Source organism: Mesorhizobium sp. BR1-1-4 (genome assembly GCF_020165375.1).
Classification (GTDB): domain Bacteria; phylum Pseudomonadota; class Alphaproteobacteria; order Rhizobiales; family Rhizobiaceae; genus Mesorhizobium; species Mesorhizobium australicum.
This window is the reverse complement of record NZ_JAIUIB010000011.1, coordinates 1-115,343: the sequence shown is the minus strand read 5'-3', so window position 1 is coordinate 115,343 and position 115,343 is coordinate 1. Positions and strand designations below refer to the sequence as shown.

General features: G+C 60.8%; 93 protein-coding genes and 2 tRNA genes (1 of these 95 running past the window's edge). 40 read left to right on the top strand and 55 right to left on the bottom strand.

What is annotated here, in order from left to right:
* From betC to betB, 4 genes are all read left to right on the top strand, one after another.
* Window positions 1-1,037 carry the 3' portion of a choline-sulfatase gene (betC, locus tag LB571_RS23135; RefSeq protein ID WP_224584461.1) on the top strand. Its footprint begins 493 nt before the window's first position, so only the last 1,037 of its 1,530 coding nucleotides appear in the window; the start codon falls outside the window, past its left edge; it ends in the stop codon at window positions 1,035-1,037.
* Window positions 1,034-2,038, top strand: a complete 1,005-nt coding sequence (locus LB571_RS23130) for a threonine/serine dehydratase (RefSeq protein WP_181763178.1) — start codon at window positions 1,034-1,036, stop codon at window positions 2,036-2,038. Before betC ends, LB571_RS23130 begins: the two co-directional genes overlap by 4 nt.
* Window positions 2,031-3,683, top strand: coding sequence for a choline dehydrogenase (gene betA, locus LB571_RS23125; protein ID WP_224598264.1), 1,653 nt, complete (start codon window positions 2,031-2,033; stop codon window positions 3,681-3,683). The genes LB571_RS23130 and betA overlap by 8 nt, the downstream gene beginning before the upstream one ends.
* 81 nt (window positions 3,684-3,764) lie before the next feature.
* Complete coding sequence (gene betB, locus LB571_RS23120) at window positions 3,765-5,228, top strand: betaine-aldehyde dehydrogenase (RefSeq protein WP_224598251.1); 1,464 nt, start codon at window positions 3,765-3,767, stop codon at window positions 5,226-5,228.
* 6 nt (window positions 5,229-5,234) lie between these two features.
* On the opposite strand, the gene LB571_RS23115 is transcribed toward betB, so the two are convergent.
* Together LB571_RS23115 and LB571_RS23110 are read right to left on the bottom strand one after the other, a co-directional pair.
* Window positions 5,235-7,469, bottom strand: coding sequence for a mannose-1-phosphate guanylyltransferase/mannose-6-phosphate isomerase (locus tag LB571_RS23115; RefSeq protein ID WP_224598248.1), 2,235 nt, complete (start codon window positions 7,467-7,469; stop codon window positions 5,235-5,237).
* Window positions 7,470-7,479: 10 nt separating this feature from the next.
* Window positions 7,480-9,000 carry a phosphomannomutase/phosphoglucomutase gene (locus LB571_RS23110; RefSeq protein ID WP_224598246.1) on the bottom strand — a complete coding sequence of 507 codons (1,521 nt, stop codon included), beginning with the start codon at window positions 8,998-9,000 and terminating at the stop codon, window positions 7,480-7,482.
* Between the two features lie 199 nt (window positions 9,001-9,199).
* Between LB571_RS23110 and LB571_RS23105 the strand changes: the two genes are divergently transcribed.
* The 5 genes from LB571_RS23105 (at window position 9,200) to LB571_RS23085 (ending at window position 11,950) form a co-directional block, all read left to right on the top strand.
* Window positions 9,200-9,276 (top strand) — tRNA-Pro (locus LB571_RS23105).
* 640 nt (window positions 9,277-9,916) lie between these two features.
* Window positions 9,917-10,201 (top strand): hypothetical protein, encoded by a 285-nt coding sequence (locus LB571_RS23100; protein ID WP_224598243.1) that lies wholly within the window; start codon window positions 9,917-9,919, stop codon window positions 10,199-10,201.
* Window positions 10,202-10,813: 612 nt separating this feature from the next.
* Window positions 10,814-11,029, top strand: coding sequence for a hypothetical protein (locus LB571_RS23095; protein ID WP_015318676.1), 216 nt, complete (start codon window positions 10,814-10,816; stop codon window positions 11,027-11,029).
* A 2-nt stretch (window positions 11,030-11,031) separates the two neighbouring features.
* A complete protein-coding gene (locus LB571_RS23090) occupies window positions 11,032-11,469 on the top strand; it encodes a hypothetical protein (protein WP_224598242.1) in 438 nt (145 codons plus the stop codon).
* Between the two features lie 145 nt (window positions 11,470-11,614).
* On the top strand, window positions 11,615-11,950 hold the full coding sequence (locus LB571_RS23085; RefSeq protein ID WP_224598240.1) for a hypothetical protein: 336 nt from the start codon (window positions 11,615-11,617) through the stop codon (window positions 11,948-11,950).
* Between the two features lie 39 nt (window positions 11,951-11,989).
* Here LB571_RS23085 and LB571_RS23080 read toward each other — a convergent pair whose 3' ends face one another.
* The 4 genes from LB571_RS23080 to LB571_RS23065 all read right to left on the bottom strand — a co-directional run bounded on the left by LB571_RS23080 (window position 11,990) and on the right by LB571_RS23065 (window position 17,423).
* Complete coding sequence (locus LB571_RS23080) at window positions 11,990-13,609, bottom strand: ABC transporter ATP-binding protein (protein ID WP_224598238.1); 1,620 nt, start codon at window positions 13,607-13,609, stop codon at window positions 11,990-11,992.
* Window positions 13,610-13,626: 17 nt separating this feature from the next.
* Window positions 13,627-14,748: an ABC transporter permease gene (locus LB571_RS23075; RefSeq protein WP_140717821.1), complete on the bottom strand. Its 1,122-nt coding sequence runs from the start codon at window positions 14,746-14,748 to the stop codon at window positions 13,627-13,629.
* On the bottom strand, window positions 14,741-15,664 hold the full coding sequence (locus tag LB571_RS23070) for an ABC transporter permease subunit (RefSeq protein ID WP_015318681.1): 924 nt from the start codon (window positions 15,662-15,664) through the stop codon (window positions 14,741-14,743). Before LB571_RS23070 ends, LB571_RS23075 begins: the two co-directional genes overlap by 8 nt.
* Window positions 15,665-15,830: 166 nt before the next feature.
* Entirely contained in the window at window positions 15,831-17,423 is a 1,593-nt protein-coding gene (locus tag LB571_RS23065) for a peptide ABC transporter substrate-binding protein (RefSeq protein ID WP_140618621.1), read from the bottom strand.
* A gap of 282 nt (window positions 17,424-17,705) precedes the next feature.
* On the opposite strand from LB571_RS23065, the gene LB571_RS23060 reads away from it, so the two are divergent.
* Window positions 17,706-18,152, top strand: coding sequence for a TadE/TadG family type IV pilus assembly protein (locus LB571_RS23060; RefSeq protein ID WP_224598236.1), 447 nt, complete (start codon window positions 17,706-17,708; stop codon window positions 18,150-18,152).
* Complete coding sequence (locus tag LB571_RS23055) at window positions 18,153-19,907, top strand: TadG family pilus assembly protein (RefSeq protein ID WP_140823819.1); 1,755 nt, start codon at window positions 18,153-18,155, stop codon at window positions 19,905-19,907.
* Window positions 19,908-19,935: 28 nt separating this feature from the next.
* On the opposite strand, the gene LB571_RS23050 is transcribed toward LB571_RS23055, so the two are convergent.
* The 10 genes from LB571_RS23050 to LB571_RS23005 all read right to left on the bottom strand — a co-directional run bounded on the left by LB571_RS23050 (window position 19,936) and on the right by LB571_RS23005 (window position 36,017).
* Window positions 19,936-21,570, bottom strand: a complete 1,635-nt coding sequence (locus tag LB571_RS23050) for an alpha-glucosidase family protein (RefSeq protein WP_015318685.1) — start codon at window positions 21,568-21,570, stop codon at window positions 19,936-19,938.
* Window positions 21,570-23,567: a glycogen debranching protein GlgX gene (gene glgX / locus LB571_RS23045; RefSeq protein ID WP_224598233.1), complete on the bottom strand. Its 1,998-nt coding sequence runs from the start codon at window positions 23,565-23,567 to the stop codon at window positions 21,570-21,572. Before glgX ends, LB571_RS23050 begins: the two co-directional genes overlap by 1 nt.
* Window positions 23,568-23,583: 16 nt before the next feature.
* Entirely contained in the window at window positions 23,584-25,212 is a 1,629-nt protein-coding gene (locus LB571_RS23040) for an alpha-D-glucose phosphate-specific phosphoglucomutase (RefSeq protein ID WP_224598231.1), read from the bottom strand.
* Window positions 25,213-25,215: 3 nt separating this feature from the next.
* A complete protein-coding gene (gene glgA / locus LB571_RS23035; protein ID WP_015318688.1) occupies window positions 25,216-26,661 on the bottom strand; it encodes a glycogen synthase GlgA in 1,446 nt (481 codons plus the stop codon).
* Between the two features lie 102 nt (window positions 26,662-26,763).
* Window positions 26,764-28,029, bottom strand: coding sequence for a glucose-1-phosphate adenylyltransferase (gene glgC, locus LB571_RS23030; RefSeq protein WP_015318689.1), 1,266 nt, complete (start codon window positions 28,027-28,029; stop codon window positions 26,764-26,766).
* A 51-nt stretch (window positions 28,030-28,080) separates the two neighbouring features.
* Window positions 28,081-30,294, bottom strand: a complete 2,214-nt coding sequence (gene glgB / locus LB571_RS23025; RefSeq protein WP_140663203.1) for a 1,4-alpha-glucan branching protein GlgB — start codon at window positions 30,292-30,294, stop codon at window positions 28,081-28,083.
* A 71-nt stretch (window positions 30,295-30,365) separates the two neighbouring features.
* On the bottom strand, window positions 30,366-32,828 hold the full coding sequence (locus LB571_RS23020) for a glycogen/starch/alpha-glucan phosphorylase (RefSeq protein ID WP_224598214.1): 2,463 nt from the start codon (window positions 32,826-32,828) through the stop codon (window positions 30,366-30,368).
* Between the two features lie 133 nt (window positions 32,829-32,961).
* Window positions 32,962-33,744, bottom strand: coding sequence for an ATP-binding cassette domain-containing protein (locus LB571_RS23015; RefSeq protein WP_023771512.1), 783 nt, complete (start codon window positions 33,742-33,744; stop codon window positions 32,962-32,964).
* A complete protein-coding gene (locus tag LB571_RS23010; RefSeq protein WP_015318693.1) occupies window positions 33,741-34,802 on the bottom strand; it encodes an ABC transporter permease in 1,062 nt (353 codons plus the stop codon). Before LB571_RS23010 ends, LB571_RS23015 begins: the two co-directional genes overlap by 4 nt.
* Window positions 34,803-34,961: 159 nt before the next feature.
* Window positions 34,962-36,017 (bottom strand): sugar ABC transporter substrate-binding protein, encoded by a 1,056-nt coding sequence (locus LB571_RS23005; RefSeq protein WP_411961391.1) that lies wholly within the window; start codon window positions 36,015-36,017, stop codon window positions 34,962-34,964.
* A gap of 189 nt (window positions 36,018-36,206) precedes the next feature.
* On the opposite strand from LB571_RS23005, the gene LB571_RS23000 reads away from it, so the two are divergent.
* From LB571_RS23000 to LB571_RS22985, 4 genes are all read left to right on the top strand, one after another.
* Entirely contained in the window at window positions 36,207-37,433 is a 1,227-nt protein-coding gene (locus LB571_RS23000; protein ID WP_015318695.1) for an ROK family transcriptional regulator, read from the top strand.
* A gap of 1 nt (window position 37,434) precedes the next feature.
* Entirely contained in the window at window positions 37,435-37,881 is a 447-nt protein-coding gene (locus LB571_RS22995; protein ID WP_015318696.1) for an RbsD/FucU family protein, read from the top strand.
* A complete protein-coding gene (locus tag LB571_RS22990; RefSeq protein ID WP_224598210.1) occupies window positions 37,878-38,801 on the top strand; it encodes a carbohydrate kinase family protein in 924 nt (307 codons plus the stop codon). Before LB571_RS22995 ends, LB571_RS22990 begins: the two co-directional genes overlap by 4 nt.
* A 231-nt stretch (window positions 38,802-39,032) precedes the next feature.
* Window positions 39,033-40,175, top strand: coding sequence for a DegT/DnrJ/EryC1/StrS family aminotransferase (locus LB571_RS22985; RefSeq protein ID WP_224598205.1), 1,143 nt, complete (start codon window positions 39,033-39,035; stop codon window positions 40,173-40,175).
* Window positions 40,176-40,253: 78 nt separating this feature from the next.
* Here LB571_RS22985 and LB571_RS22980 read toward each other — a convergent pair whose 3' ends face one another.
* From LB571_RS22980 to cysD, 4 genes are read right to left on the bottom strand one after another with little or no spacing between them, the layout of a single operon-like run.
* Complete coding sequence (locus LB571_RS22980; RefSeq protein WP_224598202.1) at window positions 40,254-41,516, bottom strand: O-antigen ligase family protein; 1,263 nt, start codon at window positions 41,514-41,516, stop codon at window positions 40,254-40,256.
* 54 nt (window positions 41,517-41,570) lie between these two features.
* Window positions 41,571-42,374, bottom strand: coding sequence for a 3'(2'),5'-bisphosphate nucleotidase CysQ (cysQ, locus tag LB571_RS22975; RefSeq protein WP_224598438.1), 804 nt, complete (start codon window positions 42,372-42,374; stop codon window positions 41,571-41,573).
* Window positions 42,375-42,384: 10 nt separating this feature from the next.
* Window positions 42,385-44,322, bottom strand: a complete 1,938-nt coding sequence (gene cysN, locus LB571_RS22970) for a sulfate adenylyltransferase subunit CysN (RefSeq protein ID WP_224598199.1) — start codon at window positions 44,320-44,322, stop codon at window positions 42,385-42,387.
* Between the two features lie 2 nt (window positions 44,323-44,324).
* On the bottom strand, window positions 44,325-45,230 hold the full coding sequence (gene cysD / locus LB571_RS22965; RefSeq protein ID WP_015318702.1) for a sulfate adenylyltransferase subunit CysD: 906 nt from the start codon (window positions 45,228-45,230) through the stop codon (window positions 44,325-44,327).
* A gap of 471 nt (window positions 45,231-45,701) precedes the next feature.
* Here cysD and LB571_RS22960 point away from each other — a divergent pair, with 471 nt between their 5' ends.
* Together LB571_RS22960 and LB571_RS22955 are read left to right on the top strand one after the other, a co-directional pair.
* Window positions 45,702-47,069 (top strand): O-antigen ligase family protein, encoded by a 1,368-nt coding sequence (locus LB571_RS22960; protein ID WP_224598196.1) that lies wholly within the window; start codon window positions 45,702-45,704, stop codon window positions 47,067-47,069.
* Window positions 47,070-47,086: 17 nt separating this feature from the next.
* Window positions 47,087-48,034, top strand: a complete 948-nt coding sequence (locus tag LB571_RS22955; RefSeq protein WP_224598193.1) for an NAD-dependent epimerase/dehydratase family protein — start codon at window positions 47,087-47,089, stop codon at window positions 48,032-48,034.
* A gap of 41 nt (window positions 48,035-48,075) precedes the next feature.
* Here the strand turns inward: LB571_RS22955 and LB571_RS22950 are convergent, their stop codons facing one another.
* The 3 genes from LB571_RS22950 to LB571_RS22940 all read right to left on the bottom strand — a co-directional run bounded on the left by LB571_RS22950 (window position 48,076) and on the right by LB571_RS22940 (window position 51,032).
* Entirely contained in the window at window positions 48,076-48,615 is a 540-nt protein-coding gene (locus LB571_RS22950) for a sugar transferase (RefSeq protein WP_015318705.1), read from the bottom strand.
* A 118-nt stretch (window positions 48,616-48,733) separates the two neighbouring features.
* Complete coding sequence (locus LB571_RS22945; RefSeq protein WP_224598190.1) at window positions 48,734-49,021, bottom strand: hypothetical protein; 288 nt, start codon at window positions 49,019-49,021, stop codon at window positions 48,734-48,736.
* A gap of 22 nt (window positions 49,022-49,043) precedes the next feature.
* Window positions 49,044-51,032: a UDP-N-acetylglucosamine 4,6-dehydratase gene (locus LB571_RS22940; RefSeq protein ID WP_224598188.1), complete on the bottom strand. Its 1,989-nt coding sequence runs from the start codon at window positions 51,030-51,032 to the stop codon at window positions 49,044-49,046.
* A 453-nt stretch (window positions 51,033-51,485) separates the two neighbouring features.
* Between LB571_RS22940 and LB571_RS22935 the strand changes: the two genes are divergently transcribed.
* The 9 genes from LB571_RS22935 (at window position 51,486) to LB571_RS22895 (ending at window position 64,781) form a co-directional block, all read left to right on the top strand.
* Complete coding sequence (locus LB571_RS22935) at window positions 51,486-52,916, top strand: phosphomannomutase (protein WP_224598185.1); 1,431 nt, start codon at window positions 51,486-51,488, stop codon at window positions 52,914-52,916.
* Window positions 52,916-54,331: a mannose-1-phosphate guanylyltransferase/mannose-6-phosphate isomerase gene (locus LB571_RS22930; protein ID WP_224598181.1), complete on the top strand. Its 1,416-nt coding sequence runs from the start codon at window positions 52,916-52,918 to the stop codon at window positions 54,329-54,331. Before LB571_RS22935 ends, LB571_RS22930 begins: the two co-directional genes overlap by 1 nt.
* A gap of 57 nt (window positions 54,332-54,388) precedes the next feature.
* Window positions 54,389-55,375, top strand: coding sequence for a GDP-mannose 4,6-dehydratase (gene gmd, locus LB571_RS22925; protein WP_140663224.1), 987 nt, complete (start codon window positions 54,389-54,391; stop codon window positions 55,373-55,375).
* Complete coding sequence (locus LB571_RS22920) at window positions 55,335-56,357, top strand: GDP-mannose 4,6-dehydratase (RefSeq protein WP_224598175.1); 1,023 nt, start codon at window positions 55,335-55,337, stop codon at window positions 56,355-56,357. The genes gmd and LB571_RS22920 overlap by 41 nt, the downstream gene beginning before the upstream one ends.
* Before the next feature lie 104 nt (window positions 56,358-56,461).
* On the top strand, window positions 56,462-57,175 hold the full coding sequence (locus LB571_RS22915; protein WP_245262895.1) for an ABC transporter permease: 714 nt from the start codon (window positions 56,462-56,464) through the stop codon (window positions 57,173-57,175).
* Window positions 57,176-57,177: 2 nt separating this feature from the next.
* Entirely contained in the window at window positions 57,178-58,404 is a 1,227-nt protein-coding gene (locus LB571_RS22910) for an ABC transporter ATP-binding protein (RefSeq protein WP_015318712.1), read from the top strand.
* Complete coding sequence (locus LB571_RS22905) at window positions 58,401-59,924, top strand: methyltransferase domain-containing protein (protein WP_141907204.1); 1,524 nt, start codon at window positions 58,401-58,403, stop codon at window positions 59,922-59,924. The genes LB571_RS22910 and LB571_RS22905 overlap by 4 nt, the downstream gene beginning before the upstream one ends.
* A gap of 2 nt (window positions 59,925-59,926) precedes the next feature.
* Window positions 59,927-62,797 (top strand): glycosyltransferase family 4 protein, encoded by a 2,871-nt coding sequence (locus tag LB571_RS22900; protein WP_141907203.1) that lies wholly within the window; start codon window positions 59,927-59,929, stop codon window positions 62,795-62,797.
* Window positions 62,798-63,047: 250 nt separating this feature from the next.
* On the top strand, window positions 63,048-64,781 hold the full coding sequence (locus LB571_RS22895; protein ID WP_140717781.1) for a hypothetical protein: 1,734 nt from the start codon (window positions 63,048-63,050) through the stop codon (window positions 64,779-64,781).
* 148 nt (window positions 64,782-64,929) lie between these two features.
* Here LB571_RS22895 and LB571_RS22890 read toward each other — a convergent pair whose 3' ends face one another.
* From LB571_RS22890 to LB571_RS22875, 4 genes are all read right to left on the bottom strand, one after another.
* Complete coding sequence (locus LB571_RS22890; RefSeq protein ID WP_140717778.1) at window positions 64,930-65,703, bottom strand: FkbM family methyltransferase; 774 nt, start codon at window positions 65,701-65,703, stop codon at window positions 64,930-64,932.
* Window positions 65,704-65,882: 179 nt separating this feature from the next.
* On the bottom strand, window positions 65,883-66,794 hold the full coding sequence (locus LB571_RS22885) for a hypothetical protein (RefSeq protein WP_224598172.1): 912 nt from the start codon (window positions 66,792-66,794) through the stop codon (window positions 65,883-65,885).
* Complete coding sequence (locus LB571_RS22880; protein ID WP_015318718.1) at window positions 66,755-67,396, bottom strand: class I SAM-dependent methyltransferase; 642 nt, start codon at window positions 67,394-67,396, stop codon at window positions 66,755-66,757. The genes LB571_RS22885 and LB571_RS22880 overlap by 40 nt, the downstream gene beginning before the upstream one ends.
* Window positions 67,397-67,400: 4 nt before the next feature.
* Complete coding sequence (locus LB571_RS22875) at window positions 67,401-68,447, bottom strand: glycosyltransferase family 2 protein (RefSeq protein WP_224598170.1); 1,047 nt, start codon at window positions 68,445-68,447, stop codon at window positions 67,401-67,403.
* A gap of 172 nt (window positions 68,448-68,619) precedes the next feature.
* On the opposite strand from LB571_RS22875, the gene LB571_RS22870 reads away from it, so the two are divergent.
* Together LB571_RS22870 and LB571_RS22865 are read left to right on the top strand one after the other, a co-directional pair.
* Window positions 68,620-69,744, top strand: coding sequence for a glycosyltransferase family 4 protein (locus LB571_RS22870; protein WP_224598167.1), 1,125 nt, complete (start codon window positions 68,620-68,622; stop codon window positions 69,742-69,744).
* Window positions 69,741-70,859: a glycosyltransferase gene (locus LB571_RS22865; protein ID WP_224598165.1), complete on the top strand. Its 1,119-nt coding sequence runs from the start codon at window positions 69,741-69,743 to the stop codon at window positions 70,857-70,859. The genes LB571_RS22870 and LB571_RS22865 overlap by 4 nt, the downstream gene beginning before the upstream one ends.
* Window positions 70,860-70,910: 51 nt before the next feature.
* Here LB571_RS22865 and rfbD read toward each other — a convergent pair whose 3' ends face one another.
* The 22 genes from rfbD to LB571_RS22755 all read right to left on the bottom strand — a co-directional run bounded on the left by rfbD (window position 70,911) and on the right by LB571_RS22755 (window position 95,362).
* Window positions 70,911-71,810, bottom strand: coding sequence for a dTDP-4-dehydrorhamnose reductase (rfbD, locus tag LB571_RS22860; protein ID WP_224598163.1), 900 nt, complete (start codon window positions 71,808-71,810; stop codon window positions 70,911-70,913).
* Window positions 71,807-72,877, bottom strand: a complete 1,071-nt coding sequence (rfbB, locus tag LB571_RS22855; protein ID WP_140726552.1) for a dTDP-glucose 4,6-dehydratase — start codon at window positions 72,875-72,877, stop codon at window positions 71,807-71,809. The genes rfbD and rfbB overlap by 4 nt, the downstream gene beginning before the upstream one ends.
* A gap of 25 nt (window positions 72,878-72,902) precedes the next feature.
* Complete coding sequence (rfbC, locus tag LB571_RS22850; RefSeq protein WP_015318724.1) at window positions 72,903-73,457, bottom strand: dTDP-4-dehydrorhamnose 3,5-epimerase; 555 nt, start codon at window positions 73,455-73,457, stop codon at window positions 72,903-72,905.
* On the bottom strand, window positions 73,458-74,339 hold the full coding sequence (gene rfbA / locus LB571_RS22845; protein WP_015318725.1) for a glucose-1-phosphate thymidylyltransferase RfbA: 882 nt from the start codon (window positions 74,337-74,339) through the stop codon (window positions 73,458-73,460).
* A 152-nt stretch (window positions 74,340-74,491) separates the two neighbouring features.
* Window positions 74,492-75,763, bottom strand: coding sequence for an O-antigen ligase family protein (locus tag LB571_RS22840; protein ID WP_224598160.1), 1,272 nt, complete (start codon window positions 75,761-75,763; stop codon window positions 74,492-74,494).
* Between the two features lie 65 nt (window positions 75,764-75,828).
* On the bottom strand, window positions 75,829-77,088 hold the full coding sequence (locus LB571_RS22835) for a tetratricopeptide repeat protein (protein WP_224598158.1): 1,260 nt from the start codon (window positions 77,086-77,088) through the stop codon (window positions 75,829-75,831).
* The gene (locus tag LB571_RS22830) at window positions 76,976-79,354 is read right to left on the bottom strand and encodes a GumC family protein (RefSeq protein ID WP_224598156.1); all 2,379 of its coding nucleotides are present in this window, start codon (window positions 79,352-79,354) and stop codon (window positions 76,976-76,978) included. Before LB571_RS22830 ends, LB571_RS22835 begins: the two co-directional genes overlap by 113 nt.
* 44 nt (window positions 79,355-79,398) lie before the next feature.
* The gene (locus tag LB571_RS22825) at window positions 79,399-80,136 is read right to left on the bottom strand and encodes a polysaccharide biosynthesis/export family protein (RefSeq protein ID WP_224526015.1); all 738 of its coding nucleotides are present in this window, start codon (window positions 80,134-80,136) and stop codon (window positions 79,399-79,401) included.
* A gap of 32 nt (window positions 80,137-80,168) precedes the next feature.
* Window positions 80,169-80,981 carry a tyrosine-protein phosphatase gene (locus LB571_RS22820; RefSeq protein ID WP_140618677.1) on the bottom strand — a complete coding sequence of 271 codons (813 nt, stop codon included), beginning with the start codon at window positions 80,979-80,981 and terminating at the stop codon, window positions 80,169-80,171.
* Window positions 80,982-81,106: 125 nt separating this feature from the next.
* Window positions 81,107-81,427, bottom strand: coding sequence for a hypothetical protein (locus tag LB571_RS22815; protein ID WP_140663240.1), 321 nt, complete (start codon window positions 81,425-81,427; stop codon window positions 81,107-81,109).
* A gap of 310 nt (window positions 81,428-81,737) precedes the next feature.
* Window positions 81,738-82,226, bottom strand: coding sequence for a hypothetical protein (locus tag LB571_RS22810; protein ID WP_015318732.1), 489 nt, complete (start codon window positions 82,224-82,226; stop codon window positions 81,738-81,740).
* Between the two features lie 437 nt (window positions 82,227-82,663).
* Window positions 82,664-83,791, bottom strand: coding sequence for a glycosyltransferase family 4 protein (locus LB571_RS28880; protein ID WP_224598154.1), 1,128 nt, complete (start codon window positions 83,789-83,791; stop codon window positions 82,664-82,666).
* Window positions 83,792-83,825: 34 nt separating this feature from the next.
* Window positions 83,826-84,776, bottom strand: coding sequence for a glycosyltransferase family 4 protein (locus LB571_RS22800; RefSeq protein WP_224598152.1), 951 nt, complete (start codon window positions 84,774-84,776; stop codon window positions 83,826-83,828).
* A 176-nt stretch (window positions 84,777-84,952) separates the two neighbouring features.
* Entirely contained in the window at window positions 84,953-86,287 is a 1,335-nt protein-coding gene (locus tag LB571_RS22795) for a lipopolysaccharide biosynthesis protein (RefSeq protein WP_263484554.1), read from the bottom strand.
* A 4-nt stretch (window positions 86,288-86,291) separates the two neighbouring features.
* Entirely contained in the window at window positions 86,292-87,536 is a 1,245-nt protein-coding gene (locus LB571_RS22790; RefSeq protein WP_224598146.1) for a hypothetical protein, read from the bottom strand.
* 129 nt (window positions 87,537-87,665) lie between these two features.
* Window positions 87,666-88,478 carry a class I SAM-dependent methyltransferase gene (locus LB571_RS22785; protein ID WP_140663246.1) on the bottom strand — a complete coding sequence of 271 codons (813 nt, stop codon included), beginning with the start codon at window positions 88,476-88,478 and terminating at the stop codon, window positions 87,666-87,668.
* 73 nt (window positions 88,479-88,551) lie between these two features.
* Window positions 88,552-89,793, bottom strand: a complete 1,242-nt coding sequence (locus tag LB571_RS22780) for a glycosyltransferase (protein ID WP_140663247.1) — start codon at window positions 89,791-89,793, stop codon at window positions 88,552-88,554.
* Complete coding sequence (locus LB571_RS22775) at window positions 89,684-90,853, bottom strand: glycosyltransferase (protein ID WP_140788303.1); 1,170 nt, start codon at window positions 90,851-90,853, stop codon at window positions 89,684-89,686. Before LB571_RS22775 ends, LB571_RS22780 begins: the two co-directional genes overlap by 110 nt.
* A 112-nt stretch (window positions 90,854-90,965) precedes the next feature.
* Entirely contained in the window at window positions 90,966-91,661 is a 696-nt protein-coding gene (locus tag LB571_RS22770) for a class I SAM-dependent methyltransferase (protein WP_181166401.1), read from the bottom strand.
* Window positions 91,662-91,744: 83 nt separating this feature from the next.
* Window positions 91,745-92,770, bottom strand: coding sequence for an NAD-dependent epimerase (locus LB571_RS22765; RefSeq protein WP_224598144.1), 1,026 nt, complete (start codon window positions 92,768-92,770; stop codon window positions 91,745-91,747).
* Window positions 92,770-94,044: a nucleotide sugar dehydrogenase gene (locus LB571_RS22760; RefSeq protein WP_015318742.1), complete on the bottom strand. Its 1,275-nt coding sequence runs from the start codon at window positions 94,042-94,044 to the stop codon at window positions 92,770-92,772. The genes LB571_RS22765 and LB571_RS22760 overlap by 1 nt, the downstream gene beginning before the upstream one ends.
* Before the next feature lie 40 nt (window positions 94,045-94,084).
* A complete protein-coding gene (locus tag LB571_RS22755) occupies window positions 94,085-95,362 on the bottom strand; it encodes a sugar transferase (protein WP_224526043.1) in 1,278 nt (425 codons plus the stop codon).
* 536 nt (window positions 95,363-95,898) lie between these two features.
* Between LB571_RS22755 and LB571_RS22750 the strand changes: the two genes are divergently transcribed.
* On the top strand, window positions 95,899-97,527 hold the full coding sequence (locus LB571_RS22750; RefSeq protein ID WP_224598142.1) for a fatty-acid--CoA ligase: 1,629 nt from the start codon (window positions 95,899-95,901) through the stop codon (window positions 97,525-97,527).
* A gap of 67 nt (window positions 97,528-97,594) precedes the next feature.
* Complete coding sequence (locus LB571_RS22745) at window positions 97,595-98,380, top strand: DUF1499 domain-containing protein (RefSeq protein ID WP_140618702.1); 786 nt, start codon at window positions 97,595-97,597, stop codon at window positions 98,378-98,380.
* Between the two features lie 62 nt (window positions 98,381-98,442).
* On the opposite strand, the gene LB571_RS22740 is transcribed toward LB571_RS22745, so the two are convergent.
* Window positions 98,443-99,351 carry an MBL fold metallo-hydrolase gene (locus LB571_RS22740; protein WP_224598140.1) on the bottom strand — a complete coding sequence of 303 codons (909 nt, stop codon included), beginning with the start codon at window positions 99,349-99,351 and terminating at the stop codon, window positions 98,443-98,445.
* Window positions 99,352-99,466: 115 nt separating this feature from the next.
* Between LB571_RS22740 and LB571_RS22735 the strand changes: the two genes are divergently transcribed.
* The 3 genes from LB571_RS22735 to LB571_RS22725 all read left to right on the top strand — a co-directional run bounded on the left by LB571_RS22735 (window position 99,467) and on the right by LB571_RS22725 (window position 101,099).
* Window positions 99,467-100,057, top strand: coding sequence for a biotin transporter BioY (locus LB571_RS22735; RefSeq protein ID WP_224598138.1), 591 nt, complete (start codon window positions 99,467-99,469; stop codon window positions 100,055-100,057).
* A 170-nt stretch (window positions 100,058-100,227) separates the two neighbouring features.
* The gene (locus LB571_RS22730; RefSeq protein ID WP_015318748.1) at window positions 100,228-100,581 is read left to right on the top strand and encodes a hypothetical protein; all 354 of its coding nucleotides are present in this window, start codon (window positions 100,228-100,230) and stop codon (window positions 100,579-100,581) included.
* Window positions 100,582-100,709: 128 nt separating this feature from the next.
* The gene (locus LB571_RS22725; RefSeq protein ID WP_015318749.1) at window positions 100,710-101,099 is read left to right on the top strand and encodes a DUF427 domain-containing protein; all 390 of its coding nucleotides are present in this window, start codon (window positions 100,710-100,712) and stop codon (window positions 101,097-101,099) included.
* Window positions 101,100-101,152: 53 nt separating this feature from the next.
* On the opposite strand, the gene LB571_RS22720 is transcribed toward LB571_RS22725, so the two are convergent.
* The 4 genes from LB571_RS22720 to ppdK form a co-directional block, all read right to left on the bottom strand.
* A complete protein-coding gene (locus LB571_RS22720; RefSeq protein ID WP_015318750.1) occupies window positions 101,153-101,893 on the bottom strand; it encodes a polysaccharide deacetylase family protein in 741 nt (246 codons plus the stop codon).
* A gap of 25 nt (window positions 101,894-101,918) precedes the next feature.
* Complete coding sequence (locus tag LB571_RS22715) at window positions 101,919-102,068, bottom strand: hypothetical protein (RefSeq protein ID WP_015318751.1); 150 nt, start codon at window positions 102,066-102,068, stop codon at window positions 101,919-101,921.
* Window positions 102,052-102,900 (bottom strand): glycosyltransferase family 9 protein, encoded by an 849-nt coding sequence (locus LB571_RS22710; RefSeq protein ID WP_246677740.1) that lies wholly within the window; start codon window positions 102,898-102,900, stop codon window positions 102,052-102,054. The genes LB571_RS22715 and LB571_RS22710 overlap by 17 nt, the downstream gene beginning before the upstream one ends.
* A gap of 373 nt (window positions 102,901-103,273) precedes the next feature.
* Window positions 103,274-105,952, bottom strand: a complete 2,679-nt coding sequence (ppdK, locus tag LB571_RS22705) for a pyruvate, phosphate dikinase (protein ID WP_224598129.1) — start codon at window positions 105,950-105,952, stop codon at window positions 103,274-103,276.
* A gap of 223 nt (window positions 105,953-106,175) precedes the next feature.
* Between ppdK and LB571_RS22700 the strand changes: the two genes are divergently transcribed.
* The 6 genes from LB571_RS22700 to LB571_RS22675 all read left to right on the top strand — a co-directional run bounded on the left by LB571_RS22700 (window position 106,176) and on the right by LB571_RS22675 (window position 112,820).
* Window positions 106,176-106,520, top strand: a complete 345-nt coding sequence (locus tag LB571_RS22700) for a VOC family protein (RefSeq protein WP_015318754.1) — start codon at window positions 106,176-106,178, stop codon at window positions 106,518-106,520.
* Window positions 106,521-106,647: 127 nt separating this feature from the next.
* Window positions 106,648-106,722, top strand: a tRNA-Gln gene (locus LB571_RS22695).
* 509 nt (window positions 106,723-107,231) lie between these two features.
* Complete coding sequence (locus LB571_RS22690; RefSeq protein WP_015318755.1) at window positions 107,232-108,680, top strand: TolC family protein; 1,449 nt, start codon at window positions 107,232-107,234, stop codon at window positions 108,678-108,680.
* Window positions 108,681-108,716: 36 nt separating this feature from the next.
* Window positions 108,717-110,849, top strand: coding sequence for a type I secretion system permease/ATPase (locus LB571_RS22685; protein WP_224598126.1), 2,133 nt, complete (start codon window positions 108,717-108,719; stop codon window positions 110,847-110,849).
* A gap of 50 nt (window positions 110,850-110,899) precedes the next feature.
* Window positions 110,900-112,189, top strand: a complete 1,290-nt coding sequence (locus LB571_RS22680; RefSeq protein WP_224598125.1) for an HlyD family type I secretion periplasmic adaptor subunit — start codon at window positions 110,900-110,902, stop codon at window positions 112,187-112,189.
* On the top strand, window positions 112,179-112,820 hold the full coding sequence (locus tag LB571_RS22675; protein WP_224598121.1) for a ribbon-helix-helix domain-containing protein: 642 nt from the start codon (window positions 112,179-112,181) through the stop codon (window positions 112,818-112,820). Before LB571_RS22680 ends, LB571_RS22675 begins: the two co-directional genes overlap by 11 nt.
* A 134-nt stretch (window positions 112,821-112,954) precedes the next feature.
* Here LB571_RS22675 and LB571_RS22670 read toward each other — a convergent pair whose 3' ends face one another.
* Window positions 112,955-113,908 carry a transglutaminase-like cysteine peptidase gene (locus LB571_RS22670; protein WP_224598118.1) on the bottom strand — a complete coding sequence of 318 codons (954 nt, stop codon included), beginning with the start codon at window positions 113,906-113,908 and terminating at the stop codon, window positions 112,955-112,957.
* A gap of 323 nt (window positions 113,909-114,231) precedes the next feature.
* On the opposite strand from LB571_RS22670, the gene LB571_RS22665 reads away from it, so the two are divergent.
* Window positions 114,232-115,343 (top strand): hypothetical protein (locus tag LB571_RS22665; protein ID WP_411961390.1); only part of this gene is annotated, 1,112 nt, incomplete at its 3' end.

Sequence of the window (115,343 nt, the reverse complement as noted above, 5' to 3'; positions counted from 1 at the left end):
ACGACGAGGTCGTGTTCCTCGCGTCTCAGAAGCTCTATCAGCTTTCGCGCGAACAGGACGATGCGAGCCATCGGCCCTGGTGCCTCACCGTCTCGCTGTCGCATCCGCACGATCCCTATGTCGCGCGCAAGCAGTATTGGGATCTCTATGAGCATTGCCAGGTGCTGGATCCGGAAACCGGGTACATCGCTGAAGACGAGCAGGACCCGCATTCTCGGCGGCTGTACCATGCCAGCGACTATTCCTCTTTCGAGATCACGCCTGAAGAGGTGCGTCGTTCGCGGCGCGGCTATTTCGCCAACATCTCCTATGTCGACGACAAGGTCGGCGAGCTCCTCGACGTTCTCACGCGAACGCGCATGTCCGACGACACGATCATCCTGTTCTGTTCGGATCACGGCGACATGCTCGGCGAGCGAGGCCTGTGGTTCAAGATGAGCTTCTTCGAAGGCTCGGCGCGGGTGCCGTTGATGATTGCCGGCAAGGGCATTCGTGCCGGGTTGATCGAGGCGCCGGTCTCCAATCTCGACGTGGCACCAACGCTTTGCGACCTTGCCGGCATCGACATCGGGGCGATCGCGCCGTGGACCGACGGCCAGTCGCTGCTGCCGCTCACCAAGGGCGGGCAGCGCACGACACCGGTGCTGATCGAGTACGCGGCGGAGGGCTCCTATGCGCCCTTGGTGGCAATCCGCGAAGGCAGGTACAAATTCGTCCATTGCGAACTCGATCCGCCGCAATTGTTCGATCTCGAAGCCGATCCGCTCGAGCGGGACAATCTGGCCGACGACCCCGCCAATGCGGGTCTTGTGGCGGCATTCCTGGAAAAGGTCCGGGCGCGTTGGGACATGGCCGGCTTCGATGCCGCCGTGCGCGAAAACCAGGCACGCCGCTGGGTCGTCTATCCGGCGCTGCGCAACGGCGCCTACTACCCCTGGGATTTCCAGCCGTTGCAGAAGGCGTCAGAGCGGTACATGCGCAATCACATGAACCTCGACAATCTCGAAGAGAGCAAAAGGTATCCGCGAGGCGAATGATGGCAGACCTTCTCGTTCCCACTCTCGACCATCTCAGGCAGGCCTATGCGGTAACGTCACGGGCGACACAGGTCACGCCGCTGCTGGAATCGGCGGCGCTCGCAAGGGAAACCGGCGCGGCCCGGGTCTTCATCAAGCCGGAATCGCTGCAATGGGCCGGATCCTTCAAGGTTCGCGGCGCTTATTGGCGGCTGAAGCGACTTTCGCCCGACGAGGCGAAGAAGGGCGTCGTCGCCTATTCCTCGGGCAATTTCGCGCAAGGGCTGGCCGCGGCCGGCCAGGCGCTCGGCATTCCCGTGACCATCGTCATGCCGATCGACGCGCCGGCCGCCAAGCGCGATGCTACCGCGGGTTATGGCGCGCGCGTCGTGCTGACCGACCATGGCGATCGCGCGCGTGAAGAGGTCGCGGCGGCCAAGGCGCGCGAAATCGCTGAAACAGAAGGGCTAGCGCTCCTGCATCCATTCGACGATCCCGAGATCGTCGCCGGTCAGGCGGGTGCCGGCCTCGAAGCGCTCGACCAGCTGTCGGGTAAGGATGCCAGCGCCGATCTCTTGTTCTGCTCGGTCGGCGGCGGTGGGCTGATCGGCGGCGTTTCGCTCGCCTTCCACTATCTGTCGCCGGCGACCGAGATCATCGGCGTAGAGCCCGAAGGGTTCGACGGCATGGGCTCTTCACTGGCGCATGGCAGCATCGAGACCATGCCGATCGGTCCGAAATCGATCTGCGACGGACTGATGTCGCGCCGGCCCGGCGACGCGCCGTTCGCCGCGGTCAAGACCGCTGGCGTGCGCGGCATCACGGTCGACGATCAGTCGGTGCGGCGCGCGATGCGGATCGCTTTCGAGCGGATGAAGCTGGTGCTCGAACCGTCAGGTGCGGCGTCGCTGGCGGCATTGCTCGGTGGCAAGGTGGATGTGGCGGGAAAAACCGTCCTGGTGGTGGCTACCGGCGGCAACGTTTCGCTCGCCGATTTTATGGCGCATATGAACCATGCTTGAAGCGGATTTCGTTATCATCGGCTCCGGCTCCGCCGGCTCGGCCATGGCCTATCGCTTGTCGGAAGACGGCAAGCATTCGGTCATCGTCATCGAATTCGGCGGCACTGATATCGGGCCGCTGATCCAGATGCCTTCGGCGCTGTCGATACCGCTCAACATGAGCCTCTACGACTGGGGATTCGCCAGTGAACCGGAACCGCATCTGGGTGGCCGCGTGCTGGCGACGCCGCGCGGCAAGGTGATCGGCGGCTCGTCCTCGATCAACGGCATGGTCTATGTGCGCGGCCACGCCCGCGACTTCGACCATTGGGCCGAACAGGGCGCGGCCGGCTGGGGCTTCGCCGACGTGCTGCCCTACTTCAAACGCATGGAGGATTCAGATGGCGGCGAGGATGGCTGGCGCGGGCACGGCGGCCCGCTGCATGTGCAGCGCGGCTCCCGGCGCAATCCGCTCTATGGCGCCTTCGTCGAAGCGGGCCGCCAGGCAGGGTTTGAACTGACCGACGACTACAATGGCGCCAAGCAGGAAGGCTTCGGCCCGATGGAGCAGACCATTCTGGGCGGCCGCCGCTGGTCGGCGGCATCAGCCTATCTGAAGCCGGCGCTCCGGCGCAAAAACGTCAGACTGGTCAAAGGCTTTGCGCGCCGGGTGATCATCGAGAATCAACGCGCCATCGGCGTCGAGATCGAAGCTCACAAACAGATTCAGGTCGTTAAGGCGCGACGTGAAGTAATCGTCGCGGCGTCGTCGATCAACTCGCCGAAGATCCTGATGCTGTCCGGTATCGGCCCGGCCGGGCATTTGCACGAAAACGGCATTGCCGTCGTGGCCGACCGGCCTGGCGTCGGCGGCAACCTGCAGGACCATCTGGAGCTCTACATCCAGCAGGAATCGACGAAACCGATCACGCTGAATTCAGTGCTGAACCCGTTCTCCAAGGCGATGATCGGGGCGCAGTGGCTGTTCTTCAAATCGGGCCTTGGCGCCACCAATCATTTCGAGGCGGCCGCCTTCGTGCGCTCGCAGGCAGGCGTCGACTATCCCGACATCCAGTACCACTTCATCCCGGCGGCGGTGCGTTATGACGGCAAGGCGGCGGCGAAGTCGCACGGTTTCCAGGCGCATGTCGGACCGATGCGCTCGAAGTCGCGCGGCTCGGTGACGCTGCGCTCGCCGGACCCGAAAGCGAAGCCGGTCATCCGCTTCAACTACATGTCGCATCCGGATGACTGGGCGGAGTTCCGCCACTGCATCCGCCTGACCCGCGAGATCTTCAGCCAGTCGGCCTTCGATGCCTATCGCGGACAGGAACTCTCGCCGGGCAGCCATGTCCAGTCGGACGACGATCTCGACGTGTTCATCCGCGACCATGCCGAAAGCGCCTACCACCCCTGCGGCACCTGCCGAATGGGCCGCGTCGATGATCAATCGAGCGTGGTCGATCCGGAATGCCGGGTCATCGGCGTCGACGGATTGCGGGTCGCCGACTCCTCGATCTTCCCGCGCGTGACCAACGGCAACCTCAACGCGCCATCGATCATGACCGGCGAAAAAGCGTCCGATCACATCCTTGGCCGCACGCCGCTCGCGCCGTCCAACCAGGAGCCATGGATCAATCCGCGCTGGCAGGCTTCCGACAGATAGGCCATGATCCGCCGATAGAGTGAGCTGCCCGACAGGCGCCCGCCCAATAGCCGTCTTGGGCACAACGATTGGAGACCTCCCATGCGCGCCCAGCCCACGGCTTCGCACTATGTCAACGGACGCTATATCGAGGACGAAGGCGGCGCGCCGCTGCCGGTGATCTATCCGGCCACGGGCGAGACCATCGCCATGCTGCGATCGGCGACGCCGAACGTGCTGGAACTGGCGGTCGAGGCCGCCCGCGCCGCACAGCCGGCCTGGACGCGTCTTAAGCCGGTCGAGCGCGGCCGCATCCTGCGCCGAGCCGCCGACATTTTGCGCGCCCGCAACGCCGATCTTGCCCGCATCGAGACGCTCGACACCGGGAAGGCGATCCAGGAGACACTGGTGGCGGATGCACCTTCCGCCGCGGACTGCCTTGAATATTTCGCCGGCGCGGTCGCTGTCTTCAACGGCGAAGCGGTCGACCTCGGCGGGCCGTTCGCCTATACGCGCCGCGAGGCGCTCGGCGTCTGTGTCGGCATCGGCGCATGGAACTATCCGATCCAGATCGCCGGCTGGAAATCCGCACCCGCACTCGCCATGGGCAATGCCATGGTGTTCAAGCCATCGGAAAACACGCCGCTTTCGGCGCTGGCGCTGGCCGAGATCTACTCGGAAGCCGGCCTGCCCGACGGGCTGTTCAACGTCGTGCAAGGCTATGGCGACGTCGGCGCCGGCCTTGTCGGCCATGATGTCGTGGCCAAGGTCTCGGTGACCGGCTCGGTGCCGACCGGGCGCAAGGTGCTGTCGCTAGCGGGCTCCAGGATGAAGCACGCGACGATGGAACTCGGCGGTAAGTCGCCGCTGATCGTCTTCGACGATGCCGATCTCGAAAATGCCATTGGCGGCGCCATGCTCGGCAACTTCTATTCGACCGGCCAGATCTGTTCCAACGGCACGCGCGTCTTCGTCCAGAGTGGCATTCACGACCGCTTTGTCGAGCGGCTGATCGAACGGACCAAGAAAATCCGCATCGGCGATCCGCTCGACCCGGAAACGCAGATGGGGCCGCTGGTCTCCAAGGCACAGCAAGACAAGGTCGTCGGCTATATCGAGGCCGGCAAGCACGATGGGGCGACGCTGGCCTGTGGCGGCAATGTGCCGTCGCTGCAGGGCTTCCAGGGCGGCTTCTTCGTCGAGCCGACCGTGTTCACCGCCGTTACCGACACGATGCGGATCGCCCGCGAGGAGATTTTCGGCCCGGTCATGAGCGTGCTGAAATTCGACAGCGAGGACGAGGTGATCGACCGCGCCAACGACACCGAGTTCGGTCTTGCCGCCGGCGTCTTCACGCGCGACCTGCCGCGCGCCCATCGCGTCATCGCCGAGTTGCAGGCCGGAACCTGCTGGATCAACGCGTACAATCTGACACCGGTGGAAATTCCCTTCGGCGGTGTCAAGCAGTCCGGCATCGGGCGGGAGAATTCGCTGGCGGCGCTGGCGCTCTATTCGCAGCTGAAGTCGATCTATGTCGAGACCGGGGACGTCGCCAGTCCGTACTAATCCCGCCTACTTCTCCGCCGTTCCATCCAGATACTGCGTCAGCGCACAGACCAGATGGTAGAAGATGCTCGCCGGCACGTCAGATGCCAGCGAGCGGCCGCGCTCGTCGATGCGATCGATCCAAAGACCCAGCGGCGCCGGGTCGATATGCCAGCGGAACAGCCGGCCGACCCTCGCCTCGATCTCCGGCTTCAGATCGGGGCCGCCCGAGCCATCCAGCGCGATCGCCGCCTTGAGCGCCTCGGCCTGCGGCCAGCTGCGCGATATCAGGTCGAGCGGCAGTCCTTGCCCCGAGACTGCGCCATAGGCAAGGCCAGTGGCCCGGTTGAGGCCATTAGCGATTGCCGATGCGTAGAGTTTTCGGGCGAAGACGCTCAGCTCGGCCTGGCCGCTGCGGCCGGCGAAATCGACCAGCAGCGATGCCCATTCGAAGTGATGGCCAGGTTCGGTCCATCTCCCCTTCTCTCCCGGTACCGGTTTCCATTCTGCATCGAAATACTCGCCGAGCGTCCAGCTCTCGGCGTCGAAGAAATGGCTGCGGAAGAGGTCGATGATGCGCGACGCGCGACGCAGATGCGCACGCTCACCGGTTGCCTGGTGCCAGGCCAGGAAAGCTTCGAGCAGATGCATGTGCGGGTTGGAGCGTCGCTCGCCCGCCCCGTCCGAGGTGTCGAGGAAGCCGGTCATGCGGCTGTCCTCCAGATGCGCATCGAGGAAGGTGAAGGTCTCTTGGCCGAGCCGCAAGGCATCGGCATTGCCCGACATATGCGCATGCGCCAGCGCCAGCAGGATGCAGGAATGATCGTAGGCGTCCTCGACGGGATCGGCGACGGAGCCATCGACATTCAGCGTGCGCACCCAACCGCCCCGTTCGGTGCGGCCCTGCCCCGCCATGAAGTCGATGCCATGCGCGATCAGCCGGTCGGCCGGCCCGGTCCAACCGCGCTCCTTGGCAACCGCGAAGGCATAGACCTGCCTGGCCTGGGTGCGCATGCGCTTGGGCTTGACGAGCGGCTTGGCGTCGAAACCCAGCGCCTCGTGGAAGCCACCGTGGCGCTCGTCGACGCCTGATGTCGACCACAACGGCAAGGTCTCCTGGAACAGCCAGTGATGAACGCGCCGCCGCCAGGCGCCACTTTCGATGACGCGGTCATGCGCCGGCGTGAACCTGGTTTCCAGCCGTCCCGATTTTTCGAGTTGTTCGACGATCTTCTTGACGTGCTGGCTGTGGCTCACCGGGGCAACGAAAGTGGCATCCGCCGTCGAGACAATGGCAACGTCCTTCATGCCGATCGCCGACAGCAGCCGGCCGTCGCTGCGGATATAGGAATTCTCGCAATCTATGGCGACGACATCGCCGACAACGACGTTGCCCCGGTCGTCGGCGGGACCGACATCGAGGAGCGATTGCCAGGAGCCGAGATCGTTCCAGCGGAAGCCGGCCGGCACCATGGCTATGTCTTTTGCCCGCTCCATGATGGCATAGTCGATCGAGTTCGACGGGATCGCCGCGTAAAGTTCCAGCGGCATATAGAGGCCGGACAGGTCCGTCGTGGCCGCCTCGTAGGCCGCTTCGGTGGCGTGCCAGATGTCGGGCTGGAATGTCTTGAAGGCGTCGCGCATGGCACCGGCCCGAAACAGGAAGATGCCGGTGTTCCAGTAGAAATTTCCCGCCTTGAGATAGTCGTTGGCCGTCGCAAGGTCGGGCTTCTCGACAAAGCGCGAAACGTCGAACACCCCGCCCTTCTCGGCCGATACCTCGATATAGCCGTAACCGGTTTCCGGCTGGGTCGGTTTGATGCCGAACACCACCAGACGGCCGGCGCGCGCCGCCTGCGATCCCGCCTCGATACTTTGCCAGAATTGCCCTGCCGTCGCTATTTCATGGTCCGAGGGCACCACCAGAACCAGGCTGTCGCCGAATTCCGACAGCGTGCGCAGGGTCGCCAGTGCGACGGCGGCGGCCGTGTTGCGTCCCGCCGGCTCGAACAGCGGGCCGCCGCCGGCAAGATCGAGACCGGCCAAGTCGGCATGGACACGATCGGCGTGACGCTCCGATGCGATCAGGAAGATCGGCGTCTCGCCAGCCGGTCTCGCCGTCAGGCGGCGCAAGGTCTTGGCGAGCATGGAACCGTCGCCCGACAGATCGTGGAACTGCTTGGGATTGTCCTCGCGTGACAGCGGCCACAGCCGAGAGCCGACGCCGCCGCTCATGACAAAACTGACGATGCGCCGGCCCATGGATGCCCTGTCAAAAAGTCTGGTTGTAAGCGCCGACTTCCGGACTGCGGCGCAGCACGGCGTCGACGGCATCGAACATCTGCCGGCGACGCTCGGACGAGACCGGACTTTCGACGACCACGACCAGTTCCGGCTTGTTCGACGAAGCGCGCACCAGACCCCAGGTACCGTCCTCGGCAACGACGCGCACGCCATTGACGGTGATGAGATCCACGATCTTCTGGCCGGCGAAACTGGAGCCGTCACGCTTCATCGCCTGAAAATCAGAGACCACTCGCTCGACCACGCCATATTTCACATCGTCCGCGCAGTGCGGGGACATTGTGGGCGTGCCGAAGGTCAGTGGCAGTGCCCCGTAGAGATCGGCCATCGAACTGGCGGGGTTACGGTCCAGCATCTGACAGATGGCGATTGCCGTGACCAGTCCGTCGTCATAGCCGCGCCCGATCGGGGGGTTGAAGAAGAAGTGGCCTGATTTTTCGAAGCCGGCGACCGCGCCGAGTTCGGCAACCCGGCGCTTGATGTAGGAATGGCCGGTCTTCCAATAGTCGGTAACGGCGCCATTGGCGCGCAGCACCGTGTCGGTGTTGAACAGTCCGGTCGACTTGACGTCGACGAGGAAGGTCGAACCCGGATGGAGCCGCGAAATATCCCGCGCAAGCATGACGCCGACCTTGTCGGCAAAGATCTCGTTGCCTTCATTGTCGACGACACCGCAGCGGTCGCCGTCGCCATCGAAGCCCAGACCGACATCGGCCCCTGTCTCCAGCACCTTGTCCCTGATTGCATGCAGCATCTGCATGTCCTCCGGATTGGGGTTGTAGTTTGGAAACGTATGATCAAGCTCGACATCGAGCGGGATCACTTCGCAGCCGATGCGCTGCAGGGCTTCCGGGGCAAAGGCGCCAGCAGTGCCGTTGCCGCAGGCGGCGACCACTTTCAGCTTTCGTGTGATGCGCTTGTCCCTTGTCACATCGTCGAGATAGGTGGCGCGAAAATTGTCGACGAAATCATAGGAGCCGCCGCCGGTAAGGTCGAAATCGGCGGCCAGCACGATCGCCTTCAGCGCGCTCATCTCCTCGGGGCCGAAGGTCAGCGCCCGCGCCGCTCCCATCTTGACGCCGGTCCAGCCATTCTCGTTGTGCGATGCGGTGACCATGGCCACCGACTGCGTCTCCAGCGCGAATTGCGCGAAATAGGCCATCGGCGACAGCGCCAGACCGATATCCTTCACCCGTGCGCCGGCCGCCATCAGCCCGGAAACCAACGCCAGCTTGATGCCGAGCGAATAGGATCTGAAATCATGCCCGGTGACGATGTCAGGCCCAGCGCCGAGCCGCCGGATCACCGTGCCGAGCCCCATGCCAAGCGCCTGGACGCCGATCAGATTGAGTTCAGGCGGCACTGCCGAACCGGGATGGCCGAACCACCAGCGCGCATCATATTCACGAAAACCGGATGCCTTGATCAGCGCCGCGGTTTCGAATTCGAAGCTGTTTGGCCACGCTTCGCCGACAATATTTAGGGGCAAGACGGCAGGGCTCCAAGCGGCAGAAATACGATCCATCAAGGCAGCGGCTTAGCACACAAGGCTTTAAGCCGCGTTTATCCCGGACGGAAATTCGGGCCTTCCGGCAATGCCCGCAGAAAGCGGACGAAATGCGACAGAAGGGCTGCCATTGCCGCTTGCAGGAACGATGTGTGGCGGCTATAAGCCCGCGATCTGGTCACGGAGTGTAGCGCAGCCTGGTAGCGCACCTCGTTCGGGACGAGGGGGTCGCAGGTTCAAATCCTGCCACTCCGACCAGAAAAAACAATGTGTTAGCGCATCCCGACTTTGGCGCCCCACCCGAGATTCACCAGAGATAGAGCCTTGTCCAAGATGATGCCTGTTCCTAGGGAACGGACACGAGATTCGTTCCTCTTTGGGGGCATGGGCCACGAAGTCCCTGCCCCCATATGCAGGCGTTTAACGGAGGCCGAAAAAGCTCAATACCGCTATGACGACGACCACCGCTCCCACAAGCCAAATGATGTTGTTCATAATCTCACTCCTGTTGCCTGGTGAAGCCCGCGCCTCTGGCGGAGGACGCGGGCCGATCAGCCTTTGCCTGCTGATCTTCAGCGAACACCAAACCGTGATGTCCGCTGCGGGAAGAACTGTTAGGCCGGCCTAATGTTCCGTCGCCTGACGGGGATCTGGCGACAGGTGGGCGAACTGTCTTAACAATTGCGGCAGAGCGTTCCTCCCTGGCAGTGACGGAACGCGGGTGATGTTTGCCGCCGCCTGCGCAGGTGGCCGGAAGCAAGCCCCCTCTTTGCCAATCGTGGCGACGCGATAGCCAGCCCTTCGCTTGCGTCCGGCTGCCCCCCGGGAACCGGAACCAAAGGGATCAGCAGCAGTTGTATCCAACGAAGGGCTAATCAAAGCAGTTGGAGAACTTGCAATGAAAACAATGATCATGTGCGCTTTGGCACTTTCGATGGGGTTGCCCGCTTTGGCTTCGGCAGCCGAGGCCGACGTCGTCATCAGGACCCATCATCGGCACCACCACAACGTCAGGATCATCAATGAGGAAGGCCAGCGCCTGCATCACCGACACCACGGGACGGTGGCGTTCTATGATCATGGCCGCCGGCACCACGACCGGAATACAGTCGTCGTCACCAGCTCCGTTTCCACCCATCACCGTCACCATCATCCGGTGGTGATGGAAAACGGCGGTTACTGATGCCCGACTGGGGGCCGGGCTCTCGCGAGCCCGGCCACCAGGTGACTTTGCCCAGCACGCTGCGCGCGCGTTTCATGCGAATAGCTTCGAGTTCTCGCCCGCGGCTGAAATGCAACCATGCGAAGCGATCGTTTCAACTTCGAATCTCCCATACCGCTCGGAAGCGTGGGAATTCTGCTGGTTGACCAGGTCATTGAGCTGGCCTGGCCAAGACTTCAGGGTTCGCCAGATCCATGCTCGCTCACACTTGCATGCGACGGACGAAGCCTATCGGCCTAGGAAAGAACTGGGCTGCGCCAATGTGCCAAGAGACTAGCTGAGGACTATTCCAGCCACCATGAAGGTGATGGCAACCGCGAAAATCGGTGCGAGCAACCAGCGCGCCTGACCAACACTCTTCTCCATCAAATTCCTCCGGTATTTGCAGCAGACAACGGTGGCGAAGAGCGACTGTTCCGGCCGGCCCGCTTGGCAAGACCAATGCGTTCCAGGCCCAGACTTAGGTCCGACCTCCGCCCGACCGAAGCCCTGCCCTGGGAACGTTTCCGCTCGGCCCAAGTTCGAGATCGGGCGCGGGAAAACCAAGCGAAGCGGGAACGGATGAGCACCACCATGTCGAACCATGAGACTGTAACATCCCATGTGTTGGGGATGCGCATAGATAGCCTCAAAACCAGAATGCAACACGCTCAGATCACCGAGGGTGAAATGAAGACCTTCCAAAAGGTAGCGGCCGTGATTGAAGGCGGGCGAGGCCGCATCGACGGCGACGATCTGATCGCCGCATCCTTCGTTACCGACACGCTGACGGACGCGATGTCCGAGTAACCATGCCAACAATCAGTAAGCTTTTCGAATCCCATGCCGAAGCGGCGCGGATTGCCGGCGACCTGTTGGCGGCCGGGGTTCCGCGCGTACAGGTCGCCATTATCGGGCCCTATCGTGACGAAATCGATGTCCTGAGGTCTCCGGGTGTCATGCTGGGCGCTGCCGCCGGGCTGTTGGCGTGCCTCGGCGCCGTTGCTGTTTACGACATCAACCTTTTCCCGACCGGTCTATCGGCAATAGCCTTGGCCAGCGTGTTCTGCGGCGGCCTTGGCGGATTGCTCAAAGCCATTGTCGCGGCCGCCAGAAGACCCGAGCGGCCAAGTATTGGCGGGGGGATTGTGCTGGTGACGGCGCATGTCGACGACAATGCGACCGACATTGCCCAGATGATGCTCGGCGGTTGTGACTCCATGACCGAATTGGCCGCCCAAGCAGCGTAAAAATTCCGACAGCGATAATTGGCCGATAGCCAGTGCAGAACGCGAGCACTGGCCGGCCGGTGAAACTTTGACGAATTGGCTATCAGCGCTAGGTTGATCGATGAAGATCAGGGAGGCGGCAAAAACGGCCGGGCCGGATGCGCGCATGAGTTTGATTTCAAGGACAAGGTCGGCACCCGCTCTTCTGGCTGCGGCCTTCATGGCTGCCGGATGCTCATCGATCGGCAGGACGGCCGATCCGGCCAAATACGAGAGAATGAGCTGTAGCGACCTCAACAGTGCGCTGGGAAGCAGCGCGCGCGACATCTCGCAGACGGCGATCACCCGCGGCAAGGTCGCCAACACCAGCGTGCCGCGCTGGCTGCTGGGCGGATCGCGCGTCAAGACCGCGGTCGCCAACCGTGAAACGGCCAGGATCGACCGGCTGAAGCGACAGCAGGATGCCATTGTCGCTATGCGCGCACGCAAGTGCGCGAGCTGAGCGACAGACGACGCCACGACAATTGCCCCTGCCGGCGCCTTACGCGCTCAGTCGAAACCGTGTGACGTCGATCGCGGCGTTCATCAGCGTCTGCGTATAAGGCGCCCGTGGATTGCTGAATATCTCTTCCGTCGGCCCCTCTTCGACGATCTTGCCTTGCTTCATGACGATGATGTAGTCGGCCATGGCGCGCACGACCGACAGATCGTGGCTGATGAAGAGGTAGGACAGTTCGTGGTCGGCTTGCAGCTTGCGCAGCAGTTCGACGATCTGTTTCTGCACCGAGCGGTCAAGCGCCGATGTCGGCTCGTCCAGCACGACCATCTTCGGCTTCAGAATCACGGCGCGGGCAATGGCGATGCGCTGCCGTTGTCCGCCGGAAAATTCGTGCGGGTAGCGGTTGCGGGCATTGGGGTCGAGGCCGACCTCCCGCAGGGCCTCGACCGCGCGCTGGTCGCGCTGCTTTCCTGAAAGGTTGGGCTCATGCACCAGCAGCCCCTCGGTGACGACCTGACCGACGGTCATGCGCGGCGACAGCGAGCCGAACGGGTCCTGGAAGACGAGTTGCATCTGGCGCCGCAGTGGCCGCATCTGCTGCCGGTCGGCAGTGGAGATATCGCGATCGCCGAACCGAATGAGCCCATCGCTCGGCAGCAACCGCAGCAAGGCGCGGCCGAGCGTCGACTTGCCCGAGCCGGATTCGCCGACAATGCCGATGGTCTGGTTGCGCTGCAGCCGGATCGAGATGTGATCGACGGCCCGCAGCATCAGCGGTTCGCCGGCCAGAAACCCACCGCCGATCCTGAATGTGACTTCGACATTCCTACCTTCGAGCACCACCGGCGCATCGGCTGGCGGCGGCGCCTTGGTTCCCGTCGGCTCGGCCGCCAGCAGCATTTTGGTGTAGGCGTGCCGCGGATTGGCAAAAATGGCTTCCGCCTCGCCTTCCTCGACCACCTCGCCCTGGCGCATGACATAGACACGGTCGGCAAAGCGCCGGACGATACCGAGGTCATGGGTGATGAAGACGATCGCCATGCCGAGCTTGCGCTGCAGTTCGGCCAAAAGCATCAGGATCTGCGCCTGGATGGTGACGTCAAGCGCCGTCGTCGGCTCGTCGGCGATCAGGATGTCGGGGTCATTGGCGAGCGCCATCGCGATCATCACGCGCTGGCGTTGGCCGCCGGACATTTCGTGCGGATAGGATTTCATCCGCCGTTCCGGATCGGGAATATGCACGAGCCGCAGCAGCTTGAGCGCCTCTTCATGCGCTGCGGCAGCGCTCAGGCCCCGATGGCGGCGGATCGGCTCGATCAGCTGGTTGCCGATCGAATAGAGCGGATCGAGCGAAGTCATCGGTTCCTGGAAGATCATGCTGATCTTGCGGCCGCGGACCTTGTTCAGCTCGGACTTGCTCAGGGTCAGCAGGTTGCGGCCGCGATAGTCGACATGGCCTGACGCTTCGCCATTGGAGGCCAGCAGGCTCATCGCCGCCATCATCGTCTGGCTTTTGCCGGAGCCGGACTCGCCGACCACGGCAACCGTTTCACCCGCGTTGACGTGGATGTTGATGCCCTTGACCGCTTCGACCGTACCGTCGAGCGTGCGGAAGCGGACGCGAAGGTCCTTGACGCTGAGGATCGTTTCGGAAGCAGCCATTTCAGCGGTCCCCATCTTTATCGATCCCGTGGGTCGAGCGCGTCGCGCAGGCCGTCGCCGACGAAATTCAAGGCGAACAGCGTCGAGACCAGAAAGAAGGCGGGAAACAGGAGCAGCCAGTTGGCGGTGCCGATGTTCTTGGCGCCGACCGAGATCAGCACGCCCCAGCTGGTCATCGGCTCCTGGATACCAAGCCCGAGGAACGACAGGAAGCTCTCCAGGATGATGACCTGCGGCACCAGCAGTGTCATGTAGATCACCACTGGGCCAAGCAGGTTCGGGATGACATGGCGGATCAGGATGCCACGCTGGCCAATGCCCATGGCTTCCGCCGCCTGGACATATTCCTGCCGGCGAATCGACAGCGCCTGGCCGCGCACGATGCGCGCCATGTCGAGCCACAGCACGGCACCGACCGCCAGGAACATCAGCACGAAGTTGCGGCCGAAGAACACCACCAGCATGATGACGAAGAAGATGAACGGCAAGGAATAGAGCACGTCGACGATGCGCATCATCACTTCATCGACCTTCCCTCCGGAAAAGCCGGCGGCGGCGCCGTAGATCACGCCGATCACCACCGCCACGACACCGGCCAGCAGACCGATGGCCAGCGATATGCGCCCGGCCATCAGCGTGCGGGAGAGAAGATCGCGGCCGGTATTGTCGGTGCCGAACAGGAAATACTGCTGCTTGACCGATGCGCTCATCGTCACTTCGAGGCCGTCGGGCGACTTGTTTTCGATCTTGGTGTCGTCGAAGGCATCGGACCGGTCGAGGTAGCGGATGTTGCGGTCGTCGATCGGCTTGGTCGACTTGACCGTGACGAAGACCTGGCTCCCCTCCTGATGCCACTCCTTGATGTCGACCCGCATGCGCTTGATCGCTTCAGTGAGCGCGGTCTCGATCATATCGGGTTTCGGATAGGCCGAGAGGCTTGGCGGCATGCGCACATAGTCGGCGTAGATGGTCGTGTATTGATGGGGCACGAACCACGGGCCAAAGACGCTGATGATCCCAATCAGAACGAGGTAGTAGAGGCTGAACATGGCGGCGCGATTGGCCTTGAGGCGCGCCCAGGCATCGCCCCAAAGCGAGCGACCAACGATTGCGGGGGCCGTGGCTGCGATGTCAGTCATAGCGCACCCTCGGGTCGACGACCGCGTACATGACGTCGACGATCAGGTTGAAGACGATAGTAAAAATGGCGATCACCACCACCGTTCCCATCACCAGCGTATAATCGCGGTTGAGCGCGGCATCGACGAAATAGCGGCCGACGCCGGGAATGGAGAAGATCGTCTCGACGATGACCGAGCCGGTCAGCAGTGCCGCCGCCGCCGGGCCGGTGAAGGAGACGATCGGCAGGATGGCGCCGCGCAACGCGTGCTTGACCACCACCGACCAGTCGGAAAGGCCGAGCGCGCGCGCCGTTCGGATATGATGGGATCGCAGCGATTCGATCATCGAGCCGCGCATCAGCCGGGCAACGATGGCGATTTGCGGCAAGGCAAGTGTCAGCACCGGGCCGACCTTGTTGATGAAGGCGCCGTCACCCCAGCCGCCGATCGGCAGCAGCCTCCAGGTCAGCCCGAAGACAAGCTGGATCACCGGCGCGATGACGAAGGTCGGGATGGTGCTGCCGGCGGTCGCCAGGGCAATCACCGTATAGTCGCCAAGCTTGTTCTGGTTGAGCGCGGCGATGGTGCCGAGCACGCTGCCGAGCAGCAGCGCCAGGATCAGCGCCGAGGCTCCGAGCTGCACGGAAATGGGCAGGCCCTTGGCAAACAGTTCGGTGACGGTGAAATCCGGCATGTTGTAGCTCGGGCCGAAATTGCCGCGCAGCAGATTGCCGAGATAATGGACATATTGCAGCCAGAGCGGATCGTTGAGGCCGAACTGGGCTTCCAAGTTGGCCTTGATCTCTGGGCTCAGCCCCCGCTCCTGGTTGAATGGACCGCCCGGCGCGACGCGCATCAGGAAGAACGCCATCGTCACGATGACGAACAGCGTCGGGATGGCGGTCAAAAGCCGCCGGAATACGTATCGCAGCATCGGTGCCCCACTTGATCCAGAGCACGCCCTTCCACTCGGACGATTGCGCTCCAGCCTTCAAATCTTCACACCGGATTCTTCCGAAAATCGATTTCCGCTTCCCGGGCCGATGCGATGGCAAACCAGCACCGCCGCGCTCTTTAGAGCGCGGCGGCTTGGCCAGGGATCAATCCTTGCTGACGAAGCGCGACGGATGCACGTCCATCACATTGTCGACGAAGCCATGCAGCTTCGAGGAAACGATGTCGTGGTAGCTGTAGTAGAGAAGCGGGATCTGGCCGACATCGTCGATGAGGATGCGCTCGGCCGCTGAGAGGTCCTTCATGCGCTCTTCGGGCTTGCCGCCGGCGGCCGCGGCCTTGTCCATTGCCGCTTCGTATTGCGGGCTGTTGTAGTTGGAATAGTTGTTGCCGCTGGCCTTGCGCGTGATACCGAGGAAGGTCTCTGGATCCTTATAGTCGGCAATCCAGGCGGCACGCGCCACGTCATAGTCGCCCTTCTGCTCGAGGAAGGAGTAGTGGGTCTTGGTGTCGGTGTTGAGCAGCGTGACGTCGACGCCAAGCGGCTTCAATTGTTCCTGGATCGCCACTGCCGTGTTCTTGTGGTTTTCCGAGGTGTTGTAGCGGATTTCCATCTTCAGCGGATGTTCGGGGGTGTAGCCAAGCTTCTCGAGGATCTTCTTGGCCGCGTCCTCGCGGTCGATCTGCGGCATGTCGGCGTATTTGGCCATTGCGGGCGTATAGCCCTCGATGCCGGGGGGCACCATCGAATAGCCGGGCAGCATCGAATTCTGCCAGACCTTCTCGGCGATGAAATCACGGTCGATCGCCATCGAGATGGCGTTACGCAGTTCGGGGTTGTTCCACGGCGCCTTGTCGGTCTTGATGGCATAATAGTAGGTGCCGAGATACGGCCCGACATGGATCTGGTCGCCGAACTTGGTCTTGAGGTCGGCGAGCTGTTCGGTCGGCAGATCGTCATAGCTGTCGAGTTCGCCGGCCTCGAAGCGCTTCATCGCCGACGAACGATCCTCGGTCGGAATGTAGTTGACCACGTCGAACTTGACGGTCGCGGCGTCCCAGAATTTGGGATTCTTGACCAGTTTCATGTGGTCGTTGGGAACCCATTCGGCCAGCGTATAGGCGCCGTTCGAAACCAGATTGCCGGGCTTGATCCAGTCGGCGCCAAGCTTTTCAATCGAGGCCTTGCTGACCGGATAAGTCGCCTGATGGGTCAGCATCTCCAGGAAGTACGGCGTCGGCGCCTTCAGCGTCACCTCCAGGGTGCCGGCGTCGATCGCCTTGACACCCATGTCCTCGGGCTTGCCTTTCTTGGTGTTGACGTCCTCCGCACCCTTCACCGGATACAGCATCGAGGCGTATTCGGCGCCGGTCGCCGGATCTTCCAGCCGGTGGAAGGCATAGACGAAGTCGTCCGCCGTCACCGGGCTGCCGTCCGACCACATGCCGTCCTTGCGCAGCTTGAAGGTGTAGACGGTGCCGTCATCCGATACCGTCCAGCTTTCGGCCGCGCCCGGAATGAGGTTCGCCTTCTGGTCCTGCATGACCAATCCCTGGAACAGGTCACGCAGCACATTGGCTTCATAGACCGTCGAGGTCTTGTGCGGATCGACCGACTCCGATTCAGCGGCGGTGCCCCTGTTATAGACACTCTCCGCGAAAGCCGGCGTGTAGAATGCGCCGGCGGTTACGGCCATGGTGGTGGCGAATACCGTCGCCTTCAGCATGTTTTTCAGCATGAAGTTCTCCCTGTCGGCGCTGCCATCGGCGCGCCTTACGTGTTGACGCCCCGAAGCCGATGACTGGCTCCTTTGAGCGCGCCCCCGGTTCCCTCCGGCGGCTGGTGGCAGGAGACTAGACAGGAGGTAAGCTCTTTTCAACCGAGTACTGATTGACCCTAAGTCAATCCCCATTGTTGAGAAAGCAACGGCTAAATTAGAGATTCGTTTTCAATCGACCGCACCCTTTGGTTGCACCCAGAGTTTTCGCTTTCTGCATGCGAATTTGGGCATGCTGGTGCCATGGTTCACCACCCCATTTTCGAGGCCCGAAGTCGCCGGTTCCGATCAAACAATTCGGGAACTTCAGCGGTCGAGTTCGCTTTGCTGTCCCCGCTTTTCATCCTTCTTCTGCTCGGAATGGTTGCGTACGGCATCTATTTTGGCGCCGCCAATTCGATCCAGCAAATTGCAGCCGACGCTGCCCGAACAGCCATCGCTGGGGTGAACCAGACCGAGCGGCAGACGCTCGTGGCCAGCTATCTCACCAACAATGCCGGCGGCTACCCCTTCGTGGACGCCAGCAAACTGACCTACCAGGCCAACGACAGCATCGCCGACGGAAGCCAGTTCGTGGTGTCCATCTCCTACGATGCCCGCAACCTGCCGATCTGGAACCTGTTCCCCGGCATAGCCATGCCAGGGACGACCATCAAGCGTCAGTCAACGATCAGGGTTGGGGGTATCTGAATGCTGCGGCGGGCGGGCAAGGGTATGGGTCGGCTTGCACGGTCGATGATGGGAGACAGGAAGGCGAACTTCGCCGTCATGACCGCATTGAGCGCGCCGGTTGCATTGGCGCTGGCAGCGGTGGCCATTGACGAAGCCTCCATCTATACCGAGCGCCGGGAAGCCCAGGCGATGGTCGACCTGGCGGCGATTACCGCCGCCTCGAACATCAACAACGTCAACACCGCGGTCGTCACCACACTGACCGACAACGGCATGCCGGGCGTCGTCGTTCAAGCTTCGGGCCAGACCATTGCCCCGGCCACCGGCAAAACGGTGGTGACGGTCACGCAGGGCCGATATGCCTCATCGACCGCCAATGTCAGCCAGCGCTTCCAGGCGGGTGTGACGCCTTACAATGCCGTCCGCGTCACTTTGGCAAAGATTCCGAACCGCTATTTCGCAAGTTCGCTGATCCCCACTCCCGTCATCGGCACCCAGGCCACGGCCAGCATGACGCCGCTGGCGACGTTCTCGGTCGGATCGCGGTTGCTCAGCGTCAATGGCGGCATCCTCAACGCACTTTTGAGCGGACTTCTCGGCGGCAACATCTCGCTCAGCGTCATGGACTACAACGGGCTGATCTCGGCGGATGTGAGCGTGCTTTCCTTCATCAGTGCGCTCGCCACGCAACTGAACATCACGGCCGGTACCTATTCCGACGTTCTGGCATCGAAGGCGACGGTCGGCCAGATCGCTACCGCCATGGCCAATGTTCCCGGCCTCGGCAATACGGCCAAGGTCGCCCTGCAGACCATCGCCTCCAAATCGACCAGCACCGTCAAGATCCCGCTCAGCAGCCTTGTCGACCTTGGTTCGGTCGGCAGCCTGGGCCTCGGCCAACAGCCGTCCGGGCTTGGGGTAGACGCAAGCGCCATGGGCATGCTGACGGCAGCCGCCGTGCTCGCCAACGGTACCAACCAGGCCGCGATCGATCTCGGCGCCACCATCCCGGGGCTGCTCTCCACCAAACTCAGCATCGCCATCGGCGAGCCGATGCAGTCCTCGCCCTGGCTGGCGATCGATGGTATCGGCACTGTCGTGCGGACCGCCCAGACGCGCATCAAAGTAGCCGCGACAGTCGGCGGCGCAGGCGGCAATGTCGGTGGGGGCATTACTCTGGTGTCGGTCAACCTGCCACTGCATGTGGAAGTCGCCTACGCCGAAGCCAAACTCACCGACATAAGCTGTCCTACGGGTCCCGACAGCATCAAGGTCACCGTTTCTGCCCGCCCCGGTGTTGTGGAAGCGCATTTGGCCGACAGCAGTAGCTCCGGCTTTGCCGATTTCACCAAACCGGAATCGTTCTCCGACACTGAAATCGCAAAGGTCAGTCTTCTGATCAATCTACTTTCAGTGACGGGCTCAGCGGCATTTGAAATGGCCAACAACGCGCCGACCGCATTGACCTTCAACAAGGCCGACATCGACGCCAAAACGATAAAGACAGTCTCCACGCAAAACCTGACACAGTCTTTGACGACCTCCCTGATCACTGATCTGTCGCTGACGACCAATTTGCTGGGCTTGCCGCTGCTGAATCTGAATACCTTGCTTTCCACCGTGCGGCCGGCAGTGGTTGCGCTCTTGAACGGCGTGGCGGCGCCGGTCGACGAGTTGGTTTACAATTTGCTCGGAGCCCTTGGTGTGCGTGTCGGCCAGGCCGACGTGCGCGTCACCGGCGCGACCTGCGGCCGGGCGGTGCTCGTTCAGTAGGACCGCCTAGCCACAACCGAAGTGCCAATCAGTCGAGCCGACCGAGAAAGCAGCCGAGAGTTGGCAGCGAGAGGGTGTTTTCCTCGACAGAAGCGGTCCCGCCGAAGATAGCCGTGACGGGTCCGATATTACCCACCAACGGCAAGGTCGCCGGCTCCTCAGCGAAATTGAAGACACAGATCAACCTCTCCCCGCCACCTTCGCGGATGAAGGCGAGCACGTCGCCCTCGGTATCGAGAAAGCGGATCGAGCCGCCGACCAGCGCCGGATGCTGTTTGCGCAAGGCAAGCGCCGAGCGGTAGGCCGACAGCACCGATTGCTCGTCGCCGATCTGCATATCGACCGCGCGGGCGCGATGGCTTGCCGGCACAGGCAGCCAGGGTTTTGCAGTGGAGAAGCCCGCATTGTCGGCGTCGGCCTCCCAGACCATCGGCGTGCGGCAACCATCCCTGCCCTTCACGCCGGGCCAGAAGCGGATGCCGACCGGATCGCGCAGATCCTCGTAGGCAAGCTCCGCCTCTTCAAGGCCGAGTTCCTCGCCCTGATAGAGGCAGATCGAGCCGCGCAAGCAGGCGAGCAGCATGATTGAGAATTTGGCCACAAGATCGGGATCGCCACCAGGCCGCATCCAGCGGCTGACATGGCGCACCACGTCATGGTTGGAAAACGCCCAGCAAACCCAGCCGTCGGCCACCGCGCTTTCGAAGGCCTCGACGCAGCCACGCACATGCGCCGCCGAAAACTGCGAACCGAGCAGGTCGAAAGTGTAGCTCATCTGAAGCTTGTCGCCGCCGGAGGTGTAGGCGGCGAGCGTCTGCAGCGAGCGACCCTCGTCGCCGATTTCGCCGACGGCTGCGCGGTCGCCATATTCGTCGAGCAACGCACGGAAGCGCCGCAGGAACGCCAGGTTTTCGGGCTGCGTCTTGTCGAACAGATGCTCCTGATAGAGGTAGGTGTTGGTCTCCGTGTTGGTGCCGGCGACGCTCGAGGCCAAGGGCGGATTGCCGCGTAGCCAGCGGTCGTGGACATAGTAATTGACCGTGTCGAGCCGGAAGCCGTCGACACCGCGATCGAGCCAGAACCGCACCGTGTCAAGCAACGCATCCTGGACTTCCGGGTTGTGGAAATTGAGGTCTGGCTGCGAGGCGAGGAAATTATGCATGTAATATTGGCGGCGGGTCGCGTCCCATTCCCAGGACGGCCCCCCGAAGACCGACAGCCAGTTGTTGGGCGCGCCGCCGTCGGGCTTCGTATCGGCCCAGACGTACCAGTCGGCCTTGGCATTATCGCGGCTGGCCCGGCTTTCGATGAACCATTCATGCTTGTCGGATGAATGCGACAGCACCTGGTCGATGATGATCTTCAGGCCGAGCCGGTGGGCTTCGGCGACCAGCGCATCAAAATCGGCCAATGTGCCGAACATCGGGTCGACGTCGCGATAATCCGATACATCATAGCCCATGTCGGCCATCGGCGACTTGAAGAAGGGCGACAGCCAGACAGCGTCGACGCCGAGCGAGGCGATATAAGCGAGCCTTGACGTAATGCCGCCGAGATCGCCGCTGCCATCACCGGTCGTGTCCTGAAAAGAGCGCGGATAGACCTGGTAGATGACGCAGCCGCGCCACCATTCGGCTCCCTGCCCCAAACTCTCACCGGTCATCACGAACCCTTCCTGACGCCGCCGTTTCCGGTTCGGCTCTCGATCATGAAATTGACGCTGCGCCCCGGCAGCGGGCGCGCAAGGTCAGTCACGTGCGTTTCGATCGCCGGATGCCATCGAAAACCTTCCCGCGCCGGCAAGGTGAAGACGCATTGGCGGCGGTCGCCATTGATCAGAACGGCAAGCCTGCCTTCCTCGCCGCCAAGCAGCATGACGAGGCGATGCCGGCTGGTATCGTTCCAGTCGGTCGCGTCGAGCAGCTCACCGGTCTCGGTCAGCCAAGCAACGTCGGGAACGCCTGATGCCGCAATCGGTTCTCCGGTCAGGAAACGCGTGTCCGACAATGCGGGCACCGCCTGGCGAAGTGCCGCGAGTAGGAATGCGTAACGCTCCAGCTTCTGATCGCGGCCTGCCCAGTCAAGCCAGGTGGTGGGGTTGTCTTGTGCGTAGGCGTTGTTGTTGCCCTTCTGGGTGCGACCGAATTCATCGCCCGCGGTCAGCATGATAGTGCCGCGCGAGGCGAAGAGCGTGGCGAGCAGAGCGCGCTGGTCGTCGAAACGGGCCTTGACGATTGCCGCGTCGTCCGTCTCGCCTTCGACGCCATTGTTCCAGGACAGGTTCTCGTTATGGCCGTCGCGGTCCTGCTCGCCATTGGCCGCGTTGTGCTTGCGCTCATAGGCGACGATGTCAGCCAGCGTCATGCCGTCATGGGCGGCGATAAAGTTCACGCCGCGGCTTGCCGGCTCCCCTGCCCTGTTAAACACGTCGGACGAACCGGCAAGGCGCGTTGCGAGAGCACCAACCATGCCGGCATCGCCGCGCCAGAAGCGTCTGACATCGTCGCGATAGCGGTCGTTCCACTCAAGGAATGGCGGCCGGAAATTGCCGAGTTGATAGCCGTTTGCCCCGATGTCCCAAGGCTCGGCGATCAGCACGCGGTCGTAAAGCACCGGATCATGGGTGATGGCCTGGAGCAGCGGCGCTTCCGGATCGAAGGCACCATCGACCCGGCCCAGCACCGGGGCCAGATCGAAACGGAAGCCGTCGACACCGGCCTGGCGAACGAAGTGACGAAGTGTGTCGAGCACCATTTCCCGCATCACCGGATGGTCGCAAGCGATCGTGTTGCCGGTGCCCGTGTCATTGACCAGCCCGCCATCCGGCCGGTGCCGATAGTAGGCCTTATTGTCGAGGCCGCGCAGCGAGAGCGTCGGCCCCAGCCTGTCGCTTTCGCCGGTGTGGTTGAAGACCAGGTCGAGAATGGTGCCGATGCCGGCCCGGCGCAACGCGGCGACCGTGTCCTGCAATTCCGTCAGGCCGCCGGGCGCGAGGCGCGGGTCGAGCGCCATGAAGGTGACGGGATTGTAGCCCCAGGCGTTGCTCAGGCCCAGCGGCGGCAGATGCCGCTCGTCGATGGAGGCCGTGATCGGCATCAGTTCCACGGCGGAGACGCCGAGCCTTTGCAGATGCTCGATGATGGCCGGATGGGCAAGAGCGGCGATCGTGCCGCGCTTTTCTTGCGGTACATCCGGATGCAGCTTGGTGAAAGCGCGGACGTTCAGTTCGTAGATCAGGCCGCCCGGGCGAAACAGGGGCGGCAGGATCGGTGGAGCCGTGGGCGAGGCCTTGGTCACGGCCTTGGGCATCAGCGACGCGGTGTCGGCGCCCTCATTGCGCCGCGCGGCGAGCCGCCAGTGATAGGCGTAGGCCCGGTCGATTTCGACGGCGTAGGGATCGGTGAGCAACTTGTCGGGGTCGAACCACAGCCCCCGCTCGGGCGCATAGTCGCCATCGGCGCGCAGGCCATAGCGCGCGCCCGCGGCCAAGCCGGAGACAAAGAGTGAATGGACGCCGTTGCCTTCCGACGCCAGCTCGAGACGATCGAGTTCGCGGTTTCCCTGCTCGTCAAAGATCGAAACCCAGAGCCGTCTTGCCGACGAGGACCATGCGGCGAAGCGGATGCCTTCGCTGGTGATGGTGGGGCCGAGCTGGGTCAAGAGCGCTCCACCGCCCTCAAGTAATGACGCTCGGCTTGTTGCGCCCGGTGTGGCTCTTGATCCCGGCAATGTCGTCGGCCGCCGAAATCAGGTCGGCGAGCGCCTCCTGCGTGTCGAGGTCGTGCCTCGACTTGTCCGGCTCGTAGCGCTCGATATAGACGCGCAAGGTCGCGCCAGACGTACCGGTGCCCGAAAGCCGAAAGACCACGCGCGAGCCGCCTTCGAACAGCACCCTTATGCCCTGGTGCTCGCTGGTCGAGCCGTCGACCGGGTCGTGGTAGGCGAAATCATCGGCATTGGCGATCTTCAGGCCGCGCACGCTGGTGCCCGGTAGCGAGCCGAGCTTGGCCCTGAGTTCGTCGACCAGCGCATTGGCGCGGTCGCTCTCAACCTCCTCGTAATCATGGCGCGAGTAGTAGTTGCGGCCATAGGTCTCCCAATGCTCGGTGACGATCTGCTTGCAGCTTTCGCCACGGGCGGCGAGGATGTTGAGCCACAAGAGGACCGCCCACAGACCGTCCTTTTCGCGGACATGGTTTGAGCCGGTGCCGGCACTTTCCTCACCGCAGATCGTCGCCATGCCGGCGTCAAGCAGATTGCCGAAGAATTTCCAGCCGGTCGGCGTCTCGTAAATCCCGACACCTAGCTTGTGAGCGACGCGGTCGGCCGCGCCACTGGTCGGCATCGAACGGGCGATGCCTTTCAGCCCATCCTTGTAGCCCGGCGCCAGGCGGGCATTGGCGGCGAGCATGGCGACCGAATCCGAAGGGGTGACGAAAATGCCCTTGCCGATGATCAGGTTGCGGTCTCCATCGCCATCGGAGGCGGCGCCGAAATCGGGCGCGTCCGGTCCCATCATCTCATCATAAAGGTGCTTGGCATGGACCAGGTTGGGGTCCGGGTGATGACCGCCGAAATCGGGCAGCGGCTTGAAATTGCGGCAGGTGCCGTTCGGTGCGCCGAGGCGGTGTTCAAGGATTTCCTTGGCGTAGGGCCCGGTCACCGCATGCATGGCGTCGAAGCGCATGCGGAAGCCCGACTTGAACAGTTTGCGCAGCGCATCGAAATCGAACAGGCTCTCCATCAACTCGGCATAGTCGGTAACCGGATCGATGATCTCGATGGTCATGCCGGCAGCCTCGACTGTCGCGACCGTATCGATGTCAATCGGGTCGATGTCGGCGATCTTGAAGCTCGAAATCGTCTTGGTCTTGGCAAAGATGGCGTCGGTCAGCTTTTCCGGCGCCGGGCCGCCATTGCCGGCATTGTACTTGATGCCGAAGTCCTCGTGCGGGCCGCCGGGATTGTGGCTGGCCGAGAGGATGATGCCGCCGAAGGTCTTGTATTTGCGGATGACATGCGAGGCCGCGGGCGTCGACAGGATGCCGCCCTGCCCGACCATCACCTTGCCGAAGCCATTGGCGGCGGCCATGGCGATGGCCTTCTGGATGACCTCCCGGTTATAAAAACGGCCGTCGCCGCCGATCACCAGGGTCTTGCCCTTGAACCCGTCGAGCGCATCGAAAATCGACTGGATGAAGTTCTCGGCATAGTGCTCCTGCTGGAACACTGGCACCTTCTTGCGCAGGCCCGACGTGCCGGGCTTCTGGTCGGAATAGGGCTTGGTGGAAACGGTGCGTATCATGCTTCAGGCAACCCTTTTCGAAAGCAGCAGGCGATAGAGTTCGACGTATTTTTCGGCGCTTCGATCCCATGACACATCGGTCTTCATGCCCTGGCGCTGGATGGTTTCGAAGATTGCGGGACTGGCGTGGGCGTCGGCCAGGCGTCGGATCGCGTGCAGCAGCGCGCCGCCATTGTTGGGGGCGAACTGGAAGCCGGTCGCCACGCCGGCGGCAAACGCTGCTTCATTGGCATCGATGATGGTGTCCGCCAGGCCGCCGGTGCGGGCGACGACCGGCACGCAGCCATAGCGCAGGCCGTAAAGCTGCGTCAGCCCGCAAGGCTCGAAGCGCGACGGGATGACGATGGCGTCGCAGCCGCCCTGCATGGTGTGCGACAGCCCCTCGTCATAGCCGACGACCACGCCGATGCGGCCACGATGGCGTGCGGCCGCGGCCAGCAGCGCGCCTTCGAGGCCGGCGTCGCCCGAGCCGAGGATGGCCAGCCTTGCGCCTGTCGCGACGATGCCGTCGACCACCGTCGCCAATATGTCCATGCCCTTCTGCCAGGTCAGGCGGCTGACGACGCAGACAATCGGACTGCCGTCGCGGTCGAGGCCGAAACGGTCCTCGACAGCGGCCCTGTTCGGCGCGCGGGCCTTCAACGTCTCGGCCGTATAGGTCGATACCAGATGCTTGTCGGTTGCCGGATCCCAGATGGCGGTGTCGATGCCGTTGACGATGCCATGGAGATCGCTGGAACGCATGTTGATAAGGCCGTCGAGGCCCATGCCGAATTCCGGCGAACGGATTTCCTGCGCATAGGTCGGGCTCACCGTGGTGATCGCCCAGGCGGCCTGCAGGCCAGCCTTGAGGAAGCCGACGCCGCCATAATATTCGACGCCGTCAAGCGCCATCGCCGCGGCAGGCAGGCCGAGCTCGCCGAAGATACCGGCCCCGAACTGGCCCTGGAAGGCGAGATTGTGGACGGTCATCATGGATGGGGTGCCGACCGCCTTGCCATAGCGCATATAGGCCAGCGTCATCGCCGACTGCCAGTCATGGGCATGGACGATGTCGGGGAGATAGCCCGAGATGGCGCCCCCGGCGATATCGGCGCCGGCCTGGCTCAGCGCCGCGAAGCGCCGCCAATTGTCCGGCCAGTCCGCGCCCGAGGCGTTGCCGTAGGGCCCCCCGGGGCGGTCGAACAGATGCGGCGCGTCGAGCACGAACAAATCGAGCCCGGCGACCTGGACGGCATGGACCGACGCCTTGCCGCCTTGCAGTAGGGGATACTGATAGACGGCCTTCTTTTTCTTGAAGGCGCCCATCACCACGGGAAAGCCCGGAACGAGCGTACGCATGGCCACGCCCTTCGCCGCGAGCGCAATGGGCAGCGCGCCGGTTACATCGGCAAGCCCGCCGGTCTTGATCAGCGGGAAGATTTCGGGAGTGACCGACAGAACCTGCATGCGCTTAACGATCCGCTTCCCATCCATGCCGCCCAAACCGTGTGCGGTTTGGACCACGACATGCACAAAACACCCTAAAGTGACAGCTTGTTGATCACCTGTTCAGGTTGACAACTTGTTGATCATGTCCTGTGTGATCAGGCAGATACCCTTTTCCGAAACCCGGAAGCGCTTGGCGTCGAGGACGGGATCCTCGCCGACCACCAGCCCTTCGGGTATCCTTACGCCGTGGTCGATGACGACGCGCTTCAACTTTGCGTTCCGGCCGACATGAACGTCGGGCAGCATGACAACCTCTTCCAGCGTCGAATAGGAATTGATGCGCGCGCCGGTGAAGATCAGGCTTTTCTTCAGCGAAGCGCCCGAGACGATGCAATCGCCCGACACCAGTGACGAAATGGCGGAACCGCGCCTGCCGTCCTCGTCATGCACGAACTTTGCCGGCGGCTTCAGTTCGGCATAGGTCCAGATCGGCCAATCGCGGTCGTAGAGGTCGAGTTCGGGCGTCACGTCGGTCAGGTCGATGTTGGCCTCCCAATAAGCATCAACCGTGCCGACATCGCGCCAGTAGGCCTCGTTTTCGGCGGTCGAACGCACGCAGGACTTGGTGAAGCGGTGCGCGATCGCCTTACCGTGCGTGACGATATAGGGGATGATGTCCTTGCCGAAGTCGCGGCTGGAGCCCGGCTCGGCGGCATCGCGGCGCAGTTGCTCCATCAGGAACTTGGTCTTGAAGACGTAGATGCCCATCGAGGCCAAGGCGAATTCCGGGTTACCCGGAATGCCGGGCGGGTCAGCGGGCTTTTCGACGAAGGCGATGATGTTGTCCTTGGCATCGACATGCATGACGCCGAAGCCGGTCGCCTCCATGCGCGGCACTTCGAGGCAGCCGACCGTGACATCGGCGCCGGCATCGACATGCTGGCGCAGCATCATCTCGTAGTCCATCTTGTAGATGTGATCGCCGGCCAGGATTACCATGTATTCCGGGCCATAGGCCTCGATGATATCGATGTTCTGGTAGACGGCGTCCGCCGTGCCCTCATACCACTGCGTTTCCGACACACGCTGGCTGGCCGGCAGGATGTCAAAACTCTCGTTTCGTTCGGGCCGCAGGAAGTTCCAGCCGCGCTGCAGGTGGCGGATCAGCGAATGCGCCTTGTATTGGGTGGCGACGCCGAGGCGGCGGATGCCGGAGTTGAGCGCATTGGAGAGCGCGAAATCGATGATGCGTGTCTTGCCGCCGAAATAGACCGCGGGCTTGGCGCGCCGGTCGGTCAGTTCCTTGAGGCGGCTGCCGCGCCCGCCGGCCAACACGTAGGCCATGGCGTCGCGGGCCAGCGGCTGCGTTCTCTTCAAGTCTGCCATTTATACCCTCCCAAGTTACTCGTATCGATGCGCTAACCAGCCTTAACGAGTTCAGTCGGCAGCGAGTTCAAGCATGATCGTCGACAGCGGAGGCAGGAGCATCGTTGCCGAGATGCCCTTGCCCTCCGCCCTTGCCTCGACCATGCCGCCATTGCCCATGCCGGAACCGCCATATTCGGAAGCGTCGGTGTTGATGATCTCGCGCCACTTGCCGGCCTTCGGCAGCGGCACACGATAATTGTCGCGCGGCACCGGTGTGAAATTGGAGATGACGGCGACCGGATCGCCGCCGGGAGCGCTGCGCACCCAGGCGAAAACCGAATTCTGGCTGTCGTCGACGATCATCCAGGAAAACCCTTCAGGCTCGCAGTCGCGGCCATGCAGGGCCGGGCGTGAACGATAGAGATAGTTGAGGTCGCGCACCGTCTGCCAGACCCCGCGATGCGGGCGAAAATCGAGCAGGTCCCAATCAAGCGCGCGCGCTTCGCTCCATTCGCGGCGCTGCGCGAATTCCTGGCCCATGAACAGCAGCTTCTTGCCGGGATAACCCCACATGAAGCCGTAATAGGCACGCAAGGTCGCGAATTTCTGCCAGTCGTCGCCGGCCATCTTGCCCAGCAGCGTGCCTTTGCCGTGCACGACCTCGTCATGCGAGAGCGGCAGCACGAAATTCTCCGAGAAGGCGTAGGTCAGGCCGAAGGTCAGCTCGTTGTGGTGATGCTTGCGGAAAATCGGCTCCTTGGAAAAATACTCCAGCGTGTCGTGCATGAAGCCCATGTTCCATTTGAAGCCGAAGCCCAGCCCGCCTTCATGGACAGGCGCCGAGACCTTTGGCCATGACGTCGATTCCTCGGCGATGGTCATGACGCCCGGATGGTGGCCGTACACCTCCTTGTTCATCTTCTGCAGGAAGCTGACCGCCTCGAGGTTTTCGCGCCCACCCTTCTCATTGGGGATCCACTCGCCGGCCTTGCGCGAATAGTCGAGGTAGAGCATCGAGGCGACCGCATCGACGCGAAGACCGTCGACATGGTATTTTTCGGCCCAGAACAGCGCGTTGTTGACCAGGAACGACACCACCTCGCGGCGGCCGAAATTGTAGATCGCGGTGTTCCAGTCCGGATGGAAGCCCTTGCGCGGGTCGGCATGCTCGTAGAGCGCGGTGCCGTCGAAATGGACCAGACCGTGCTCGTCGACAGGAAAATGCGCCGGCACCCAGTCGAGGATGACGCCGACGCCGGCACGGTGGGCGCCGTCGACAAAGCGGGCAAAGCCGTCCGGATCGCCGAAGCGGGCCGATGGCGCGTAGAGGCCGGTTGTCTGGTAACCCCAGGAGGGATCATAGGGATGCTCGGAGATCGGCAGGAATTCAATATGGGTGAAACCGGTCTCGATTACATAGGGGATCAGCCGGTCGGCCAGTTCATCCCATGACAGGAAGGAGCCGTCATCGCCAAGCTGCCAGGACCCGGCGTGGACCTCGTAGATCGAGATGGCCTCGCGGCGAGGGTCGGCGTTGCGCCAGAAATTGCGATGCGCCTCGTCACCCCATGCATGCGCCGGCGGCATCGCGGTCACCGAGGCGGTTGCCGGGCGCAGCTCTGATTTGAAGGCGAACGGATCGGCCTTCAGCGGCAACCTCACGCCATCGGGACCGATGATTTCATATTTATAGGGCCGGCCGGCACCGATATCGGGAATGAACAGCTCCCAGATGCCGGTGTCGCGACGGTCGCGCATCGTATGCTGGCGGCCGTCCCAGTCGTTGAAGTCACCGACCACCGAAACGCGCCTGGCATTTGGGGCCCATACAGCGAAATGCACGCCGGACGCGCCTTCGTGCTCGATGACATGCGCGCCGAGCTTGTCGAACAGCCTGAGGTGCGAACCCTCGGCGATGTAGTAATCGTCCATCGGACCGAGTACCGGACCGAACGAATAGGGGTCGGTCAGCCACCAGTCGCCGCCGGCATTGCGGGCGTGGTAGCGCAGCGGCTGGCGCTTCTTGATCGACAGCTTGCCTTCGAAGAAACCGGCATCGTCGCGCCTGGTCAATTCGCCGACCTCGACGCCGGTCAGGGTGTAGGCCGTAACCGACTCCGCGTGCGGAACGAAGCAGCGTGCGAACAGGCTCTTGCCGGCCTCCTGGACACCGAGAACCGCAAAGGGATTGCCGTGCGTACCGGCGACAATCGCCTCGACATCGCTGGCTGGCGCCAGTCCGTCCGGCCCGCTTGTCGCAGCGGTCGCGCGCGGCTTCCTCATCAGGCGGTCGCCCTCCCCGGGCACCAAGTGTTTGTTTTTGCGGCCATCGTTCGTGGCCTTATGCAATCATATCAGACGGGTACGTTCCAGATTTCTTTCGCATATTGACGGATCGTGCGATCGGAGGAGAACCAGCCGACGCGCGCGACGTTGCGGATGGCGCGCGCGTACCAGTCCGGGCTGTTGCGCCAGACAGCGTCCACCTCGCGCTGACAAGCGGCATAGGCGTCGAAATCCGCCGCGACCATGAACCAGTCGCTGTCATAGAGGCCATTGATGAGGTCGCGGTAGCGATTGGGATCATCGGGCGAGAAGACGCCCGACGAAACGGCCGCAACCGCCTGCGCCAGTTCGGGCGATGCCTCGATGACGCCGCGCGGATTGTAGCCATTGTTGCGCCGCTCGGCGACTTCTTCGGTGGTGAGGCCGAAGATGAAGATATTGTCGTCGCCGACATGCTCCTTGATCTCGACATTGGCGCCGTCGAGCGTGCCGATGGTCAGCGCGCCGTTCAGCGCGAACTTCATGTTGCCCGTGCCGGAGGCTTCCATGCCGGCGGTCGAGATCTGCTCGGAAAGATCGGCGGCTGGCATCAGCACCTCGGCCAGGCTGACATTGTAGTTCGGCACGAACACGACCTTCAGCAGGCCGCGCACCGAAGGGTCGCTGTTGATCACCCTGGCGACGTCGTTGGCCAGTTTGATGATCAGCTTGGCGTTATGGTAGCTGGGCGCGGCCTTGCCGCCGAAGAATTTCACGCGTGGCATCCAGTCGCGTTCGGGATGCGAACGGATCTGGTCATAGAGCGCGATCGCTTCGAGGATGTTGAGCAGCTGGCGCTTGTATTCGTGGATACGCTTGACCTGAATGTCGAAGAGCGCCGAAGGGTCGAGCTTGATGCCAAGGCGATCGGCGACCAGATTGGCAAGCCTCACCTTGTTCTGGCGTTTCACGGCGGCGAATTTTTCGCGAAAGGCGGTGTCGTCGGCTAAGGGATCGAGCCCTTTGATCGCTTCGATGTCATCCATGAAGCGGTCGCCGATCGCCTCGCGGGCAAGCGCGGTGAGGCCTGGATTGCACTGGATGAGCCAGCGCCGCGGCGTGATGCCGTTGGTCTTGTTGTTGATGCGATCGGGATAAAGTTTGTGGAGGTCGGCGAAGACCGTCTCCTTCATCAACTCGGTGTGCAGCGCCGACACGCCATTGATCGAATGCGAGCCGACAAAGGCCAAATTGCCCATGCGCACCCTGCGGTCGCCATTCTCCTGGATAAGCGAGATACGGCTGATCTGCTCGTCCGAGAACTGATCGGTGGCGCGCGCTTCGAGCAGCACCTGCGCGTTTATGGCGTAGACGATCTGCATGTGGCGGGGCAAAAGCCGCTCGAACAGCGGCACCGGCCAGCTTTCCAGTGCCTCTGGCAACAGCGTGTGGTTGGTGTAGCCGAAGGTGCGCTTGGTGACATCCCAGGCGAGATCGAAATCCATGCCATGGACATCCATCAAGAGCCGCATCAGCTCGGGCACGGCGATCGCCGGATGGGTGTCGTTGAGGTGGATCGCCGCCTTGTCGGGCAGAGACTTGAGATCGCCATATTGGCTGAGATGGCGCTGCAGGATGTCCTGCAGCGAAGCGGTGGAGAAGAAGTATTCCTGGCGAAGCCTGAGTTCCTGGCCGGCCATGTGGGAATCGGCTGGATAGAGCACCCGCGACAGCGCATCGGCCTTGTTGCTTTCGGCCAGCGCCCCGATGTGGTCGCCGGCGTTGAACTTGTCGAGCCGGATCGGGTCGATCGGCATACCGGACCAAAGGCGCAGCGTGTTGACGCGCTTGGCCCGCCAGCCAGCCACGGGCGTGTCATAGGCGACCGCAAGCACATGCTCCCTCGGCTTCCAGACATGGCGTTCGAGGCGGCCTTCCTTCGAGGTGATCGATTCGACCGAACCCCCGAAACCGACTTCGAAGGAGCGCTCGCGCCGCTCGAATTCCCAGGGGTTGCCGTGGTCAAGCCAGGTCTCGGGCAACTCGACCTGCCAGCCATCGTGGATTTCCTGGCGGAACATGCCGTTGGCATAGCGGATGCCGTAGCCATGCGCGGGGATGTCGACGGTGGCCATGCTTTCCATGAAGCAGGCGGCGAGCCGGCCAAGGCCGCCATTGCCGAGGGCCGCGTCCGGTTCCAGCGCCGCGATCAGGTCGAGATCGACGCCGAGCGACGACAGCGCCTCACGCATGTTCTCCATCAGGCCGAGGTTGGAAAAGGCGTCGCGCATCAGACGCCCAATCAGGAATTCGAGCGACAGGTAATAGACGCGCTTTTCCTGTTGGTCGTAGGCTTCCTTGGTCGCCTGCATCCAATGATCGACGACGCGGTCGCGCACGACCTTGATCGTGGCGGTCAGCCAGTCGTACTGGGTCGCGACGGTGGTGTCCTTGCCGACCCGGTACTTGAGCGACATCAAGACTTCTTCAGCAAGCGTCTTGGGATCGGGATTGTCGAGAGCGGGGGCTTCGATCGTCATGGCGGATGTCATATCGCCTCTCGTTCGGTTTGGCCTGATCATACCGGCTTTCACCGTTTCTCCCAGCCCATCCTAGTGCATTGCAACATGTTTTCAATCGATTTAGAGAATGCCCTCGTCTACTTACGCTGCGGCAAGTTGGCAGTCAGGCCGCCAACGCCGCCTCCGGGGGTGCTTTTGCCCCGGTCATGAAGGCAACGGCGTCGGACATCGTATATTGCTTGGGGTCGATGACGCACAGTCGACGGCCCAGACGGTGGATGTGGATACGGTCCGCCACCTCGAAGACGTGTGGCATGTTGTGCGAGATGAGCACGATCGGCAGGCCGCGCTTCTTCACGTCGAGGATCAGTTCAAGCACGCGGCGGCTCTCCTTGACGCCGAGCGCCGCCGTCGGCTCGTCCATGATGACCATTTTCGACCCGAAGGCGGCGGCGCGGGCCACCGCCACGCCCTGGCGTTGGCCGCCCGACAGGGTCTCCACCGCCTGGCTGATATTCTGGATGGTCATCAAGCCGAGTTCGGTGAGCTTGTCGCGGGCACGCTTTTCCATTGCCGGACGGTCCAGCATGCGAAGCCACTGGCCGACGAAGCCGGGTTTGCGGATCTCGCGGCCGAGGAACATGTTGTCGGCGATCGAAAGCGCCGGCGACAAGGCCAGGTTCTGGTAGACGGTTTCGATGCCGGCTTCACGGGCTTCCATCGGCGACTTGAAGGAGACGGGTTTGCCTTCAAGCCGGATTTCGCCTTCGTCCGGCACGGCCGCGCCGGAAATCGCCTTGATGAGTGACGACTTGCCGGCGCCGTTGTCGCCGATGACGGCAAGGATTTCGCCGGGGTAAAGGTCGAAATCGGCATTGTCGAGAGCGGTGACGCGGCCATAGCGCTTGACCAGACCGCGCGCGGTGAGGATGGGTTCCTGGGTCATGCCGAAACCTTTCTGATCCATTGGTCGATGGCGACGGCGCCGATGATCAGCACGCCGGTGAGCAGCACTTTCCATTGCGGATCGGCGCCGAGCATGTTGAGGCCCATCGAGACGACGCCGACGATCATCGCGCCGAACAGCGTGCCGAGGATGGAGCCGCGGCCGCCGAAGAGAGAAATACCGCCGATCACGGTCGCGGTGATCGCCTGCAGATTGTAGTCGGTAACAGCGGCGGACGGCGAGATCGAGCCGTTGCGGCCGATGGAGACCCAGGCCGCGAAAGCGGCGATCAGCCCGGCAAGGGTGTAAACCGTCATCAGCACCTTCTTGGTCTGGATACCCGACAGCTTCGCCGCCTCCTGGTCGTCGCCGACGGCGTAGACATGACGGCCCCATGCGGTGTGGTTGAGCACGTACCAAAGAACCAGCACGAGCACGACCGTGGCGATGACGCCGAGCGTCAGCACCGCCGTGCCGACCTTAAAGCTCAGGGCAAACAGGTGCAGCAGCGGTGCCTGGTTGTCGACGTCGGTGTCGCGGATCGTCTCATTGGCCGAATAGATGAAGTTCGTGGCCATGACGATGTTCCAGGTGCCAAGCGTCACGATGAAGGGCGGCAGCTTCATATAGGCGACCAGCAGCCCGTTCAGCAGCCCGCAAGCCGCACCGGCGGCAAGCCCGATCGCCACGGCGAGCACGCTCGGCATGCCGTAGCTGACCGCGCAATTGCCCATGATCACGGCCGAAATCACCATGATCACCCCGATCGACAGGTCGATGCCGGCGGTCAGGATGACCAGTGTCTGCGCGGCGCCGAGAATGCCGACGATGGCGATCTGCTGCAGGATCAGTGTCAGCGTGTAGGACGAGAAGAACCGCCCGCCGATCGTGATGCCGAAGATGACGATCGACAGAAGCAGCACGATCAGCGGCACCGCCGCCGGCGTCGAATGCAGAAAATGCTGGATGCGCTTGACGGCTGATTTGTGCTCGTCAAAAGCGGCTACACTTGTATCGCTGGCCGAGAGAACCTTCTCGAATTCCTGAGCTTGAGCCATGTTTCCTCCCCGTAGGGCTTCAGCCACACGCTGACGCCGTCCACGCCTTCCGGTCTGTCGCCGGGATTATTCGCGTTTACAGTGATGCATCGTCCACCCGATGCGACCGGGGATCAAGTCCCCCCGGTCGCATCGGTTCCGTTGCCGGTCAGGCCAGTATCAGCCCCAGCACTTGGCGAGGCCCTCCTTGGTGTCGATGGACTTGACGCCCGTCGCCGGCTTGTCGGTGACGAGGTTGACGCCGGTATCGAAGAAGTTCTTGCCCTCGGTCGGCTTCGGCTTGGTGCCGTCCTTGGCGAAAGCGGCGATCGCCTCGATGCCGAGTGCGGCCATCTGCAGCGGATATTGCTGCGAGGTGGCGCCGATGACGCCTTCGGCGACCGACTTCACGCCGGGGCAACCGCCGTCGACCGAGACGATCAGCACCTGCTTTTCAAGGCCGACGGCCTTGAGCGCCTGGTAGGCACCGACCGCGGCCGGCTCGTTGATGGTGTGGATGACGGTGATGGTGTTGTCCTTCTGCAGAAGGTTTTCCATCGCCTTGCGGCCACCTTCCTCATTACCGTTCGTCACATCATGGCCAACGATGCGCGGATCGGTCTCATCGCCGATCTTGTTGGGGTCCTTCACGTCGATGCCGTAGCCCATCATGAAGCCCTGGTCGCGCAGAACGTCCACGGTCGGCTGCGAGGGTGTCAGGTCGAGGAAGCCGATCTTGGCGTCCTTGGCCTTATCACCGAGCGTGGCGGCGGCCCAAGCACCGATCAGCTTGCCGGCCTCCAGATTGTCGGTGGCGAAGGTCGCGTCGGCGGCGTCGATCGGATCGAGCGGCGTGTCCAGCGCAATCACCAGCAGGCCCGCATCGCGCGCCTTCTTCACCGTCGGCACGATGCCCTTGGTGTCGGACGCGGTGATCAAAATGCCCTTGGCGCCGTCGGCGATGCAGCTTTCGATCGCCGCCACCTGGCTCTCGCTGTCACCGTCGATCTTGCCCGCATAGGTCTTGAGATCGACACCAAGTTCCTTGGCCTTGGCGGTCGCGCCCTCCTTCATCTTGACGAAGAACGGATTGGTGTCGGTCTTGGTGATCAGGCAGGCGCCGACGCCGGCCGCGGACGCAGACGAAGCGAACGCCATCAGACCCAGCGCGGCCGCCGCGAAAACGGTGGACTTCAACAGTTTTGTATTGGTCACGATTTCCTCCCAGTGGAACATTTTCGAATGCCGGCCAACCGGCACCCGCACGGCATCCAGGCGACTTCTCCCAGCGCGGATGCCCTCTCAAGGAACACCACGCCAGGGCATCTGTCAATAATTAAATCACTCTTATTTATTATTGACACCCTTGCGTCGTTCACTCATTCTGACCCAAAAGCATTATGGGGAAACGACGGGAGGAACAGGGTGGAGACGGCCACTGCGAGGCATGGTTCGCCCGAAGCGAACGAGAGCCTCATTCACCGCGGCACCAACCAGAGTGGCATGCGCGACCACAACGAGCGCCTGGTGCTTTCGCTGGTACGCCAGCACGGCAGTCTGGCGAAGTCCGACATTGCCCGCATGACCGGACTTTCGGCGCAGACGGTCTCGGTCATCATGCGCGAGTTGGAGGAAGAAAGCCTGCTCGTGCGCCAGGCGCCGTTGCGCGGCAAGATCGGCCAGCCCTCGATCCCCATGGCGCTCAACCCCGAAGGCGCCTTCTTCATCGGCCTCAAGATCGGCCGCCGCAGCGCCGAACTCGTGCTGATCGATTTCCTCGGACAGGTGCGCGCGATGCTGCAGCATTCCTACCGCTACCCTGCCCCCCGCGAGACGGTCGAGTTCGTCACGTCAGGCATGAAGGCGATGCGCGGCGAGCTGACGCCGGCACAGGACAAGCGCATCGCCGGACTTGGCATCGCCATGCCGTTCGAGCTCTGGAACTGGGCCGACACCGCCGGCGCGCCGCGCGACGTGATGGACGAATGGCGTCATCGTGACATCAGGACCGACATCCAGGCGCAGTGCGACTTTCCGGTCTATCTGCAGAACGATGCCACCTCCGCCTGCGGCGCCGAACTGGTCTTCGGCCAGACGGGCGCGGCGCGGGATTTCGTCTATTTCTACATCGGCGCCTTTGCCGGCGGCGGCATCGTGCTCAACGGCCGGCTGTTTGGCGGGCCGACCGGCAATGCCGGCGCGCTCGGCTCCATGCCTGTGCCGGGGCCGGATGGAAAACCGACCCAGCTGATCGACGTGGCCTCGATCGCCATGCTCGAAAAAACACTCAACGCGCGTGGCGTCGAGGCCTCGTATCTGTGGACCTCACCCGAGGATTGGGGGGAGATCGGCGCCGCGCTCGACGAGTGGATCGCCAGCGCCTCGCAGGCGCTCGCTTATGCCATCGTGGCAGCATCCTCGGTCATCGATTTCGAAGCCGCGGTGATCGACGGCTGGATGCCGAAGGCCGTGCGCCAGAGGCTGGTGGAGGCGGTCGTGACGGCAATCGGCGCGATCGACGGCGAAGGGCTGAAACTTCCGGCCGTCCGCGAGGGAAGCGTGGGTATCCATGCCCGGGCGCTCGGCGGCGCCAGCCTGCCGCTTTCCGAACGCTTCCTGATCGGTTCGACGACGATCTCCAGGGGCGCGTGAAATGCTGATCGGGATTCCGGCGCTGCTTGGTCCAGAGCTTCTGGCGACGTTGCGCGCCATGGGCCATGGTGACGAGATTGCCGTGGTCGACGGGAACTATCCGGCACAGGAGCAGGCAAGGCGCCTCATCAGGACCGATGGCCACGCCCTCATGCCCGTACTCGACGCGATACTGACGCTGCTTCCGGTCGACGATGTCGTGCCGGAGGCGCTGTTTCGCGCCTCGGTGAAAGGCGATCCGTCGCTTGCCGACCCCGTCCATCGTGAAATGGAGGCGATCTGCGCCAAACGCGCGCCGGGCCGCAAGGTGGTTGCACTGGCCGGCGCCGACTTCTATGCACGGGTCAAATCGGCGCATGCCATCGTCGCGACAAGCGAGCCGCGGCTTTACGCCAATATCATCATCCGCAAGGGCGTGATCTATCCGCCGGAGACCGAGAAGCCATGATCCTCTGCTGCGGCGAAGCCCTGATCGACATGCTGCCGCGCACCACTACGGAGAATGAGCCGGCTTTTGCCCCCTATGTCGGCGGCGCTGTCTTCAACACAGCGATCGCGCTCGGCCGCTTGGGCGCGCCGGCCGGCTTCTTCTCGGGCCTGTCGTCGGACCTGTTCGGCGGTCAGTTCAGGGACGCGTTGGGGGCGAGCAAGGTCAGTTCCACCTACGCGCACACCTCGCCCCGACCGACGACCCTGGCCTTCGTGCGGCTGAACAATGGCCAGGCGACCTACACCTTCTATGACGAGAACACGGCCGGGCGCATGCTGACCATCGAAGACCTGCCGCAACTCGGCAGCGAGATCGAGGCCATGCTGTTCGGCGCCATCAGCCTGATCTCGGAGCCGGCTGGGTCGGCCTATGAGGAATTCATGCAGCGCGAGCATGAGACCCGCGTGATGATGCTCGATCCCAACATCCGGCCGAACTTTATTCCCGACAAGGCCAAGCACCTCAGGCGCATCCGGGAGATGATGGCGATGGCCGACATCGTCAAACTGTCGGACGAAGACCTCCACTGGTTCGGCGAAGCCGGCTCGCACGAGGATGTCGTGCGCAATTGGCTCGACCGCGGCCCGAAGCTGATCGTCGTCACGCATGGCAGCGAGGGTGCCGTTGGCTACAGCAAACAGCATCGTGTCACCGTCATGCCGGAGACAGTGAAGGTGGTGGACACCGTCGGCGCCGGAGACACGTTCAACGCCGGCATCCTTGCCTCCCTGCATGAGCAAGGCCTGTTGACGAAGGCGGCCATCTCCAGCCTGTCCGAAGACGCTATGCGCAAAGCATTGACGCTCGGCGCCAAGGCGGCGGCAGTGACGGTATCACGAGCCGGCGCCAATCCCCCCTGGCGGCACGAGATCGGCTAATCGGCTCTCCAGCGCGATCACTTTATGTTTCCAGGCGCCGGAAAACCTCGATAAGAATGGGCTGAATTGCACCGCCAAGCCCGGATTCCCGGCTTTGTGGGACAATATGCCGGCAAAACGTGGTAACGGGCTGCGACACTTGCACCAAGTCCCCGATCCGCAGCTGGCTTTTTCAGCCGCGCCAAGTCTGGTACCAGCGGGCCGGTTATTGGCAGGTGTATTGAGGCCGACATGCAATTCATCGATCTTGGCGCGCAGCGCGAACGAATCCGCGATCGGCTGAAAGCCGCGATCGACCACGTGGTCGAGGATGGCCGCTACATCCTTGGCCCGCAGGTCGCCGAATTCGAGAAGAAGCTCGCCGCCTATGTCGGCGTCAAGCATGTGATTGCCTGCGCCAACGGCACCGACGCACTGCTTTTGCCGCTGTTCGCCGCCGGCATCGGCCCGGGTGACGCGGTGTTCGTGCCGAGCTTCACCTTCGCCGCCACGGCGGAAGTGGTGGCGCTGGCTAAGGCCGAGCCGGTTTTCGTCGATGTCGATCCGACAACCTACAACATCGACATCGCCAGCCTCGAGGCGGCGATCGCGGCCATCAAGAAGGAAGGTCGACTGAAGCCTAAGGCGATCATCCCCGTCGACCTGTTCGGTCTTGCCGCCGACTATGAGGCGCTCATGACTATTGCCAATCGCGAAGGCTTATTGGTGATCGAGGACGCAGCCCAGTCCATGGGGGGCTCGCTCGAAGGCAGGATGTGCGGCGCGTTCGGCCATGTCGGCTCGACCAGCTTCTATCCGGCCAAGCCGCTCGGCTGCTATGGCGACGGCGGCGCGATGTTCACCAATGATGACGCGCTGGCCGACGCGCTCAGATCCTTCGCCTTCCACGGCAAGGGCGAGACGCAGTACGACAACATCCGCGTCGGCATCAATTCACGGCTCGACACGCTGCAGGCGGCGATCCTGCTCGAGAAGCTCGCCATCCTCGAGGAAGAAATGGTGGCGCGGCAGGTGGTGGCCCAACGCTACGCTGAAGGCCTCGGTGACGTCGTCACCGCAGCCCGCAACCTGGGTGGCAGCCGCTCGGCCTGGGCGCAATACGCGATCGAAACGCCGAAACGCGACGGGCTTAGAGCGCATTTGAGCGAAAAGGGCATTCCGTCCGTCATCTACTACGTCAAGCCGCTGCATGAGCAGATCGCCTATCGCGACTACCCGCGCACGCCGACCGGCCTTACGGTTTCGGAGGACCTGCCGAAACGCATCCTGTGCCTGCCGATGCACCCCTATCTCAGCGAGGCCGACCAGGACCGGATCATCGAAACGATCCGCAATTATATCGGCTCGAACTCGGCGCAGGCCGCGGCCGAATAGGCGTGGGGCACGACGGAATACCCGACCGACACCTCCTTGGCACAGGGCGACGACGGCGCAGGCCGTGCGCTTCGCCCGTTATTTTGAGAAGGCCGCCGCGTGTCTTGTGGTCCCGTCTTCCATTCCCGATCGGGTCATGGAACGGCACTGCACTATGCAGATCCCCGCGGCGAAGACCAAAGTGCCCAGCACCCATGACAACCAGATCCGATGGTCGACCGAGAGTTCGACGACAGCTATGATCAGGTAGGAGCTGGCTATGAAATGGCAGGGGCCGCTCAAACCACCGATCATTCTTATAATCGCCGCCAGGAGCACCCCATACACGATGATGCCCAGCGCTCCCAGTTCGTACCACAAATCGAATACGATATTATGTGCGCTTGGGAGATCCGCCTGCGCATAATATGTCGGACTCACGACAACCCCGGCCGCGTTTCTGATCGTATTGGCGCCATGGCCGAGGATCGGCTGGTCCGCGATGCGGGGCGAAATCATCTGCCATAGATCAAGCCGCGCTGCGAAGGTTCCTGGATAGAAAGCCAGCCATCCCGTTGTTTTGAGGTAGGCGAACAGCGGCGCGACGACGAAGGGGGCAATCAGGGCAAGAGACAAATAGACGGCGAAAAATCCAACCAAAACGTGCTGGCGGTATTTCGCGGGCATGACAAACATCACCGCCACGAGGACAATCGCCAGATTGACGCCGGTCGATCGGCCGTAAAGCAATGTCAGAAAGGCAAAGAGAGCCGCAAGCCCTTTCCAGACCAGCCTCGGCTGGGCAAGAAATATGACGGCAAAAAAAGCTCCGTACACCGTGATCTTATGAAGGGTGAAAACGTTCTCCACAAAGCGTGGATCTTCAGTCAGAAACGCAAAATACAGTTCCCAGCCCATCACCGATACGACGCCGATCAACATGCCGGCCAATGACACCCGCGCGAGCCGCTCGCGCTGAGCGCTCGCAAGCGCGAGGATGCCCTGAAACAGCAGGATAGCGGCGATCGAGTAGCCAAACACGTCCCTCGCCGCCATGAGAGAGCGGCTCGCATCGACCGACCACAGGGCGCTCGCAAGGACAAAGCCTGACAAGAGAGCGAGAGCAATTGCAAGGCCTGTCGTGCCTCTGCCAAAACGCGCACGCTTCGTCAAAAGGGCGAGAGCGCCCATGAGTGCCCCGACAAGCGTTAAGACCGTTGGGGACATTTCGACGAAGGCGAAAAGGGCGGGAGAGAGGGCGTAGAGGCCCAGCAACATCCTGAAGACTATTTCATCACGATTGCTGGTCCATGCGGGAAAGCCGCCCAAAATGACGGCATGGCATTTCTGAAACAAGGACATTCACTTACCGACTCAGGGGACGTCGACAAAGGATAGGCCATCGACGAGGGCTTTTCACCTACGTCCGATACGTCCCTGGATTGCAGCCTCGCCGCTGGCGATGAAATGCGGATTGGCGAAGTCCGCGTCATCGGCCTGGTTGCGCTTGCCATAGGTCAAGGGCTTGCCGTCCAGCGTCCGCGTCGTGCCGCCGGCGGCACGCAGCACCGCGTCACCCGCAGCGGTGTCCCATTCCATGGTGCGACCGAACCGCGGATAAACATCCGCCTCGGCATTGGCGAGGAGGCAGAATTTCAGTGACGAACCGACCGAGACGATCTCGGCGGCACCAAGGTCGCGAATATAGGCTTCGGTTTCCGGCGTGTTGTGCGAGCGGCTGGCAACCACGGCCAGCGGCGTCGCGGCCGTTCTCACCGAAATCGGCCGGCGGGAAACGATCTGGTAGTCGCCATCGACTTCGAGGGCTTCCGCCCTGCCCGGTCGCCCGGAAAAAAACCGGCCGCTGCAGGGTGCGAAGACAACGCCGACTTCCGGCACACCATGGCGGACAAGCGCGATGTTGACGGTGAAGTCGGTGCGCCGGTTGACGAATTCCTTGGTGCCATCAAGCGGATCAATGAGGAAGAAGGTCTCGCCAAGTTCGCCCGGCATGACGCCGGCCGCCGCTTCCTCCTCGGCCACGCAGGGAATATCGGGGAATGCGGCGCGCAGGCCTGCAAGAATGATCTTCTCGCTCTCGCGGTCCGCCTCGGTGACCGGCGAGGCGTCCGACTTGCGGTCGACCGCGCAGCCGGCGTGGAATACGCGCATCACCTCGCGCCCGGCGGCTAGCGCCAGCCGCTCGAAGATTTCAAGCATCGACGTGTCGTCAGATGCCGCCGCCATTGTCATATTGGTCTTCGGCAATGTCACGCTCGTTCAGCCAGTGTTCCAAGGCATCTACCATCTCTTCAGCCGATCTGCCGAGCGTCTTCAGATGGATCTCCGGTTTCTCCGGTGCTTCGTAAGGCGAATCGACACCGGTGAAATTCTTGATCTCGCCATTCAGCGCGCGGGCATAGAGGCCCTTCGGATCACGCCTGGCGCATTCCTCGAAAGGCGTATCGACAAACACCTCGATGAACTCGCCATCGGCCATCAATTCCCTGGCCATCCGCCGCTCGGCGCTGAACGGGGAAATGAAGGAGACAATGACGATCAGCCCGGCGTCGGCCATCAGCTTGGCAACTTCGGCGACGCGGCGAATGTTCTCGACGCGATCGGCATCGGTGAATCCAAGGTCGCGGTTGAGACCGTGGCGGACATTGTCGCCATCGAGAATGTAGGTATGACGCCCAGTGGCGAAAAGCTTCTTCTCGAACAGGTTGGCGATGGTCGACTTGCCGGAGCCCGAAAGCCCCGTGAACCAGAACACGGCGGGCCGCTGGTTCTTCATGTCGGCACGCACGCGCTTGCCGACATCAAGCGATTGCCAATGGATGTTTTCGGCGCGGCGCAGCGAGTGTACGATCATGCCTGCGCCAACCGTGGCGTTGCTGATGCGATCGATCAGGATAAAGGCGCCAGTGGTACGGTTCTCGCCAAACGGATCGAAGGCGATCGGCGCCCGGGTCGAAATGTTGCAGATACCGACTTCATTCATCTCAAGCGACTTGGCCGCCTCATGCGCAAAGTCGTTGACATTGATGCGGTACTTCAAGTCGGTGACGGTGGCGCTGGTCTGGTCGGTCTCGGTGCGCAGGATATAGGAACGGCCCGGCAGCAGGGCGTGCTCGTCGAACCAGACGATGTTGGCGGCGAACTGGTCGGCGACCTGCGGCCGTGCGGACGGCGAAACCAGCATGTTGCCCCTGGAAATCTCGACCTCGTCGTCAAGAACGAGCGTTATGGCCTGGCCGGCCACCGCCTGTTTGAGATCGCCACCATGGACGACGATGCGTTTGACATGCGAGGACTTGCCCGATTTGGCGACCACGACCTCGTCGCCTTGCGCAACAATACCGGACGCGATGGTGCCGGCAAAACCGCGAAAATCGAGATTGGGGCGATTGACGTACTGAACCGGAAAGCGGAACGGCAGCTCGGCCGTGGCTTCGTCGACGGAGACGGTTTCGAGATGCTCGATCAATGTCGGGCCGGAATACCAATGCGTGTTTTCGGAGCGGCCGCTGACATTGTCGCCGTAGCGGGCCGACATCGGAACCGGCGCGATGCTCTGGAAGCCGAGATCGCGTGAGAACTGCCGGTAGTCCTCGACGATCCTGTTGAAGACCGCCTGGTCAAAACCGACGAGATCGATCTTGTTGACCGCCAGCACGATGTGGCGGATGCCGAGCAGCGAGGCGATGATCGAATGGCGCCGCGTCTGGCGCAGCACCCCCTGCCGGGCATCGATCAGCACGATCGCCAGGTCGGCGGTCGAAGCGCCTGTCGCCATGTTGCGGGTATATTGCTCGTGGCCGGGCGTGTCGGCGACGATGAACTTGCGCTTGGGCGTGGCAAAGAAGCGGTAGGCGACGTCGATGGTAATGCCTTGCTCGCGCTCCGCCTCGAGGCCGTCGACCAACAGCGCGAAGTCGACGTCGTCGCCCGTCGTGCCATGCTTGCGCGAATCGCGTTCAAGCGCGGCGAGCTGGTCCTCGAAAATCTGCTTGGTGTCGGAGAGCAGGCGTCCGATCAACGTCGACTTGCCATCATCCACCGAACCGCAGGTCAGGAAGCGCAGCAGCGACTTCTTCTCCTGCGCGGCCAGATAATCGCGGACGCCGTCCGTTGGAGCGAGGCTCTTTGCCATGATGTGGCGCATGGTCAGAAATACCCCTCGCGCTTCTTCTTTTCCATCGAACCGGCTTCATCGCGGTCGATCAACCGACCCTGCCGTTCGGAGGTGCGTGCCGTCAGCATCTCGCCAACGATGGCTTCAAGTGTGTCGGCGTCGGATTCGATGGCGCCGGTCAGCGGATAGCAGCCGAGCGTACGGAATCGCACCAACCTGTCCTCCACGACCTCGCCGGGCAGTAGCTTCATGCGATCATCATCCTTGAGGATCAGCATGCCATCGCGTTCGACAACCGGCCGCCGCTTGGCGAAATAGAGCGGCACGATCGGGATGTTTTCCTGCAGAATGTACTGCCAGATGTCGAGCTCGGTCCAGTTCGACAGCGGGAAGACGCGGATCGATTCACCCTGCGCGATACGTGTGTTGAAGATCTTCCACATTTCGGGCCGCTGGTTCTTCGGATCCCACACATGCTGGGCGTTGCGGAAAGAGAAGATGCGCTCCTTGGCGCGCGACTTTTCCTCGTCGCGACGGGCGCCGCCAAAGGCAGCGTCGAAGCCGTATTTGTCGAGCGCCTGGCGCAGCGCCACGGTTTTCATCACATGAGTGTGGGTGTTCGAGCCGTGATCGAACGGATTGATGTTGTCGCGCACGCCATCTTCGTTGACATGAACCAGAAGATCGAAACCCAGCTTCTTCGCCATCTGATCGCGAAATGCGATCATCTCGCGAAATTTCCAGGTGGTGTCGACGTGAAGAAACGGGAATGGCGGCTTGGCCGGATAGAACGCCTTCATCGCCAGATGCATCAGCACCGACGAATCCTTGCCGACGGAATAGAGCATGACCGGCTTGGTGAAGGCTGCCGCGACCTCGCGGAATATGTGAATGGACTCGGCTTCAAGCCGCTGCAGATGCGTAAGCGCTGGTATCATGGACCGTGAGCGTTCTCTCATGCCTTGCAACAGAAGATCCTGCGTCAAATCATCGAGCCTTTTGCGCCCGGTTCAAAGCTTCGCTTCTGGACAAGTGTTTCGTGCGGGCGTTCTAGCAGATCGTCGCGGCCCAGAACAATGCAGGACGAGCCCGACAGCCATTCGTTCGGGAATGAATTTTCCACGGTTGCGACAAAACCCGGAAATTTCTGCTTGGAGAGCTTCCAGCCGTGAAAAGGCTGGAAAAATATTGCCTGTGAGAAGGCCGGGGATGCTGCAGGGTCAACCGGTGCCGACCGGGGGTTTCAGCGGCAATCGATCACGGCGTACTATCGAAACAGCGGCCCAGCCGCTATACGCTTAGAAAGGGCAAGATGCATTATCAATGGGCAATTTCGAGGTGAGCATGTTGGGGGTTTCACCGAACACGATGTGCCGCATAAATTTTCTTGAGAATAGCGGGTCCGAAAATTGAACCGGCTTTCATTCATAAGACAGCAAATCACGCCTTCGCGGATCAATGTCTACTTCTCCATTCTCTGCTTCTTTTCTCCCCCGGTCTTGGGATCGGCGGTCAGCTTCGTGTTCAATGGCGGCGGACTATGGTCCGTCCTGTTAATCGTCTTGAAGAGAAGGCACTTCAATGTCGACCGGGCGATGATGGCGCTAACGATCGCGATCTACGCCTATTGCGCAAGCAATGTCCTGGCGTCCATCGTCAACCACGCGATCGTCAAGGACGCACGGCATCTTGTCCCGCTGATCACCTTTCTGTTTTTTCCCATTTCCTATTCGACCTGGAGCACTACGCAAAAAACAACGCTCGTCCGCATCATTGTGTTGGCCAGCATGGCGGCTTGTTTCGGAGCGCTGCTGCTGGCGGTTTATCAGCAATATCGACTTGGTATGCGCGCCGAGGGTGGGGCGGGGAATGCGATCGTTTTTGCTGAGGTCCTCTGCCTTGCGGTGGTGATCTGCGTGGCCGCTGCCCTATCCGGTATAGAGAAATACAGGATCGCCCTCGCCTGCGCCGCACTCGGCGGAACGATCGCCATCATCTACTCCGGTACGCGCATCGTCTGGCTGGCACTGCTGATTGCCGGTGTCGCCGTTCTGTTGATCAACCAGCAGAAGCTAAGAGGGAGAGATGCCGTTCGCGTGCTTTTGCTGCTGGCCGCGATTGCGGTCGCTATCGCGTTTTTCGGGTTCCAGACGATAGCGGGGCGCGTCGCATTTCTGCACTCCGACTGGGATGCGCTGGCGGCCCATGGTGACCACACGACTGCTTTGGGACTACGCGTCGCGCTTTGGGATATCGGCCTGAAGGCATTTCATGAGATGCCATTGTTTGGACATGGGGTGGGTGCCACCCGGCTCTTGATCAAGCAGGGCTTTCAGGATCAGTTCGGGATGGATGCAGGTTTCAGTCATTTCCACAACGGCTTCCTGACCGCCTTGGTGCAAGCGGGAATCCTGGGTGCGGTGGCGCTGGCGGCGATCTTTGTGGCTGCCGTCAGAAATGCAGCCCTGGTCCTTCGCGACAGCACCGATCCGATCGAACGGTTCGGCGCCACCATGATCGTCGCCGTCGTGATCACCTATCTGACTGCCGGCATGACGGGCATTCTGATCGGCCATGACATTCTGGACTCGGTCCTTATGGTCTTCCTGGTGTCGGGAACATATCTTGCCTGCGGGCGCCAGGCCGCGTTGGTGGAAAGGGAGGCCCTTCCACCAGTGGTGGGAGCCCAGGCGATGTCACCACCGAAAAGCCAAGCCGTTCCACTGGTGACAGAAGCCGTTCCATCAGACCTGGCACCTCCGCCAGCCGCCCGATAGCCGGTCCTGGCAAGACAATGAAAGTCCTGGTTACGGGCGCGACGGGTTTCATCGGCCGCCAGGTGGTCCATCGGCTTCGTGAGGCCGGTGTCGAACTTCGCCTTGCCTCCCGTCAGCCGGAGAGACTTGATGCCGGGCCCGACACGATGCAGATGCCGGGGTACGATGCACCTGCCGAGGCTTTCCTGGCGCTGACCAGGGATGTTACGGATGTCGTCCATTGCGCGGGTCTGAACAATGATCAGGGCAATGCCGCCGAAGCTGATTTTCGGGCAGCCAATGCGCAATTGAGCGCACGTCTGGCGCATGCCGCCGCCACGCAGGCAAGCGGACGGTTCATTCATCTTTCCTCGATCCGGGCCGTGATCGGCGCGCGTGCCAGCGCAACCATCGACGAAAACACGATCCCCGACCCACAAGACGCCTACGGGCGCTCGAAACGTGAAGCAGAAATCGCCGTGTTGGGCGCCTATGCCTCGCATGGCCGTGCCGACGCGGCCATATTGCGGCTGCCTCCAGTCTACGGGATCGGGATGAAAGGAAACCTGGCGACGCTGATGCGGCTCGCCGATACGGCTCTGCCGATGCCAACGGGCGCATTGACGGCGAACCGTTCGCTGCTATCATCGCAATCCGCGGCACGGGCGGTGTGGCATCTGCTTTGCCATTCCCAGCCACTTCGTCCGATCTATCTCGCCAGCGACGAGCCGCCGGTGTCCGTCGCTGCCGTCATCGGTGCCTTTCGCCGCGGCTTGCGGAGGCCGACGCGCCTGATGACCGTGCCGGCTGGACCGATGCGGACAGCCGCCACACTGCTTGGCAAGCGGATGTTCTGGGACAGCCTGACGGCGACGCAAATATGCGACCCGTCGCTGCTTGTCTCGGAAGGCTGGGCGCCGGAACCCAGCACGCTGGAGCGGCTGACCGAGATAGCGCGGCTCCGAAACCCCCGACGTCCTGTTTGATCCCGGCCCAAAGACCGGTTCCGCTTCTGGAGCGGGGCTGCTCAGCCGCGATAAAGTGTTCCAAACAGGATCCGAAGGTCGAGCCAGAACGACGCGCTCCTGAGATAGGTGGCATCGGTTTCGGCCAGAAGCTGCGGGTTCGACATGTCGATGCCCCTGATCTGGGCCAAGCCTGTCATCCCGGGCAAAGCCTGCAAAACGCCCAGCCGCCTGCGGCATTCGATCAGTTCCGTCTGGGTCGGCAGGCAAGGACGCGGCCCGACCAGGCTCATTTCGCCGCGCAGGACATTCCACAGCTGCGGCAACTCGTCGAGCTTGAATTTCCGCAAGCCCCTTCCAACCGATGTCACGGCGCTCACCGGGGTTTCATGCGAGGGCAAGGATGGCGTTCCCTGGTACATCGTCCGCAACTTGTGGCAGCGAAAAAGCACACCTTCGCGGCCAATCCGCGTTTGTGAAAAAATCACCGGACCGGGCGAGGATACCCGGACGGCGACAATGGCCAGCAATAGAATGGGAGAGGTTGCCACCAGCAGCACAGCCGCACCGGCGAGATCGAAGATTTTCTTGGCTGTCTTCATGTGGCCGATAGGGCTCCGTGCCAGGGCTCTACGCGATAACCGCCAGCGATGCCCGTCAATCCGGCCGGCGTAGCACGAGGTCGCCTTCCCAACCAAGCGCGCCGCGCGGTCCTCGATTTCAGATACGACCCAGGACAAAGGCGAGATAGAGTCCAAGGGTGCCGGCAAAAGTCTGTCGATAGACGCCGCTTTGCGCAGGGCGCCCAGGCGTTGGAAAAGGGGAACCTCGCCGACCGTTCGCGAACAGGTCGAGGCACGCCACCGCATCCTTCGTAAGGAGATCGCGATTGACGGCAAGGCCGGCAAGATTGAGATCGGTCCAGTCCGCGAACTGGCCCTTGAACAGGCGACCCAGCCGGGAGATCCGCGCCTGCCACGATGCATTGGCGCCGACCAGATCAAGCACTCAAGATTATTTTCTGCACAGCCTAAGTCGCCTGCCCAGCCGTTTTCGGGATCACCTCTTGAGGCGTGGCCCCCCTCGCCTTCTTGGCGCGGTCAAGACCGGCAAGCGCGGCAAGCGAAGCTGCCTTGTCCTGGCTCTTCATCTCCTGCTGAAGCGCCGCAAGTGCTGTCTGGACATCCGACCACTGCGCGACATCGGTGCTCAGGCCGAAGATCTTGGCAATGCTGAGTTCCACCAGTTCCTCGTCCTCGCCGTGCAGGGTCTCGTGGAGCTTTTCGCCCGGGCGGATGCCTGTGAAGCGGATTGGAATGTCCGTATAGGGGCTTTTTCCCGCCATGCGGATCATCGTTTCGGCCACTTCGACGATCGGCACGGGCTTGCCCATGTCGAGCATGTAGACGGCGTAATCCTGGCCGGCCGGCCGCGAGGCGGCATCGGCCGCCGACATGATGACGAGATCGACGGCTTCGGCGACAGTCATGAAATAGCGCGTCATGCGCCGGTCGGTTATGGTGACCGGCCCGCCGGCCTCGATCTGCGCCTGGAATATGGTCGCCACCGAGCCATTGCTGCCGAAGACGTTGCCGAAGCGCACGGCGATGAACTTGGTGGAGGCGCGACGCCCGCCCGGTTCGCCGGCCGGCGTGCCGTGCAGGGCGCTGACGATCTGTTCGGCGGCCCGCTTGGTCATGCCGAGCACGGAGGTCGGATCGACGGCCTTGTCGCTCGAGACCATTACGAATTGCGCCACTCCGCATTTGGCCGCGACCTCGGCGCAGACAAGCGTGCCGAAGACGTTGGTCTGGATGGCCGATTCCCAATTCTCCTCCAGCAGCGGAACATGCTTCAACGCCGCTGCATGGAAGATGATGTCAGGTTTGAATTCCGTGACCACGCGCGTCATCTGGCGCCGGTCCGCGACATCGACGATGCGGACCTTGAGGCGATCATGATGCTTCTCGTCGATATACTGGCTCAACTGGAAGATGCCGAATTCGGAATTGTCGGCGACCAGCACGGCCTCGGCTCCAAGCTCCAGCGACCGCTTGACCAGCATTCGCCCGATGGAGCCGGCGCCTCCCGTGACCAGGACGCGCTTGCCGCCGACGAAGGCGCCGATGCGCTCGATGTCGGATGGCACAGTCGGGCGGCGCAGGATCGTTTCCATCTCGACGGCATCGAGAACGAGCTTTCCCTCCTGGCCCAGCTGCGAAAGGCCAGCGAACTGCACGACCGCAATGTCGCCGTGACGCGCGACGCGGACCAGCTCCGAATATTCCTCGATCTCATGCTCGGCGCCGCTGCCGAAGATCAGCAGATCGAGGCTTTTGGTGCCGCTCGCATAGTCCTCCAGGACATCGAGCAGGCGCGGCCGGGTCGCCACCACCGGGACCCCTTGAATGCGCGTGCCGAGCGGCGCGCCATGCTCGGTGGCCATGATGCCGGCTATGGTATGATCGGGGGGTTGCGCCGTGCGCGTGAAACGAATGATCAGGTCGGCCTCGCCGAGCCGCCCGACGAACAGGGCCTGCTTGGTGCGCGCCGTGTCGGCCTTGCCGCTGAGGACATCCCAGCTCGCGCCGTCACGCAGGAAGCGGTAGAACAGCCGGGGCGCCGAGATGACGGTGAAGGAGACGAGCAGGAAGACGATGAACTGGCGCTCGTTGAGCCCCGCGACAGGCTGAAAGAAACGCACGAACAGCGAAACGGCGTAGAGGACGAATGTCAGTATCGCGCAGCTCTTCAGGATGTTGAAGAAATCAGGCGTCGAAGCGAAGCGCCAGACCGTGGTGTAGAGGCCGCAATATCTGAACAGCAGATGGCTGATGACCACGATGCCGGCCCAGGTGACAAGGCCCTCCGTGGAGAGCGCCCCAAAGGAAAGATCCGACCGCGACAGGACGAGGCTAAGCGCCACGGCGACCAGGACCATGACCACGTCCTGGACCATGATGAAGGCGCGCCGCATCTGAGGCCTGAGCCCGAACACAGCTTCTATATAGGATACCATTGGGCAGTACTGAACTCCGGACGTGAGAACTTCAACACCAATGCCGCGCCAGGTCGAATACCATTCGCCACCGGCCACCTATGTTAGCGCAAATTTCTCGGCCCCCGCCGCCTTTATCGCATAGCGTGGACTTGAAGCCATCGCCAGGGATTTTTTCACCGGCGTCTCATGAACGAGCGCGTTGATGAAGATATCATGTAACAGCGATTGGAAAAGTAGCTTCCGCTTATAAAGCACTGTCGCGCGACTCGGGTGGATTACCAAAGATTGGAAATTTCGGCGGATTTGACGCCGCCTTTCTGGTCAACTACTCACGAAGTCTCGCCCAAGCCATTACCGACGCACTATTTGGAGAGCCCGAGGAACACTGGACGGCTGGCCAAACGATTTCCGGTTGACAGATGGGCGCACTGCAATATGACGGCCTTCCCCCACACTAGCCAAAGTGAAGTAATGAAATTTGGATCGAGTGGCCTTCGAGGCTTGGCTTCGGAACTGGTCGGCAAACCGAGTGGACTTTATACTGAAGCCTTCGCTTGGCGCCTAGCAGCAGGCGGGCTCCAGCCGAAGGCCAAGGTGTTCATAGGTCGCGACTTGCGCGATAGTAGCCCGACCATTGCAGCCAACTGCATGGCTGCCTTGGTGGTTGGTGGATTTCAACCGATCGATTGCGGTGCCATTCCAACACCAGCTTTGGCGTTGTATGCTCGGCAGCACGGCGCAGCGGCGCTTATGGTGACCGGTTCGCATATACCCGCTGACCGCAATGGCATCAAATTCTATAACCCGCAGGGTGAGATCAGCAAGGCCGATGAAGCCGCTATAGCACGCTATGCCGCGGAAAGGTCAGACGCTTATAACGCCCCGCCGGCAATAGGAACGGCTTTGCCAGGACATCATGACCAGGCGATTACCGCCTATCGCGCGCGCGCTGACGACATCCTGGAGCCTGGATCCCTTTCAGGCATGAGGCTCGGCGTCTATCAGCACAGTTCGGTCGCGGCGGACCTTCTCGTGAAGGTTCTCCAATCTTTTGGCGCCCATGTGATACCTGTCGGGAAATCCGATACCTTCGTACCTGTCGACACCGAAGCCGTTGACCCGACCACAATTGCAAAGTTCAAGGGTTGGGCTCGAGACTTCAAGCTCGACGCCATCGTGTCGGCCGACGCCGATGCCGATCGACCACTTATCGCCGACGAGAATGGCGATCTGTTTCGTGGCGACCTGATCGGCCTCGCCACGGCCTTGTTCTTGCGGGCTGATAGCGTAGTGACGCCCGTGACCTCCAACTCAGGCATTTCGGAAGCTTTCGGTTTTACGGTTCTGAGAACAAAGGTGGGATCTCCATTTGTCGTCGAAGCCATGGAAGCCTCCTACCTTCCCGAAAAAATCGTCATTGGCTTCGAGGCCAATGGTGGCGTTCTCCTGGGGTCGGACTGTTCAATTCACGGAAAAACGTTGACGGCATTGCCGACACGAGATTCCCTGCTCCCCATCCTCGCCGTTCTCGGTATAGTCGCGTCGACAGGAAAATCCCTGTCGCGTTTGCGCGAACTGTGGAATCTTCCCGCCTGCGCAAGCGAACGTCTCGAAAATTTTCCGGTGGAGAGTTCCCGCAGCTTGATGCGTCGGCTCGCGGACCGGGATGCACTGCAGCGATTTCTGGCCCCGTTCGGAACCGTTGCCGATGTCGATGAGACTGACGGCTTGAGGACACGAATGCTGAATGGCGAGATCATCCATCTGCGGCCATCAGGCAACGCGCCAGAGCTTCGGTGCTACTCGGAAGCTGCAAACCACGAAAGAGCGAAAGCGATCGTGGCCCTGACGCTTGAGAGGGCGCGGGCAATCTCATCCACTAACGAAACAGGGGTCGTTTAATGAAAGTGGTTCCCGTCATCATCAGCGGTGGAGCCGGATCGCGACTGTGGCCCGCCTCCAGGCAATCGCACCCCAAACCTTTCCTCAAAGTGGCTGACGGACATTCTCTTATCCAACACACAGTGTTGCGCGCAGCTTCGATAAAGCATGTCGTGGAACTCGTCGTGGTAACGTCCGGAGAACACCTGTTCCTGACGAAAGACGATTTCGACGAACTGGATTCCGTGATGTTGCCGCGCACATTTCTGCTCGAACCGGAAGGCCGCGATACGGCCGCCGCGGTGGCGGCGGCCGCTATCCATGCCAAGGCAACGCAGGGTCCTGAAGCGATTCTGTGTGTCTTCCCGGCGGATCACATGATTGGCAACCTGCCTGCTTTTTTGGCCGTGATGGGCCGGGCCATCGAACACGCCCAGCTGGGGCGGATCGCCACATTGGGCATCAGCCCGACCAGACCGGACACTGCATTCGGTTATATCGAAGCGGATGGTGAGAAAGTCGTCCGTTTCGTTGAAAAACCTGATCTCGAGACGGCCAAGGCCTATGTCGCATCCAAGCGCTTCTTCTGGAACGGCGGCATCTTCTGCTTCAGCGCACAAACCATGCTCGACGAAATGGCTTTGCATTGTCCCGCGGTGATCCAGGCTGTCTCCGACAGCTATGAGAACGGCCACTTCAGTCAAGGCGAAGGCTTTGCCAAGATCGAACTCGCGCCCGAGCACTTTGGCTCCGCCCCGCGAGTCTCGCTTGATCACGCGGTCATGGAGAAGACAAACAATCTTGCCGTGGTTCCCTGCGACATGGATTGGAACGACATCGGGTCGTGGAACGCAATGGCCGATCTGATCGCTCCCGATGCAAGCGGGAACAGGATACGCGGCGATGTTCACATGATCGACACAACCGGTAGCTATGTGAGCTCGGATAAGCGCGTCATCGGCACGGTCGGCGTCAGCGACCTGGTGATCGTGGATTCCCCGGATGCGTTGCTTGTCTCATCTCGTGACCGTGTTCAGGACGTCAAGAAGCTGTTTGACGACCTCAAGGCTTCTGGACATGAAGCGCACCTGCTTCACAGCACGGTGCACCGCCCGTGGGGTACCTATACGGTTCTGGAGGAAGGCGAGCGCTTCAAGATCAAACGCATCGAGGTGAAGCCCGGTAGACGTTTGAGCCTGCAAATGCACTACCATCGTTCCGAGCACTGGGTCGTGGTCAGCGGCTCCGCGAAAATAGTCAATGGCGACCAGGAGCTGTTTCTGGCGACCAACGAATCGACCTACATCCCCTGCGGTCACAAACATCGGCTGGAAAACCCGGGAAGAATCGACCTGGTGATCATTGAAGTACAAAGCGGCGATTATCTCGGCGAGGATGACATCGTGCGCTTCGACGACGTATACGGCCGCGCCTGACAACCGGTTGGCTCGCTGTGCTTGGCGAGCAACCACTAGATAGAACCGAGAACATTGATGACAAAGAAAGCCTTGATTACCGGCATTACCGGGCAGGACGGCGCCTATCTGGCGGAACTCCTGCTTGCCAAAGGATATGAGGTTCACGGACTTGCGCGGCGTTCAAGCACCGCCGATGTGAACACCACGCGCCTGAAGTGGCTTGGCATTGAAAAAGATGTTCGGATCGTGGACGGAAACCTGACGGATTTGTCTGGTCTGGCTAGAACGATGCGCGACGTGAAGCCGGATGAGGTCTATAATCTTGCCGCTCAATCCTTCGTCAAATCGTCGTGGCAGCAGCCGATCCTGACCGGCAACGTGACCGGCATAGGCGTGACCAATGTGCTTGAGGCCATCCGCCTCGAATCGCCTGAAGCCCGTTTCTATCAGGCATCGTCCTCGGAGATGTACGGCCTTATCCAGGAACCGATGCAATCCGAGACGACACCTTTCCACCCACGCTCTCCATATGCGGTGGCGAAACTTTATGGCCATTGGATTACGATCAATTATCGTGAAAGTTTCGGTTTGCATGCCTCGAGCGGCATCCTGTTTAATCATGAATCCCCGCTTCGCGGCATTGAGTTCGTCACCCGCAAAGTCACTGACGCGGTCGCGCGCATCAAGAAGGGCATGGCAAAGGAATTGCGGCTCGGGAACATCGACGCCAAGCGTGATTGGGGTCATTCCAAGGACTATGTCCGCGCGATGTGGCTGATGGTGCAGCAGGACCAGCCGGATGATTACGTGATCGCGACAGGCAGGACGACGACTGTGCGCGACATGTGCCGGATTGCATTCGAGCACGTCGGGCTCAATGTTGACGATCACCTTGTCATCGACCCCGACTTGTTCAGGCCGGCGGAAGTCGAAATCCTGCTCGGCAATCCAGCCAAGGCAAAGGCGAAGCTGGGCTGGGAGGCGACGATCTCGCTGGAAGAGATGATCCGCGAAATGGTGGATGCGGATCTCGAACGCCACGCGAACCCAGCCAGACGTTAAGCTGGATGGGAACCGTTTTTGCCTCATGGTCAGTAATTTGAAGCATCGTATCCTGATTACCGGGGCAAGCGGATTTGTCGGCTCTGCGCTGTTGCGCCTCCTGGAACGGGAACACAGTTCCTGCGAGGTGTTCGCGTTTGGCCATGGCGAAGGCCAGCGAAATGCCATCGACCTGCTGGACCGGGATGCGGTCGACACCGCCGTGCGGGAGGTCCAGCCCACCTCGCTCATTCATTTGGCCGCGGTTGCAGCACCTTCCGATGCCCGCAACGCGCCGCGCCATGCCTGGAACGTCAACTTCACGGGAACGATGAACCTTGCCGAATCGGTGATGCGCCACGCGCCGAAGGCCCGGTTCGTCTACATTGGCAGTTCGGAAGCCTATGGGGCTTCGTTTGCGAGCGTGGCCGGCCCAGTGACGGAAACCGTGCCGCTTCAACCGATGACGGTCTACGGCGCCACCAAGGCGGCTGCGGACTTGATGATCGGGCAAATGGCCTATGACGGCCTGCGCGCGGTGCGCTTTCGCCCGTTCAACCATACCGGCCCTGGTCAGTCGGACGCCTATGTGGTTTCCGCCTTCGCGCGGCAGATTGCCGAGATCGTGTCGGGAAAAAGCGAGCCCGTCATTCACGTCGGAAATCTCGAAGCCGAGCGCGACTTCCTCGATGTTCGCGACGTGGTGCGCGCTTATGCGAGTGCGGCGCTTCTGGAGCTGGATGCCGGGCCCGACCATGTCTATAACATCGCATCAGGACGACCGCGGAGGATCCAGCATATACTGGACATGCTCATAGCGCAGTCGGGCATCAACATCGAGGTGCGTACCGACCCGGCCAAATTCCGCCCCAATGACATTCCCGTCATGTGCGGTGATGCGGCAAAAGCACACAATAAGCTGAATTGGACGCCTTTGGTGCTGTTCGAACAGACAATTGCCGACGTTTTCGGATATTGGCACCGGCTATGTAACGCCCGCTGACGGCAAGACGCAGCGCGCAAAGGGTCGATCACATGCTGCGAAGCTTATGGCACTACCGCCATTTCATCATTTCCTCCATCAGAGGCGACTTGAAGGGGCGTTTCGTGCGGTCGCGCCTGGGCGGCCTGTGGTTCATCCTTCACCCGCTTGCGCAGGCGATCATCTTCTCCATCGTGCTTTCGGAAGTGCTCAAGGCACGGCTTCCGGACACGGACAGCCCCGCGGCCTACCCGATCTACCTTCTGTCCGGCATGGCCGCGTGGACGCTGTTCAGCGAGATCCTTACGCGCAGCATGACCGTCTTCATCGAGCAAGCACCGGTCATGAAGAAGATCGCGTTTCCGCGCCTGTGCCTGCCTGTGATCGTCGGCGGCACGGCGCTAATCAACCACCTGCTGCTGCTTGTCGCCATCTTCGTGATCTTCATCTTCCTCGGCCACATGCCAGGCCGCGCATTGATCCTGCTGCCGGTCGGGATCATCCTGATTTCCGCAATCGGATTCGGTCTCGGTGTCATCCTCGGGGTGATGAACGTTTTCATTCGCGATATCGCGCAGGTCATGACGATCGTGCTGCAGCTCTGGTACTGGCTGACGCCGATTGTCTATCCAGCCAACGTCCTGCCGGAACAATACAGCTTCGTGCTCAGCCTCAACCCGATGGCTCCCTTGGTTGCATTGTACCAGGATGCGTTGCTGTTCAACCGCTGGCCCAGCCCCGAAAGCCTCATCATGCCGGCCATTCTGGGGCTGCTCAGCATGGTCTTCGCGATGATTTTCTTTCGCCGTGCAAGCCCTGAACTCATCGACGTGCTGTAACCATGACCGTGCTCTCCGTAAGTCATTTGTCGAAACGCTATGCGAACTATGCCAGCAACCTCGAGAGGTTTGCCGGCTGGTTCGGAGCGCCAGTTACCCCGACGGAGGAATTCTGGCCGGTCAGGGACATCTCCTTTTCCCTGTCCCCGGGAGAAGCCCTTGGGCTGATCGGGCAGAACGGCGCCGGCAAGAGCACGCTTTTGAAGCTAATCACCGGCACCGTGCGGCCAACCGAGGGTGCGGCGAGTGTCTCAGGCCGCATAAGCGCCATCCTGGAACTCGGGCTCGGCTTCAATCCCGAATTCACCGGGCGCCAGAATGCCTTCCATGCCGGCGGGCTGATGGGTCTCTCGCACGGGCGTCTGGCCGAACTCATGCCGCATATCGAGGACTTCGCCGAGATAGGCGAGTTCTTCGACCAGCCGGTCCGAACCTATTCGAGCGGGATGCAGGCACGGCTGGCGTTCGCGCTTGCCACCGCCGAGCGGCCGGAGGTGCTGATCGTCGACGAGGTGCTCTCGGTTGGCGACAGTTATTTCCAACACAAGAGCTTTGATCGGATACGCAGCTTCAAGGCGGCGGGCACATCGATCATTCTCGTCACTCACGCCCTGGCCGACGTGAGGGCATTGTGTGACAGGGTGATCCTGCTGGACAAGGGACATGTGCTGAAGGACGGGGCGCCCGACGAGGTGATCGATTACTATAATGCCCTGATAGCAACCAAGGAGAATGCGAAGCTGACGGTGGAGCAGCGGCGGGAAAAGGATGATTGGCTCTACAGCAGAAGCGGGACCAAGGCAGCCGCGGTAGAATCCGTGGCGTTGTTGGACGGCGAAACCGGTGCCCAGGTAAAGATCGCCGTTTCAGGACAGAGCATGACGGTTCGAACGCGGATTGTTGCGAAAGAGGATATTCCGGAGCTTGTCATCGGCTTCATGCTGAGGGATCGCGCCGGTCATATAGTGTGGGGAACCAACACCTGGCACACTGGTCAGGTGCTTTCGAACATTGCGGCTGGAGACAAGCTCGAATGCCGACTGCGCCTTGCCTGCTCCCTTGGCCAGGGCTCATATGGTCTATCGGTCGCGCTGCATACGGGAGACGTCCACATCGACAACAATTTCGACTGGATAGAGAACGTCGAGGTTTTTGACGTCATCAGTTCAGACAGCCCCTTCTTTGTCGGGACGAGCCGCCTTGAGCACGCTTTCGAAATCGTCCGATGAAAAAAAATTTTGACGATCTGTACAAGGCCTTCGAGGACCGCTTTCGTGGGTCAAGGGAACTCGTCAAGGGCCGACTTGAGATCTATCAACCCCTGTTGGCGCAGGTGCCGAGGCAACCTGAAGGGCCGACTCTTGCGATCGATCTTGGCTGTGGACGTGGCGAATGGCTTGAGATACTCACCGAGGCCGGGCTGGAAGCCGTCGGCGTGGATCTGAACGGAGGCATGGCGCAGGAAGCCATCGAACGTGGACTGAGAATCGAGCTTCGGGATGCGATCGAATATCTGCGAGAGCAACCGGATGAGACTGCGGCCGTCATTTCAGCCTTCCACATGGTCGAGCACGTGCCTACCGATTATCTGATCGAACTCTTGAACGAGTGCCGCAGAGTGCTGGCCGAAGATGGCCTGCTTATCCTGGAAACCCCGAATCCGGAGAATATTTCCGTCGGCACGCACACCTTCTATCTTGATCCGACCCATAAAAGTCCCCTGCCCCCGAGCCTGCTCGAGTTCCTGGTGGAGCAGGTCGGCTTCCCCGAAATCGCGATCCTGAGGCTGAACGGCAGTCCCATGATCAAGGCAGGGCCGATCGAGCGCAGCATTCATCTGATGTTCGAGGTAGGGCGCGACTATGCCTGCCTGGCAAGAAAGCAGGGCATGCAATCCGAGGGGAAAACCGGATCACTTGCAGCGTTTGTGCAGGCCGCGTCGCAGCAAGTGCCCACGGATATGGCAAAAATAAAAGGATGGCTTCATTCCGCTGACGAAGAGATCGTCAACAGCTCGGACGGAGGAGCCACGTCGTCCAACGCGCTTCAGTTTCAACAATTGACCGAGAACCTCGCCGCCCAGTCGGAGTTGATGCAGGCTGGAAACAAAGCACTCACGGACACGGTAGCTTCTATCGGCAAGCAACTGCGGGACGTCATTAAGGACAGGGCTGTGGCCGCCCGCGATGCCGAAATCGCCCGTCTCCAGCAACAGATGGCGGAGACGGACGCTGTAAGCACGGAGCAATTGACAGGCAGACAAGCTGCCATCGAAGAGCGAGATGCTGAAATTGCACGCCTCCAAAAACTCATGGCGAACATGGAGGCTGCAACCTCGAGGCAGGTGGCCGAGCGGGATGCCGAAATTGCCCGACTGAATGAAAGCGTTACGAAACTGGCCGAACAGGTTCAACCGTTGGCTGTTCTGGTCGACGCCTTTCAGAATTCGACGTCTTGGAGAATTACAGCGCCAATGCGCGGACTTATCGGGGGGGCAAGCGCTGTAGCGCGGATTCCAAAGGTAAATGCCAAGCTCCTGATGCAGCATGGCCTGCTATGGTTGCGCCGAAGACCTCGAGCTTCGGTATTTGTTCAACGCTTGATACGGTTCGCTCCGCTCCTCGAACGCCGGCTTCTGGGTTTCGCACGGTCAAGCAGCGGTTTGGTCCCAATCGACACAGGCTGGAAGCTTGATCCGGACCCCGCCGTGCTTGATGCGTGGCGTAGACGCCTCAGGGCTGGAAAATAGACATGACATCGCAGCCATTGAGACTCTGGGTCGACGGCCAGTGTCTGCAGACGCATAGCCGAAAACGTGGAATTGGACGATACGTATTGGACTTGCTCCGCGCCCTTTCGACCCACGAGAGCGGCATAGAGCTGCTCGTCTCGCTTAATGCTGCGATGCCTGAAGCGACAATTGCCGCTCGATCGCTGCTTTCGGGTATCGTGCCATCGCACCGCATTCACGTCTGGCACGGGAAAGTCGAAGGGGGCGAAGCCGACTACGGACACACGACATGGCGCAGCCGTAGCGAAATGGCTCTCGTCCATCACGTCAACCAACTCAGTCCAGACATTGCCCTGTCCGCGAGTCCCTTCGAAGGCGCCGTCGACCCCGCGGTTCCGTATCTCGGTGGCTCATTGGCGACGGTCAGGACGGCAGCCATGTTTTATGACGCTATCCCGTTCAGGTTTCCTGACAAATACATTCGCGACCCTCGTCAACGGGAGTATTACGATCGGCGTCTTTCCAGCTATAAGAATTTTGACCTAGTGTTCACCATTTCAGATTTCTCCTCCCGGGAATTTCGACATTTCTCTGGGTCGGAAAAAGAGCTATGCATTGGCACCGGCATAGCTGAAAGCTTTGTTGAGCTTGTAAACGGCGGAACAGATGAAAATTTTTACGACTGTAAATACGTTCTATATGTTGGCGGCTTGGATTGGCGAAAGAATCTTGAGATAATACCAAAAGCTTTTCAAAGCATTCCTAAACCGCTGCAAAATTCTTTGAAATTTATTCTAGCCGGAGAGATTAACTCCGACGAAGAAGGTGAATACTCCAACATCTGGCAATCTCATGGTTTGTCGGCTGATCAGATCGTATTCACAGGCGCGGTCGATGACAGAACGCTGGTCCGCCTCTATAAAGGGGCGGTTGCACTGGTTCAGCCCTCGTTCATGGAGGGCTTCGGCCTAACGGCGCTTGAGGCAATCGCCTGCGGAACGCCTGCAATCGCGGCCAGAGCGGGCGCGGTTCCCGAGGTTGTCGGAGATGACGCCTTGCTCTTTGACCCGACGTCACCTCTAGACCTTGCTCAGAAAATTGAAACAGTAGCAGCGGGCAAACTCGACTCAAAAAAGCTCAAGGAACTCGCGCAGAATAGAATCGATACGTTCAGCTGGAGAAACGTCGCAGATCATGTCGTTAAGGGTCTGCACGGACTCGACCGCCGCATGGCTGCGCCGCAGATCGAACTTGTCGAAGCGCTCGGCACTATCAAGAGAAATGAAGAGGAAGACGTCTCGACCTTGATGGCTCTCGCCGAGCCCGAGCCCACAAGGCCGCGGCTGCTGGTCGACGCCAGTGCAACACTGATAGACGACCACAGGACCGGCATTCAACGGGTCGTTCGGCGGATCTGCGAAAGTATGTTCCCGAGCGGGTCAAAAGACGAGGGCAAGTACATCTCGTTCTGCGACGATAATACCGGCTGGTACTTTGCAAGAGAATGGGCCGGGCGCCCGCCTTCGAAACAGCAGTCAAACCGGCTCCGGCCACAGGCCGGCGATACCGTGTTGATGCTCGACAGTTCCTGGCCTTTCCATACCCTCCATCCGGCGTTTCTCCGCCCGGTCTTGCTCAAAGGCGGCGACGTCATATCCTGCCTCTACGATATGGTTCCCTTGCGTTCGGCAGCCTTTTGCCATGAAGGCATGCCACCTATTTTCAGCGCGTGGTTTCAAACCGCGCTCATTTATTCCACCGGCATTATCTGCATCTCGCGCGCAGTCGCCGACGAATTGCTGGATTTGCTCGCAGGCATCCGGTTTCCGCGCCGAATGAAGGTCGGCTACTGGCAGCTTGGTGCAGATTTCGCGACAATGGAGTCTCCACCGAAGCCAATTCAGCGAAGCGACGTGGGCCGTCCTTGCTTCCTGATGGTCGGAACGCTGGAGCCGCGCAAGGGCCACCGAGTCGCGCTCGAAGCGTTCGAGGCATTGTGGGCCGAAGGCGTCGACGCAGAGCTCGTCATCGTCGGAAAGATCGGCTGGGGCATCTCGCATCTTGCCGAGCGCATTCGGCATCATGCGGAATTTGGCAAGCGTCTGCATTTGCGCGAAAAGGTCAGCGACAACGACCTTGGCGCTCTTTACAGGGGGTGCGACGCCCTGATCGCGGCCTCCTTTGCCGAAGGTTTCGGCTTGCCCGTCGTCGAGGCGGGCCATTTCGGCAAGCCGGTGCTTGCCAGTGACATTCCGGTGTTCCGTGAGGTGGGCAAGGGCGCGGCCGCAGCGCATTTCTTCGAGGTCGGCTCACCTGCCGCGCTAGCCATGGAGGTCAAGGGCTTCCTGAAGGGCACACCTGCCAAGCCCCGAGAGACGCCATGGCCGACCTGGGCCGAAAGCGCCGTACAATTGGAAGACGTCGTCGTAGGACAGAAATGGTACAAGATCTATGAGCCACAGTCCCCCAGGCCTTTCGCACCGCCGATAGACCTTGGCGACACACGGATGACGGACGCCCTCGGGGATGAGCAACGCGCCCATCGCCTCGAACTTGTGGAAGGCCCTTACAGGACCGATGACGGCGCCGCATTGAAGATCGTCGTCAGTGTGACCAATCTATCCGGGACAGTGTGGTCGAGCTTCGGCCCGACCGACAGACGCCTGGGAATTGCGCTGGGCTATTTTGCGGTCGGCATTGCGGGCGAGCGCTTCCAGTATGACAACGCGCGCGCTTATATCCCGTTTGTCTTGGTGCCGGGTGATACGCACTATATGGCCCTCAACATACCGGCCTCATTGAAAGAGCGCGGGGGCGGCGCGTTCATCGACATCGAATTGGTTCAGGAGGGCATCAGTTGGTTCGGTAGCCCACTACGCGTGCCTCTATAGTACTTGAACGCTCGTTCCAGACTAAATGCCAGCGATCCATAGCTAACGTCTGTTCGTCTCGATTGAGCTTCAATTAGGCGGAGTTCCTACGGGTTTCCGTTGTGGTTGCGCCATTCGGTTGCAAACTGGACAGACAGTTTGAATTGCTCTTCGAATAGCCGGCGGGGAAAGCCAGTGCGGAGAGCAGAAAAACCATTGGGTGCATTCTCTGACATCGGCTATAGCGGCTCCTAACTTGAGAGTGGAGCGCATGTCGAAGAGCCGATTATTTCGCATTATCGTAGCAATTGCTGCCTTGCCTGGTTTGGCACTCGTTCTATTGCTGCACGGGGCGATCCCCGGCGCGATGGTTCCAAGTTACGGGCAATCGATTTGGGCTATCGGTTTCGCGAAAGCAATCACAAACGACCTTAGCATTTTTGCGCACGGCATCGGTGGCCCGGCCCCGGCGGCTATCGCTTTTGGACTCCCAGCAGTCCTCACTATGGTGCCATTTTTGGCAATCGGCCTGAGCGATGGCGACGCATATTCGACTTCCTTCGCGATCTGGCTAGTGGCGGCGTATTGGGGCACCTTTCGTCTTAGCCGTCAGATCGGAGTTGGGCATCTGTTCGCAATCACGAGCGCAATTGTCTGGATGACAATCCCGGTCATATGGATGCACCAAGGATATTCGATGTTGGGCCTGGGAATGTCCTTGGTACCGTTCTACGTCTCCTTCGCCTGGCCCATCGCTTGGCGTGGGCCTCCGACGCTCTATGATTTCGGTGCATTCACGGCAGCGACAACGATTGCCGCGTTCATGGATGGCTATACCTTCGTGATCTCCGCAATGGTGGCGGGTTGCCTTTGGTTTGCGGGCGCTGTAACAGGCGAGCCAAAAGAGGTCCTTGCTCGCCGACTGACGATGTTGGCGGTTGGCTACGGTGCTGCCTATCTGCTGTACAACCAGTTCACTGGCTCCTCCGGCACTGAGGGCTTCGATCTAGACTTCTTTCGTGGCTGGGGCGCTAATATTGAGTTCTTGCTGGTGCCGCCCAGCGGCCTACTGTGGATACCGGACACGCTGGGGCTTTCCGAATCACGAGCGTGGGATGATTACTTCGGCGATCCTTCTGTATTCACCACACCATTTGCCCTTCTGGTCATCATACTTAGTGTCATCGCTGTTGCGTCGAGGAAGGGCGACCGCCGTGCAGTCTGGGCGTTCTTTCTAATCGGGCTCGTTGGCCTTTATCTGTCGCTCGGCCCCTCATTCAAATTCTATGCGATGCGGCCTTCCGGCGTCGCTGGACCGGTTATGTCGGAAGACTTCGCGCCGATCCCGACCGGAACGGGGTTTCTGTCAACTTACGTGCCGGGCTTTATGGCCATGCGGGCAAGCTATCGTTGGGTTGTTCTGGGCATGCTCGGGATGTGGGCGGCATTTGTTGCATCAATGGCCGGAAGGCGCAGCCTGACAGGGTGTGCGCTTCCCCTCGGCGTCGCGGTGATCGCTCTACATATGCCATATTCGAGCCGGATCGGTGGACATTCAAACCAGCGAGACATGCACCTTCAACTGGCAGAGTTCGCTGAGAAGGTTCGTCCATCATTCCGTCCAAATGAAAAGACGCTGTTTCTGCCGTGGGGCAACGATTTCTTCGTGACCTATCTCGCGCCAACAATTGGTATCCAGTCTTTCAACATAGGCGGTGACAAAAACCTCGGAGCCGCAGTGGCTAATTGGCCCGACAGCATCCGTGCGATACCAATGCGGAAGCCGCTAAGCGTGGACTATGTTATTCCGATTACGACGATGCTGACCTCTGGTGACGTGGATGCGGTCGCTCTGTCGTTCATCGACAATACCGCACCCGTCAACAACTGGCCGGTTCCGCAGGACAACAAAGCAGCAGCACTGGAACTTGCCGAAGCGCTGGAGACAAACCCAGCCCTGCTCGTGGCGCGCACTGAAGATTATGTGATCATCCGGCTTCGCTAGTCGTCTGATTGCCTAAAACCAAGAACGCAAACTCCCTCACGAAACCGCGCTTTGCCGGGCGCTTGTACCGTTTCAATCTCTCGCTTTCGAAAAAACTTACCGCCTGGCGATCGGATGTGGCATGATAGCATAAGGACCATAGCTTAATCTAGATCGCGCCATCGGTATTCAGCGTAAAAGAGCAGTAGAGGTCGTCTACGCATCCCGCGGACACCAGATTATCGTGAATGAAAGTAAGCGCAGCGTGGTCGCTGTCGATCAATAGCGGCTGCCCATCTTTAAAACGATAAACATATGGGAACGTCTCTCGCAATAGCCGCAGCAGGTCGCGGGGATTAATGTCACGGAAGCCGACCATCGTGAAGGCATTAAACTCGACGAGCAACGAGGGCTTCAGGCGCTCTATCGTTTCTCTTCCGCCCCGCAGAACGTCTATCTCAAAGCCTTCCACGTCGATCTTGATGAAGTCGACCTTCTCGATACAATGGATCCCCACGAACGCATCAAGTGTCGACATCTGAACAGTTCCTGTCGACGAATGTCCAAGTGTGTCTTCCGTGACGAGATGGCTGGCAGATGCCGAATCAGGGTTGGAGAAGAAGAATAGTGATCCTTCTCTTGCTCCTAACGCAATATTATGAGCATCTACTAAAGCTGCATTGACCTTGATCGTATCTAGCAGGAGTGGAAAAACATTCGGGTCTGGCTCAAAAGCATAGACCTTTGCAGCACCAGATCTCGCGGCGATAACCGCTGTCATCCCGATATTTGACCCGATGTCTAGAACGATGGCATTATTGGGAAGAGCACGCATTGCAAATGCGAACGGTTCGTCAGGTTCTGCATGGTCAAAGTAGCTGTCACCTTCTCGCCCACAGAGGATGATGTTTTTCCCACCAAACTCGACTTTCCTACTATGCATTAACTCTCTCCGATTGCTTTGCGCCGACTCCAGTAGAGAAAATATAGGCGTTCCCTTTTTACAGGCTTGAACCGTCGACGCCGCTCCTCCTATGCCGGCGCCACCTGTACCCGACGATCCCCTCTACCGACAACCATTCGAGCCTATCGATCGGTGATTCCAGATGCCTCCATCGTCAGTCATTGGTTATCCGATAAAAACCAATCAGCAATCTGCCCGCCAACGAAAAGAAGAAGATCCCCCAGAACCGTGATCGTCCGCCCGATCACCACCGCCAGAAGGATGACGGGGCCAGCGCTTAGCCCGCCGAGCAGGAAGAGCAGAACGGCTTCCCTGACGCCGATACCGGCCGGCGCGCCGGGGGTCACAAGTCCAGCGAGCCAAGCCAGCACATAGGCGCCGGCTATTGCCGGATAGAGGGCGAATTCGCCCGAGCCGCCAGCAAGCTGATAGGCCCCCGCAAAAACCAGACCGGAAAACGCCAGAAATGCGAGGTAGAGAAGAGCAGCCACACCCAAATCTGTACCAAGGAAAGCGGTTGAACACAGCGCGACAGCCACTAGCGCGGCAAAGGAAATCCAACCGAACCAGTCGGAAGCTCCGACCGCCATCAGCGGCAACACAAGCGGCGAAAAGAGAAGTCCGCCGACAATGAGGGCCGCCACTTCATAGGCGGTCGACTTGACGAGCGGTCCGTTGCCGATGCCGGCCGCCACGCCGATCGCCTGCCGTCCTGCAAATTGAAAGATATTGCCGGGAACATATTTGGCGAGTTGCGAAATGGCATAGGTGCGAATCGCCCAAGGCCGCGAGACGGGAGCACCAAGGTGGTGCAGAAGATGTCGCCAGCCGAGAGCAAGCAGCAGGTTCGACACTCCATAGACGCCGGCCAAGGCTATAATGGCGGTGTAGCTGGCTGCTCCCATGCGGCGAAAATCGATCTCGCCGGTGTACCCCTGAAGTCTGATCCCTACGAAAACAACACCGGCCAACCCCAGGAAGGCTCCAATGCGATTGAGCCAGGTCTTGGCACGAGGGCCAAGCGCCACGATCAATGCCTTTTCTTCGGCTTGCAGTGCATCATGGTCCATGGCAGCGGAGACAGAACCTCGACCACATCGAAAAACTCTGAAGCCAGCGCGACGATGCCGCGCTGCGACCAGTGCTGCAGATGGCCGGGCGTGTTGCCCAAGGCCGAGATGTATTTCCCGCGCGCCAAGTTCAGGACACGCCAGATCGGCTCCCGGGGTACGCTGAGGATCAGGTCCGACCTGACGATACGCTCCAGCGCTTGCAATGCCTTCCGCGGCTCCTCGAGATGCTCCATTACTTCGCAACATACGATGAGATCGGCGCTGTCTGGTTCAGGGGCCACCTCATAAATACTGCGGACAGCGAAACGCCGGTGGTCAATATCCTTTCCGCGCGCGTTCTCCTTTGCCATTCCGATGACTTGGGCAGAGAAATCGGTGCCTCGCGCGTCGATACCCTGCTCCAGCCAGCGCATGACCCAATAGCCTTCTCCGCATCCGACTTCGTGAATAGTAGCGGGCCTCACCTTAGTCACCAAGCTGGACAATGCCGCTTCGAAACCTTGCACCATCCGGCGGGCGATCGGGTTGCGCGTGCCATATTTGTCATAGGTGTTGCCTATGACGATACCGTCTTCCGCCTGCCCGCCAGCTACCTTCATCTTCCTATCCTGCTTTCCTGCTGAAGCGGGCTTCTGCGTAGTTGCCATTCTCTCCCTGCGTGGAACGCTGCGTATAACGAATGTCTTCGAGAAGCTTGCGGTTGGCGGCGATCACGTCGGCCAGAAAGGCGACGAGAAGGGACTGGAAACCCATCGTCATCAGCACGCCCGCCAGGACCACCGACTGAATATGGCCGCTAACCCCTTCGGTCAAATAGAAATAAAGGAAGCGCAGGCCGAGCAAAAAACCAAGGCTGAAGAGGATAGCCGCGATCCAGCCGAAAAACCGAGCCGGCTGGTAAATGACGAAGATACGTATGATCGTGAAGATGGAGCGCTTCAGATAGGAAGGAATGCTCTTCACCAACCTTGACGGCCGCAAATCACCATTGACTCGGATCGGAACCGAGACCACGCGCATGTTCTTGCGCCCGGCCTGGATGATGGTTTCCAGCGTATAGGTATAGTTGTTGAACACGATCAGGCGCTGGGCCGCGTTTTTCGAGATCGCGCGAAAGCCGCTCGGGGCATCCCGCACATCAGTGCCGCTGGTCACCCGCACGACCCAGCTGCCCAACTTCTGCAGAAGCTTCTTCACCGGGGAGAAGTGCTCTATCTCCGATATCGGCCGCGCGCCCACGACCATATCCGCACGCCCCTCCAGCACCGGCCTGGTGATCGCCGGAATGTCGGCGGCGCGATACTGGTTGTCCGCATCGGTGTTGACAATCACGTCGGCGCCGCGCGCGAGGCAAGCTTCGATGCCGGTCATGAAGGCATAGGCGAGACCGCGGTTGCTGGTATGACGCACAATGTGGTTTACGCCGTTTTCCTCGGCGACCCTCACCGTCTCGTCGCTGCTGCCGTCATCGATGACCAGCCATTCGACGCTGTCAAACCCGGTGACGGTCCGCGGCAGATCACTCAGCGCTGTCGCAAGCGTCTCGGCTTCGTTATAGCAAGGAATCTGGATAATCAGCTTTGGCAGCGGCGTACTCTCGAATTGGATCCTGACACTCCGTGCGTCTACCACCATCGGGCGGAGGCGCAAATGATTTTTCCTCGGGAAAACCGTATTTCCCATTTCGAACCACGGAACCTGCGAAATGTATATTAGCGTTGCTTCATAATGATCTGCCGCATGATCATCCCTCGCAGCGTTGTCCTGTTATCGCCGCAAAAACGTCCGGCATTCTTTGCCTAATTCGCTTCCGGAGAGACGATTGAAAATAGGGATCGACGGCAGGAATCTCGGATCAGCCACCGATGGAATTGGCAGGTTCGTGCACAATTCGGTCAAAGCGCTGGTGGCGCTCGGCGCCGATGTGTTTGTCTATGCGCCGAGCAAGATCAATGCGAGTTATGATATTCCGCCTGGCGTTTCCGTCCAGGTCGCCAACTTCAATGGTCCCTACGCGAGGGTGTTCTGGGGACAGGCAGTCCTGCCCTCCTGGGCCTTGCGCGATCGGGTGGATGTCTTGTGGGGGCCGTCCCATCGCCTGCCCTTCATCCTGGACGGGCGCATCGGAAGGGTGGTCACGATTCATGACCTCGTCTGGCTGTACGCCGCACAGACCATGCGGACCCGGACCTGGCTGGGCGACCGCTTGATGATGAAGCCCGCGCTGAAAACCGCTGATGTCGTGGTCGCGGATTCGACAGCAACGGCCGCCGCCTTGACCGCCGAGTTTCCCTGGCTGAAATCGCCGATCAAGACGGTCGCACCCGGCACGACCGCGTTGCCGGCTCCGAGCGATTTTTCGAGTTTGGCGCCCCTCGGCATCACCAAGCCCTACGCGCTTTTCGTCGGCACGCTCGAGCCGCGAAAGAACCTCGGCAACCTGGTTAAGGCCTATGGCCTCCTGCCGCAGAGCGCCCGGTCGCGCTGCGACCTGGTTATCGTCGGCGGCACGGGCTGGAAGCAGACGAGCCTGGCCGGCGACGTGCGCGACAGCGCGCTTGAGACGAATATCAAGTTTACCGGCTTCGTCGATGACGCGACGCTCGCCACGCTCTATGCGAATTGCCTCTTTCTGGCGATGCCATCGCTTTACGAGGGGTTTGGCTTTCCGATCGTCGAGGCACAGTCTTTCGGCAAACCGGTGCTGACGTCGAACACCTCGTCAATGCCTGAAGTGGCGGGAAGCAATGCCGTGCTCGTCGACCCGGAAGATCCTGCGGCAATCGCCGCTGCATTCCACCGCCTCTGTACCGATGTGGAATTCCGGAACGGGATCGCTGCGGATGCGAAGAAAAATGCCGGGCGCTTCACCTGGGAGAACCACGCCAAGGGCATGCTGCAAATTTTTGAGCAGGCCATCGAGCAAAGACGGAAGACCCGCGTTTGAAAGTCCTGCACTTCTTCAAGACCTACTGGCCGGATACGTTTGGCGGCGTGGAGCGGACGATCCATGCCATCGCGCAAAGCACGGCGCGCCACGGCATCGAAACCGAAGTGCTTTCGTTGAGCCGAAGCCCTGGAGAGAACACACAGGCTTTCGGTGGGCATATGGCCCGCAAGGCCAAACTGGATTTCGAGCTGGCATCGACCGGTTTTTCACGCGAGGTCTTTTGGGAATTCAGAGCGCTCGCCAAAAATGCCGACCTGATACATTACCATTTTCCATGGCCGTTCATGGACATCGTGCATTTTCACGCCCGTCACGGCAAACCGACGGTCGTCACCTACCATTCCGATATCGTCAAACAGAAACTCATCCTACCTCTTTATCGACCGCTGATGCTGCGCTTCCTCAGGGATGTGGACGCTATCGTTGCGACGTCTCCGGACTATTTGAAATCGAGCCCCGTTCTCAGAGCCTTGGAGGGCAAATCAACGATCATTCCCATCGGCATAGATGAAATGGCTTATCCCACGCCGACCGAAGCCGACAACAGCTGGTGCCAAGCGGCTGTGGCGGAGCCTTTCGTGCTATTCGTCGGCGTCTTGCGCTATTACAAGGGCCTGGACGTGCTGATTGAGGCAGCCGACAAGGTCAGGTGCAAGATCGTTATTGCCGGGTCAGGGCCTATCGAGGAGAGCCTCAACCTTCAGGCCAAGACGTTGGGCCGCAACAATGTGATGTTTCTCGGCGAGGTCACGGAGCAGCATAAGATGGCTCTGCTGCGCAACTGCCTCGGCTTCGTTTTTCCGTCTAACCAGAGGTCGGAAGCCTACGGGCTTTCACTGGTGGAGGCTGCCATGTGCGGCAAACCGATGATTTCGTGCGAAATTGGAACGGGAACAAGTTATGTGAACAAAGCCGGCGAGACGGGGCTAGTCGTTCCGCCTTCAAATCCAGCACGCCTGGCCGAAGCCATCAACCAGATCGTCGATTCGCCCGTCGAAGCAGCGAATTGGGGGCAAGCTGCCCGTGATCGCTACATCAGGCTCTTTACAGCCGACAGGATGGGAAAGGCTTATGCCGATCTCTACCGCCAGCTCGATAGTGGCCGCCGCTGAAGCGGCTTTGCGCCGCGACAACCCTCCACCGGCCGCTGCTTGGTCATGCAGTTAGGGACCGTTGGAGCCCCCGCTTACGAGACGATGGACCACTTCTCGGGCCGACTTCTGCCAGTCCGGCGCCGTCCATCCGAATGCCGCGCCAAATTTCGCGCTCGATAGCCGCGAGTTGACAGGGCGGCGCGCCTTGGTTGGGTAGTCCATCGTCGTGATATCCCGTACCCGCGCCCAGGGACCACCAAACTTCAGGCTTGTGTCGAGGATATGACGGGCAAAGCCGCTCCAGTTGGTCTCGCCCGTGCCGGCCAGATGACAGGTGCCGAACGCGGCGAAGCTCTTGTCGCCATGCAGCATGGTGGCCGCATGCAGGATCGCGTCGGCGACATCAAGCGCGGATGTGGGATTTCCCCACTGATCTGATACCACCGAAATCTCATCGCGGTCGGCGGCCAGCCGCAGCATGGTTTTCACGAAATTCTTGCCAAACGGACTGTAGACCCAGGCGGTGCGCAGGATCAGGTGGCGCGGATTGGCTGATGCCACCGCCTGCTCGCCGGCTAGCTTGGAGGCGCCGTAGACACCGAGCGGCGCCGTCGGGTCGGTTTCGATATAGGCATCGGCCTTGGTTCCATCGAAGACATAGTCGGTCGAAAGATGGATGACCGGCACGCCCAGCCTCGCCGCGGCCTCCGCCACCTTGCCGGCACCGGTCGCGTTGACCGCAAAGGCCAGATCGGGCTCGTCCTCGGCCTGGTCGACGGCGGTGTAGGCGGCGGCCGACACGACGATATCGGGCTTCGCACCCGCGATGACGTCGATGATGGCGTCAGGCCGTGCCAGGTCAAGCTCCGGGCGACCGATGGCGAGGACCTCCACGCCGGCGCGCGCCTGGCCGGCCGCGAGCAGGCTTGCCGCGACCTGGCCGTCGCGTCCGGTGACAAGCAGCCTCACGCGCCCACCTTGCGGGCTTCGCCCAGTCTTTCGCCGGCATAGCGCTGCTCGCGGATCGGCCCCCACCACCATTCGTTGTCGAGGAACCAGTCCACGGTCCTGGCAAGGCCGCTGTCGAAATTCTCCCTGGGCGTCCAGCCGAGCTCGCGGCTTATCTTGGTGGCGTCGATGGCGTAGCGGCGGTCGTGGCCGGGACGGTCGGTGACGAAGGAGATCAGCTCGCGATAGCGCCTGCCGCCGGCGCGCGGACGCCTGGTGTCGAGCAGGTCGCAGATCGTCTCGACGACGGCAAGGTTGGTGCGTTCCGAATTGCCGCCGACATTGTAGCTCTCGCCCGGCTGCCCTTTCGTGGCGACGAGTTCCAGGGCGCGCGCGTGATCCTCGACGAACAGCCAGTCGCGCACATTGGCGCCGGCGCCATAGACCGGCAGCGGCTTTTCGTCGAGCGCGTTGAGGATGACGAGCGGAATCAGCTTCTCGGGAAAATGATAGGGGCCGTAATTGTTCGAACAGTTGGAAAGCACGACCGGCAGGCCGTAGGTCTCGTGCCAGGCGCGCACCAGATGGTCCGAGGCCGCCTTCGACGCGGAATAGGGCGAGGACGGCGCGTAGGGCGTCTCCTCGACGAACATGCCGCCGTCGAAAGGCAGGTCGCCGAACACCTCGTCGGTGGAGACGTGATGGAAGCGGAAGCGGCTTTTCCTGTCGTCGGACAGGCCACGCCAGTATTCCAGCGCGGCGTTGAGGATCTTGTAGGTGCCGACGATGTTGGTCTCGATGAAGGCGCCCGGTCCGTCGATCGAGCGGTCGACATGGCTCTCGGCGGCCAGGTTCATGACGATGTCGATGTCGTGCCGGCGCAGAAGGTCGAGCACCGCCCTCTCGTCACAGATGTCGGCCTGGGCGAAGCTGTAATTATGGGCGTTCTCGATCGGCCGCAGCGAGGCCAGGTTGCCCGCATAGGTCAGCTTGTCGAGATTGGTCACCCGGTAGGCCGGGTTGGCGCACAAATGCCGGCACACCGCCGAGCCGATGAAGCCGGCACCGCCCGTCACCAGAAAATTCATACCGCAGTCCTCACGCAAACACCCATCAGGCGAATACCTCGGCGACGGCGAGCAGCGGCGCCTTGAGGTCCTTGTCCGAAAGCTGGAAGCCGCCGGCCAGCGACGGCCACTCGATATCGATGGCAGGATCGTCGAAACGGATCGACCGGTCGTGCTCGGGCGAATAGGTGTCGGTCACCTTGTACAGCACCTCGGTGTCGGGCACGAGCGTGACGAAGCCGTGCGCGAAGCCCCTGGGCACCAGGATCTGGTTGCCTTTTTGCGCCGACACTTCGAGGGGGACCCATTTTCCGAAGGTCTTCGAGGCGCGGCGGATGTCGACGGCGACATCGAGAATGCTGCCGCGGATCACCCGCAGCAGCTTGTCCTGGGCACGCGGCGCTAGCTGGTAATGGAGCCCGCGCAGCACGCCCGCGGCGGCGGAATAGGAGTGGTTGTCCTGCACGAAAACCAGGTCGATGCCGGCCTGCGAAAAACGCTCGGCATTGTAGGTTTCCATGAAGAAACCGCGCGCGTCCCCATGGCGTTTGGGAATGATTTCCAGCAGACCTTCGATGCCAAGGGATCTCACCTCGAGCATTTAGCCCTCCGACAGCTCGACGACACGTCGGCGTAGATAGGCGGCGTATTCGTTCCTTCCCAGGCGAGCTGCACGCTGCAACACCTCGTCAGCGCTCAGCCACCCTTGTTCGAAGGCGATTTCCTCCGGACAGGCAACCTTGATGCCTTGGCGGCGTTCGATTGTGCGCACGAACGAAGAAGCGTCATCCAGGCTGTCATGGGTGCCTGTGTCGAGCCAGGCATAACCGCGTCCCAGCCGATGCACCTGCAACTGGCCACGCTCGAGATAGGCATTGTTGACCGCCGTGATTTCGAGCTCGCCTCTCGCCGAGGGCCGGATCGTCGAGGCGATTTCAACAACATCGTTGTCGTAGAAATAGAGACCCGTGACGGCCCAGTTGGACTTCGGCTTTTGTGGCTTTTCCTCGATCGTCAGCGCGGTTCCGGTCGCCTTGTCGAAAGACACCACGCCATAGCGCTCGGGATCCTCGACATGATAGGCGAACACCGAAGCGCCGCTTTCACGCGATGCCGCCGTGCGGCAAAGCTTCGACAACCCATCGCCAAAATAAATGTTGTCGCCCAGGATCATCGATACGCTATCCGCACCAATGAAATCACGGCCGATGATGAAGGCTTCCGCCAGACCATTGGGATGCGGCTGCTCGGCATAGGTCAGCTCAAGCCCAAATTCCGATCCGTTGCCTAGCAGATCGCGGAAAACCGGCAGATCCCGTGGCGTGGAAATGACCAAAATCTCGCGGATTCCGGCGAGCATCAAAACGCTCAGCGGATAATAGATCATGGGCTTGTCGTATATTGGGAGTATTTGCTTAGAGACTGCCAAGGTCAACGGATAAAGACGCGTTCCGCTGCCTCCAGCAAGGATGATTCCTTTCAAGAAGCTCTCCTTGCCATGCCTAAGTCCCTCCCCTCAGGGCCTGTGCTTAGGTTTCATGCATTGGCTTGTCAATCGCGGCAAGCAACAAACGCATCGGCTGGGTTCGATACCGGTCTACCGGCGCCTCCCGCTTCGGCCGAACCCACCTGGTTCTACCTTGGCAAGGCCGATGCCTTGGCCGGGACAAGCAGATTGTCCTCGTCACGGCGGCTGGCCTTGCCCGGTTCATCCCTCTGGTCGAGCCGATCGGCAAAACCGCGGTGAAAGACAATACCGTTCAAACAGGCAAACGTCATCGCAAGGGCGGCGGTTCGCAAGGGATAATCGACGAGGGAATGAACGAGCAGAAAAGCCAGCGACAGAAAGGCCGCCTTCTGCAACGGTTCTCCGCGAATTCTAGCTGACGATGCGGACAGCAGCACCGCATAGGCAACCATCAGCAGGATAGCCGGCAAACCGCCCTCCAACGCCAATTCCAGATAATCGTTGTGCGCGTGATTGACATAAGACTTGAAGATCATGCTGCCTTTTTCATGGATCTGGTAAACCTTCTGAAAAGCACCAAATCCGACACCGGTGGTCCAATTCTGTTCAATTCCCTCAATCGTGGTCCGTGCGAATTCGGCTCGTCCAAAGGCCGGGTCGACCACTTTGGCATCGATCTTTGCCCACGCGCCGATCGTGTAGATCGAAAGACCGATGAAAACCGCGAGGATGCCATAACCACCAACCCTCGAGCGCGCGGACAGGAAGACAACGGAGATGGCGGTGATCGCCAGCCCGATCAAAATGCCGGCCCGCGAACCGGCGGCCAGAAGCAGCAGCAGGAGGGTTACTAGACCGAGCGCTCCTGAAAGAAGGTGGCCGCGGAACAAGCCATAATAAACCACGAAGGGGATCGAGACGAAGAGCAAGGCCGAGAAGTGGTTCTGGTTGGCAAAGAGACCCGCATTGATGGTAAACGGCAGCAGTCCCTCGATGGCAACGGTATCGGAGAGCGAATACTGGATCGCCGCCGCCAGGCCATTGCAGATCACCCCCATGAAAAAGAACGGCAGAAGACCGTGGACCTGCTCAGCGCGCAGGCGCAGGACGGCGAGGAAGAACGCCGCGGCCACGACAAAATAGAGCATGCACTCGATGGTGCGCCCCACTCCGACGCTGACGAAGCGCAACCGGCTTTCGCCATCCAGCCATGGATCCGCAAGCAGCACCGCGGGCCGCACCCCCTCGAGCAGGGCGCCGGGCAGCGGCACGACCTGAAAACAGAACACCGCAACCACGAGAGCAAGCAACCACAACACGGCGCGGGGAATTGCCTGTTGCGACGGCCTCGAGAGGATCGCCGCGGCGGAGATGACCGCCGCAATCTCGATCAGCGTCTCGGTGTACAGACCGCTCGCGGTGCCGCCACCAATCAGCATCGATAGAAAGAGCACCGAGCCAAGAAGATATTTATCCCACTGCGTGGGCTGTCGCGACCGTTCTCTCACGACGATACACTTTCGATGCTCAATTTGTGCATGACCAACGTCCCGACATACCGAAACCGCCAACTCTGTGCGATCGCGGCCGTTTCCAGTCTCAGCAACTGCATCGGGCACGCCGCCGGCCCAACCGTGAAGTCCAGGCTCAGGCTTCGCCTGTTGAAGGTGCCTTCCGGTATGTTGAAGCGCGCGATCTCGTGTGAGGGAGCGACGCATCTGAGAGACCAGAACAATTCCTTCGGCAGTTTGAGATTCGTGGCCGAAGCGTTCAGGGAAATCCTGTAGGAGCCAGGAGGAAGTTCGATAAATTGCTGAAGCGCCGCGTTCTTGACGGGCGTGTTCAGAAATCGAATCGTCGCTCCGCTGTCGCTTTCACCTGCATCCCGCGATCCGGCGAAGGTGATCTCCATACCCGACCGGTCGTGTATCACCCAGTCGAATGGTTTGCCGCTGTGGACCGGTTCGAAGCCGCCGTTGAAAATGTAGCCGCCCAGTTTCCGTTCCTCGTCGGACAGGCTGAAGAGAAACAGCCGATAGGCCGGGTCATATTGCCTTTGCTTGATGTAGCCATCGATCACGGCCGACAATTCGTTGGACGTTGGAGACGTCGGGGACCCCGCGAGATCGAGCAACAGTTGGTTTGCGGCTGCCAAACCCTGGGGGTTCTGGCCAAGGGTCGAAAAAAGCTTGCCCCGCCATGGCGCCTCCGCCCGGATGGCGGCGAGCACGGCCCCGTACCCTTCGGGATTGGCGAGAATGGCCGGCCAACCGGCGGCCACGGTTGAAAATTGATCAGGCCACCGACGCAGCAAGATATCGATCTCGGCTACAGCCCTTACCAGGTTGCCCGTCTCGACGGAGCGATCGATGGATCTCCGCAATGCGTGTATTTCGGTCTTGGACAGCATTCGAGCCCGATCAAAGAGTTCGAACGCCTGGTCCTTCTCGCCCTGGCGATACTTGATCTCACCGATCAGGCTATAGAGGCGTGCATCCGCGACGTTGAAGCGAAGCGCATTCCGGGCCTTTGCGGCCAACCCGTCGAGATCGGCACCGTCGTTCGTCTGGTTCAGTTCGCCGGCGATCTCGCCTATCAAAGCATCTACGTTCAACGGATCCAGCGCGAGAGAGACGCTCGGCGTTCCAGTCTCAAGAAGACGACTTAGCCCGTTCGACGAAGCCATCAACACCAGAACGGAGGCGACGAACCAAACGCCTGAACGCAGGAGACTTTGCATGCGCGGGCTGGTCTGCTCCACCATCGACTTTGCCCTCGATTTTCGGGGTATTCGTGCCGTATTCGTAATACTGGTAATTCATATATTTGTAGGCGTAGTTGTAGTCGAACTTGTTCACCTGGAATTTCGACATCGCTGCCCCGATGACATTCGCTCCGGCTGCTCGTAGACGCTTCAGAGCCGTTTTGGCGGATTTGCGGGTTACCTGGTTGGTGGAAATCACCATCAGCGTGCCTTCGGCAAGCCGGCCGAGGATCGGCGCATCCGAAAGGCCAACGACGGGCGGCGCATCGATGATGACCAGATCGAAGCGCTTGCCGAGATTGGTGATGATCAGCGCCATTTTGGGCGAAGAGAGCAGGTCCGCCGGGTTCGGCGGTATCGTCCCCGACGTCAGAACAGTGACATTGGGATATTTCGTCGCTCTGAAGATGCCAGCCAGATCTTCCTTTCGAACGGTATTTGTCAGGAGATTGCTCAAGCCGATCGCGTTGTCGAGGCCGAACAGCCGATGCAGATTGGGTTTGCGCAAATCACCGTCGACAAGCAGAACCTTTGCGCCGAGAGCGGCAAAATCCTGGCCAAGCTTGAACGATGTGGTCGATTTACCCTCCGACGGTTCGGAGCTGGTCACCAGCAGCGAACGCGGCGCCCCTTCCGCTCCTGAGAATTGCAGCGACGTCCGCAACGAACGATAGGCCTCCGAAAGCCCCGACTTCTGATCGGCTATGCTGGCTATGAGTTCCCGGTCGTCGACGAGCGGCAAGATGCCGAGCATGGCCAATCCGAGCTCTTTTTCGATCTGCTCCGGATTTGTAAAGGTGTTGTTGAGCAATTCGACGATGTAGATGATCGACGCACTCAAGGCCATGAACAGCGCCAGGGCTATTGCAAGATTGATGCTAAGGCGAGGAGAATAAGGGCTCAAGGGCCGGGTCGCGAAATCGACAACGGCAGCGCTTTGCGTCTTCAGCTCAGAACTCACGCCGACTTCGTTCAGCTTGGCGATCAGGCCGTCATACTGCGACCGATTGGAATCGACCTCGCGCTTGAGGATGGTGTATTTGATGTTCTTGTCGTTGAAGACGATCTGCTGCTTTTCCAGCTCCGTGAGCTTGGCCTTGAGGTCGGCTTCCTTGTTCTGCGCTTCCTGAAATTTCAACCGTAGCGAGTCGGTTATCGCCAGCACGCCATTGTTGTAGAGCCGCTGCAGTTCCTTGATCTGCGACTGCAACTGCTGCATTTCTGGAAAGCCAGGTTTCAGGATGCCTAATTTCTGCTGGTATTGGCTTGTGAGGTCCGCGAGCTTTTCACTGAGCTTCTGCAGGCCTTCGCTCTCCAGAACCGGACCGAGACTGGCGCCACGCCCCTTGTCCACCTGATCCACCATCCGCCCGGCATCGAGACGCTCCTGGATTGCGGTCGCGAGTGCCGTGTTGAGGGCCTCGATGTTTGACCCGATCAGCGATTTGTCGCCGCCGGTGACGGTAATGCCGGCATCCTTGGCATAGGCGACCAGTTCCTCCTCGGACTTCTGCAGCTTCTGTTTGACCTGCAGGACCTGCTCCTGAATGAACTGCCTTGCCAGATCCGACGTCTCGCTGGTCTGGTCGAGACGTTGATCGATGAAGCTCTGGGCGACCTGATTGGCGACATCGCTCGCATATTTCGGCTTCTGGTCGACGAAGGTGATCGACAGCAGGCTGGTGTTCGTCACCAGATTGACCGTGAGATCATCGAGGACGCGCTTGATCGCCATGCCTTCCCGCTCTTCGGGCGTCTTTTCCTGGATCGAGGGCGATTTGGAAATTCCGAAGGCGCGGTAGAAGATGTTGCCTATTGAAAAACTCGGAGTCGGAAACAGGAAGTCCGGCTTTTCGGCTAGGCCCAGTTGAAAGACCACGCGCTGCGCCAAGGCCCTGCTCTTCAATTTCTCCCGGGCGGTCAGAAACGCCCGGACGTCACTGTTTTCGGAAACCACCTCAATGTCCTGGAAGACCTTTGCCGAAGGGACCAGAACCTCCAGCTGCGTCGTCGCTTGATATTTGGGTGTCTGCATCATCGTCACAATGACACCGGCGACGAGGCCCGCGACGGCCATCATGACGATCAGCCAGCGATACTGGATGACATAGAACAGCAAACGGAGCGGATTGAAGCCCTCGTCCTGGGCGGCATAGTCACGACCATACGGGCTATAATTCTGCGCCCCATCGTAATAAAGATCCGCGGACAGGGCTTGGCCATATCCGGGGCCGGCAATTTGGGGCTGCCTGTTGCGATCGAGCATGGCGCAAACTCATCCTGGTTTGTCCGTGGCCGGCCGTGCCTGTCTTATGGAATGACCGCAATGCGGGCCGCGCTCGAGGCGAGACCCAACGCGTCCTTGAGATTGTTCATCGCGATTTTCGACTTCGAAGCGAAAACGACGATCACGTCGCCGCCGTAGATGCGCGGGTTGCGATTCTTGCCTGCGCGAATTTCCTCGACATTGTAGTTGGCGACCAGCCTGCTCTGGCCAAAATTGCGATAGACGAAGACCTTGCCGGCGTCGCCGACAGCATTGAATCCTCCGGCGAGTGCGATCGCATCCAGCAGGGAAGCGCTGCTGGACACCGGATAGATGCCTGCCCTGTTGACTTCGCCGTCGACCGTAATGCGCTGGCCTACCGATTCCTTCACGAAAATCGTCACGTCGGGCGATTGCAGATATTTTGCGCCGTACGCGGTCTCGATTTCCTTCTCGAGCTGACGAACGGTCTTGCCGGCCGCGGTCATCGCGCCAATGAGCGGAAGGGAAATCTGGCCGCTGGCATCGACCTGAACGGTCCTGTTCAAATTATCGACCTGGAAGACGCTGACTTCGAGCACGTCGTTGGCTGACAGCGGCTGCTCGCTGCCATTTTGCGTGTTTTGCGGCGCTGGCAGGTCTTTCACCACCTGCAGCGCACCACCGCCGGCAAGGGCCGTCGAAGACGATGTCGGTTGCAACGCTTCGACGGAGGCCGTCGATGATGTCGAAGAAGAGCTCGCGCAAGCAGAGAGTGCAAGCAACGCGGCCAGCGTCGGCATACCTGCATTGTTTCTGGCAAGATCGAAAATGTTCATCCCAGAGACCCGCTCTTGAACAGCCGACCCAATCCGCCGAAACGGCTCGCGCTGCCGGCATACAATTTCTTGGTGCTCACTTTTCCAATGGGCGCGAGCAGCTGATTCTGCAATATCGCGCCCGGGCGTTTCACCGCCATATTGTAGGCTTCATCTTCGCCGCACCGATTTGCGATGGCGACCACCGCCTGGGAAAGCCCCGGCCGACGCCTCGACGGGCCGTGCGCATCGGATGCGATGATGTCCACCCTGCCTTCGTCGAGCAGCTTTTCCGAGTAGTAGAGAGCGGTCCGGCCAAAGGCTCCTACGACCGAATCCGCCGTGAGCTGGATAAGGCAGCCCAATGCGTTCAATCGCTCGACTACGTCATAGTTCGATTTGATCCAGGTCAACCGTTCAGGATGGGTCAGGATCGGAATATAGCCCGCGCCAACGAGGCGGGAAGCGAGATCCTCGAGCCGCGGCGGCAAGATGTGATGCGGTGGCTCAAAGAGGAAATAGCGCGATCCGTTCAACGTCGGCACTTTGCCGAGCTTCAGCCGGTCGGGAAGATCAGGCGAAACATGAACGTCGGCGCCGACGTAGAGGACAAGCGGGATGCTGGCGCAAGCAAGTTCCCTGACCAGCGCCTCGACTGCCTGGGCAATATTTGTCGTGCCGTTCTCATAGACGCCGGGCATGACGTGCGGGGTGCACACCATATGCGTTGTCCCATCAGCCGCTGCCAGCCGCGCCATTTCGAGCGATTCAGCCAGACTGGAAGAGCCATCGTCGAGACCAGGCAGAATATGGGAATGCAGGTCAATCATTGGCGTTTCTGTCTGCATGGAGGCAAAGCGATGCCGCTGCCTCGACAAAATACAAACGCATCACCCGCATGGCGGCGAATGACGCATTTCACAAGCTTACGCAGAACAGGAACGCTGGGGACCGACTAGCGGCTGACGGCGTCATCGTCATCCTGCAGGCCGAGAAGAAGGGCCGCGCCACCGCCAATCGCACCGGCACCGAGGAGAACCGGCAAAACGCCGGGCTCGGAACCGGCCGGCACGACAGCGGCTTGCGGTGCATCGAACGACACGCACATACCGCCCTCGACAGCGTCGATCTGGACGGTCACATTCGCCGGAACGTCGAACCCGCAATTGGTGCCTACAACCAGGGAAGCCGAAGCCTGCGCCCCTGTCATGATGCGTGCGCCCGAATAGACCGGCGCCTCGCCATTCACACCGGCATAACCGCCAGCCTGTGACATCCGCACGTCACCCTGGACGTTGGTCAACTGGCCGACCACACTTCCCGAAACCGGTATGGCCGCAAGGCAGGAACACTGCGCTGCCTGTGCGAAAGCCGCGGACCCGGCAAACAAAACATTTCCCGCTGCGAGCGCTACAAAAGCAATAACAACTCCAACTCGACCCGTCATTTCCGCCCCATCGAAACCAGCTATTCCCCGCCAGGATCGCCCACACTATTTCAACAACTACTAATGCAATATAGTTAACGAACCCATCTAAAGACACTATCGGCGCGCCGCGGCCAATCACGGCAATGGGCCACAGCCTTCAACGGCTGACAGCGCTGTCGTCGTCCTGCGTGGCCGCAAGCACGCCGGTCGCAAGAAGCGCACCAGAAAAAATTCCCTCGGGCGGACCGAAACCGCCGACCGCTCCGCCAGACTGCTGGATGGCGGCGGTCTGCTCGGAGCCAACCAGCTTGAGGCAGATGTTGCCCTCGACGCGAGAGACATCCAGGCTCGAACTCGCCGGCACATCCAGGTTGCAGCCGCCAACGGCCACGGACGCCGACCCCTTGGCGCCGACCACCACACGACTGCCGGAATCAAGCATATTTCCTGCCTTGGCCGGGCCGTAGCCGGCGGCCTGCGACACCATCACATCGCCATTGACGGAAACAATGGATCCAACCGGATTTGACGCACCATGATAGGCAGTCGCGCAACTGCAAGATGCTTTCTGAGCAAATGCGGAAGCGGAACCGAAACCGACGGAAACAACAAATCCAACCACCACGGTTCTGACGATGAGATTCATTCGTTTTGCCCTTCTCTCGAAGCCGCTCCTTGGAACTTGCAAATCAAAAGTTTATGACATCAGCGCGTAACAGTTTTTTGCCACAATTCCAACCTGTTTCGCGCCGGCGCTAGAATTTTGACTTGCCTCGTGCCTTTGGGAGCTCACCACTTTAGCAATAGCGCATGAAAAGTTCTGATTATCGCCGGCGAATTTCAGATTACCCGAAAAACAATTGAGATATCCTTTGCCCCGTGACTGCGCGCGAGCGCTCCTGATCAGACTTGGCGAACGGGAAGGTGGTTCACCATCACCGATGCAGCCACGGCAGCTTGCGCCTGGTCGGACAATCGTGGACTGGCAGCGGCTCATGAAGCCCCGGCGATCGGCCGCTAAGACGGAAATAGATCCGGTGTCAGCCGGCTCACGGCCGAGAAGCGGAAGGCGATGGCCGCTCATCACGTGGCGGCAGCCGTAAGCTTCTCTATCTGATGCATGTAGCTCTCGACGACGATCGTTTCCGAAAACTGCCGTTCAACCTTTTTCCGGCTCTCGTTCCCCATCGCGTCCCTGGAGTGGCCGTCCATCGTCACGAAATCGATCATCCGTGCCGACAGGTCGCTGGCATCCCTGACCTTGCAAAGGAAACCGTTGACGGCATGGTCCACCACCTCCTTGCAACCGGGCACGTCCGTGGCGATCAGAGGTTTGCCCATCGCGGCCGCCTCGAGCAGTGAGCGTGGGGTACCCTCCCTGTAGGAAGGCAGGACGACACAATCGGCAGCGTCCAGGAAAGGGCGAACGTCGTCGGTGGCACCGAGATACTCGACCAAACCCTCGTCGACCCATTGCTCGATTTCGGCGCGGCTGACCGCGGTTCGGTTCTCGACATCGAGAAAGCCAAGGAGTTGGAAGCGCACCGCAGGCGCTTGGCGACGGACGAGGCGGGCAGCCTCGATGAACTCACCGACACCCTTGTCCCATAGCAGCCTAGCCACCAGCAGAAATACGATGGCACCGAACGGCGCGCGCTGGCGCGGCGACGGCGAGAAGCGCGCGAGATCGACGCCTGAGCCGGGCAGCAGCGCGGTCCGTTCCTTGCGCACGATGCGCGCGCCGACGAACAGCATCCGGTCGTCGTCGTTCTGAAAGAAGACCACCTTCGAACGGGCCAGCGCCAGGCGATAAAGGGCTTTGGCGATTCCCTGGAGAAGGCCGCCCTGGAGGAAGACAGTGCCGAGCCCTGAAACATTGTTTATGACCGGAATGCCATTCAGGTTTGCAGCCATCGAGCCGAACACGTTGGGCTTGATGGTGAAGCCTACGAACGCCAGCGGCTTCTCGCGGCGCAGGATAAGCCAGTAGCGCCACAGAAGCGCAAGGTCGCGAACAGGCGAGGTGCCGGAATTGTCGATTTCGATGTCGACGTGGCGGCAACCCATCCCTGGGATCAAGGATGAATACTCGTCCCTCGGCGCGACGACGACGACATCATAGCCGCGCCGCCGCAACGCCTCGATCAGGCCCTTGCGGAAATTGACTACGTTCCAGGACGTGTTGATCGAGATGACAATCTTCCTTCCCACCTCGGACCCCACTCCCCGCCCCTCCGGATGTCCTTCAGCTCATCGACGCGCGCGTCCGCCCGGTTCCAGTCCCAAAAGTCTCGAACAACCGCAAGATCACGTCATCATCCGCAACTGAAGAAATGCGCATGAAACATGCATCCCTTGCAAGCCGCAGGTCCTCGGGCCGGGCAATAAGCCCGGCAACCGCGCGAGCGATGTCTTGCGGGTCGTCTGGGTCAAAGTCGAACCCGGACCCCGGAGGGAGGTAATGCCTCGTGCCGCTGTCGCGCGACATCAATACGGCACATCCCGCCCAGGCGGCCTCGACGGGAGATACCGCGGCAGGTTCCGTACGCGAGGGCAATATCAAGAGATCATGGCTGGCATAGATCGAGATCATCCTGTCATGAGCTATGTTGTTTTGAAACCGAAGTCTGTCCGCCAGTCCAAGCGCTTGGGCCTCTTGCCGCAAGGCCTCACAAAAAGCCGCGTCGGAATGCGTCGCCTCCTCGCCGCACAACGTTATGGAGAATGGTGTGGACGCCGAGATCACCGCCAGTGCCCTCAGAAGCAAACTGTGCCCCTTTCGCTCCCGGTATTTTGCCACCATCAGGATTCGGGGCGGCGAATGCAACGGCCTGCCTCGCAGCGCTCCGATGCGGATCGGCTCGAAGGGATTTCCGAATGGCAGGGGCATGGCGCCTCCCGCACCGACGGAGCCAGGATTCGACGGGAGCCGTGACGTGAAGTGCGCAATCCCGAGTCGCCGAAAGACAGCTCTGCGGATCCATGTGCCGCTCCATGCCTGAGGCCTGACATTCTCCTGATCGTAGATAACCAGCTTGCGGCCTTGCAAAATCGCACACAACGCGGCGACCCTGCAGAACCATCGCGTCACGCCGCGCACGATCACCACATCGGGATTCTCGACCCGAAGATGTCTCCAGTAGGAAACAAGACCGGGAAAGGAAAAGGGCGAGTTTGGGATATCGCTCGGACCCATGTGCATAACTCTTCGTGACAGCGCCGATGGTGCCACTACATTGGGAGAAACAAGTGTGTAATTCTCCGTTGCCCCTGTTTCGACGACGTCGATTGCAACATGATGCCCGGCCGAGGTCAGTATGCGCACCCAAGGCACAACATTGGTGTGGTATCTTGGTAGGCAAAACAAGTATCTCAAACTGTCAGACCTGGGATATTTTCCGTGATTCGGATCTGCTTTTGCAGCAATAATTGCGAAACCACCATCATTGCCGTGTAGACCAGCGCCGATGCGATCAGACCGGCCCAGGCGATACCCGGAATTCCGATCCAGCCCGACAGGACGAACGAAAGCGGCAGGTAGACGATGAATGCCGACGCCATGATCTTGAGAAGCGGTTTTGTTCCGGCCAGAACCTGGATCAAAGGATTGAAATGCATTCCGGCCAGGCCGAGACACTCGGCCGCGAACAAGATAGCGAAAAGCAGCGAGGCATCGGCATAGGCCGAACCGGCGGCCAGAACCACGATGAATTTTTGCAGCACGACACCGCCCGCCGCCATGCCCGCGGCGACACATGCCGAGACCATCGTGATGCGGGCGTTCAGCCTGTTTAGGCGGGACGGAGATTCTTCGTTGGACAGTCTCGCGAGTTCGGGAAAGATCACCTGGTTCAAGGGCCCAGTCAGCCGGGACATCATCGTCGCCAGACGCGACGCCACGGAATAGGCGCCGGCGGCAACATCTCCTAAAAGACCGGCGACAAGGAACAAGGCTACATGTCGTCTAGCACTCACCAGGGTCGACAGCACACTGGTCCCGGCGGCCATGACAAGGAATGTCCAAAAGAAACGCCGCCTGGAACGGGAACGAAGCGGATTGAATAGCTTGATGTTCTCGCGTCGGGCATAGACAAGCAGCCGGACGAACAGAGCCAGATTGTAGAGCGCACCGATCGCCGCCAACACAGCCACATAGGCGATCAGAGGCGCTTCGATGGCCCAAAGGACGAGCGAGGCAACAACCACGGCAGCCCCCTGGGCGAGTTGATTGCCGGCAATGACGTCGTACCGCCCATTCAGGCGAAGCACGCCTTTGGGGGTGCCCGCGAGGCTGGCCAGCAAGGTGAGACTATAGATCAGCGCCAGAAGCCGATCCTGGTGGGATACGCCGATCGACTCCCCAAACAGCAGGACCCCACCAACCGCCACCGCAGTGGCGACAACGGCCGCCGAAACGTCGAGCGCGATCCCGCATGAAGCTGCCCGGCCAAGGCGCGAGCGGGACCTGGCGGACAGCCTGATGACAGGCTGCCAACTCTCAAACGTAGCGAGGCCGGAGATGAACGTGACATAGGCCTGGATTACGGCGAGGGTGCCAAAATCTCCGGGGCCGAGCGAGCGTGCATTGAGCGCCAACGCGATGACGGAACACAAAGCCGCCACTCCACTTGAGGATGTGGTCATGGTGACGTCCCGAGCGACCCTGCGCGCGCGTATCCATCCAGAAGGTTTGGCTATCGCCGTCATGTCCTCAGCCATGGTCCCGGCGCAGGCCCCGCACTCCCGCTTCCATCGCAGGCGCTTGCGGGAAGCACTTTCGATGGACATACACCAGCCCGAATATGAAAAGCGACACAAGGATGACCCGCTTGGCGGAGATGAACGCGCCGAGCAGTTCCTTGCGCTGGATGTAGAATGTGAGGTGGATGATCGCCACGATCAGACCAGACTTGAGCGTCGCGCTGCGCACGTTGCGGATTATTGCCTCGATGGCGACACAGACCAGGGAAAGAATAATGACGAGCAGCGGAAATCCGGCGTATCCGAAATTTGCATAGAACTCCGCCCAGATATTTGCCGCCACACCGCCACTGTAGCCCGGAAAAAGCAGCGGCTGGACCTGCTCGTTGTAAGTACAGCCATCCTTGCCGAAGACCGCATCCGAAAATGGAATGAAAGAAAGTGGCACCAACCAGAGATTGGAACAAGGCAAGGTGTAGTTATATTTTACGATAAGGTCCAAATGAGCCAATGTCACGAACTGCTCCAACCCGACAAGGGTGGAATCTGACAACTGGTCGAATTTTATTTTTTGGCCGACAAGCTCGAAATTCCCCGCCTTCACCGCGGAGTAGACAGACTTGTACACTGCCAGAAAAAAGAACGCTGAAAATCCGCCGATGACATACCGTTTTCTTATCATCATCAACGGAACATTCCTGTATCTTAGATACAGTAAAGATAGGATAGTTATCGCAACCGAGGATCTATGCCCAATATAGAGCGTTAAAATTAATCCTAGGCAGCTCAGGGCCATAACAAGCTTGGATTTCCTCCACCCGGCCAGAGCCCCAAAGACCACGCCGATGATACAGGCGTTGTAAAATATATACTGAAACCGACCAGTTGACGATAAAACATCCGCCTTAGACGCGGAGAAAAGTGCCGGGTTCGCAATCGAAATTCCGCCGAAAATAATGATCATCGCGATTATTATCAACGACTCTCCTTGGCTATCTCCCTCAATTTCGAAACTCTGGCGTCTCGGAACGAAGCCAACCATCGCCGCGGCGATGCAAACCATGGAAACGGCGATGGCATACCCCGTGCCCAAATCATATGTAAAATTATACTTCCTTCCGCCAACGTCAACGTACTGAAAGCCGCCGGCAAGAAATGGAACAAAATAAAGTAGGCTCGATATAAGCAAAAGCATTTGCGGCGTAAGCGCAAAGGGTGAAACCAGGTAATCTCTTCTGACGTCCCGCGCCTTCACCCTATTGCCTAGCTCCCAATATCCTCACGCCCGGCGGCTCACAAATCCGGCTGGTGTCTGCGGCCCTCCGAATGCCATCCGAGTGCGGTACGGCGGGCGACATGTCGTGCGGAACGGGCCTGCCGACACCTAGACCTCGGCCATGATTACATGGGCCTGAATTTTGGCGGCGACTTCACCGCTGCCGTGTCGGTCTGCGATGGCGGATGCCGCGTAATCGGTTGCAGCGTCCAGTTTTCCAGCTTCCCTGGCCTCGATTTCGGTGCGAAGAACAGTGCCTTGACAGTAGGCAACGGCCGGAAGGCGTGGCGAGGATGCGCGGCTCTGTTCGGCTCTCGTCTCGATCACCACTCGAGAGAAGCCTGCATCCTCTAGGTCGCGACGGATCAGCACCTTGTCGTGATAGCCGTGCGGCGTGCGTGCCAGGAAGCGCGGGGGATCGTCGGGAAAGATCCGTGCCAGAGCGTTGGTCACGTCATCGGCGAACACATTCTCCTCGATGCGATCCCATACATTGAACAAAAACCGTCCGCCGGGCTTCAGGACCCGCCTGGCTTCGCGATAAGCAGACGTGCGGTTCGGAAAGAACATCGCACCGAACTGACAACAGACAAGATCGAAGGCCGCATCTTCAAATGGCAGCGCCATCGCATCCGCTTGGCGCCACTCGATGCGGCTATCAGGAGTTTGTCGCGAAGCAGCGTAGTCGAGCATCGGCTGGTTTAGGTCGGTCACGACATAGCTTGCGTCGGGCGACAGTCTTGGCGCCAATGCGCGGGTGACGACCCCGGTGCCCGCGGCGATTTCCAGGACCGCGCCGGGCGATAGGGCCGCTGCTCGCCGCGCGATATCCGCAGCGAACGGCTCAAAGATCAAAGGCACCATGTAGCGGTCGTAGTTTTCCGGAATTGAGCCCGCGAACAGCTTGTCGGTTTCCAACATGACAATCCCCACCGTCTGCCTGATGACTCGCGAGCTTAACATATAATTGTCTGTTCCTGGTCGTTTCCGTGCGCTAGCCCTTGGCAGACAATCTTTCCCATAGCGCGCTGTATGCCCTTGCCATCCGCTCAACTGAAAAATCGGACGCGACGCGGTTGCGGCATGCCTGCTGTCTTGTCTCCCAGGATGGCGAGTCACGGTTTTCCAGAGCCATGTTTCTAATGGCGCGAGAAAGCGCGTCGGGATCCTGGCTCGGAACAACACATCCGGTGTTGCCGACAATCATGCCGATATCGCCGACATCCGTCGCTACGCAAGGCGTACCGCACGCCATGGCTTCGGCGACGACGTTAGGGAATGCCTCGCGCCTCGAGGCAAGGACATGGATGTCGAACGCACTCATGAGAGCGGCGACACCGTCGCTCGGACCAAGCAGCATCACCTTGTCGCGAACGCCGTAACGGTCCAGCAGTCCGGCAAGGTCGGTATTTTCAGGAGAGATTCCGGGGCCGGCGAGAATACATTTGAAAGGGAACTCGGCGCGCGCCGACAGCTTGGCCAAGGCAGCGGCGAGATTCCTGTGATCCTTGTCGGGATGCCAGCGGGCGACGCTTCCGATGACGAATTGGCCTTCCTCTATCGACCAGGCCCGGCGCAGCCGACTGCGCGCCCTCTCATCCGGCTCGAAGACAGCCAGATCATAACCGTTCGGAATTATCGTCCAGTTCGAAGCCGAGTAACCCGCGCTGATATGGCGCCGTGATGCCTGTTGCGAACAGCTCACGATCTGGGTCGGGACCACCCGGGATATGAGCGCGCAGGCCCGGTCCGCCGTCCGCGTGGCCAAGGGGGCGACAAGCGGATCCAGACCGGAATTGTGCATTCCCCAAACCACCAGCCGGATACCCGCAAGCCGAGACAGGACGCCTCCAACCAGATTTGCGTGGTACATCCAGCACTGGACGATATCAGGCGGATGGGCTGACAAGACACGCCGAAATGCCGCCAGCCCGCCGAGGCTTAGCCTTCCCTTCGGCATCGACAGACAGGTCAGGGGCACCCCCGCCTCCCGAAGCAGCGGGCCATATTTTCCTTCGTCGGAAAGCGAGACCACGGCGTGCGAATGAGTGTGCTCGGCCATGCAGAGACGGAACAAAGCCGCCTCAGCACCGCCATTGTGCAGCCCGGTGATGACATGCAGGACTTTAATCCGGGAGCTCCTTTCGGGTGGCGCTCGCCAGGCCCATACCCATCGCGAGCAGATACGCGTCAGCCACTTTTTCGACACTGAAATCCTGGGCTCGACGTCTGACATCGGGTGGGCTGATGTCATCGAGGCCGGCCAATATCGCGGCCGCGAAGGCTTGCACGTCGCCCACCGCGACAAGCCGCCCCCACTTGCCGTCCTCCAGGATTTCCGCTGGGCCGCTTTCGCAATTCGTGCTCACCACCCTGGCTCCGCAGGCCATGGCTTCGATAATCGTATTGGGAAAGCCCTCCCTTCGCGACGAATGGAGAAACAGCGCGGCGCGGTGCATCCACGGATACGGATTTTTCGAAAAGCCGACCAGGGCGACCGAGGAACGCAACTCGAGTTCATCGATCATCGTCTGCAGCGACGCGCGCAGCGGCCCTTCCCCCACAATCGCCAGTTTGACGGGTCGTTTCCTTACGACCTGTGAAAAGCTGCTAATCAGAGTGGCATGGTCCTTTGCGAAATCGAGGCGACCGACGGCGACCAGCAGGGACCTGCCGTCCTCGTCCGCGAACGGATGATCGATGGGCGCGCTGGCCTGTGCCTGAATGTGTTCTATATCCAACGGGTTGTGGATCACTTCGACAGAATTCGGGTCGAGCCCGATGCGCCTGATCAGATCGTCCGCAACGCCATGTGAGACGGCTATTATCCTGTCGGCATAACCGTATGTCATTCGCATGAGGAACGGCAGAAATCTCTCACGGATCAGTTTCGTATCCGCAAGGGTCCTGGACAGGTTGCTTCTCTCGGATATGACCGTACGCACCCCTTGCCGTGACAGGAAGGACGACACTATTGCCAGGATGTTCGCGTGAGGCAGCGCCGCCAGCATCACCCGCGGCTGCTCCGCCTTGACGTAGCGAATAAGGCCGGACAGGGAAAACAGCATGCGAGACGCCTGCAGATCCACTATCCTTATCGTGTCGGGAACCAGGGGAAGATATTCACCTATCGCACATCCAAGTACGAGATCCGTCACCAGCCCACGCCGATCGAATTCCCGGGCCAGGGTAAGCATCGCGCGCTCGGTGCCACCTGCCCGCAGCGAGGGGATGAAGACGGCGATCCGGGCATCCGGACCGCCCGGCGACTTTCTATCTTTCCTCGTTCGCTTCATCCGGTTCGAAGCCCGGTCGCCGCCATACCGCCTCGTTCGGCTCTAGCTCTCCCGTTGGAAATCAGGCGCAACCGGAAACGGGCCAGGACCGGCGGAGAATATCTTCGACGGATCACTGTTTTCGCCGAAAGACATAGGCATAGGTCTCCGCCGCATCCTTGCCGAGCAAGAGAGCGGTGATGCCAAGCCAGAGGCGCCAGGCTAGGAAAGCCGGCACGAAGGAATAGAAGTATGAACTTCTCCAGAACAGGCGCCGCTGGACAAGCTCCAGCCCATTTTGCGCCGCGATCCTTTCCACCTCGCTTGGCAGGCATTTGTCGTAGAAAGCCGGAAATCCGTCGTGACCCCTGCCTTTGTCGGGATAGATGGCAAACAGCAGCCGCCGCTTGATCCTCTCTGGCAAAATCAGGTTCAACCTGGCGAAAACGGCATTGCGTGACGGCGAGAAAATGGCAACCAAACCGCCCGGCTTGACGCAACTGGCGATGCCGCGAAGCGCGCCCTCTCCATCGCGAACATGTTCCAGGGTCGCCTGGCATATGACCAGATCAGCGTCCTGCCTTCCCTTGAACACGGTAAGGTCCGCCTCGATCTGCTCGTCATAGAGTCCATCGGGGGCCTTGGACAGTTCCTCGGCGGCGAGATCAAGCCCGACCACGACGAGCCCGAGGCACCGCTTCTGCGGCAGGCTGACGAGCGGTCTTGCGCCTCCACCCAGATCGTAGACCAATGTGTCCGGAGACAGCAGCGCCGGCGCGATTTCGGTCGCAAACGTGCTATTGCCGTCCGCGCGAAGGCGTGGCGGCAAGGCCCTGTCAAGATATTCAGAGACCGCCACGTTCGCGCGTACAAACCCCCTCAGCAACGACACTGCCTCCTTATCGGTTCGCGCTATCCCCGCCCAAAATAATCCTGGTACCACTCGACGAACCGCCCCACCCCCTCGGTGACGGAGGTGCGGGGGCGATAGCCGACCGCCGCCTGCAGCGCCGAAGTGTCGGCGAAGGTGTCGGGCACGTCGCCGGCCTGCAGCGGCAGCAGCTCGATCACCGCCTTGCGGCCGAGCGCGTTTTCCAGCGCCTCGACATAGGCGGTCAGCTTCACCGGATTGTTGTTGCCGATGTTGAAGATGCGCCAGGGCGCGCTGCTGGTCGCCGGATCCGGACGGCCGGAATCCCAGGCCGGGTTGGCCGCGGCGGGGCTGTCGCTGGTACGGATCACGCCCTCGGCGATGTCCTCGACATAAGTGAAGTCGCGCGTGTGATTGCCGTTGTTGAACAGCTTGATCGGCTCACCGGCCAGGATGCTCCTGGTGAACAGGAACAGCGCCATGTCAGGGCGTCCCCAGGGGCCGTACACGGTGAAGAAGCGCAGCCCCGTGGTCGGCAGGCCGAACAGGTGGCTGTAGCTGTGCGCCATCAGTTCGTTGGCACGCTTGGTGGCGGCGTAGAACTGCAGCGGATGGTCGGCCGGCCGATGCTCGGAAAACGGCATGTCGGTGTTGGCGCCGTAGACGCTCGAGGTGCTGGCATAGGTCAGGTGCCCGACACGGCTGCCGCGGCAGGCCTCGAGCATGTTGGTGTAGGCGATAATGTTGCTCTCGACATAGGCGCGCGGGTTTTCCAGGCTGTAGCGCACGCCGGCCTGGGCGGCGAGATGGATCACCCGGTCGAACGCATGGTCGGCAAAGCAGCCGTCAACCACGCCCCTGTCGGCGAGATCGCCGTGGATGAAATGATAGCCGGCATTGGTCTTGCGGCTCGCCTCGTCCAGGAGCCGCAGCCGCGCCTGCTTGATTTGCGGGTCGTAGTAATCGTTGATGCTGTCGATGCCGACAACCTCGTCACCGCGCTCCAGGAGCCGCCTGGCGACATGATAGCCTATGAAGCCGGCAGCGCCGGTGACCAATACCTTCATCAGAAGCGCCCGTCCGTAACGTCCCTAGGGAACAGCCCCTTGATGTCGTAGATTACACTGGGGTCCTTGCAAAGCGACTTCAGCCCCGCAACGCCCAAGCTGCGGAACTGCGCGTGTCCGACAGCGACGATGACGCCGTCATAGCGCGCGGCGGGCATCTCCTTCACGCTCGCCGTGCCGAAAGCGCGTGCGCATTCCTGCGCGTCGACCCAAGGGTCCCAGATATCGATGCCGGCATTGTACTGCCTCAGTTGCGCGACGACGTCGACGACCTTGGAATTCCTCAAGTCCGGACAGTTTTCCTTGAAGGCCGCACCCATCACCAGAATCCGGCTGCCAACGACAGGTATGCCCTTGCGCATCATCAGGCGGGCCGTCTGGTCCGCCGCATGCTGGCCCATGCCGTCATTGATGCGGCGCCCGGCAAGAATCACCTCGGGATGATAGCCGAGTTCCTGGGCCTTGTGGGTGAGATAATAAGGATCGACGCCGATGCAGTGCCCGCCGACGAGGCCCGGCGTGAAGCGCAGGAAATTCCATTTGGTGCCGGCCGCCTCCAGCACCTCCGACGTGTCGATGCCCAGCTTGCCGAAGATCAGCGACAGCTCGTTCATCAGGGCGATGTTCAAGTCGCGCTGCGTGTTCTCGATGACCTTGGCGGCCTCGGCCACGGCAATGCTGGAGGCACGATGCGTACCCGCCGGCACGATCGAGGCATAGAGCGCGTCGATGGCCTCCGCCGCCTCTGGCGTGGAACCGCTGGTGACCTTGACGATCGTCTGCAGCCGGTGCTCGCGATCGCCGGGGTTGATGCGCTCTGGACTGTAGCCGAGGAAGAAATCGCTGTTGTAACGCAGCCCGGAATGTTTCTCGATCAGCGGTGCGCAGACTTCCTGCGTGCAGCCGGGATAGACGGTGGATTCAAAGATCACCACCGCGCCCGGGGATATGACCTCGCCGACCGTCGTCGACGCCATGACGAGAGGCTTCAGGTCCGGCCTGTTGGCCCGGTCGATCGGCGTGGGCACGGTAACGATGAAAATTCCGCAGTCGTGCAGATCGGCTTTCTCGCTGGTGAACTTCAGCCCTCTGGCGGCGGCGATTTCCTCCTCGCTGGCTTCTAACGTATGGTCCTCGCCGCGCTTCAGTGCCTCCACGCGCGACGGGTTGATGTCGAAGCCGATCACATCCCTGGTCGCCCCGAAGGCCACAGCCAGCGGCAGACCGACATAGCCAAGTCCGATGACAGCTATTTTCCTTGAGGCGAGATCCATTGCTTCCTGCACGTGCGATCGGATTCAGGCCCTGATTTGGCTATCGCGCACCAAAACCGGTGAACATCGTTTTTATGGTCCTGAGAACGATCAGCACGTCCAGCCAAGGTGAGAAGTTCTTTATGTAGTAAAAATCATAGTGCAATTTTTCCATGACATCGCCGACCGCTGCGACATGGCCCTGATTTACTTGTGCCCACCCGCTCACGCCCGGCCTGACGATGTGCCGGTACCGGTAGAACGGCAATTCCGCCTCATACCATTGCGACAGCACGACAGCTTCCGGCCGTGGCCCGATCCAGCTCATCTCACCGCGCAGGATGTTGATGGCCTGCGGCAGTTCGTCGATCCTGAACTTGCGCAGGAAGCTCCCGACCCGCGTGATGCGATCGTCATCCCGTTTGGTGATCGCCTTGTCCTTGTCGCTGCCGGAGCCGGTCTGCTGCCTCATCGAACGAAATTTGTAGACGGTGCAGATCCTGCCCCGGTAGCCCATGCGGGGTTGGCGAAACAGCACGGGGCCTTCCGAGTCCAGCCGGATCGATAGGGCGACCAGCAGCAGAACGGGACAAAGAACCACGACAAGGACAAGCGCGGAGGTCCAGTCGATGGCCTGCTTGATCTTGAGATAAGCCTGGTTCGGATTGAGCGAGCCGAGCGTGTTCTCCGATAGATGTTCGATCTCGACACGACCGGTCAACGATTCGCTGACCTGCTTGACGTGATAGACGGGCGTGCCCGACAGCGCCCGGTCGGCGATGTAGCGCTCCCATTCGGCGCCGAGGTCCGCACGCAAATCGACAACAACGCCGTTAACTCTTTCGATAACGGTGCCGGGCGACTTGAGCCAGAACCAGTGCACGCCCGGCAGGGCCCTGAGGCGCTCGACATTGCCGCCGGGAATGACGGCCAGCCGGTACGGCTCAAGACGCCGGGTCATGAGGCTCAGGCCGAAATACCAGAGCGTGGATTGCGTGAAGCTGGCGGCGGCCTGAAACCGGCTATACTCGAAGCGGAAAAAGAAAATCGTCAAGAAAACAAGACCGTAGGACAGGACGAATGTCGGCAGGATATAGCTGGCCGCGGCCACGCCCGGAAAATTGCCAATGCGGCGATAGGCAAGAAAGCCGGTAACATGCGCAATGATGGCAGCCGCGACCGTTATCTGCAGATTGGCCGAATAGATCGCGTCCGGATAGGATGCTATCCGGATCAGTGCTGGCGCGATGATCGCGAATGTCAGTCCGCCGATGAGTTGAAAACGAATTCTGAACAGGAAGTGCCGGCTTCCGACAATCGTTGATGTTGCGACATTCAACTTCTTCCCCTTCCCCCGAAAGGTGCCCGTGTCGGCAATCGCCACTACACTTGGCAGGCCGTTCCTTCGCAAAGCGAACCGGACCCCTCACCATTGGCGATTCGACTCAGTCGAAGATCAAGAGCTACGCCAGTGCGACCTCACCAGCAAGCATCTATTTAGCGGAATAGTTGGCAGAAGTTCTGATCGGCAGCATTGCTGCATTGCAATTTAAAAGCCGCGGCTAATGTCCCGGCTTATTCTCCAATCCTTGAGAAACCTGCCGAACCCTCAGCCGATATATAGAGGTGATGTCTTTGGTGCCGACCAAGCGCCCATGCCAAATCGGCCAACCGCCTGGCCAGATCGCCATCGATGGCCGGTCCGGGCCCGATGCAGCCAAGCGAAATCAAAAAGCCGTCCGGATTCAACCGTTTGCCGATACAGGTTCGAACTCCGACTTTCGCCCGCTGCGCTTGTGGACGCTGGACAATTCCCCGGTTCGCTTCACAATGCGATCAAAAGCGCACCGTGAAAGCGTGATGGAGGAACCCGGCATGCTGGGACTGATGCAGGAATGGCCGCTGCTGTGCCACAAGCTGATCGACAACGCCGAGCGGCAGCATGGTGCGCGGGAGATCGTGTCGCGTTCGATCGAGGGGCCGATCGTGCGCACCACCTATGCCGACCTTCATCGTCGTTCCCTCAAGGTCGCCCAGCGCCTGGAGCGCGACGGTTTTGCCTTGGGCGACCGCATCGCGACGCTGGCCTGGAACACCGCCCGCCACATCGAGGCCTGGTACGGCATCATGGGCATCGGTGCTATCTACCACACCCTCAATCCGCGCCTGTTTCCCGAGCAGATCGTCTGGATCATGAACCACGCCGAGGACAAGGCCGTCTTCGTCGACCTCACCTTCATCCCGTTGCTCGAGAAGATTGCCGGTGCCGTCAAATCGCTGAAGAAGGTAATCGTGCTCACCGACAAGGCGCACATGCCGCAAACGACCCTGCCCGACGCCGTCGCCTATGAGGAGTGGCTCGGAGAGGTCGATGGCGATTTCGCCTGGAGGAGCTTCGACGAAGGCACCGCCGCCGGCATGTGCTACACGTCGGGCACGACGGGCGATCCCAAGGGGGTCGTCTACAGTCATCGCTCGAACGTGCTGCACGCCATGATCGCGGCCATGCCCGACGCCATGGGCCTGTCGTCGCGCGACACGATTCTGCCGGTGGTGCCGATGTTCCACGCCAATGCCTGGGGTCTTGGCCAGAGCGGCCCGATGATCGGCGCCAAGCTGGTCATGCCAGGCTGCAAGATGGACGGCGCCTCGATCTATGAATTGCTCGATCAGGAAAAGGTGACGTTCAGCGCCGCCGTGCCGACCGTGTGGATGATGCTGCTGCAATATCTGGAGGAGACTGGCAAGACGCTTCCCCATCTCGGCAAGGTCGTGATCGGCGGCTCGTCGTGCCCGCGCGCGATCATGACGAAATTCCAGGACGATTACGGTGTCCAGGTCATCCATGCCTGGGGCATGACCGAAATGTCGCCGCTCGGCACGCTGTGCACCTTGAAGCCGGACTATGCCGGCCTCGAAGGCGAGGCTCGGCTCGACGTCCAGAGCAAGCAGGGTTACCCGCCTTTCGGCGTCGAAATGAAGGTGACCGACGACGAGAACAATCCGCAGCCCTGGGACGGCAAAACGTTCGGCCGGCTGAAGGTGCGCGGGCCGGCCGTCGCCCGCGCCTATTATGGCGGTGCGGGCGCGGAGCAGTTCGACGTGGACGGCTGGTTCGACACTGGAGACGTCGCCCATATCGATGCCGGCGGCTACATGCAGATCACCGACCGTGCCAAGGACGTCATCAAGTCCGGCGGCGAATGGATTTCGACCATCGACCTGGAGAATCTGGCCGTTGGCCATCCCGATGTGGCGGAAGCCGCGGCCATCGGCGTCAAGCATTCGAAATGGGGCGAGCGGCCTCTGCTGGTCGTCGTTGCCAAGCCGGGCAAGGAACCGACCAAGGCCGGGATTCTCGATTTCATGGATGGCAAGGTGGCCAAATGGTGGATGCCGGACGACGTCGCTTTCGTCGGTGAGATACCGCATACCGCCACAGGCAAGATCCAGAAGATCACCTTGCGTCAGCAGTTCAGGGACTATCGCTTGCCGACCGATTGAGAGGATGTTGCTTGTTTCCGCAAAAAGGCACTAAACCTCCATCCGGGTTGGGGCAGCGCAGAGAATAATGGTTAGCATTCCCGAACGGCAAACGTCGAAAGCTGCCGGCTGGTCGCGGGGCACGGGCGCCTTTTCGGCGGTGCTTTTGCTGACGAACTTTGTCGGCCATAGGCTCGGCCTCGTCCAAACGCCGGTCTTCCTGTGGGTACTGGGCATTGCTGCCCTGCTGGCGGCGCTGGCGCTGCTGTTTGCCGGCCTGGCCTTTGCGAGGCTGTGGAATTTCGGTGACCGTGGTGGCCGTGATCTCACCGTCGGCGCCTTGCTGGCGCTGCTGGTGCTCACCCCGTACGGCGTTGCCGCCTACTGGGCGACGATCTATCCGCCGCTGCGGGACATTTCGACCGATTTCGATGAACCGCCCGCGCTCGATGTCAGCGACCGGACCAAGGACATGAACGCAGTGTCCCCGTCGACGCCGGGTGAGCAGACGTTGCAGACGGACAGCTATCCATTGGTCACCGCACGCAGCTACGACCTGCCGTTCGAGACCGTCGTCAATGCCGTTGAAACTGTGCTCGACCGGCGCGGCTGGGACCTTTCGGAGCCTTATCCCGAACTCGCCGGACAGACGGAGGTGACAATCACCGCCGTCGCCTCGAGTTTCGTTCTTGGCCTTCCCGCCGACGTCGCCATTCGCGTCACGGATGACGGCGACACGGTCATCGTCGACATGCGCTCCGCCTCGCGTTACGGCCGCCATGACCTTGGCGACAATGCCGCGCGCATCACTGAATTCCTCACGGAGCTCGATCAGGAAGTCGCCGGCCAGATCGGCGCGGCGCCGGCACAATAGCCATTTTTCGAGCAAATCGCGCGCCGCGACGATGATTGGTGAACGGGTGGGCGGCGGCAGGGCTATCGGCCAGGCGTGAAAATGCCATCTATGGCGGGAGCGGCGTCCGTCGCCACCACGCCGCGCGCCACCAGGTCCTCCAGATGGGCAAGCACCGACAGGCCGGCGGCGCCGTGCAGCCGGGGATCGGTATCCCTGTAGATCGCCTTGACCATGTCGAGGATTGTCCTGTCGCCGGCCCTGATCCGTTCCAATATGGCTCGTTCGCGCATCTTGCGATGGGTCTTCAGCCCGCGCATGAAAGCGCGCGGCGCCGTCACCGGTCCCCCATGGCCAGGCAGCAGCAGCCGGTCACCGCGCTCGATCAGGCGGTCCAGCGATGCCATGTAGTCGGCCATTGCCCCGTCCGGCGGCGCGACGATCGAGGTTGCCCAGCCCATGACGTGATCGGCTGAAAACAGGATGCCGGTGCCTTCCAGCGCGAATGCCGCATGGTTGGCGGTATGGCCGGGCGTCAGGACGGTCCGGATCGCCCAGCCGTCGCCGCTGACCAGCTCGCCGTCCGGCAAGGCGATGTCGGGAATGAAAGCGGTGTCGGCGCTGGCGTCGAGCGCATTGGTTTCGCCAATGTGCAAGGGCCTCGCCGGCCGGTGCGGTCCCTCCGCCAGCACTTGGGCGCCGGTGCGCTCCTTCAACCGGGCCGCCAGCGGAGAATGGTCGCGATGCGTGTGGCTGACGAAAATGTGGCTCACCGGCCGGCCCGCTATCACGTCGAGCAAGGTCTGAAGATGCGCTTCGTCATCGGGCCCCGGATCGATCACCGCCAGCGTATCGTGGCCCACGACGTAGCTGTTGGTGCCGTGGAAAGTGAAGGGACTGGGATTAGGGGCCGTGACGCGTTGCACGTCGGGGGCCACCCTTACACCTCGGCGGTAAGCAGGGTCGAAGCTGATATCGAATTTGAGAGCCATGTCGGCGCTTTGTTCCCGGAACGGCAAAACAGATTGCCGCATAGCACGCAAGCCAATATAGGAAAATGCAAGACCGCGATTTCTGGTTCGCGGCAAGATTGAATTGGGGAAGACCATGACAACCGCAACGACGACGCGCCCGCTTGTTTTCCTGGCCTTGCCGCAGGAAGGTGCCGCGCGACTGGCAACGCAGTTTTTGCTGGCGATCACCGGGACGCTGCTCTTGACGCTTTCGGCCAAGACCAAGGTGATGCTCGGGCCTGTCGACCTCTCGATGCAGACGCTCGCCGTCCTGCTGATCGCCGCCGCCTTCGGCATGCGGCTCGGCGTCGCCACCCTGCTGCTCTACATGGCGGAAGGCGCCATGGGCTTCCCGGTCTTCCAGGGCACGCCGGAAAAAGGCATCGGCATTGCCTATATGCTCGGCTCGACCGGCGGCTATCTCGCCGGCTTCGTGGTCGTGGCGGCGATTGTCGGCTGGGCCGCCGACCGCGGCTGGGACCGTCATCCGATCAAGCTTTTCAACGCCATGCTGGTTGCCGAAGGGGTGATGATGGCGATGGGTTTTGCCTGGCTGGCAATGCTCATCGGTCCGGAAAAATCCTGGCAGTTCGGCGTCGTGCCGTTCATCGTCGGCGATCTCATCAAGGTCGCGCTCGCGGCCAGCCTCGTGCCGGCCGTCTGGTCGCTTCTGAAGCGCTCCTGAAATTTGGGGGCCCCTGCCGCCGATCGAATGGCAGGAGCTTCAAATAGATTCCATCGGCGCAAACTCCTCGTGATCGGACCAACAGCAAAAAGTGCCATAATCCGGCCATCGTCGGTGTTAAGCTTCGTTAACGGGCAAAGGGGTGCGATTGGCGACTGAAAGAGGTTCGCATGGACGCGCTCGACGATAAGGTTCTCGAGAGTACGCTTGCCGAAAGCCTGGCCGATCTGGTGCCGGACGAAAAGACCGTTTCCGAAGACGAGTTCGTCGAAGTTGTCGGCGGCGCGCTCGAAGCGGTCGGCGGCACACTGCTGTTCAAGATGTGCGTCCAGAACGAAGGCGAAGGCCAGCACGTCGCGGCGGCATCCGTCGGCGATGGCGGCAATCGCCAGTTCCTTCTGCTCACCTTGCCAACCGTCGGAGGGGCGCTGAAGGTCGAGACGATCTCGAGAAGCAGCAACCCGGTGGCGGGCATCGCGGCCGCCTATGCCGGGCTGATGGACGCCTTCAAAACCGCTGCCTGATTTTCCGCTGCCACGCCAAGGCCAGTCTTGCGCCACGCACGGGCGCTTGGTGTCTGCTTGTTTGTGACCACGGGCCTTGTTCTATCCGGTCGCCCACCACACCTAAGGTCGGGGCAAGGAGAACCAGCATGGACAAGATCGCCAACCCGGCACCCGGCTTCCAGCGCAATCCCGACAAGATCATTACGATAGAGCCCTATTCCGGCACCGTCACAATCCGCGCCGGCAGTACGGTCATCGCTTCTTCCGCCAAGGCGAAAGTGCTGACGGAGGCCCCCTACCCCGCCGCCTTCTACATTCCGTTCGCCGATATCGATTTCGACAAGCTCAGCCGAACGGATCACGCGACGCACTGCCCCTACAAGGGTGATGCCAGCTATTGGAGCGTGCTGCCGGCGGGCGAAGCGGGCAAGGACGCGATGTGGGCCTATCGGCAGCCCTTCGACGAGATGACCGACATCCGCGACCACGGCGCGTTCTACGCCAGCAAGGTCAGCATCGAGGCCAAGCCGGACTGAACGCTTCGGCTTGAAGACACTCAGGGGCATTGATATTCGGGTGATGCCGGCCCTTAGTCGGTGGTGCCGTGATTACCCGTTCCGTCGGCATCGTCGAGGCGCACGAAGGTCATGCCCTTGTCCTTGAGCGCCAGCAGGCCCTGAACCACGCCCTCGCCGGCGGCATGGGTCGGCTGATTGATGTGGGAGATGATGACATCACCGTCCTTGGCGGCGGCGATGCGCCTGGCCGTTTCCTTGGCGCCGAGCAGCGAGCCACCGTCGCCATTGATCGAGAAGCCGGCAATCTTGAAGCCGAGTTTGCGGATCATCGCAATGGCCGAGGGACTGTATTCGGCTGTTGCGCCACGGAACCATTTCGGCGCCGGTTCGCCGGTCGTGGCCAGAGCCGCGGCCCCCGATTCGACTTCGGCAAGGACTGCTTCCGGGCTGCCGGCGCTGCGTATGCCATAGATCTTCTGTGGCGTGTCGACCGCCGGGATATGCCGGCCACCGTGATTTTCCAGCTCGAACAGGTCGGGATGCGCCCGCATGATCGCGACGGCCTCGGCGTTGCGCTTCAGCCAGATGCCGGTGACGAAAATGGTAGCCGGTATCTTGTTGTCCACCAACGCCGAGAGAATGCGCGTGTCGGTCTTGCCGCCGCAGGCATCGAGCGTGAGTGCAACGCGACCGGTTCCGCTTGCAGCCGGCTTGATGTGCAGCGTGGGTTCGACCAGCGGCGTGGCATGGGCGCTGGATATCAGCGCCACCGACATGGCGATCATGCAGAGATGTTTTTGCGGCAAATGCATCGAACCAAGTTCCCCACCGGCGGTTTCAAGCCGACATCCCAAGACCCGCATGAAGGCGGAAATCGGACGAGGGATAGCAGAAAAACGCCTGGCGCGGCAATTTGACCTCCCACTTGGTCGACGAGCCGTTCAGCGACAGTCTTGCCGTTCCATCGCCCTCAGACAGCGCGTTCATTTTTCAGCTCGGTGCGCGCGAGAATTTCGCGCGCCGCTTCGACAACCGGCTTCACCTCCAGGCGCCAAACGCAGCACGCCTTGCTGGGATCGGTTCGGCGACACAAATCCTTGGCCACGCAGTCGCATGGCATTGACGGCCGAAGCGCGATGCTGGGCACGCCGACAGGTCCCCAGCGTGACGGATGCGTCAGGCCGAAAAGGCCGACAACCGGGGTGCCGGCGGCAGCGGCCATATGCATCGGCCCGCTTTCATTGCCCAGAAACAGCCGAGCCTGTTCCAGGACGGCCAGCAGGGTCTCGAGCGACAGCGCTCCGACCAGGTCCACCACCGGCGTCGCCGTCTCGGCAACGATCCGCGCGGCGGTTTCACCTTCGCCCGGCCCTCCCACCAGGACGATGCCCAGTCCGGTTTCGGCCGCAATCTGGTCAATCGCCTCGGCAAACCGTTCCGGCTGCCACTGCCGGCCCTTGAAACTCGCGCCTGCGTGGACAGCGACGAAGGCGTTCGGACGGATGTGGTGCGTGCCCAGAAGCGCCAAGGCTTTCGCGGCCTCGAATGGCGGCGGCTGGAGGCTCGGTACCGTCACCCGCAGATCGATGCCGAGCGCTTCAAGAGGGGAGAGATAGCGATAAACAAAATGCTGGCCGCCAAACCCGAATGGTTTGGCAAACACATTGGCGGGCTGCCGCTCCAGCAGCTTCAGCGGCCTTTCCGGGGGATTGTAGCCGACGCGTGTCTTTGCGTTGACCAAGCCGCTGATAAGCCGAGAGGTCTTCGAATCGGTCAGGTCGATCGTCAAATCGAAGCAGAAGCCGCGCAGCGCCTTCACCGTTGCGTAGAGCTCTTTTCCGCGCTCCAGCGGGGTGCCCCGCGCGCGAGCCCGCCTGAACGGAACCACCTCCGAAGCGATGCCATGCGCAATCACGAAGCTCGCCAAGTGCGCTTCGCAGAGGAACACGATCCTGGCACCGGGGAATTCGAGCCGAAGGTTCCTGGCGAGGGTCGAAGCGAGGACGATATCGCCTATGAACTTCGTTTGAATGATCAGGATCGAGCGGAACGGAGCGGGTGAAATCTGCAACATATGTTTCCGGAGACGTTTGGCGATCATCACGAAATTGGTCAGAAACAATGGCGAGATTGCGCGATACCTCTAGCACGTTCGCGTGAGTTTTCATACAAAACCGTAAGCTCGGACCGGTCTATCCACGCCCCGTGGTCGTTGTCTGCACTGCAGCCTGCGCCGCTGCCAGTCTGGCGATCGGCACGCGGTAGGGCGAGCAGGAGACGTAGTCGAGCCCGACCTCCTCGCAGAAGCGGATCGACGAGGGATCGCCGCCATGTTCGCCGCAGATGCCGAGCTTGATGTCGGGTCGCGTCGCCCTGCCCTTCTGCGCCGCCATGCGCACCAGTTCGCCGACGCCCTCAATGTCGAGCGAAACGAACGGATCCTGCTCGATGATGCCTTTCTGGCGATACGTCTCCAGGAAGGAGGCGGCATCGTCGCGCGAGATGCCGAAGGTGGTCTGGGTGAGGTCGTTGGTGCCGAAGGAGAAGAACTCGGCCGACTCGGCAATGACATGGGCGCGGATCGCCGCGCGGGGAAGCTCAATCATGGTCCCAGTCAGGTAATCGATGTTGACGCCGCTCTCGTCCATGACGCTCTTGGCGACGGCGTCGATGCGTGCCTTCACAAAATCGAGTTCCTTCGCCAGACCGACCAGCGGCACCATGATCTCGGGGACGACCAGCGCGCCGGCTTTCTTGCCGGCCTCGACTGCCGCCTCGAAAATGGCGCGCGCCTGCATCTCGGCGATCTCGGGGTAGGAGACGGCGAGCCGGCAGCCGCGATGGCCTAGCATCGGGTTGAATTCGTGCAGGGCCTCGGTGCGCTGCCTGAGCTTGTCTGCCGACACGTTCATGGCGGCCGCGACTTCGGCGACTTCCGCTTCGGTCTTGGGCAGGAATTCGTGCAGCGGCGGATCGAGCAGGCGGATCGTCACCGGCAGGCCGGCCATGATCTCGAACAGCTCCAGGAAATCCGAGCGCTGCATGGGCAGAAGCTTGGCCAGCGCCGCGCGGCGATCCTTCTCGGTGTCGGCCAGGATCATCTCGCGCATGGCGACGATGCGGGCGCCGTCGAAGAACATGTGCTCGGTGCGGCATAGCCCGATGCCCTCGGCGCCGAAGGAGCGCGCCATGCGGGCATCGAGCGGCGTTTCGGCATTGGTGCGCACCTTCATGCGGCGTACCGCGTCCGCCCATTCCATGATGGCGGCGAAATCGCCGGACAATTCCGGCTGCAGCATCGCCACGGCGCCCTTGAGCACCTGGCCGTTGCCGCCGTCGATGGTGATGATGTCGCCCTTGCGGAAGGTCTGCCCCATCGAGACCAGCGTGCCTGCCTTGTAGTCGACGCGCAGCGAGCCGGCTCCCGACACGCAAGGCTTGCCCATGCCGCGCGCGACGACCGCTGCGTGGCTGGTCATGCCGCCGCGCGTGGTCAGGATGCCTTCGGCCGCATGCATGCCATGGATATCTTCCGGACTGGTCTCGATACGCACCAGGATCGCCTTGCGCCCCTGCGTCTTCAGATCCTCGGCATCGCCGGAAGAAAAGACGATCTCGCCGGTGGCAGCACCCGGAGACGCCGGCAGCCCGACGCCGATGATGTCTCGTGCGGCCTTTGGGTCGATGGTCGGGTGGAGCAATTGGTCAAGAGAAGCAGGATCGATGCGTGCGACGGCTTCTTGCTTCGTGATCAGGCCGTCCCTTGCCATTTCAACCGCGATCCTGAGCGCCGCCTTGGCGGTCCGCTTGCCGGACCGGGTCTGCAGCATCCACAATTTACCGCGCTCGATGGTGAATTCGAGATCCTGCATGTCGCGGTAGTGCTTTTCCAGGCTGTCGGAGATGGTGACGAAGGACTGGAAGGCATCCGGCATCAGCTTCTGCAGCGAAGGCTTGTCGGAACCGGCCGCGATGCGCGCCGCCTCGGTGATGTTCTGCGGCGTGCGGATGCCGGCGACGACATCCTCGCCCTGCGCATTCACCAGGAACTCTCCATAAAGCATTTTTTCACCGGTCGAGGGGTTGCGGGTGAAGGCAACGCCGGTGGCCGAGGTCTCGCCCATATTGCCAAACACCATGGCCTGGACATTGACCGCCGTGCCCCAGCTTTCCGGGATATCGTGCAGACGCCGGTAGGTGATGGCCCGGTTGTTCATCCAGCTTGAAAACACCGCGCCCATCGCGCCCCAGAGTTGCTCGTGCGGATCCTGCGGGAACGGCCTGCCGAGTTCCTCCTCGACCTTGGCCTTGTAGAGCGCGATGACGCCTTGCCATTCGATCGCCGTCAGTTCGGTATCGAGCTCGTGGCCGAGGCTGGCTTTCTGGTCTTCCAGGATTTCCTCGAACACCTCGTGATCGAGGCCCATGACGACATCGGAATACATCTGGATGAAACGGCGGTAGCTGTCATAGGCAAAGCGCGCATCGCCGGAATCGGCGGCCAGCGCCTCGACTGTCTCGTCGTTCAATCCGAGATTGAGCACGGTGTCCATCATGCCGGGCATCGACGCCCGGGCGCCGGAACGCACCGAAACCAGGAGCAGCTTCGACGGGTCGCCGAACCGGCGGCCAGTCAGCCGGCCGATATGGTCGAGGGCGACTGCGACATCAGCCTCCAATCCCGCCGGGTGGGTGCGACCGTTGGCATAATAGGCATTGCAGACCTCGGTGGTGATCGTAAAGCCCGGCGGCACTGGCAGCCCCAGGCTGCACATCTCGGCCAGGTTGGCGCCCTTTCCGCCCAGCAGATTCTTGTCGCTGGCACGGCCTTCCGCCGCACCATCGCCAAAGGTGAAAACCCATTTGGTCATGCTTGCTCTCCGGTTGCAGGAGATTGGAAAGATTGGCGAAACGCAAAGTTCCATCCGTGCCCGACTTTGGAGCGATATGATGCTGCAGTGCGAAAGGCAAGGCGTCGGCAAGCCGTTCGGCCGCTACAATCGATTAAGAAAAAACTCCGCCTGGGCCTGTGGCAAAAAGACTTGCCACCTCACGGCTCGACGTCTAGAACATAAAGGGAACAAGAGGTGCGTCATGAAACAGCCTGGAAAACTGGACTATCTGGAAATGCCGGCGACCGGCGGCACGCTGGATCGGTTGAAGGCCTTCTACAGCGCCGCCTTCGCTTGGTCTTTCACAGATTATGGGCCGACCTATTCGGCCTTCGCCGAGGGCCTGGATGGCGGCTTTCAGGCCGATGCCGCGGAAGCACCGGCCAAGCCGTTGCCCGTGCTTTACAGCGACAATCTGGAGGAAACCCTTCGCGCCGTCGAAAGCGCCGGCGGAACGATCGTCAGGCGGATATTCTCATTCCCCGGCGGCCGACGCTTCCACTTCGTCGATCCAGCCGGCAACGAGCTGGCTGTGTGGTCCCACTAGTCCGCTTGTGGATCACCAAGCGCCGATTGCACCGCTGGTCAGCCGAGCGTCTTCGCGGTCGTTCATAAGCATTGTGCTTTTCGGCTGCTCTGCTAATAACGCGCCGCACAGCGACTCTGACGGCTATTGGGGCGTCGCCAAGTGGTAAGGCATCGGTTTTTGGTACCGACATTCCCAGGTTCGAATCCTGGCGCCCCAGCCAAGCGCAGACTCCATTCGAGGCCGAAGCGCGCACCGAATAAGCCCTGATCCAAACACTCTGCAGCCTAGACTTAACCAAGAAGTGTCACGCTCGGCAGTGCGTCAGCGATCTCGCAAACCACAGCGGGCGCGACCAGAACATGTCGTCAATCTGGGTGGGCCGGACCAAATCCTTCTGCACCCGAGCTGTTGAAGGCGCCTTATTGCCTCCGCGAGAGCAACTTTGTTTGCGGACATGCGTACTCATCGGCATATGCCAGAACAGGCTTGCTGTTGCCCATCTTCAATATCTTGTCTCGGGGCTTCAAGTTTCGATACCGGCATTTGATCCCGCCGGCGTCCCAAATGTGTGCTATTTTTGCTACATTTTTTGACCGTCTGCCTAAATTCTATGATTTAGTCACAGCTTAATAATGAAACGCGCACGTTAATTTGCAAGATAGTGGCAAGGTCAGGCGCCAAGCCCGGCTGGGGCGCTCTTAAAAAGCGCGGGGAAACGTGGGTGGGAAAATGAAGACGACAGGTCTGTCGACCAAGGTCATGGGCGTTGGTCTCTTGATGACGGCTACCATGCTGAGCTGCTGGGGCGCGCATGCGCTGACACTCAAGGAAGCCATGGCGGTCGCGGTGGAATCCAACCCGGAAATCGGCCAGGCCATCGAAAACCGCGAGGCCATCGAGTTCGAACTGCGGCAAGCAAAAGGGCTCTATCTTCCAAGCGTCGACCTGGAGGCATCCGCTGGTGCTCGCCGCCTGGACAACTCCTCCCGCCGCGCGCTCTCCATCGAGCACGATGCGCTTTATCCCGCGGAGACCGATCTGACGGTTTCGCAAACGCTTTATGATAGTGGCGCAAGGCGAGCCGAACTCAACCGTCAAGCCTCGCGAGTGGATGGCGCCTCATTCCGCGTGCTGGAGCGATCTGAGTTCATCGGGCTGTCTGTCGTCCAGGATTACCTGGAATACATGCTTCAGGCCTCGATCGTGGCCGAGGCAAAGAAGAATCTGGGCTTTCACCAAGCGATTCTCCACGACATCAGGGAAGGCATAGCAGGCGGCGGATTGAACGAAGCCGACCGGCAACAGGCCGAGGAGCGCTTGTTTGCGGCCAAGGCCCGCATGCAGGAGGCTTCCGAGGAACTCGAGGCCTCGAGAATACGTTTCTTCAAGACCGTCGGGAAACCGCTGACCAATGCATCGCGGCCAGGCGACGTTTCCTCTGCACTGCCAAGGTCCCTGGACGACGCGCTGGGCATTGCGCGGGAGAACAACCCGCGCGTCCACATGGCCAATAGCGATATCGCCGCCGCGGGCTCGCAGGTTGACGCCGCTCGGGCGAAATACGGCCCGTCGGTCGTCGCCGAAGGCGTTGCCCGGGCCGGATACGACATTGACGGCGACAATGGAGACACCTCCGATCTGCAGGCACGGGTGGTGCTGCGGTGGAACCTGTATCGGGGCGGCATCGACAAAGCGAATGAGCAGGAGCAGATCCGCCGCGCCAGCGAACAGCGGCTTGGGCTGCATCAGGTTCTGCGGGAGATCGAAGAAGCCGTTCGCACGTCGTGGGATCGCCGCTTCCGGCAAGCCGACCTGGCAAAGACCCTGAAGCTGCAAGCCGCTTCCAACGAGAAGCTGGTTGCCTCTTATCGCGAGCAGTTCAAGGTCGGACAGCGCTCGCTGCTCGATGTGCTGGATGCGCAGAATACGCGGTTCAACACAGCAACGCTGGCGGACACCGCGTCCTACGCATCCCTCTTTGCCCAATACCGACTTCTGGCGGCAACCGGGCAGTTGCTGAAAACGATGGACATCCAGCCGCCGAAGCAGGCCGCGGCCTACGCCAAGGATGAATTCGCGGTTCCGGAGATCCCGGACACCGAAACCTATGCACGGACCCCGTCGGAACAGAAGAACGACCTGCCCTTCGATATCCTCGCCCCTGTCAGGAAGAAGTGAGCCGTAAGGAGTGTTGAGGGTTCTGGCGGGCGGGTCGTGAATCAGCAGCCACATATTCTGTCGCCCAAGGAGGCGTTCAAGGCCTGCTTTTCGGCGGTGGCTGCCTATCTCGGCAGGCCGAGCGCCGAGACCGTGCTGTTTGCCGGAGTGCCGATTTCGGACACGCGCATCGAGGTCACCGAGATCCGGCATCTTGCCGAGCGCATCGGTCTCGAGACCCAGGAATTCAACCATCGCGACTTCCTGCGCGGTCGTGTCGATCTTCCGGCAATTCTCTTCCGTGTCAGTCAGTTGCCGGTCGCCCTGCTGGCGGAAATCGACGGCGACGGGTATCTTACGGCCCCGCAGGAAGACGGGCGCACGACTATCGGCAAATCCGAGCTGGCCGCAAGTTACATCAGTGGCGGTGTATCCTTCTCGATCACCTATGCCAACGCCACCGAGGGCATGAAGGTCGGGTCGGCGCAGCAGATCGAGCGGCGCCATTGGCTGACGGGGACGATGGGCGCTTTCTGGCGCACCTATTCCAAGGTCGTGCTGTCGGCGATCTTCATCAATCTTTTGGCCATCGCCTCGCCGATCTTCACCATGAATGTCTATGACCGCATATTGCCGAACAAGGCGATATCGACGCTTTGGGTGCTGGCGATCGGCATTGGCGCCGTCATTCTCTTCGATCTGCTTTTGAAAACGGCCCGAGCCTCGCTCATCGACTATGCCGGGCGCAAGGCGGACTTGCGGATATCGTATCTGCTGTTCGAGAAGGTGCTGAATTCATCCCTGTCCGCGCGCCCGGGCTCGACAGGCGAATATGCCAACCGCGTCACCCAATATGAGTTCGTCAGGGAATTTTTCACCTCCAACACGATCAGCGTGTTCATCGATACGGCTTTCGTCTTCATCTTCCTGCTCGTCATCTATGCGATCGGCGGCTGGCTGGTCGTCATCCCGGCCCTCGCATTTGTGGCGTCGGTGGTCGTTGGCCTGGTCACGCAACGCCGCATCGGCAAACGGGTCGCAGCCTCCATGAATGAAGCCTCCCAGCGCCAGGCTCTGCTGGTCGAGTCCATCTCCACGCTGGAAACGATCAAGTCGCTGCGAGCCGAAGCCTATTTGCTGAGGAAGTGGGGCGAGCATTCGAAGAATGCGGCCAACACTTCCGAGAAGATCAAGCAGCTCTCGGCGGCGGCCGGCAACATCACCCAGGCCATCCAGCAGCTTGTGACGGTCGCCTTGGTCGTGGCTGGAGCCTACGCCTTTTCGGAAGGGCATGTTTCGACAGGAGCCATCATCGGAACGGTGATGCTGGCAAGCCGGGCCGTGGCTCCGCTCGGCCAGATCGCGATCACCTTGTCGAGATTTCGCCAGGCCATGCTCTCCTTGAGAATGGTGAATTCCATCATGGCCCAGCCGGAGGACCGGCCGGATACGGTGGGCTTCGTCAATCGCCCGATTCGCAATGGAGCGATGACGTTCAAGAATGTCGGCTTCGTCTACCCCGGATCGGAAAACGAGGTTTTGTCCGGCCTGAACTTTTCGGTGAAGCCGGGAGAGCGCATCGGCATCATCGGCCGCATCGGGTCAGGCAAGACGACGATGGGACGCCTGATCGGCAGGCTTTTTCTGCCAAGCTCCGGCGAATTGCTGCTGGATGGCATCGACATCCGCCAGTATCACCCGTCAGAGGTGCGCGCCGCCGTCGGCATCGTCGCGCAAGCCGGCGATCTGTTTTCGGGCACCATCAAGGAGAACCTGCTGATGGCATCTCCGGAGGCGACCGACGAGCAGATCATCGAAGCCGCGAAAGCCGCCGGCGTCGACGAGTTCGTGTCTCGCCATCCGCGCGGCTACGACATGGACGTCGGTGAACGGGGCACCAATCTTTCCGGCGGGCAGAGACAGACGGTGGCGATCGCCCGGCTGCTTTTGACCAAGCCGAAGATCGTCTTTCTGGATGAACCGTCCGGCTCGATGGATCTGGCGTCGGAACGGCAACTGATAAAGCAACTCAAGACCGCTTTCGACCACAACACGACGCTGATCGTCTCGACGCATCGCTTCAGCATGCTCGAATTGGCTGATCGCCTCATTGTTATCGAACAAGGAAAGATAGTTGCCGACGGGCCAAAAGAACAAGTCATTCAGGCGCTGCAGAGAACGAACTCCTGAATGAACAAATTATATCGGGCTGAAACCGATATGATAACGGGGCGTGGGAAATGCTTGCCAGGGAAGACCGCCCGCCGCTTTTCGCGACGGCGTCCATATTCATCATAGGGGCGCTCTTCGCCGCCTTTGTCGCTTGGTCGTCCTTCGCCGAGGTCGACGAGATCGCGCGTGGCGACGGCAAGGTCATACCGGCCTCCAAGACCCAGGTCATTCAAGCCAGCGAGCCGGGCGTCGTTCAGGAAATCGCCGTGAAGGTGGGGCAGGTCGTCAGGAAGAACGACCTTATTATCCGTCTCGACAATACTTTGAACACATCCAGCCTCGGCGAACAGCAAGCCAAGGCGCGGGCCCTGCAAACACGCATCGCCAGGCTCAAATACGAACAGAGCGGCAGCATCACCGGATCGTTTCCTTGTCCGCAGGACATCCAATCCGTGGCACCGGAAATCTGTGACAACGAGCAAAACCTCCTCGTTGCCCGGCGCGAAAACTTCGACAACAAGCTGTCGGTGCTCAAGTCGCGACTCGACCAGCGCGAAAAGGAACTGGACGAGGCGAACGCCAATCTCGACCGCCTGATAAAAAACCTGGCTGTGAGCGACCAGCAGGCGAAGCTGGTCGAGGCGATGGTCAAGAAAGGTCTGATGGCAAGGACCGAGCAGCTTAAGGTCGAGCAGGAACAGACCGAACTCAACGGCCAATTGAACCTGGCCGGCGAGACGATAAAGAAGGGCAAGTCGGCGATCACCGAGGCGCAGCTCCAGGTCGAGGAACTCGGGCTGCAGTTGAAGCAGGAAGCGCTCGATGACCTGACGCAGGCCTTGGCCGATCTTTCAGTGGTGGACGAAACCATTCGCGGCGCGACCGACAAGGTCGCGCGAACGGATATCCGCTCGCCGGTGGACGGCATCGTCAACACGATGGAGTTGAACACCGTCGGCGCCTTCGTCCAGCCGGGTACTGTCGTGGCCGGCATCGTCCCCACTTCCGAGACATTGCTGGTCGAAGCACGTGTTTCGCCCCGCGATGTCGCGTTTATCCGCCCAGATCAGGATGCCTTGATCAAAGTCACGGCTTACGATTTCTCGATCTTTGGCGGCATCGAGGGCAAGGTTTCAAACATAACCGCCGACAGCCTGGTCGATCAGAAGACGGGCGAGCCCTACTATCAGGTGCGTGTTTCAACCGATAGATCGACACTGGAGCGAGACGGAAAGGCATATTCGATCATCCCCGGCATGATCTGTTCCGTGGATATCAAGACCGGTCGCAAGACGATCCTGAGCTACCTGCTGAAGCCGATCAACAAAGCCCGCCAGGAGGCAATGAGTGAGCGCTAGCGCCACCTCTCCCGCGACCCGGAGCGACCGCTTGCTTCTGCCACTCCCGACAGAAGACTTCGAACTCGAGTTCCGCGTCGTGGCGCGCGGCGGTATCCGGCGCGGCATTCGGCTGGAACGGGCTTTCTGGGTTTCGCTGAAACAGATGGCTGAGAGCCGCAAATGCACGATCGGCATGCTGGTCGACGAGATCGCCGAAGGTCACGCGGAGAAAGGAAACTTGACCTCGGCAATCCGGGTGGCCTGCATACGCGAGTTGGGGCGCGAGAACCTGAATTTGCGCAGGCTTGCATCGATCAGGACGATAAACGCCATTCTGCTTGCCTGCCCGTCGCCGGCCTTCGCCTTGGCCTCGACGAAGAAGATCGTGACCTTCAATGCGCCGTTCCAGCAATTGGTCAAACGACAATTGCCGGCGGCATTCGACGAAGACACGCGCCAGGACCTGAAGCTGGCGCTGGACCTCAACGTGGCCGATATATTCGCCCGCCTCGACACCAATGGCGATGTTGCCGTTGCGAGCGGATTTGTGATTGGAGCCGGCGAACGCCGTTACCGGGGCCAGTTGAACGTGGTGCGGGCGCCGGTGCTGGACCTGGAATTGCTGATGGCTTTCGTCTTCAACGGCTAGCGCCGTTCCTCGTTTCACGCAAACGCCGAACGGCCCTATCTGCCTGACGCAATTCCGCCGGAAAACCACCAAGGGACTTTTCCCGCAATTGTTCCGCCAATCAACCGGGACAAGAAAGCCGGCGCGCGGGCCCCTTACTTGACTTCCGCCTGGACGCCTTCGCCAGGGGCGACGGTTGCGAAACCGCCCTTGACATCGGCCATCTGGGCGTCCCCCGATTTGGACCCGTGGATCCAGGCCCGGTCGGTGCTGAACGAGTACAGTGGCTGATAATTCGGAAGGGCGCTGTCCTTGAGCACGGTATCGTTGAGGCTGTCGAGAATGTAAGCGCCGCTTGCGGTGCTGACCGAAAGCACGGCGTGGAAAAAGCCCCGCTTGCGGTCCTGGAGAACGACGAGCGACATGCTGCGTGCCGGAATGCCGGCCCTCAGCAACGCGGTCATCTTGAGAATGGCGAAGTCCTCGCAGTCGCCAGCACGATTGGCGAGGATCTCCGAAGGCTTCGCCCAGTAATCAAGCTTGCCGTAAACGACGCTGTCCTTCTTATAGGCGATCAGGTGGTTGATGCCGCTGTCGATGAACGACAGTTTTTCGACGAATCCCTTGCCTTGGGCAGCCGAGACCATGGCCGCGAAGGCCGGGCTCTCGTGGTCACAGGGGCTGCCCGCGGTGCAAGCGGTTATGGCTCGGTAGACCGGTGCCCAACGCGCCGAAACGGGAAAATTGCGCATGGACAGCGCAACCGACCCGAACACGCCCGGGATAATCGACGCCGTCTGCATCGGGTCGACACCCCTGCCCTCTTGCGCCATCGAGGCGCTGGACCCGTCTTGAGCGGAAACGGGACCATATCCGTTCAAGACAAGGCTGATCCGGTAGGGGGTGGCCGGCTGCCAGGGCTGGTATCTCTGCAGCGAAATGCCGCCGAGGCCAAGCGGCGCCTGGACCACTCCAAGCAGTGCTGCTTCGGGCATGAAATTCCTGATGACGGGTCCGGCAAGGGCTGGCTGCGCCGAGCCGGCTATCCCCACCGCCAGCAGAAGCAGCTTGAGCTTGCACTTCCCCGGAGCATTCTTTTGTTTTTTCATGACGCCCACCTTTGACTGTGGACGCTACCAATTTTGTCTCAAATTACTGGAAAGGAAGATGGATAAGTTTCCCGTGAATTCGCTTTACTGATTTTAGTAAAATTTTACGCGTATTTATACTTATATTTACCAAGTTTTCCGCGCCGCCGGTGGCGAAGCGCTATGCCTTCCAGACAACATATAACTGATTATATGTTCACAGTTTACCAAGCGTAAAAAAAGTCATCGAAGGCATATCCAAATATATAGAATGGATTGACGGACCGTTGCAAAGTCAAGCCGCCGCCTGTCTCTATCCGGGAAATACCGGAGGGGTTTAAGCTATGGCGAACAGTATTGAACTGGACAATCTTTCGAACTCGTGGGACGAGCATTCCGTCTCCAGCGATCATCACGACCTGACAGCGCCGACCCAGGTGGTGGCGCAAGCCGCGCCGGCCGAGCAAGCGGCGGCACCGGTCCAAACAGCGCCGGCCGCGGCCGAGCCTGTGCCGGTCGATGTCGGTGGCGGCGCGCCGGCGGCAGCTCCGCCAGCGGCAAACGCCCCGCACGAATACGTCGCGGACGCAAGCAACGTCGTCAAACTTCCCGCCAATGTCTCGATCGACAACATCAAGGTCGACGGCCACAACCTCGTGCTCGAGCAGGCGGACGGCTCGGTCATCGTCATCAAGGACGGTGCCCTGCATGTGCCGACCTTCATCATCGGCGACGTCGAAGTGCCGCGCGTGGCCTTGATCGCAGCGCTGGAAGCGAGCCATGTCGATGTCGCCTTTGGCGCGGACGGCTCGATATCGGCCGGTGGCAGCACGACCTCGAGCGCCGGCGGAAATTTCGAACAGCCTGCCGGCGGGATCGGCGACGGCTTCGGACTGTCGGCGCTTCTGCCGCCGACGGCTTTGCAGTTTGGGCAGCCGGATCATCGCGAGCTGTTCCCGAGCCTCCTGCCCGATTCAACGCCGTCTATCGCCGACCTGACGCCTTCCGTCGATGGCGGCGATACCACCGTACACGAAAAGGGCCTGACCTCGGCTGCCGACACCAGCGAGATCGGCACAGGCACCTTCACCATCACCTCGCCCGACGGCATCGGCAAACTGACCATCGCCGGCCAGGATATCTCGGGTGCCGCCCTTGGCAATAGCGTATCGACGCCGATCAGCATCACCACGCCGCTCGGCAACATAGTGACCATCACCGGTTATGACGCCAGCACCGGCCAGGTGAGCTACAGCTACACACTTGTCCACAGCGAGACTCATCCCAGCGCGGGAACAGATTCTATTTACGACAACATGACGGTGACGGTCACCGACAGCGACGGCGACATCTCTCTACCCGGCATGCTGTCGGTCAAGATCGTCGACGACCTGCCTGTGGCGCACAATGTGAATGCCGGCACGCTGACCGAAGACGGAGCGACGACCACTGTCGG

Excerpts from the sequence above, each read along its gene's own strand:
- LB571_RS22825 (WP_224526015.1), bottom strand. The coding sequence starts at position 80,136 with ATGCCGACGCTGGCCGCGTTGCTTGCACTCTCTGCTTGCGCGAGCTCT.
- LB571_RS22890 (WP_140717778.1), bottom strand. The coding sequence starts at position 65,703 with ATGCATAGTAGGAAAGTCGAGTTTGGTGGGAAAAACATCATCCTCTGT.
- LB571_RS22785 (WP_140663246.1), bottom strand. The coding sequence starts at position 88,478 with ATGTTGGAAACCGACAAGCTGTTCGCGGGCTCAATTCCGGAAAACTAC.
- rfbB (WP_140726552.1), bottom strand. The coding sequence starts at position 72,877 with ATGAATTTTCTGGTGACGGGCGGTGCCGGCTTCATCGGCTCGGCGGTG.
- LB571_RS23080 (WP_224598238.1), bottom strand. The coding sequence starts at position 13,609 with ATGGCTGCTTCCGAAACGATCCTCAGCGTCAAGGACCTTCGCGTCCGC.
- LB571_RS22715 (WP_015318751.1), bottom strand. The coding sequence starts at position 102,068 with ATGAACGCGCTGTCTGAGGGCGATGGAACGGCAAGACTGTCGCTGAAC.
- LB571_RS22820 (WP_140618677.1), bottom strand. The coding sequence starts at position 80,981 with ATGATTGACCTGCATTCCCATATTCTGCCTGGTCTCGACGATGGCTCT.
- LB571_RS22780 (WP_140663247.1), bottom strand. The coding sequence starts at position 89,793 with ATGTCAGACGTCGAGCCCAGGATTTCAGTGTCGAAAAAGTGGCTGACG.
- LB571_RS22725 (WP_015318749.1), top strand. The coding sequence starts at position 100,710 with ATGGACAAGATCGCCAACCCGGCACCCGGCTTCCAGCGCAATCCCGAC.
- LB571_RS23060 (WP_224598236.1), top strand. The coding sequence starts at position 17,706 with ATGGTTCACCACCCCATTTTCGAGGCCCGAAGTCGCCGGTTCCGATCA.
- LB571_RS23010 (WP_015318693.1), bottom strand. The coding sequence starts at position 34,802 with ATGGCTCAAGCTCAGGAATTCGAGAAGGTTCTCTCGGCCAGCGATACA.
- LB571_RS22760 (WP_015318742.1), bottom strand. The coding sequence starts at position 94,044 with ATGGATCTCGCCTCAAGGAAAATAGCTGTCATCGGACTTGGCTATGTC.
- LB571_RS22900 (WP_141907203.1), top strand. The coding sequence starts at position 59,927 with ATGACATCGCAGCCATTGAGACTCTGGGTCGACGGCCAGTGTCTGCAG.
- LB571_RS22815 (WP_140663240.1), bottom strand. The coding sequence starts at position 81,427 with ATGTCACAGGCTGGCGGTTATGCCGGTGTGAATGGCGAGGCGCCGGTC.
- LB571_RS23090 (WP_224598242.1), top strand. The coding sequence starts at position 11,032 with ATGCCAACAATCAGTAAGCTTTTCGAATCCCATGCCGAAGCGGCGCGG.
- betB (WP_224598251.1), top strand. The coding sequence starts at position 3,765 with ATGCGCGCCCAGCCCACGGCTTCGCACTATGTCAACGGACGCTATATC.
- LB571_RS23065 (WP_140618621.1), bottom strand. The coding sequence starts at position 17,423 with ATGCTGAAAAACATGCTGAAGGCGACGGTATTCGCCACCACCATGGCC.
- glgB (WP_140663203.1), bottom strand. The coding sequence starts at position 30,294 with ATGAGGAAGCCGCGCGCGACCGCTGCGACAAGCGGGCCGGACGGACTG.
- LB571_RS22745 (WP_140618702.1), top strand. The coding sequence starts at position 97,595 with ATGGTTAGCATTCCCGAACGGCAAACGTCGAAAGCTGCCGGCTGGTCG.
- LB571_RS22995 (WP_015318696.1), top strand. The coding sequence starts at position 37,435 with ATGCTGATCGGGATTCCGGCGCTGCTTGGTCCAGAGCTTCTGGCGACG.
- gmd (WP_140663224.1), top strand. The coding sequence starts at position 54,389 with ATGACAAAGAAAGCCTTGATTACCGGCATTACCGGGCAGGACGGCGCC.
- LB571_RS23055 (WP_140823819.1), top strand. The coding sequence starts at position 18,153 with ATGCTGCGGCGGGCGGGCAAGGGTATGGGTCGGCTTGCACGGTCGATG.
- LB571_RS23020 (WP_224598214.1), bottom strand. The coding sequence starts at position 32,828 with ATGACATCCGCCATGACGATCGAAGCCCCCGCTCTCGACAATCCCGAT.
- LB571_RS23015 (WP_023771512.1), bottom strand. The coding sequence starts at position 33,744 with ATGACCCAGGAACCCATCCTCACCGCGCGCGGTCTGGTCAAGCGCTAT.
- cysN (WP_224598199.1), bottom strand. The coding sequence starts at position 44,322 with ATGCGCCACATCATGGCAAAGAGCCTCGCTCCAACGGACGGCGTCCGC.
- LB571_RS22730 (WP_015318748.1), top strand. The coding sequence starts at position 100,228 with ATGGACGCGCTCGACGATAAGGTTCTCGAGAGTACGCTTGCCGAAAGC.
- LB571_RS22795 (WP_263484554.1), bottom strand. The coding sequence starts at position 86,287 with ATGACGGCGATAGCCAAACCTTCTGGATGGATACGCGCGCGCAGGGTC.
- rfbC (WP_015318724.1), bottom strand. The coding sequence starts at position 73,457 with ATGCTCGAGGTGAGATCCCTTGGCATCGAAGGTCTGCTGGAAATCATT.
- LB571_RS22840 (WP_224598160.1), bottom strand. The coding sequence starts at position 75,763 with ATGCTGATTGGTGGCGGCACCGCGAGCGGTCTGTACACCGAGACGCTG.
- LB571_RS22680 (WP_224598125.1), top strand. The coding sequence starts at position 110,900 with ATGCTTGCCAGGGAAGACCGCCCGCCGCTTTTCGCGACGGCGTCCATA.
- LB571_RS22950 (WP_015318705.1), bottom strand. The coding sequence starts at position 48,615 with ATGAAGACAGCCAAGAAAATCTTCGATCTCGCCGGTGCGGCTGTGCTG.
- LB571_RS22980 (WP_224598202.1), bottom strand. The coding sequence starts at position 41,516 with ATGTCCTTGTTTCAGAAATGCCATGCCGTCATTTTGGGCGGCTTTCCC.
- LB571_RS22810 (WP_015318732.1), bottom strand. The coding sequence starts at position 82,226 with ATGAATCTCATCGTCAGAACCGTGGTGGTTGGATTTGTTGTTTCCGTC.
- ppdK (WP_224598129.1), bottom strand. The coding sequence starts at position 105,952 with ATGACCAAATGGGTTTTCACCTTTGGCGATGGTGCGGCGGAAGGCCGT.
- LB571_RS23095 (WP_015318676.1), top strand. The coding sequence starts at position 10,814 with ATGTCGAACCATGAGACTGTAACATCCCATGTGTTGGGGATGCGCATA.
- LB571_RS22985 (WP_224598205.1), top strand. The coding sequence starts at position 39,033 with ATGCAATTCATCGATCTTGGCGCGCAGCGCGAACGAATCCGCGATCGG.
- LB571_RS22940 (WP_224598188.1), bottom strand. The coding sequence starts at position 51,032 with ATGGTATCCTATATAGAAGCTGTGTTCGGGCTCAGGCCTCAGATGCGG.
- LB571_RS22720 (WP_015318750.1), bottom strand. The coding sequence starts at position 101,893 with ATGCATTTGCCGCAAAAACATCTCTGCATGATCGCCATGTCGGTGGCG.
- LB571_RS22955 (WP_224598193.1), top strand. The coding sequence starts at position 47,087 with ATGAAAGTCCTGGTTACGGGCGCGACGGGTTTCATCGGCCGCCAGGTG.
- LB571_RS22990 (WP_224598210.1), top strand. The coding sequence starts at position 37,878 with ATGATCCTCTGCTGCGGCGAAGCCCTGATCGACATGCTGCCGCGCACC.
- LB571_RS22910 (WP_015318712.1), top strand. The coding sequence starts at position 57,178 with ATGACCGTGCTCTCCGTAAGTCATTTGTCGAAACGCTATGCGAACTAT.
- LB571_RS22885 (WP_224598172.1), bottom strand. The coding sequence starts at position 66,794 with ATGGACCATGATGCACTGCAAGCCGAAGAAAAGGCATTGATCGTGGCG.
- LB571_RS23005 (WP_411961391.1), bottom strand. The coding sequence starts at position 36,017 with ATGTTCCACTGGGAGGAAATCGTGACCAATACAAAACTGTTGAAGTCC.
- LB571_RS22765 (WP_224598144.1), bottom strand. The coding sequence starts at position 92,770 with ATGAAGGTATTGGTCACCGGCGCTGCCGGCTTCATAGGCTATCATGTC.
- LB571_RS22835 (WP_224598158.1), bottom strand. The coding sequence starts at position 77,088 with ATGGTGGAGCAGACCAGCCCGCGCATGCAAAGTCTCCTGCGTTCAGGC.
- LB571_RS22735 (WP_224598138.1), top strand. The coding sequence starts at position 99,467 with ATGACAACCGCAACGACGACGCGCCCGCTTGTTTTCCTGGCCTTGCCG.
- LB571_RS23040 (WP_224598231.1), bottom strand. The coding sequence starts at position 25,212 with ATGATACGCACCGTTTCCACCAAGCCCTATTCCGACCAGAAGCCCGGC.
- LB571_RS22690 (WP_015318755.1), top strand. The coding sequence starts at position 107,232 with ATGAAGACGACAGGTCTGTCGACCAAGGTCATGGGCGTTGGTCTCTTG.
- betA (WP_224598264.1), top strand. The coding sequence starts at position 2,031 with ATGCTTGAAGCGGATTTCGTTATCATCGGCTCCGGCTCCGCCGGCTCG.
- LB571_RS23100 (WP_224598243.1), top strand. The coding sequence starts at position 9,917 with ATGAAAACAATGATCATGTGCGCTTTGGCACTTTCGATGGGGTTGCCC.
- LB571_RS22775 (WP_140788303.1), bottom strand. The coding sequence starts at position 90,853 with ATGAAGCGAACGAGGAAAGATAGAAAGTCGCCGGGCGGTCCGGATGCC.
- LB571_RS22700 (WP_015318754.1), top strand. The coding sequence starts at position 106,176 with ATGAAACAGCCTGGAAAACTGGACTATCTGGAAATGCCGGCGACCGGC.
- LB571_RS22670 (WP_224598118.1), bottom strand. The coding sequence starts at position 113,908 with ATGAAAAAACAAAAGAATGCTCCGGGGAAGTGCAAGCTCAAGCTGCTT.
- LB571_RS22930 (WP_224598181.1), top strand. The coding sequence starts at position 52,916 with ATGAAAGTGGTTCCCGTCATCATCAGCGGTGGAGCCGGATCGCGACTG.
- LB571_RS22800 (WP_224598152.1), bottom strand. The coding sequence starts at position 84,776 with ATGGGTCCGAGCGATATCCCAAACTCGCCCTTTTCCTTTCCCGGTCTT.
- LB571_RS22880 (WP_015318718.1), bottom strand. The coding sequence starts at position 67,396 with ATGAAGGTAGCTGGCGGGCAGGCGGAAGACGGTATCGTCATAGGCAAC.
- LB571_RS23130 (WP_181763178.1), top strand. The coding sequence starts at position 1,034 with ATGATGGCAGACCTTCTCGTTCCCACTCTCGACCATCTCAGGCAGGCC.
- LB571_RS22935 (WP_224598185.1), top strand. The coding sequence starts at position 51,486 with ATGAAATTTGGATCGAGTGGCCTTCGAGGCTTGGCTTCGGAACTGGTC.
- LB571_RS22895 (WP_140717781.1), top strand. The coding sequence starts at position 63,048 with ATGTCGAAGAGCCGATTATTTCGCATTATCGTAGCAATTGCTGCCTTG.
- glgC (WP_015318689.1), bottom strand. The coding sequence starts at position 28,029 with ATGGCAGACTTGAAGAGAACGCAGCCGCTGGCCCGCGACGCCATGGCC.
- LB571_RS22920 (WP_224598175.1), top strand. The coding sequence starts at position 55,335 with ATGCGGATCTCGAACGCCACGCGAACCCAGCCAGACGTTAAGCTGGAT.
- LB571_RS23075 (WP_140717821.1), bottom strand. The coding sequence starts at position 14,748 with ATGACTGACATCGCAGCCACGGCCCCCGCAATCGTTGGTCGCTCGCTT.
- LB571_RS22905 (WP_141907204.1), top strand. The coding sequence starts at position 58,401 with ATGAAAAAAAATTTTGACGATCTGTACAAGGCCTTCGAGGACCGCTTT.
- LB571_RS22750 (WP_224598142.1), top strand. The coding sequence starts at position 95,899 with ATGCTGGGACTGATGCAGGAATGGCCGCTGCTGTGCCACAAGCTGATC.
- LB571_RS23070 (WP_015318681.1), bottom strand. The coding sequence starts at position 15,664 with ATGCTGCGATACGTATTCCGGCGGCTTTTGACCGCCATCCCGACGCTG.
- cysD (WP_015318702.1), bottom strand. The coding sequence starts at position 45,230 with ATGATACCAGCGCTTACGCATCTGCAGCGGCTTGAAGCCGAGTCCATT.
- LB571_RS23085 (WP_224598240.1), top strand. The coding sequence starts at position 11,615 with ATGAGTTTGATTTCAAGGACAAGGTCGGCACCCGCTCTTCTGGCTGCG.
- cysQ (WP_224598438.1), bottom strand. The coding sequence starts at position 42,374 with ATGCTTGAAATCTTCGAGCGGCTGGCGCTAGCCGCCGGGCGCGAGGTG.
- LB571_RS23115 (WP_224598248.1), bottom strand. The coding sequence starts at position 7,469 with ATGGGCCGGCGCATCGTCAGTTTTGTCATGAGCGGCGGCGTCGGCTCT.
- LB571_RS22740 (WP_224598140.1), bottom strand. The coding sequence starts at position 99,351 with ATGGCTCTCAAATTCGATATCAGCTTCGACCCTGCTTACCGCCGAGGT.
- LB571_RS22830 (WP_224598156.1), bottom strand. The coding sequence starts at position 79,354 with ATGCTCGATCGCAACAGGCAGCCCCAAATTGCCGGCCCCGGATATGGC.
- glgA (WP_015318688.1), bottom strand. The coding sequence starts at position 26,661 with ATGCAGGTTCTGTCGGTCACTCCCGAAATCTTCCCGCTGATCAAGACC.
- LB571_RS23050 (WP_015318685.1), bottom strand. The coding sequence starts at position 21,570 with ATGACCGGTGAGAGTTTGGGGCAGGGAGCCGAATGGTGGCGCGGCTGC.